This is a genomic window from Mesorhizobium sp. M0074, assembly GCF_040322975.1.
Taxonomy (GTDB): Bacteria; Pseudomonadota; Alphaproteobacteria; order Rhizobiales; family Rhizobiaceae; genus Mesorhizobium.
Genome location: NZ_JAMYUM010000002.1, coordinates 227387 through 339629 on the forward strand (window position 1 = coordinate 227387; position 112243 = coordinate 339629).

The window sequence follows — 112243 nt, forward strand, 5'->3', positions numbered from 1 at the left end:
CGGTCGGTCTCGGACCAGAAGACTGGCTCCTCGATTGACGGCCATTCTTCGCCATACACAAAGCCTTCGATCGCATCTAGCTTTCCTTCAATCTCATCGAAGAACAGCACCATGCCGCAAAGAAGCTGGTCAGGTCCAACGCACGCTACCCGAAGCGAACTGAACACTCGACTCTCAAAGCGCAATTCCGGGGGAACCGATGAGGGAGTGACTCTGGTCATGAATCCTACAGGATCGCGGCTGCGTACTTTGACTTTCAGCGCACGCATCATGTCAGGAGAAACGCCGGCGGAACGGCAGAACTCCTTGACGAAAAACACTTCCAGCGGGGTCAGGTGCATTTAGCTCAGCGGCAGAACGGACAGCGTTTCATTGGCGCTTGTACATCACGTCCGTCCGGATGACGTACTTGCGCCCCGACAGCACCTCGTCGCCGCGATGCTCGATCGGATGGTAGAACGCCAGTGCCATTCCTTTCTTCGGCTTCACCAGAAGACTGCTACCGGCATAGCCCGGCATCTCGCCGCGAAACGAGGTTCCTCCCCCTTCAAATCCATCTGATAGATAAATCATGAACGTGAACTGACTGCGCTCCAAGGCGTGGCGCTCGAAATAGCCGTCATGGTGCCAATCGAACTTCTGGCCCGGCCCATAGCGATAGAAACGGAAACGCTCATTCAGCCCGGTCAAGCGCCAGTCGCCGAGACCACGATAGAGCAGAGGCCGCGCCCGTGCGAAGAGCAAATCCGCAAGGTCCTCGTCATCGAAGACAACCCGGTCGTTATTGCGAAGCTCCTTCAGGACGGTGGCGCCGCCGGAGCTGTTCACCTTGGCCGCCTCGAAACCGCGCCGTTCACTGTCAGCGATCAGATCGGCGCATTCCTGGTCATCCAAGAAGCCGTCGATCGTCCCGATGTGAGTTGCCAGCCAGGTGATGGAGAGTTTGCTGGTGTGAACCATCATCGCATCCGTTCTAGGTTCTGAGCACGCCGCCGGTCTGCTTGCCGACATTCTCGACGATGCGCTTGGCCAGCGCCTCGAAATCGTCGTCGGTCAGCGTCTTTTCGACCGGCTGGATCGACACTTCAATGGCGATCGATTTTTTCGCCGCGCCGAGCGCTGCACCCTCGAAAACATCGAACACCGAGACGCCGGAAATCAGCTTTCGGTCGGCGGCAAGGGCGGCGCGAACGAGTGTGCCGGCTTCGACCGCCTTGTCGACAACGAAGGCGAAATCGCGCTTGACCGCCTGGAAGGCGGACAGATCAAGCCTCGGCTTCGTCCGCGTCGGCTTGGCCTTCGGCTCGGGCACCGCATCGATGAACACTTCGAAGCCGCAGAGCGGGCCGGAGACGTCCAGCCCCTCCAGTGTCTTCGGGTGGAACTCGCCAAACGTGCCAAGGATTACCTTCGGCCCAAGCTTGATCGTGCCGGAGCGGCCGGGATGATACCAGGCCGGGCCGCCAGCCTCGATCTGCAGCCGCTCGACCGGCGCGCCGCAGGCTTCGAGTGCTGCGATCGCATCGGCCTTGGCATCGAAGACGCCGACGGCGCCGGCGTTGCCGGCCCAATGGCGGCCGGAGCCCTCGAGCTTGGCGGTGCCGCGCCGCACGCCGGCGGCAACGCGCCGCTGCTGGTCGGCGCCGTCCCCCTCGTAAGTGCCCGACACTTCGAAAAGCGCGATATCGCCGATGCCCCTGTCGGCATTGCGCTGTGCTGCCGCAATCAGCCCCGGCAGCAGCGACGGCCGCATGTCCGACATATCGGCGGCGATCGGGTTGGCAAGCTTCAGCGCCTGCTGGCCGCCGCCGAACAATTCGGCGTGTTTTGCCGGAATGAACGACCAGGTGACGGCCTCCATCATGCCGCGCACGGCAAGTGCCCGCTTGGCGGCGCGGGTGCGGATCTGCAGCACAGTCAGGATCCTGGCGTTGACCGCATCGTGCGAACCGAGCGGCTGCGGCGCGATGTTGTCGACGCCGTGGATGCGCATGACCTCCTCGACCAGGTCGGCCTTGCCGTCGACATCCGGCCGCCAGGACGGGACCGCCACATTGACGACATCGCCCGTGCCCTCCGGCCTGAAGCCGAGGCGGGCAAGAATGTCGAGGCTTGTCGAGCGCGGCACTTCGATGCCGGTCAGCCGCTTCACTTCCGACAATGGGAACGAGACGATCTTCGGCTGATGGCCGGCATAGCCGACGACTCGGGTTTGGGCCGGCGTACCACCGCAGAAATCGAGCACCAGCTTCGTTGCCAGCTCCAAGCCGGGAACCATCATTTCCGGGTCGACGCCACGCTCAAACCGATAGCGCGCGTCGGTGATGATGCCGAGTGTGCGGCCGGTGCGGGCGGTGGTGATCGGGTCCCAAAGCGCCGACTCGATCAGCACGTCTGACGTGTTCTCGTCGCAGCCGGAATGCTCGCCGCCCATGATGCCGGCAATCGATTCGATGCCGTCCTGGTCGGCGATGACGCACATCTCCGGCGTCAGCGTGTATTCGCGGCCGTCGAGCGCCAGCACCTTTTCGCCGTCATGCGCCCGGCGCACGGTGAGATTGCCGGTGACCTTCGCAGCGTCAAAAACATGCAGCGGCCGACCGCGGTCGAAGGTGACGTAATTGGTGATATCGACGAGCGCGCTGATCGGCCTCAAGCCGATGGCGAGAAGCCTTTGCTGCAGCCATTTCGGCGACGGTCCGTTCTTGACGCCGCGTACCAGGCGCAGCGCAAAGCCGGGACAGAGCTCCGGCGCTTCGATCGTCACCTTGACCGGCGTCTCGCCCTTGCCGGGGATCGGCTCTATCGGCGCGATCTTCAGCGTGCCGAGCCCGCTCGCCGCCAGATCGCGGGCGATGCCATGGACACTGGTCGCATCCGGCCGGTTCGGCGTCAGATTGATCTCGATCAGCGGGTCGTCGAGATGGGCATAGGCGGCGAAGCTGGTACCGACCGGCGCATCGGCAGGAAGGTCGATGATGCCGTCATGCTCCTCGGACAATTCGAGCTCGCGCTCGGAGCACATCATGCCGTGGCTTTCAACGCCGCGGATCTTGCCGACGGTCAGCGTCACGTCGATGCCGGGAATATAGGTGCCCGGTGCTGCAAAGGCGCCGATCAGGCCCGCGCGGGCGTTCGGCGCTCCACACACGACCTGCACCGGCGGCTTGCCGTCGCCGGTGTCGACGGTCAGCACGCGAAGCCGGTCGGCGTCGGGATGCTGGACCGCCGTCAGCACCTTGGCGATGACGAAGGGAGCCAGGCTCGCCCGGTCGTCGACATGCTCGACCTCGAGGCCGATCGAGGTGAGACGCCCGACGATTTCCGCCAGCGAGGCGTCGGTCTCGAGATGATCCTTGAGCCAGGAGAGGGTGAGTTTCATGACTGTGTTCCGTCTGGTCTGGGCACGTTGCACTTGAAGCTATGCGGCCGCGCGTCGGACATGTGCAGGAAGGCGAGCTGCCCGCGGATTTGCTGCGGCCCGGTCGTCACGCGCTCAAGCCCCCGAACAGCGTCGGCATGTCAAGTGGCCTAAAACCGTAATGCGACAGCCAGCGCACATCGGCGTCGAAGAAGGCGCGCAGATCCGGCATGCCGTATTTCAGCATGGCGATGCGGTCGATGCCCATGCCCCAGGCGAAGCCCTGGTATTCGTCGGGATCGAGCCCGCCGTAACGGAGCACATTGGGGTGGACCATGCCGCAGCCGAGGATCTCCATCCAGTCCGAGCCCTCGCCGAAGCGCACCTCGCCGGGCCGCGAACGGTCGCACTGGATGTCGACCTCGAGGCTGGGCTCGGTGAACGGGAAGAAGGAGGGCCGGAAGCGCATCTTGACGCTCGGCACTTCGAAGAAGGCCTTGCAGAACTCCTCCAGCACCCATTTCATGTTGGCGACGTTGGCCGATTTGTCGATCACCAGCCCCTCGACCTGATGGAACATCGGCGAGTGGGTGGCATCGGAATCCTGCCGGTAGGTCTTGCCGGGAATGACGATGCGGATCGGCGGCTTCTGCATCTCCATGGTGCGGATCTGCACCGGCGAGGTGTGGGTGCGCAAAAGCTTGCGCTCTCCCTGCTCGTCCGGCTGGAAGAAGAACGTGTCGTGCATCTCGCGCGCCGGGTGGCCTTCCGGGAAGTTCAGCGAGGTGAAATTATAATAGTCGGTCTCGATGTCCGGACCTTCGGCGATGGCAAAGCCGAGATCGCCGAAAATCGCCGCGATCTCGTCGATAACCTGGCTGATCGGATGGATGCGGCCGCGCTCGGCCGGCGATTGCCTGACCGGCAAGCTGACGTCGACCTTCTCTGCGGCAAGCCGTGCCGTGATCGCCACATCTTTCAGCTCGGCGCGGCGCGCCGAAAGTGCCTCGGTGACGCGGTTCTTGAGGCCGTTGATTGCCGGGCCTTTGACCTGTCGCTCCTCGGCGCTCATCGAGCCGAGTGTCTTCAGCATCTCGGAAACCGAGCCCTTCTTGCCAAGGGCAGAGACACGCACCGCCTCGATCGCCTGCTCGTCGGCGGCCGAGGCGATCTCGGCCATCAGGGAATTTTCGAGAGTTTCCATGTCACTCATGTTCCGGATCCGATTGGAAGCAAAGAAAAACCCGCGCCAGCCCTGCCAGCGCGGGTTTCCCAAATCAAGTGTCGAATAGCTTGGGAAGCGCTGGTCTTAAGCGACAGCGCTTTCAAAAGCATTCGGCGTGGTATTCTTCAGGTATTCGAGCGCGACCTTGGCCTTGGCCACGAGTGCGGCGAAGGCCTGCGGCTCGTGGATGGCCATGTCCGACAGGATCTTGCGATCGATCTCGATCCCGGCCTTGTTGAGACCGTCGATGAAACGGCCATAGGTCAGGCCATGCTCATGCGTCGCCGCATTGATGCGCTGGATCCACAGCGCGCGGAACGAGCGCTTGCGGTTCTTGCGGTCGCGATAGGCGTACTGCAGCGACTTTTCCACCGCCTGCTTGGCGATGCGGATGGTGTTCTTGCGACGGCCGTAAAAACCCTTGGCGGCTTTCAGGACCTTCTTGTGCTTGGCGTGCGAGGTGACGCCTCTCTTTACGCGTGCCATGTCATGATCTCCTTAAAAGCAATTCCAGGAAAGTGCCTGGCGGTTTTCCGTTCGGAATTGCGTAAAACAAATGCGTGCCCAGACCGAATGCTCTTATTTTGGCGCATGATGTTTCCAAAAAGTCTGCAACTTTTTGGCATCATGCCCTAGAGGCCGTTCGGCAGAAAATTCTTGATGACCTTCTTGCCATCCGGTTCAGCCAGAACCATCGTGCCGCGGGCATTTCGAATGAACTTGTTGGAACGCTTGATCATGCCGTGACGCTTGCCGGCCGCAGCCGACAGAACTTTACCCGTACCTGTGATCTTGAACCGCTTCTTGGCGGCCGACTTGGTCTTCATCTTGGGCATTTTGCTACTCCGTTTATATGCGCACCAATGCGCTTTTTGTTCGCTTCAGGCCGACCAAAGCCCGAAAAGCAAATGAAACCGCCACGGCATGCCCTGCCGGGCGGTTTTTTGGGAACGGCGGTCCTATACGTCAAAGCGGGGGCGCGTGCAACACCCCGTGCTCAGCAACACTGTACTCAGCAACACTGTACTCAGGGGAAACGGAACAGCACCGGCAATATGCCGGACTGCTGGGCGCCGTCGATCAGTTCGAAAGCCGGCAAGGCAACGAGGAACACCAGCCCGTCCAGTAACGTGGTTCGCAGCAGGCGCGGCTTGAAGCTGCCGGTGTCGCCTTCCTGATACAGCGACAGTTTCGGGAAGAAGCGCGGCACTTTCGCCAGGTAGGCCTGGTATTGCGCGCCGAGAGCCTGCTTGAGGAATTTCTCCTCGCGCAGGATAACGATGTAAAAGGCACCCGCGCAGAGCACTCCAAAGCCGATCGTGGCCGCGATGGAGCCGATCTGTGCGCCGACACCGGCGGCAGCTAAAGTGGAGAAAAGGTAGAGTGGGTTGCGCGTAATCGAATACGGTCCGCCGGTCACCACTTCTGAGGATTTGCGTCCACCGATGTAGAGCGTCGACCACAAGCGTCCGACGACGCCGAGAAAGATCAGCACGACGCCGACCATTTCGATCGTTTCATGCACTGGCGTATCGGGAGGGAAAACCGACTGGCCGAACAGCAGCGCCGCAAACATCACCACGATCAGAACGGCAAGTACCATCCTGCGCGTGTGCTGATAGCTGCCCAGTCCATATCTGGCTTCCGAATGCTTGACTTCATTGACCATGTCGGGAATCCGATCGTCGAGGGAACTAGAGCGTCTTTGCTCTCGCCGGCGATCGCAGCGTCTGGCCAAGAAAACAGGCGCCCCGCCGATCGCCGGGACGCCTTGCAACATGATTCAGGCGGATTTTATGCACGTCGCCCAACAGTGCGCAGCGGTTTTGCGACAACGACATGCACAAAACAGAACTAAAGCGCAACGCGCTTTAGCGGGGCGCCAGCACCATCATCATCTGACGGCCTTCGAGCTTCGGTTCGGCTTCGACCTTGGCGATGGGCGCCACTTCCTCGCGAACCTTGTTCAGAAGCTGCATGCCGAGTTCCATATGCGCCATCTCGCGACCGCGGAAGCGCAGCGTCAGCTTAACCTTGTCGCCTTCCTCGAAAAAGCGCCGGACGGCCTTCATCTTGGTCTCATAGTCGTGGCTGTCGATGTTCGGGCGCATCTTGATCTCCTTGATCTCGATGACCTTCTGGTTCTTGCGCGCCTCGGCCGCCTTCTTCTGGTTGGCGTATTTCAGCTTGCCGAGATCGAGGATTTTTACGACGGGCGGCACTGCATTGGGCGATATCTCGACCAGATCGAGCCCCGCCTCTTCGGCGAGCAGCAATGCATCGTTGATGGAGACATCGCCGCGGTTCTGGCCTTCGGCGTCGATTAGCTGGACCCGGGGAACCCGGATGTCACGGTTGGAGCGCGGGCCTTCCTTGGTGGGCGCCGCTGCTTTGAAAGGTCTGCGAATGGTCGTGGTCTCCTTGAGCCGTTTCGTTAAGGGGTTCTTCAGTTCAGAATTGCGAACGCGCAATGTGGTGAGCGCGCGGTCGGAGTCAATAGCACAGCATTCTCAGGAAATCACCTGCTCGATGGAATGCTCCTCTGCACCAAGCGAAGAAAGTGGCGGAGCACTTTTCGTTGAATGCCTTGCTGTGTCAAAAGACCGGCGTGAGGGAATACACCATGACCACCACCCCGATCTTTCTGGACGTCGACGGGACGAGCATCGCCGTCAGGCATGCGACAGGTGCCGAGCCCGGCATCGTCTGGCTCGGCGGCTACAAATCGGACATGCTGGGCACCAAGGCCGAAACACTGTCGGAATGGGCGCGCAAAGAAGGTCGCGCCTTTCTGCGCCACGATTATTCCGGCCACGGCGAATCGGGTGGCGCCTTTGCCGACGGCACCATCTCGAAATGGCTGGGCGAGAGCCTGGCGGTTTTCCGCCGCTTCACCCAGGGCAGGCAGATCCTGGTCGGCTCCTCGATGGGCGCCTGGATCGCACTGCGCATGGTGCAGGAGTTGCGCAAGGCGGGCGAGAACAGCGTCGCCGGCCTTGTGCTGCTGGCGCCGGCGCCCGATTTCACGTTCGAACTGGTGGAGCCGGTGCTGACCGGGGCACAGAAGCGCGACCTCAGGAAAAAGGGCTTTTTCGAGGAGCCGTCGGACTATTCAGCCGAGCCTTACATCTACACGCGCGCACTGATCGAGGACGGCCGCAACAACCGGGTGATGACCGGGCCGATCGACACGCACTGTCCGGTCCACATCCTGCAAGGCCTTGCCGATCCCGACGTGCCGTCGAGCCATGCGTTGAAGCTGGTCAGCCTGCTGCCGGCCGACGACGTCACGCTGTCGCTCATCCCCGACGGTGACCACCGCCTGTCGCGGCCTCAGGATCTCGACATGCTGGTGCGGGCAGTGGACGCGATGGTGCGGCAGGCGGGATAGATTCAGCCGTTGCGGAACGTATAAGCATATCCGTTGATGGCCGGAGCGCCGCCAAGGTGGGCGTAGAGCACTTTCGATCCCTTGGGAAAATAACCCTTGCTCACGAGATCGATCATGCCCTGCATGGATTTTCCCTCATAGACCGGATCCGTGATCATGCCTTCAAGACGCGCGCAGAGACGGATTGCTTCCTTCGTCTCCTGCGAGGGGACGCCGTAGACCGGATAGGCATAATCTTCGATCAGGACGACATCGTTCTCATCGAGCTCCTTGCCGAGTTCGACCAGCGTCGCGGTGCTCTGCGCGATCTTGAGCACTTGCGCCTTGGTCTGCGCCGGAGTGCAGGATGCGTCGATGCCGATCACCTTGCGCTCGCGGCCGTCCTTGGCGAAGCCGACCAGCATGCCGGCGTGAGTCGAACCGGTGACGGTACAAACGACGATGTAGTCGAAGGCAAAGCCGAGCTCCTTCTCCTGCGCGCGGACCTCCTCGGCAAAGCCGACATAGCCCAGGCCGCCATATTTGTGTACCGAAGCCCCGGCCGGAATTGGATAGGGTTTGCCACCCGTGGCCTTCACATCCGCGATTGCCTGTTCCCAGCTTTCCCTAATCCCGATGTCGAAACCCTCATCGACCATCTGGACATCAGCGCCCATGATCCGGCTCAAAAGGATATTGCCGACGCGATCGTAGACGGCGTCCTCGTGGGGCACCCAGCTTTCCTGCACGAGGCGGCACTTCATGCCGATCTTCGCCGCGACGGCCGCCACCATGCGCGTATGGTTGGATTGGACGCCACCGATCGACACCAGCGTATCGGCGTTTGAGGCGATCGCGTCCGGGACGATGTATTCGAGTTTGCGCAGTTTATTGCCACCGAAGGCAAGACCGGAATTGCAATCCTCCCGCTTGGCATAGAGATCGACCTTCCCGCCGAGATGACCACCAAGCCGCTCCAGTTTCTCGATATGGGTCGGCCCGAATGTGAGCGGATAACGTTCGAATTTCTCGAGCATGAGAGTGCCCTCGCTTGTTCCATTCATTGCGGTGTGGTGCGATGAACACTATCAGCTCTGACTTGAAATGTGCTCTCAAAGATCGAGCCCAGAATATCCAAAATATCGCTTCATGGCATTAAAATGTCATATATATTTAATTCTTAATCCGAATAGCGGAAGAATCTTTCATGCGCGCAGCGCTCGACCGGATCGACCTGAAAATGTTGCGCCTGCTCCAGGGCAATGGGCGACTGACCAACGCGGAGCTGGCGCAGTCGGTCGCTGTTAGCCCGGCGACGTGCCACCGCCGGACGCAACGCCTGATCGATGAAGGCTACATCAGCCATGTCAGGGCGATGGTGACCCCGCAGAAGGTCGACAGAGGCGCGTTGGTGATGGTTGGCGTCGTACTCGACCGTTCGACCCCGGAGAGTTTCGCGGAATTCGAAAAGGCCGTCGCCAAACTGAAATTCATCCTCGACTGCCATCTGGTGGCAGGCGACTTCGATTATTTTCTGAAGATCAGGGTTGGTGACATGGCGGATTTCAACCGAATCCACGGGGATCAATTGATCGCACTGCCTGGCGTTCGCCAGACGAGAACCTTCTTCGTGATGAAAGAGGTCGTCGACAATGCGCCTCTGGATTTTTGAACGGACGGCTTCGAAGCGTCAAACCATTGCACTAAGCCAGCAGACGCGATCGGCGCTGGATTTTCACTACGAACCGTCGGCGGCATTGCCCCCTTACGGGGCTTGGCTGCTCTTTTCCTCGAAATGCTCAAAAAGCGATAATCATTTCAGCCGCTTGTCCGGTTTTGGCGGTTGCTGTCTTGAATCGCCGTTTTCTTCATCCCATTTCGATTCCACGCAGCCGGAATTGGCTGTCTCCAACTGAAGGATTGGGAGAAATGAACACATCTGCATTGATCCGTCCGGCCTGGACGCCGGCGACCATCGCGTTGATGGTGATCGGGTTCATGGTGTTCTGGCCGCTCGGCTTCGCCATGCTCGCCTACATCATCTGGGGCGACCGGCTCGAGGGCTTCAAGCGCGACGTCAACCGCGCGACCGACGGCATCTTCGCCGGCTGCCGCCGCGGCTCCGACAAGGCCGCGCGCTGGGGCCATGGCTCCGCCCGCACCGGCAACGTCGCTTTCGACGACTGGCGCGAAAAGGAACTCGAGCGGCTTGCCGAGGAACGCCGCAAGCTCGACGAGATGCTGAGCGAGTTCGATGAATATGCCCGCGAATTGCGCCGCGCCAAGGACCAGGAAGAGTTCGACCGCTTCATGGCCAACCGCAACAAGTCGACATCGCCCACGACCGGCGGGTCAACCGGCTCGACGACGAACAACAAACGCGGCGGCAACTCCACGCCAGGCCTGCTCGACGAGTAAGGTCCCGTGCCCAGATAGATAATCCAAACGGCGTCGCGTCAGCGGCGCCGTTTCTTTTTTGTTCTAGTCGTTTCCCTCGAATCACGTATCGTCCCGGAATGTCCTTCGGCTTCTTCCGCACCCCGACGAAACCCAAGCCCACGCCCGTCGTGGAGCGCGAGCATTGCGTTGCCGGCCGCACGCTGCCGCTCAAGATCGTCGAGAACGACCGGGCGCGGCGCCTGACGCTGCGCATCGATTCCGGCGGCCGCGGTTTGCGCATCACCGTGCCGCCGGGGCTGCGCCGCGGCGAGGTGGAAAAATTCCTCGACCGCCATCAGGACTGGCTGGAGCAAAGGCTGGCCAAGGTACCCAACCGGCCGCAGGTGCGGCCCGGCATCAAGGTGCCGGTGCGCGGCGTGCCGCATCGCATCGTCCATGAACCGTCGAAACGCGGCACCGTCACGCTGTCGCGCGACGAGCGCGGGCCGCTGATGATCGTGCATGGCGAACGCGTGCATCTGCCGCGCCGCATCGCCGATTTCCTCAAGCGCGAAGCCAAGCGCGAGATCGAAGCGCTGGTGACCAAGCACAGTGCTGCGGTCGGCAAGCGCGCCAAGGCGATCCGCTTCAAGGATACGTCGAGCCGCTGGGGATCGTGCACGTCGGACGGCAATCTGTCGTTTTCCTGGCGCATCATGATGGCGCCGCGGCCGGTGATAAACTACCTCGTCGCGCATGAGGTGGCGCATCTCAAGGAGATGAACCACGGCCCGAAATTCTGGAAACTATGCGAGCAGCTTTGCCCGGATACCGAGCGCTGCAAGGATTGGCTCAAGCGCAATGGCGGCGCGCTGCAGGCGATCGCGTTCGAGTGATTGATGCCTGCGCGGATCGAATACCGGCTGATTGGAGCGGGCTGGGCGATGTGCGATGTCACGGTTGGGGACCTTCAGGCGACCGTGGCGGCGTCTTATCTGGGCGATGCCCTCAACGAGCTGCTTGGCGCTACGCTGAACGCGCTGAAAGGCACCAGGTATTCGGTCGCACGCTTCTGTGATGAACCCGGTGAGTATCGCTTCGTACTGGTGCCGGAAGGCGCTTTTGTCAGAGTGCAGATACTGGAATTTTCAGAAATCTGGTCTGACGAGCCAGACGACTTCGGCGAGGTGAAACTTGAAGCCACATGCGGGTTGCGAGAGTTCGCAGAAGCAGTTCTCAGTGCCGCGCGTGAGGTTTTGAACACACATGGCCTCGAAGGTTACAAGGAAAACTGGCGCAAACATGACTTTCCGTTGGAGGCCATGAACAACCTAAGTCGCGCGTTGAGAGGAGGAACACTCCATTGACAGAGTGCGCTTTTGATCAGGGCTTAATTGCTCAATCGTCATTCGCCGCGTTCAACTCCTCCGGCCGCAGCCCCTCGTCGGCGTGGCGCGGCCAGGGCAGGAAATCCTTCTCGAAGCCATCGTTGCTGAAATAAGCCAGCGCCCGGTGCGCCTCGGCGCCATTGAAGGCTGCCTTGTCCATCAAATGAGCGATGACCTCATGGGCCTGCGCCAGCTTTTGCCTGAGTTCCGCGACGGTCTTTTCCGGCATGATCTTTGTTCTCCCGCCTTTGTGCCTGAGCAAGTAAGCGTTGCGCTCTTATATTAGCAAGGTAGCGCGTTCCGCTCTTACATTAGCAAGGTAGCGCGTTCCGCGCTGGCGGCAAACAGGATGCTTCTTCTCGACTCTTTGGCCGTTTCGTGCCAATCCCGCGCCATGGCGCTCGACATCAAGATATGCGGGTTGAAGACCGACAAGGCACTGGCTGCGGCATTGGCCGGCGGCGCCAGCCATGTCGGCTTCATTTTCTTTGCCAAAAGCCCGCGCTATGTCGAGCCGGCGGAAGCTGGCCGCCTGCGCGAAGCGGCGCGCGGCAGGGCCAAGGCGGTTGCGGTGACGGTCGACGCCGGCGACGCGTTTCTGGATGAGATCGTCGAAAAAATGCAGCCCGACATGCTGCAGCTTCACGGCGCCGAAACCCCCGAGCGGGTGGCCGAGGTGAAGTCGCGCTACGGCTTGCCGGTGATGAAGGCGCTGCCGGTCAGCGAGGCCGCCGATCTCGGGCGGGTCAAAGCCTTCATCGGCATTGCCGACCGCTTCCTGTTCGATGCCAAGCCGCCTAAGGGTTCGGAATTGCCGGGCGGCAACGGCCTTGCCTTCGACTGGCGCATTCTTGCCGGCCTTGACGCCGGCGTCGATTACATGCTTTCCGGTGGGCTCAATGCCGGCAATATCGGCGACGCCCTTCGGCTGGCGAACCCGCCCGGAATAGATGTTTCCTCGGGCGTGGAGAGCGCGCCGGGCATCAAGGAACCGGCGCTGATCGAACAGTTTTTCCGGGCCGTCGGGGCAGCACGCGACAACCGCGCCGCCTGACCGCGCTTCAAACCACAGACCAGGAGATCGGCGATGGACAAGCCGGCGATACCGAATTCCTTCCGCACCGGCCCCGACGAGCAGGGCATGTTCGGCATTTTTGGCGGTCGTTTCGTTGCCGAAACGCTGATGCCGCTGATCCTTGAGCTGGAGCGGCACTGGAACGAGGTCAAGAACGACCCGGATTTCAAGGCCGAGCTGACCGATCTCTCGACGCACTATGCCGGGCGACCGTCGAAGCTCTATTTCGCCGAAGGCCTGACCAGGCATCTTCGCGAGGTTTCCTCGGCGAAGGGCCTCCGGGGCGGCGCAAAAGTCTATTTCAAGCGCGAGGACCTGAACCACACCGGCTCGCACAAGATCAACAACTGCCTCGGCCAGATCCTGCTCGCCAAGCGCATGGGCAAGACGCGGATCATCGCCGAGACCGGCGCCGGCCAGCATGGCGTCGCGTCCGCTACAGTGGCGGCGCGCTTCGGGCTTCCTTGTATCGTCTATATGGGTGCAACCGATGTCGCCCGGCAAAGCCCCAACGTCTTTCGCATGAAGCTTCTGGGCGCCGAGGTGCGGCCGGTGACCGCCGGCCACGGCACGCTGAAGGACGCCATGAACGAGGCGCTGCGCGATTGGGTGACCAATGTCGAGGATACCTATTACCTGATCGGCACCGCCGCCGGCCCGCACCCCTATCCGGAGCTGGTGCGCGACTTCCAGTCGGTGATCGGCACCGAGGCGCGTGCCCAGATCCTCGAGCAGGAAGGCCGGCTGCCGGACACCATCATCGCTTGTGTCGGCGGCGGCTCGAACGCCATCGGCCTGTTCCATCCCTTCCTGGATGACAGGCAGGTGCGCATCATCGGCGTCGAAGCCGGCGGCCGCGGGCTCGACGGCATCGAGCATTGCGCCTCGATGAGTGCCGGCGCGCCCGGCGTGCTGCATGGCAACCGCACCTACCTCCTGCAGAACGCCGACGGCCAGATCATGGACGGCCACTCGATCTCGGCCGGCCTCGACTATCCCGGCGTCGGGCCGGAGCACTCATGGCTGCGCGATTCCGGCCGCGTCGACTATGTGCCGATCCTCGACGACGAGGCGCTGGAGGCGTTCCAGCTGACGACACGCGTCGAGGGCATCATTCCGGCGCTGGAATCGGCCCATGCCATCGCGCAGGCGGTGAAGATCGTGCCTGATATGGACAAGGACCAGATCGTCATCGTCAACCTGTCCGGCCGTGGCGACAAGGACGTGCACACAGTGGCCAATATGCTGGGCATGGAGATCTGATCATGGCCACTCGCATCGACCGCCGCATGGCAAAGCTGAAGGCCGAAGGTCGACCGGCACTCGTCACCTATTTCATGGGCGGCGACCCGGACTACGACACCTCCCTGTCGATCATGAAGGCGCTGCCCGGCGCCGGCAGCGACATCATCGAGCTCGGCATGCCGTTTTCCGATCCAATGGCCGACGGCCCGGCGATCCAGGCGGCCGGCCTGCGGGCGCTGAAGGGCGGCCAGACACTGGTCAAAACGCTGAAGATGGCCTCGGAATTCCGCGCCGGCGACAGTGAAACCCCGATCGTCTTGATGGGCTATTACAATCCGATCTACATCTACGGCGTCGAGCGCTTCCTGAGCGATGCGCTGGCCAGCGGTATAGACGGGCTGATCGTCGTCGACCTGCCGCCTGAGATGGACGAGGAGCTTTGCATCCCGGCACTCAAGGCCGGCATCAATTTCATCCGGCTGGCGACGCCGACCACCGACGACAAGCGCCTGCCCAAGGTGCTGCAGAACACGTCGGGTTTCGTCTACTACGTCTCGATGACCGGCATTACCGGTTCGGCGCTGGCCGACACCGGCAAGGTGGCGGCAGCGGTCAAGCGCATCAAGAGCCATACCGACCTGCCGGTCTGCGTCGGCTTCGGCGTCAAGACCGCCGAGCAGGCGCGCACCATCGGCGCGTCGGCCGACGGCGTCGTTGTCGGCACCGCGATTGTCAATGCCGTCGCCAACGTGCTCGGGCCGAAGGGCGAAAAGACCGCCGATCCGGCCGAGGCCGTCGCCACGCTGGTCAGCGGGCTTTCGCAAGGGGTTCGCGCGGCTCGCCTTGCTGCCGCCGAATAATCTTCCTACGTCTTCTTAAGGGACAGGAGCCGAAGCGATGAACTGGATCACCAATTACGTCCGTCCGAAGATCAATTCGATGCTCGGCCGCCGCACCGACATGCCGGAAAACCTGTGGATCAAGGATCCCGAGACCGGTGAAATGGTGTTCCATAAGGATCTGGAGCAGAACCAGTTCGTCATTCCGTCCTCCGGCCATCATATGAAGATATCGGCAAAGGAACGGCTGAAATTCTTCCTCGACGACGGCAAATACGAGACGCTGGAAAACCCCAAGGTCGTTCAGGATCCACTCAAGTTCCGCGACGAAAAGCGCTACATTGACCGGCTGAAGGATGCCAAGGCCAAGACCGGCATGGAAGATGCCATCATCAATGCGCTGGGCACGGTCGAGGGCCTGCCGGTGGTGGTGACGGTGCAGGATTTTGCCTTCATGGGCGGCTCGCTCGGCATGGCGGCCGGCGACGCCATCGTGCATGGTTTCGAGGTCGCCTTGCAGCGCAAGCGGCCGCTGATCCTGTTTGCGGCCTCCGGCGGCGCCCGCATGCAGGAAGGCATCCTGTCGCTGATGCAGCTGCCACGGACCACGATCGGCGTTGACAGGCTGAAGGAGGCCGGCCTTCCCTACATCGTCGTCCTGACCAACCCGACGACCGGCGGCGTCACCGCCTCCTACGCCATGCTGGGCGACGTGCACATTGCCGAGCCCGGGGCGCTGATCGGCTTTGCCGGACCGCGCGTCATCGAGCAGACCATCCGCGAAAAGCTGCCCGACGGCTTCCAGCGCGCCGAATATCTGATGGAACACGGCATGGTCGACATGGTGGTGTCGCGGCTGGAGATGCGCCAGACGGTTGCGCGGCTGCTGAGAATGCTGCTCAAGCTGCCGGAAGAGCAAAACCCGCGGGAGCCGGAAATTCTGCCGCCGGTGGCGATACCGGCCGAAGCCCGGCCGCAAGCCTGACGCGACATCACGCGGCGCGAGCGGCTGTTGTGTGCCGTTGTGCGCGCGCGTAGGATTCCTTCATGACCACGCTTGCCGCCGACCGCGAAATCGAAAGCCTGATGGCGCTTCACCCGAAGGGCTTCGACCTTTCGCTCGACCGCGTTTCGCGGCTGCTCGAGCGCCTCGGCAATCCGCAAGACCAGTTGCCGCCGGTCATCCACATCGCCGGCACCAACGGCAAGGGCTCCTGTGCTGCTTTTTCACGGGCGCTGCTCGAAGCCGCCGGCTACCGCGTCCACGTCCACACCTCGCCACATCTGGTGAACTGGCACGAGCGCTACCGGCTGGCCGCAGATGGCGGCGGCAGGCTGGTGGACGACAAGGTCTTCGCCGAAGCCATCGCCCGCGTCGCCAAAGCCAATCAAGGCCAGAAGATCACTGTCTTCGAAATCCTCACCGCCGTCACCTTCCTGCTGTTTTCCGAACATCCGGCCGATGCCGTCATCCTCGAGGTTGGCCTTGGCGGCCGCTTCGACGCCACCAATGTCATCGCCGAGCCGGCCGTGTCGGTGATCATGCCGGTGTCGCTCGACCACGAAGCCTATCTCGGCGACCGCGTCGAGCTGATCGCCGCCGAAAAGGCCGGCATCATCAAGCGCGGATGCCCGGTCGTCATCGGCGCGCAGGAAAGCGAGACGGCCCAGCAGGTGCTCATCGAAACCGCCGAGCGGCTCGACTGCCCCGCCTTCGTCTATGGCCAGGATTTCCTTGCCTATGAGGAAAACGGCCGCATGGTCTATCAGGACGAAGACGGATTGATGGACCTGCCGCCGCCGCGCCTGCCGGGGCGCCATCAATTCGCCAATGCGGCGGCGGCGATCGCGGCGGTCAAGGCGGCCGGCTTCGAGATCAGCCACCGCGCTGCCGAGAAGGCGATGGCGAATGTTGCCTGGCCGGGCCGCATGCAAAAGCTGCCACAAGGCCGGCTGAGTGAACTGGCGCCGAAGGGCGCCGACATCTGGCTCGACGGCGGCCACAATCCCGGCGCTGGCGTGGTCGTCGCCGAGGCGCTGGCCGAGCAGGAGGAAAAGAACCCGCGTCCGCTGTTCCTGATCTCGGGCATGATCAACACCAAGGACCAGAGCGGCTATTTCCGCGCCTTCAAAGGGCTGGTCCGGCATGTCTACACCGTGCCGGTGAGCCTGAGCGACGCGGGCGTGCCGAACGACGAGCTGGCGACCCGCGCCATCGAGGCCGGCCTGTCGGCCGAACCGGTCAGTTCCGTCGCCAATGCGCTGATGCTGCTGCGCGACACATGGGACGGACCGCCGCCGCGCATCCTGATTGGCGGGTCACTTTACCTGGCCGGCGCGGTGTTGGCCGAAAATGGTACGCCGCCGGTTTGAGGCGTGCTTCAGCCGGGCCACGGTGACGCCACACTTGTCAGACCACCGCGAGGAGCCAATCATGATCAAGGTAAAGCAGCTCGCACACGTTTGCATTTTCGCGAATGACCTGGAGATGACGCGAAGCTTCTATCGGGACGTCCTCGGCATGGACACCCAGTTCAATTTCCTGCGCGACGGGAAGATTTTCGGCTTCTACCTCAATTGCGGCAGCCGTAGCCATGTCGAGGTGTTCCAGAAAGACGGCGCCAGCTATGGCGACTTGAACCAGATCAACCACTTCTGCCTCGAAGTGGAAAACATCGACGCCGCGATCATCCATCTGAGGTCAAAGGGCGTTGATGTCACTTCCAAGAAACGCGCGTGCGATGACACCTACCAGGCTTGGATCCGCGACCCCAACGGCGTGAAGATAGAACTGTTCGAATATACTGAGAAAAGCGCACAATTCGTCGGCGGCGATCGTATCGCGGATTGGTGATCGCGCCTCGCCGGACAATTGTAGCGGCGCAGCCGATGGTTGGTGGACTACTTCAGCTCGACCTCGATGAAGGCGAATTCGCCATCGTTTGCGCTGATGACGTCATGTTCGACGCCCTCGTTGCGGAAATACGGCGAGCCCTTCTTCATCTCGGCAAAGGATTCGCCATCCTTGGTCAGGAGCTTCACCTTGCCGTCGGTCAACGGCACGATCACATAGTCGTGGCCATGGCGATGCCAGCCGGTGTTGTCTCCCGGGGCGAAGCGGTATTCGGTGACGATGACGCGCTCATTGTCGATGAAGACGGTGGCCTTGGCGGATCCGGTCATATCGCTTCTCCTTTGAATTCAGAAGAGAAGAATACCGGGCGGCAAGCCGCGAGTGCCAGAGCGGCCCACCAATGACGCCAGCAAAAGAAGGCCCGGCGCGAGGCCGGGCTTTTCTGCAAAATTTTGATCGGATCAGGCGAGGCTGCCGTTGATCCAGTGCGACAATGCCGTTTTCGGCGCAGCACCGACCTTCATGTCGGCGACTTCACCGCCCTTGAAAATCATCAGCGTCGGGATCGAGCGTACGCCGAACTGCGCGGCCAGCTCAGGATTCTCGTCGATGTTGAGCTTGGCGATCTTTATCTTACTGCCGAGTTCGATGGCGATGTCCTCGAGCGCCGGGGCGATCATCTTGCACGGGCCGCACCATTCCGCCCAGAAATCGACCACGACCGGCTCCTTGGCGTTGAGCACGTCGGCCTGGAAATTGCTCTTGTCGACCTTGACGGTGGCCATGCTGAGATCCTTTCGATTTGTTCGTCGCACCAAATGTGGTGGTGATCGCGTCCGTCTTCAAGCAAGTGTTGTGTCACGCTCCCGTGAGTCTAGCAAGCGCATCGTCCAAGGCCGCCGCCGGCAGCTCGATCAGCCGCGGCGCCTCGGTGAACAGCAGCGCCGCCGAGACCTCGCGTCCCGGATAGAGCGGCTGAAGCAGCGCGCGATAAAGTGCTAGCTGCAGAACATAGGCTTGCGGCACTTCGGCGAGCGTAGCTGGCGCTGGCCGATTGGTCTTGTAGTCGACGATCGAAACCTTGTCCGGCGTTACTGCCAGCCGGTCGATCTTGCCGGAAATCGAGCGCAGTTTGCCCCTTACCTCCAGGCTGCCCATGATGGCGACTTCGGCGCGCGAGTTTGGCGCAAACAGCGGCGCGAAGCGGCTGTCGGCAAGAATTCTGAAAACGCCAGCCAAGGCCTTGTCGTGCTCGTCGTCGAGCCATTCCGCGCCGGCTCTTGCCAGATAGCGTTCGGCGGCATCCCGGCGTTTTCCCTCGGCGATGCCGGGCAGCATCTGCAGCAATTTGTGCAGCGCCAGCCCGCGCATGACGGCAAAGCCGGGCTCGGCGTCGGCATCCAGTACCGGCGAATGCGTGTCGGCCACCGCTTGCCGCGCCTCGTCGATCAGCACCGAGGCGCCGGACGGCGAGAGCGGCCGCGGCAATTCCTCGAAGGGCGGCAGAGGCCGGAACAGGGTTTCAAGCAGTGGTGCAAAGCGTTCCGCCTGTCGTGCCTCATTCACTGCCGCCAGTGGCATGGGCGGCAGTTTCGTCACCTGGAAACGATGCACGGTCTCGCCAGTGGCGGGATGCCGGCGTTCTTTGCTCTCCGCGGCACCGACCAGTGCGCGGCTGACGATCGAATGCCAGGTGCCGGTATTCGGCGCCCGCTTGCCATGGTAGCCGCAGACGATCAGCCGATCCTCGGCGCGGGTCATGCCGACATAGAGCAGCCGGCGGTATTCGTCGTCGGCGAGCTCGCGGGCGCGGGCCGATGCGGCGCGTGAAAACCCATTGGCGACATCGCTGGCCGAACGCCAGAGATAGCCCTTGCCCTCCCAGCAGTCGCCCGAGCCTTCGAACGGCATCAATCTCGGCAGATGCTGGTCGCTGAACGGCGCGGAACCGCCATCGACAAGGAATACCACCGGCGCTTCCAGGCCTTTGGCGGCATGCACGGTCATGACGCGAACCTCGTCGCGGGTCTGGTCCATTTCGCGCTTGATCTCGGGGCCGGCGTTTTCCAGCGTCGACAGGAAGGATTCCAGCCCTGGCAGGCCGGTTCGCTCCTCGGCCAGGCAGAAATTCAGGAATTCGTCGAGGATATCGCCGGCCTCCGGACCGAGCCGCGCGATCATCTTCTTGCGCAGGCCGTCGCGGGCGAGAGCTGCGGCATAGAATTCGAACACCGGCTTGAATGCGGCCTCGTTCGACCATGTGTCGAGCCGACTGACGACGGCGGCCAACGCCTCGCTTTCGCCGACATGCCGGCGCAGCGAGGCGATCAGCGAGACGCCCGACGGCCTCTGGGCAGCAAGCGCGAAAAGCTGCTCTTCCGAAACATCGAAGATCGGGCTGCGCAGCACGGCGGCCAGCGACAGATCGTCCTCGGGCTGGATGAGAAAATGGCCAAGTGCGATCAGGTCTTTCACCGCGACGTGGCCGGGCAGGCTGAGCCGGTCGGCGCCGGCCACCGGAATGTCGCGGCGCTTCAGCGCCCGCGTCAGCGCATGGACGAAGCGATCGCGCTTGCGCACCAGCACCAGCACGTCGCCGGGGCGGAGTTTCTTGCCGCGGCCTTCGATGACCTCACCGTTGCCGATCCAGCCGGCAATCGTTGCGGCGACGTTTTCAGCGACGCGGACTGCCGGCGCGTGGGCATGGTCGACCGCTTGCGTCCAATCGTCTGGTTCCTCGACGACGTTGGCGCCGATCGACGGCCAGACCTCGACATGACCCGGCGCATCGGTGCGGATCGCCTTGTGGTCGAGCGGATCAGGATCGTGGCTGATGCCGCGCCGCACGTTCGGGTCGGCAAAGACCCGGTCGACGGCGGCAAGAACATCTTCGGTCGAGCGGAACGACCAGGTCAGCTTGAGATCGGCGAAGGCGGCGGCGGCGGATCTAACTTTGCCGGCAAACAAAAGCCGGCTGTCGGCAAAGGAATCCGGGGCGGCTCCCTGGAAGGAATAGATCGACTGCTTTTCGTCGCCGACAGCAAAGATGGTGCGGTGGACCGCGTCGCGTGCGCCGAGCCCGGCAAAGAACTCCTCTGCCAGCCGCTTGACCACCTCCCACTGGTCGGGACTGGTGTCCTGCGCCTCATCGAGCAGGATGTGGTCGATGCCCTGGTCGAGCTTGTACTGCACCCAAGGGCCGGCATCGGGCCGTGCCAAAAGGTTGACCGTACGGGTGATCAGGTCGTTAAAGTCGAGGAAGCCGCGGGCGCGCTTCAATTGCTCGTAACGGGCGATCAGCCAGTCGGCGATGGTCAGCGCCGCACGCGTGCCTTCCAGCATCCTGAACAAGGCCAGCCGGTCGGAGATTTCGAGAATGGCGTCGACCGCCGCCAGATAACGTTCGGCAAGATCGGGTAGCCGGTCAAGCAATGCCCTTTTAAATGTCTTTGCCGGATCGTAAGGCTCGCCGTCGGCCCTCAGGAAAGCCTTGGAGAGCAAATTCAGGCGACGTACCGGATCCTCCTCGGCAAAGGCAAGGCGGGCGTATGGCAGCAGATTGTTCAGCACGATGCGCGCATCGGCGGCCTCGGCCGCCCGTGAAAAGATGACGAGATAATCCGGCAGGAAGCCGGGCAGCGGCCAGACCGAGGCGGCTATACCTTCGGCCGTCTGGCCGGCGCGGAAATGGAACTCGTCGAACAGCGCCTGAAAACCATCGCCGCCGGCCGCGGTGATGAACGCACGCAAACCATCGCGCTTGCGCACGATCTCGGCCAGCAATGCGTCGAGCCCATGCTCGCCGCCGCGCTCCAGCACGGTGGCGAAGGCGTCGGACAATGCCGCATCGCCTGCAACGCCGCCCGAAATCATGTCGCGGCGGGCGGCGGCAAACAGCGATGCCTCCATTTGCGGATCGAGCATTTCGAAATGCGCAGGGATATTGGCTTCCAGCGGGAACTGATGCAGCACCGATTCGCAGAAGGCGTGGATGGTCTGGATCTTCAGCCCGCCCGGTGTTTCCAGAGCCTCGGCAAACAACCGCCGCGCCCGGCGCATGGTTTCGCGGTCGGGCTGGCGGCCGTCCAGCGCCTCTATCCGTGTCGAGAGCTCGGCATCGCCCAGGGCCGTCCATTGCGACAGGGTCGAAAACACCCGGTTCGACATGTTGGCGGCGGCGGCACGCGTATAGGTCAGGCACAGGATCTTGGACGGATCGGTGCCGCGCAGCAACAGCCGGATAACGCGCTGGGCGAGTACATGGGTCTTGCCGGATCCGGCATTGGCCGACACCCATGCGGAATTGCGCGGATCGGAGGCGCTTGCCTGACTGGCGACAGTGTCGCTTGGAATGGGATAGGCCTTTTTCATGCCTCCCCTCCCTCGTCGTCGGCATCGCCGCCGGCCGACCATTCGAGCACGCGGGCGAGATGGTCGTAATCGCCGTCGGTCTCACCCTCGCGGAACGGCAACGCCCGCGACAAATACCCGGTCGTCGGGTCGGCATAGTGGATCAGCAGCTTTTCCAACCTCGCCCAGGCCTCTTCGGCGAGATCGGCGGCGGTTCGCGGCTTGCGGTTGTATTCGAGGATCGATTCTTCGAACACCTCGCCATTCGGCCTCAGCCGCACGAAAGCCAGTTGCGACGGCTCACAGGCGCCAAGCTCCTTGAAGGCGCCGCGACGCAGCAGCGCGCCCTCCAGCGCCAGTTGCGGCGCGAGCAGCGTGTGCGCCTGCGCTTTGGATGGCGAGGAGCCGGTCTTGTAGTCGAGGATGTCGGCCATGCCGCCAGCCAGCAGATCGATTCGATCAGCGTAGCCGGACAGGGTCACGCCGGATCGGCCGACACCGGTCTTTTCGGCGCGTTCCTCGGCGTGCCGCCGTGCCACGGCGGCGGCCCGGCCGCGCTCCCATTCGATGATGCCGGCGGCAAGCTTTTCAAAACGCGGCCACCACACCGCCTCGACATCGGCCGGCAGGGCCGCCTCGGCAAAGCAGGAGCGGCCTGCGGCGATGAGCCCGTCCAGCGCCTCCGGCGCGCGCGGGTCGGCCACCCTCGCCGAGAAGAGGTGCAGAATGGCGTGAAACAGCGTGCCACGCTCGGCGGCGCCCGGATCGCGAATGACCGGATCGAGCGGCATCAGGCCGAGTATCCTTCTGGCATAGACCGCATAGGGATCGCGGCGTAGCGTTTCGATCTCGGTGACCGAGAAGTGGTGCGGCCGCGCGGCGAGCGGCGGTTTCGGCTGCGGCCTCGGCGCAAAGTCCTGCTTTTCGCCGGCATCGAGCGCACGCGCCCAGGCAAGCAGTTCGTCGCCGCGCCGGCGAAGTGCAGCAGCGTGGTCCTCGCCGACGAATGTAAGGATGCGCTGCAGCCAGCGCGAAGGTACCGACGGTCCGTCGCCGGAGCGGCCGGAGCGAGCCAGCACCACTTTTTTGGCGCCCATGGCCATCTGGAAATCATGGGCGGCAAGGCCGATGCGCCGCTCGGGCGGTTCAAGATCGATGCCGGTCTTCATCAGCCGCGACATGAAGCGGTCGCTCTCCGGCTTGCGCGGCCACACGCCTTCGTTGAGCCCGCCGACGACCAGCGTGTCGACATCCTGAAGCCGCGCTTCCAGCACACCCCAGATGGCGATGTTCCTGTCGGTGCCCTGCGCCGGCTTGACCGTCTCGGGCGCGATCAGCGCCTCCATGACGTCAGGCCATTCGTCAGCGGCGAAGGAGAACGACACCGAGGCCGCGACCAGCCCGCGCAAGAGCTCGGCGAGCTTTTCGCCGGCATCGCCCGCATAGAGTTCGCTCAGGCTGCCGTCAGCGGCGCGGCCGAGACTTTCGAGCGCAACGACGCTGGCGCGCACAAGGGTGGCAAGATCGGCATTCTCGTCGCCGCGAAAAGCAACCAGCGGCGCCAGCGCGGCCGTTAGCCGGATCAGCAGGTCGCGCGCCTGTTCGATGCGCCTGACCGAAAGCCGCGGCCACCAGAAGGGTGGGCGGCGATTGCCGCCGCCGTCGAATTCGAGGAGCCGGGTGTCGAAGAGCTGCGGCAGCGACGCCACGTCCGGACGCCCTGTGCCGCCGCGCAGCCCCACGAGTTCGACGATTTCGGCCGCATAGCGCACGCTTGCCCGCTCCAGGCCGAGGCCAAGCAGGGGATGCTTGAGCAGCGACAGCAGGGCGACGGGGTCGCCCGGGCGGAAGGCTGCCTGAAGCGCCAGCCTGAGCAGGCTGGCGGCTGGTGTGTTGATCAGCGGCGTGCCGCCGGAATCGTCGGCGGCAACGCCGAAGCGCAGCAGCTCGACTGAGACGCGCCGCGCCAGAGCGCGGTCGCCGGTGACGAGTGCGGCGCGCTGGCCGGGCCATTCGACGGCCTGTTTGAGCGCGACGGCGATCGCCACGGCTTCGTCGCGTTCGCTGGCGGCTTCGAGAAGCGTCACATCGGCGAAGGCCTCGGCAATATCGCCGGCCCTAAAGCGAGCGCGCGTCTCGGCCCAGAGCTCGGTGGTCTCCGCCGGGCGCAGCGCTTCGCCGACAAGTGCGGCGCGCAGCGCAAGCGGTCGCGGCGCAACAGCAATCTCCTCGACATCGGCGCGCGGCACGCCGATCTTGCCGATCAACTTTGCCAGGCCGTATTGCGGGTGGCCAAGCACGGCTGGGCGCGCGCCCGGTGTGGTGATCGCGACAAAGGACGGCTCGTCCAACGCCCGGTCGAGCCCGGGCAGCACGACGGCGCCATTGGGCAGACCGGCGATCACGGCAAGCAGCTCGGCCGTGGCGGGAATGGAGCCGGTGGAACCGGCGGCGATCACCGGTCCGGCTGGCGGATTACGCTTCAGCCGCGCCGCCTCCAGCCTTATCAGGGCATTACGATGCGCGGCCGGATTGGAACGATGGCGTTCCTCGAGCAGGTTCGGCCAGTTCTCCGTCACGATGGTCAGGAAGTCGAGTGTCACCTGCCACCAGCCTGCAAGATTGCCGGTTACAAGGTCGGCGAGCCTTGCCCAATCCGTGCCTTCGGTGTCGATCTCATCCATCAGGCGTGCAAGGTCGCGCGCCAGCCAGATGGCGTCGGCGGCGGAGGCCGGTATGACAATCTCCTCGTCGAACAATGCCGCGACATGTGCCGGCAGGCGGCGTTTCCACGCCCGCACCAGCGGCGCAAGCAGCAGAAGACGCTCGACCGCGGCGATCGGCGGCGCAAGGTCGATGGCGACCGAAGCTCCTGCCTCGAAGGCGGCTTCATCTTCATCGAACTCACCAAGCGGGCGGATGACCGGCAGGATCGCCGAGCGGCTTCCCGAGCGCGAGAGAGCATCGACGAAGACGCCGCGAAGCGCCCGCGCCGCACGGCGCGTCGGCACATAGATGGTGAGATCGGCCAGCGCCAGCGGATCGCCGTCATAGGCGAAGCCGGGAACCAAGCGCCCCGCAAGCAGCGCCTCGGCCAGCGTCGGCAGGAACGGCGCTCCGGGCGGGATCGAGAAAACGCGGCGGGAGCCGCTCATTTCGACTCGGTAAGAGCGCCGGGTGCCTCAGCAACAGCATTGGGCGTGCCGGCAAGCGCGGCGGCGACCGCTGCTTCCGCCCGCGAGATCGCGTCAGGTGTGCCGACAGTAATCCAGTGGCCCTGCATTTTCATGCCGAACAGGCGGCCGGCGGCGATTGCCGCATCGAAATAGGCGTTGAGAGAGTGTGGACCGGCCGGCGCATCCTTGAAGATGCGCGGATGGACGATTGCGGCGCCGGCATAGATCAGGCCGGCGGGATCGTTGTTCGCACGCCGCAAGGCGCCGTCCGGCGCCACCAGGAAATCGGTGCCGCCGCTATGTCCGGTTGCCGACTGGAGATCCGCAAGCATCAGCAGAATGTCCATTGTCGCGCCCTCCCATGCAAGCGCAAGACGCCTGAGATTGGAGACGCCGCTGTCGATCCAGAAGGTGTCGGCGTTGAGCACGTAGAAGGGCACCCCTAAACTGGGCAATGCCTTGACGATACCACCGGCGGAGTCAAGCAAGCCCCTACTCTCATCCGAGATGACGATTCTCGGCGCACTGCGGCGGGCTACATGGTCCACGATCTGTTGCGGGAGGTAATGGACGTTGACGACGGCCTTGGCGACGCCGGCTTCGGCTAGGCAGTCCAGCCCCCAGTCGAGCAATGTCTTGCCGGCGACCTTGACCAGCGGCTTCGGCATGGTGTCGGTGATCGGCCGCATGCGCTTGCCGAGCCCGGCGGCGAGCACCATGGCGGTCGTCGGCATCGGCTGCTCATCCGACGCCTTCGGGCCCAAATCCTTAGCCGTCAAATCGAGCGTTCCTCCAGCAAGCCGTGGGCGATGTAGAAATCCTGCAGCCCGGCCAGCGCCGGATGCGCCAGTGCCCGGCGAAGATAGTCGCGGATGCGCGGCAGATGCTTCAGATAATAAGGCTTGCCGTCGCGTTTTTCGAGCCGCACGAAGATGCCGAGGATCTTGGAATTGCGCTGTGCGGCCATGATTGCATAGGTTTCGCGGAATTCGTTCTCATCGAAGGCACCGGCAGCGCGTCGCGCGGCGATGTAGGCGGCGAGCGTGTGCTTTTCGATTTCGGGTGAGATAGTGACGCGCGCGTCCATGGCGAGCGAGGCGACGTCGTAGGCGGACGGCCCGATCAGCGCGTCCTGGACATCGACGACGCCGAGGCGATCGTGACCGGAACGGTCAGCGCGCCAGATCAGGTTGGGTGAATGGAAATCGCGCAGCATCAGCGTGTATTCGCGCCCCTCCAGCCGATCGAGCACCGCACTCCATTCGCTGCGGTAACCGGCGCGCAGCGCCTCTCTAGGCGGAGCGCCTGATATCGCCGGGACATACCAGTCGACCAACAATTCGGCCTCGATCATCATGGCGTCGCGGTCGAAAGGCGGCACCTCATGGAAGACGCCGGGGCCGGCCTGCATGCGGGCCGGCCATGTTTTGCCGTGCATCATGGCAAGCAGTTCGGCCGCCGCAGCGTAGCGCTCGGCCACCGGCTGGCCGCGCTTGTCGAGAAACCCTTGGGAACCGAGATGCTCCAGCAGGAGAAAACCCTGGTCGAGATCCTGGGCATAGATTTCCGGGACGCTGACGCCGCCGGCCCGCAAGGCCCGGTCGATGGCGACGAACGCCGAAACGGATTGCGCGGTGTGAGCGATCTCGGCATAGGGTTTGCCGTCGCGGACTGGCGGTCCGAGCACCAGCCTTGGCGAGTTCATCAGCACCCGCGGCGGAAATCTGGCGAGCGTGACGATCTCGTAGGAGCGAGCCGAGGCATCACCGATGAAATGTCGTCGCTGCGCTTCGCCCCAACCGGCCTGCCCGAGAAAATCGCGCATTGCCAGCGATCGCGCCGCGCGCTCGAAGGCGGCGCCCTCTCCCGATAGTCTCGCCAGTCGGCCGTCGCCCTGCTGGAGAAGTTCGACCAGCACCGAGGTTTTCGGCAGATATGCCTCTGCCCGCTCCGGCCATTCGACCAGCGCGGCGCCTTGCGTCAGCGCCTCGTCGAAGCCCAGCTCGTCCAGCTCGGATGCCGTGCCCAAGCGGTAGAGATCGAAATGATGAACCGGCACACGCGTGTCGTAGCTCTGGACCAGCGTGAAGGTCGGGCTCGGCACGTCGAGTCCGGCATCGTCGGCCAGTGCCTTGATCAGCGCCCGTGCCAAGGTCGATTTGCCGGCGCCGAGATCGCCCTTGAGGGCGAGCACGTCGCCAATGCGCAGCGACATGGCGAGATCCTCGCCGAACCTTGCCGTCGCAGCCTCGTCGGCGAGAAAACGCTCCAGCACCAATACCGCCATCGAACGCGCTACTCGGCCGCCGCGCGGATGCCGGACGGCGTGTCGGGAAAGGCGCAAACAACCGTGGTGCCCTTATCCCTGCCGGTCTCGATGCGGACGCTGCCGCCATGCAGTTCGACAAAGCTCTTGACGATCGACAGGCCGAGCCCGGCGCCACGGCGGCGGCCGCCATTGGTGCGCGGCTCGAAGCGCCGGAACACTGAGTCAAGCAGGTCCGGCGGCATGCCGGGGCCGTCATCGTGAACGGAAAATTCCACGCCGTCGGCAAGTTGGCGGCAGGCGAGCGTTATGGTGCTCGCCTCCGGCGCGTAATTGGCGGCATTGCTGAGCAGATTGTAGAGGATCTGGCGGACGCGGATCTCGTCGCCGTGGAAGGTTTTCGGCGCGGCCGCCGCGTCGATCCTAAGCTTGATCGCATGTTCCTCCAGCCGGTCGGCGACCAGTTCGGCGGCAGCCGTAATGGTTCGATCGATGTGAACTTCGGAAATGTCGAGTTCCATGATGCCGGCATCCACCGTCGCCAGGTCGAGGATGTCGTTGACGATGGTGAGCAGGACCGAGGAAGACGAGCCGACATGCCCGATATATTCGCGTTGCTTCTGGTTCAGCGGACCAGTCGACGGCAGTGAAAGAAGCTCGGTAAAGCCGATGATGTTGGTGAGTGGCGAGCGCAGCTCATAGGAGACGTGCTGCACGAATTCGTTCTTGATCTGGTCGGACTTTTGCAGCGCCTCATTCTTGTCCTTCAGCGCCCGCTCGACATTGACGCTGTCGGTAACGTCGACGAAGGTCATCATCACCTGGCCGTTGGGCAAAGGGATGACGGCGTAGCGCAAAACGGTGCCGTTGTTCAATTCGGTTTGGCCGTGGCGGTCGCGGCGCTCGTCGTCGAAGCCGGTGATGGCGGCAACGAACCCGCCCCACGGACTGTCGACGGCACGGCGGTCGCAAAGGTTGCGGATCGTCGAGACATGGACGTTGGGTTTTGAGGCATCGGCATCCAGCCCCCACAATGCCGCGAACGCCGGGTTCGACAATCTCAGCTTGCCGTCGGGGCCGAACACAGCGACGCCTTCGGCGAGGTTGTCGAGCGTCTCGCCCTGGACCCGGACGGCGGTCTGGTAGCGGCTTTCAAGGTCCATCTTCTCGGTCAGGTTCTCGAACACCCAGGTGACGCCGCCCTTGGGCTGCGGATTGGCGACGACGCGAATGGTCTTGCCGTCCGGCAGATGCCACCAATGCTCCTGCGATTCAACCGCGCGGTAAGCGCCGAGCAGGCTCTCTTTCCAGCGCCGCCATTCGGGCTGCTCGGCGATCCTGCCTTCGCTGCGCAGGCGGTCAAGCAGCAAGGCGTTGTCCGGCGCGCTGTGCAGGAAGCCGCTGTCGAGGCCCCATAGCTTCTGGAACGCCTGATTGAAAAACCGCAATTTCTCGTCGGTGTCGAAAATCGCCACGGCGGTGTTGAGCTGATCGAGCGTGTCGGCGTGGCTCTGCATGGTCCGCTCATATTCGGCGCGAATGGCCTCGATAGCGCTGATGTCGCAGGCAAGACCAGCCGAACCATCCGCCCCGGCAAAATCGGTCACGGCAAACATACGGCGGTCGCCTTCGATGACCGTGGAGAGCGTCTGTTCAAAGACCGCGCGCGACTTGTGCTGCGCAGCGATCGTGTCGCGCGCCTGGCCGCCGAGGAATTCCTTGCCATCGCGGACCGCCGCTTCGGCATTCTCGGCCTCGACCGCTTCGGCATAGGCGCGGTTGACCCATTTCAGCCGCCCGTCGACAGTACGCAGCCATGACGGCATCTTGAGCGCATCCAGAAGACCGATCAGCGTCTCATGGTCGGCGGCTAAGCGTTGGTTCTCGATCTTCAGCCTGGCCTGGCTTCGCTGTGTCTCCGAAAGCGAGACGAAGCGAACCAGCACATGCGCCGCACTCTTGCGGCCGTGAACCTCGAGCGGCTGGCCGGCCTGCGATTCGATGACCAGATCGAACGGCTTTGCCTTGTCCCGCAGTGCCGCTACGGCATGTTCGAGTGCGGCCGCCGAACGCGGCATCAGCCAGCGGCCGAAAGCCAGGAAGGCCGCCCGGTCCTCCGGCGCGCCGCTCTCGATCGGCAATGTCCCGACAAGTTCGGGCTTCTTGTTCTCGGCCGCCCATACCACCACGCGCTGATCGCGAGAATGGAGCAGCGCCTCCGAGCGCTGCAGCGCGGCATTGACGTCGGCGATGCGGGTCCTGAGCTCGGCATTTTCCGCCGCGGTGCGCGCCCGTTCGCGGATCAGAAAGATGGCCGACAGCAATGCCGCCCCCATGACGCCGACGAACATGGCGAGTTGCATGACCTCGACCGTGCTGACCGACAGCCCGGCCTTTTGCGCCACGCGGGTTTGGGCATGTGCAGTAAAGCCAAGCAGCGGACCAACCAGCGCGGAAGAAGCAAGCAGCACACCGACACGGCTGCCGGCGCGCCATAGAAGGCTGCCGCCTCTGGCAGCGGAGCCCGTGATCGAATCGTTATGGCCGCCGGAAACGGCCTGTCCCGCGCAAGGCGGGTTATCCCCCGGCATGTCTTGGTCCTCTTCGCCGCCTGAATGCAAGACCGCCCTGATGCGTGCGCCCGGGCCTCGTCCCCGGACCGCGAATCAGCACCATAGCGCTTGCGCGAATCGGCGTGAAGAATCAATCAGCGCAAAAATAAAGCCGGGCGAAAAGTCAATTGCCCGGCTTCAATATCTAGTGGCAAGTTTCGCCGTGGTTAATAGCGGTAGTGTTCCGGCTTGAACGGTCCCTGCGGAGTGACGCCGATATAGGCGGCCTGTTCGCCGGACAGTTCGGTCAGGCGGGCACCGAGCTTGTCGAGATGCAGGCGCGCGACCTTTTCGTCGAGATGCTTCGGCAGGACATAGACCTGGTTCTCGTACTGACCGGGCTTGGTGTACAACTCGATCTGGGCCAACACCTGGTTGGTGAAGGACGCCGACATGACGAAGCTCGGATGGCCGGTGGCGTTGCCGAGGTTGAGCAGACGGCCCTCCGACAAAAGGATCATCCGCTTGCCGTCCGGGAAGGTGATCATGTCCACCTGAGGCTTGATGTTGGTCCACTTCAGATTGCGCAGCGAGGCCACCTGGATCTCGTTGTCGAAGTGACCGATGTTGCCGACGATCACCATGTCCTTCATCAGGCGCATGTGGTCGAGGGTAACGACGTCCTTGTTGCCGGTGGTGGTGATGACGATGTCGGCCGTCGGCGCCGCGTCCTCGAGCGTGACCACCTCGAAACCGTCCATCGCCGCCTGCAGCGCGCAGATCGGATCGACCTCGGTGACCTTGACGCGGGCGCCGGCGCCCTTGAGCGAAGCCGACGAGCCTTTGCCGACGTCGCCATAGCCGCAGACAACCGCGACCTTGCCGGCCATCATCGTGTCGGTGCCGCGGCGAATGCCGTCGACAAGCGATTCCTTGCAGCCATATTTGTTGTCGAATTTCGACTTGGTGACGGAATCATTGACGTTGATCGCCGGGAACGGCAGCAAGCCTTTTTTCTGCAGCTGATAGAGCCGGTTGACGCCGGTCGTCGTCTCTTCAGTGACGCCGCGGATCGCTTCCTTCTGCTTGGTGAAGAAGCCGGGCGATGCCTGCATGCGCTTTTTGATCTGGGCAAACAGGATCTCTTCCTCTTCGCTGCCCGGATTGGACAGCACATCCTCGCCGGCCTCCGCGCGGGCGCCGATCAGGATGTACATGGTGGCATCGCCACCGTCGTCGAGGATCATGTTGGAGGTGCCGCCATCGGCCCACTGGAAGATCTTGTCGGTGTAGACCCAATAGTCCTCCAGCGTCTCGCCCTTGACGGCAAACACCGGAATTCCGGCCTCGGCAATGGCCGCGGCGGCGTGGTCCTGGGTCGAGAAGATGTTGCAGGAAGCCCAGCGGATATCGGCGCCGAGCGCCTTAAGCGTTTCGATCAGCACCGCCGTCTGGATGGTCATGTGCAGCGAGCCGGTGATGCGCGCGCCCTTGAGCGGCTTCTTGTCGCCGAATTCCTCGCGGCAGGCCATCAGGCCCGGCATTTCGGTTTCGGCGATCTCGATCTCCTTGCGGCCCCAGCCGGCAAGCGCGATGTCTGCGACCACATAGTCCTTGCTACCCGTCATGGCAGTGCTCCGATGCGAATTGATTGCGGGACGCGCCCGCCCCGAAGGCGTGTCGGAGGGCGCGAGTTGCCGGCCTGACTAGCAGATCGGGAGTCGGACGACAATGGGATATAAAGAAATCTTTATCCGTGCATGTCTTCAGCTACGGCGGCCATGAGAGCGCGCAGAAGGGGTGCTGTCCAAGGTGGCCGTCCCTCAGACCTCAGATCGGCAACACTTTCAAAGCCGGAAACAAAAAACCCGCCTCGGCGGGCGGGTCTTCGGGGCCAATTGGCACCATAGCGAGATTAGTAGCATAGCTGCCGGCACAAAGCAAGAACAAAATACGCGACGGTCGCGCAAAAATGCGATTTCCTTCACCGCCGCAAGGTTGCGCCCGAACATGCCGCAGCAGGTGCCGTCGGCGAAGCCGTCAGCACTCCTCGCCGAAACGGGAAGCAACCAGTTGCTCCAGCGCATCGATGACCTCTTCGGCCTCCGGGCCGGTGGCGGTGACGCGGATCGAATAACCGGGGCTCGCCGCCAGCATCATCAGGCCCATGATCGAGGTGCCGCCGACCTTGACGCCGTCCTTCTCGACCTGGACCGTGGCGTTGAAGCCGCTGGCGATTTGAACGAACTTGGCCGAGGCGCGCGCATGCAGGCCGCGCTGGTTGACGATCGGAAAGTCGCGAACGATCTTGTCCTTTTCCGGCAACAGGGCACTCATTTGCTGCTCAGGAGCTGACTGGCGACATTGATGTATTTACGGCCGGCAGCCTGCGCCTCATCCAGCGCGGCCGTCATGTTGTCGCCTTTGCGAACGCTGGACAGCTTGATCAGCATCGGCAGGTTCATGCCGGCAATGACCTCGATGCGCCCGGATTCCATCACGGAAATGGCGAGGTTGGAGGGCGTGCCGCCGAACATATCGGTCAAAACGATGACGCCTGATCCCGTATCGACGCGGCCGACCGCGTCGATAATGTCGCGGCGGCGCTGTTCCATATCGTCGTCGGCACCGATCGCCACGGTCTCGAAATTGTCTTGTGGCCCAACGACATGTTCCACGGCATTGCGGAACTCGGCGGCCAGTTGACCGTGCGTTACAAGCACGAGTCCGATCATTCTTTGGTGGCTCCCGTCATCGCCGCTTCACAGGCGCATTTTATGCTCGCCGACCGTTCCAGGTGGCGGGAGCGCTATCTTGTCGACGCAAGGCCTGTTGACAAGCCCAAAATTGCGCCGGCCCAAGCCAATTTGACGCATTGCAGCAAAAAATCGAAATCGGATCACAGGAAAGGCGCAATCGACAGGCGCGACATCACTGCCGGCAAGGCCGCCGCTACATTGCGCCCGGCAAGATCAATGCGCGGCACTGGTACGCCGACAACGAGTTCGCTGCAGTCTTCCTGGAAGCGGGCCATTTTGCCGGCTGGCACCAGCCGGATAATGAGGTCGATCACGCAGCTTGGCTCGAACCGTATCGGTTTGGGGCCGAATCCCGGCACCTCGACGAGGCCGGCTATGCTGGCTGGTGCGCGGCAGACCAGCCGCCCGTCGCAATCTGCAGCATAGAGCTGGTCATCGCCGATCAGCCGGGAAAACAGCCCACGCTGGCTGCAATGATCGATCAAGGCGAGCGCCAGCGTCGTCTTGCCCAAGCCGGACGGTCCGGTGATGAGAATGCCGCGATCACCTATCAGGATCGCGGTGCCGTGAATATTTTCAGGCTGCACAATAGGACCAGGCGTGATTGGAATTCATCCGTCAGCCTTCCGCCGGCAGCGTCACCACGAAGCGCGCGCCCTTGATCTCGCCAGGCTTGGTGCCCGGGATGTTCTCGGCGCTCAGCGTGCCGCCATGGGCTTCAACGATCTGCCTGGATATCGACAGGCCAAGGCCCGAGTTCTGACCGAACGCCTCGCCGGCCGGCCGATCGGTATAGAACCGCTCGAAAATGCGGTCGATGTTATCGGCACGGATACCGGGTCCATTGTCGTCGATGGTGACGATGTTGAACTTGCCGGCGCGCGCCAGCGATATGGTGATGTGGCCACGTTCCTCGGGAACGAACGAGCGGGCATTCTCGATCAGGTTGGTGATCACCTGGCCGATCCTCAGGTCATGACCGACGACGAAGTAGCCTTTCACGCCCTGTGGCAGTTTGGCGACCTTGAATTCGATCTCGACCGCCTTCTTGTTGCGCGTGGCCTCGCGCGAGACGGCGACCAGATCGGTGATGAACTTCTTGAGGTCGACGGTTCCCGCATCTTCCCGCGCCAGCTCGGCATCGAGACGGGAGGCATCGGAAATATCGGTGATGAGACGGTCAAGCCGCCTCACATCGTGCTGGATGATATCCATCAGCCGGCTGCGCGAATTGTCGTTCCTGGCCAGCGGCAATGTCTCCACCGCGCTGCGCAGCGAGGTAAGCGGGTTCTTCAACTCGTGCGAGACATCCGCGGCAAAACTTTCGATCGCCTCGATGCGGGCGTAGAGCGCATTGGTCATGTCGCGCACGGCGATCGACAGATTGCCGATCTCGTCCTGGCGGTCGGAGAAGTCGGGGATTTCCTCGCGGTTCTTGACGCCGCGGCGAACCCTGACCGCCGCCGCGGAAAGCCGGCGCAGCGGGTTGGCGATGGTGGAGGCCAGCAGCATCGACAGGATGGCGGTAACCAGGGCGGCAATGCCGAACACGCGCAGGATCGCCTTGCGCTCGGCCGCGACGATCTTGTCGATGTCGCCGCCTTCGGTCGACAGCATCAGCACGCCGAGAACGGCACGGAAGCGCTGGATCGGCACCGCCACAGAAACGATCTGCTCGCCCTGCTCCGAGATCCGCACGATCGTCGACGGGCTGCCGGTAAGCGCCTTGACCACTTCCGGAAACGCGGCGCCGTTGCCACCCGGCTGCTCGCGATAGACGGGCAGCTGCTTGTTGCGGAAGAAATCGAAGACGAATTTCTGGATGCGCTCCAGAAGGTCTGGCTGTTCCTCTTCGACCGGCGGCAGGTCGTAGCGAAGGATCTGGCCGCGCGAATAGAGATGGCGGGAATCGAGCAGCAGGTTGGCGTCGCGGTCGTAAATGCGGGCGCGGGTGCGCGTCGGCGAGATCAACCGCCTGAGCACCGGCGCCACGCGCTCCGGATTGATCGGGAAATCGAGGTTATCGAGCTGATCGGAGCCCGGGCCGAGGCTTTCGCCGGCCTGTAACTCGAGCAGCTTCTCCGGATCGATGCTGATCGAATCGGTCTCGACCGTCGCCGAGGCGGCGATCGCGCCGGCGATGATCTCGCCTTGAGTCATCAGGCTCTCGACACGGGCGTCGATCAGCCCGTCGCGAAAGGTATTGAGATAGAGAATGCCGGTGACCAGGACGGCAAGGCCGGCAAGGTTGAGAAAGAGGATACGCCGCGTCAGGCTGGAAAAGATGTGATGGCCGAGAAACCGGCGCATCGGCACCGTAATTTTCGACACGAAGGCGGGCAGAATCCGCGGCGGGCGCCTGGCGGCGCCCGACCGTCTCACTCGCTCTACTTGCACTGCCATCGAATAGCAGCTCCCGCTCGACTCAAGCTTCGCGGAACCGATATCCGACTCCGTAAAGGGTTTCGATCATTTCGAAGTCATCATCAACGGCCTTGAACTTTTTGCGTAGCCGCTTGATGTGACTGTCGATGGTGCGGTCATCGACATAGACCTGCTCATCATAAGCCGAATCCATCAGCGCATCACGGCTTTTTACAACGCCCGGACGCTGGGCCAGCGAATGCAGGATGAGGAACTCGGTGACGGTCAGCGTCACCGGCTCGCCCTTCCAGGTGCAGGTGTGGCGCTCCTGGTCCATGACAAGCTGGCCGCGCTCAAGCGACCGGGCCTGCTGGTTGGGCGCCTTGGCAGCCGCCTCGCGGGTGCTGGCGCGTCGCAGCACGGCGCGGACGCGTTCGACAAGAAGACGCTGCGAGAAGGGTTTGCGGATGAAGTCGTCGGCGCCCATCTTGAGGCCGAACAGTTCATCGATCTCATCGTCCTTGGAGGTCAGGAAGATCACCGGCAGGTCGGATTTCTGACGCATCCGGCGCAGCAACTCCATGCCGTCCATGCGCGGCATCTTGATGTCGAGGATGGCGAGGTTCGGCGGGCGCGCCGCCAGTCCCTCCAGCGCCGATGCCCCATCCGTGTAGGTTTCGACCCGATAACCCTCGGATTCGAGGGCGATCGAAACCGAAGTCAGAATGTTGCGATCGTCGTCGACAAGCGCGATTGTTGCCATTTCAAGCGGCTCCCTCATGAGCTGTCCCTTCTTTCGTCGAGAAGGGGCTTTTGCAGGACAAATTAGGTACAAAATGTGGCATAGGCTGTATCCGCTGTCACGCGCGGCATGTCGACGGCCACAATTGTACCTCGATATGGATTGGACGAATGAACATCGCCAATCCTTTGGGCAACCATCAGTGTTTTTGCACATATAAACGATTTAAACAACTTTCAAAATATTTAAATCGATTAATGATTTGATATCATTCGCCTTTTCTGGTTTTGACGTTTTTAGCTCCTGCAATGGGAGTTCCGGAATTCGCCGGTAAAGACGCGGTAAATCGAAGAAGGGACACCCATGTCGGAAGCCGGCAAACGCAATCCTGCATGTGCAATCGATCGGATCGGCCTAAGAACCACGGGCGTGGTGCGCTATAATTTCGGCGCGGCCGCGCTCTACGAGGAGGCAATCCGCCGTGGCGAGGCCCGACTCACCGCGCATGGCGCGCTTGCCGCCGAGACCGGGCAGCACACCGGCCGCTCGCCCAGGGACAAATTCGTGGTGCGCGACGAAAGCACCGCGCCGCATGTATGGTGGGACAACAACAAAGCGATTTCGCCGATCCAGTTCGATACGCTGCTTGGCGATTTTCGCGCCCACGCGGCTGGAAAGGACCTTTATGTGCAGGACCTGGTCGGCGGCGCCGACGAGGAGCTGAAGCTGCCGACCAGGGTGATCACGGAGCTTGCCTGGCACTCCTTGTTCATCCGCAATCTGCTCATCCGACCGGCCGCCGCCGAACTCGAGCATTTCATGCCCGATTTGACGATCATCGACCTGCCGTCGTTCCGCGCCGATCCCGCCCGCCACGGCACGCGCGGCGAAACGGTGATTGCCGTCGATCTTTCGCACATGATCGTGTTGATCGGCGGTACCTCGTATGCCGGCGAGATGAAGAAGTCGGTGTTCACCGTGCTCAACTATCTGCTGCCGGCAAAAGGTGTGATGCCGATGCACTGCTCGGCCAATGAAGGGCCCGTCGGCGACGCGGCCGTTTTCTTCGGCCTTTCCGGGACCGGCAAGACGACGTTGTCGGCCGACCCGTCGCGCACGCTGGTCGGCGACGACGAGCATGGCTGGGGACCGCACGGCATCTTCAATTTCGAGGGCGGCTGCTATGCCAAGACGATCAAGCTTTCGGCCGAAGCCGAGCCGGAGATCTTCGCCACCACCCAGCGCTTCGGCACGGTGCTGGAGAATGTGGCGCTCGACGCAGGCCGCGTGCCGGATTTCGACGACGGCGGGCTGACCGAAAACACACGCTGCGCCTACCCGCTCCACTTCATCCCCAACGCCAGCAAGACGGGGCGCGCCAGCCACCCGAAGAACATCATCATGCTGACCGCCGACGCATTCGGTGTGATGCCGCCGATCGCGCGGCTGACCCCGGCGCAGGCCATGTACCATTTCCTCTCCGGCTATACCGCCAAGGTGGCGGGGACCGAGAAGGGCGTTACGGAACCCGAAGCGACATTTTCGACATGCTTCGGCGCACCGTTCATGCCGCGGCATCCGTCGGAATACGGCAATCTGTTGCGCGAGCTCATCGCCCGCCAAGGCGTCGATTGCTGGCTGGTCAACACCGGCTGGACCGGCGGCGCCTACGGCACCGGCAAGCGAATGCCGATCAAAGCAACGCGGGCGCTGCTTGCGGCGGCGCTCGACGGCTCGCTGAAAGCGGCCGACTTCCGCACCGACGCCAATTTCGGTTTCGACGTACCGGTGACGGTTGCCGGCGTCGACCGCGCCATTCTCGACCCTAGATCGACCTGGATCGACAAGCCCGCCTACGACCGGCAGGCGGCAAGGCTGGTCGGCATGTTCGTCGACAATTTCGAAAAGTTCGAAGCCCATGTCGACGCCACCGTGCTCGGCGCCGCACCACGCATGCAGGTAGCGGCTGAATAGCCGTCGCCCCTGGTGATGCTTCAAGGCCCGGCTTCGATCGGGCCTTTTCTTTTTTCGCCTGCCGCGCCATGAGTGCGGCATGAACGCCGACGACAAGATCATCATTACCGACGATGCGGTGATTAATCCGGGCGACTTGCACGAGGACTTCATCCGTTCGCCCGGCCCGGGCGGCCAGAACGTCAACAAGGTGGCGACGGCAGTGCAATTGCGCTTCGATGCCGCCAATGCGGCTGGCCTGTCGGAGCGGGTGCGCGAACGGACCATCAAGCTTGCCGGCCAGCGCGCCACCAAGGACGGCGTCATCGTCATCGAAGCCGGACGCTTCCGCACCCAGGAGCAGAACCGGGCGGACGCCCGGGCGCGGCTGACGGCACTGGTCGCCAAGGCCGCCGAACCACCACCACCGCCGCGCAAGAAGACCAGGCCGTCTAAAGGCGCGGTCGAAAGACGGCTCAAGAGCAAGGCCGGGCGCGGCTCGATCAAGAAACTGCGCGGCCGGGTCGGGGATGAGTGACAGCCGAAGCGGCTTCGGATCTCAGATCGCCGGTTAAAGCGCGCAGCCACCGTCGGAGGCGGCTTTCGGGTCGCCGTTTTCATTTGACGGTGGCATTCTGATTTCTCCAGACCAACGGATTAAGCGACGCGATGCTCGTACTGCCCAAAGGCGTCCGCCATATGCCCGGCTACCTGTCGCGCGCCATGCAGGAAGTGCTGGTGGAAGATATCAGGCAGGTCGTGCAGAACGCGCCGCTGTTCGTGCCGGCGATGCCGCGTACCGGCAAGGAGATGAGCGTGCGCATGACCAATTGCGGTCCGCTGGGCTGGGTCACCGACAAGGAGCACGGCTATCGCTACCAGCCGACCCACCCGGTGACCGGAAGGCCTTGGCCGCCGATCCCGGAGATGCTGCTCGAACTGTGGCGGGATGTATCTGCCTATGCGCACCCGCCGGAAGCCTGCCTGGTCAATTTCTATTCGCAGGATGCCAAGATGGGTCTTCACCAGGACCGCGACGAGAGCGATTTCTCCGCGCCTGTCGTCTCGGTGTCGCTCGGCGACGATTGCCTGTTCCGGGTCGGCCAGACGACGCGCGACGGCGCCACCAAATCGTTCAGGCTGAGGAGCGGCGACGTCGTCGTGCTTGGCGGCGAAGGGCGGCTCTGCTTTCACGGCGTCGACCGTATCTACCCGTCGACCTCGGCATTGCTCAGGAGTGGCGGCCGCATCAATCTGACGCTGCGACGGGTGACGATGCCGAAATAGGCTGTTCGGGTGGCCGGGGGCCCGGGCGGACATAATCGTCGCGCAGATAGATGCGCTCGGTCTCGTCCTCGATAAGAATGCGGTAGTGCGCCAGGATGGCGTCAAAGCCAAAATGCCCCATCAGTTGGCTTGTCCACATCGTGTTGTTTTTCTTGAAGACGACGATATCCGGGCGCAGACGCACGAACTCTTCGCGTTTGCTTTCGACGTAGCGCGCCATGATGGCTTGGTAACGCATGGCTTCGGCGGTGTCACCCGAGAGAGCTGCCTGCCGGGACAGGGAAAGTGCGAACGCTCCAAGCCAATCGCTGACGTGGGTCGAAACGAACTGCCCATCGATCATACGGTTCAACGGATGTCCCGAGGAAATATCCGAACTGACCAACGCTACGGTCGGCCGATCGGTGGCGGCGCGAATTGCGGCAACCAGCGCCGGCCCTGGTTTCTGGGTGCTCCAGTACGGCAAGAAAGCGATTGCCACCGCCGCCAATGCCCAAGCTCGCGAAGGAGCCGTCACGAACGTCAACAGCTTCGACGGCTGCTGCACGATCCTGGGCAGTGCTAGCAGGCAGAAAATGGCTGCCACAGCGCAAAAGATCGCGGGATAGGCATGATAAGACCAGCCTTTGGCTTGGTAGAACAGGGGAAACATGCCAGCGATCGATGCCGCCAACGCAACCGCCGCCAGCTCTGGAAACCGCCTGGCAGGCCACAGCCACCAGATCAGGAAGACAAGGAAACACCACGAGAAACCGTAGCCGATCACAATCGGCCAAAAGATGCCGATCTTTGCATAAACGTCCGCCAAGAGGGGATAGATGTCGCGCACGAATTCCGGATGGATCAGCGTGACCGTGCTGAGATAGACAACGCAGATGCCGCCAATGACCCAGTGTTCCAGGGCGAAGATCGATTTCAGACTGCGCCGGCGCACTGCAACGACCAGCGCCGGCGCCAACACCATGATCGCATAGTAGGGCTTGACCAGCAGCAGAATGCTGCCCGACAGGCCGGCGAGTACGGCGAGCCCGGGGTCTGGTTGGGCAGCTGCATCTCTGCGCGCGCGCCAGGCATGAAGCGCAAGCAGCGGCATGAAAAGTGCCATGCCGATATGCTCCCGCTCGCTGAAGGCATTTCCGGGGAAGACCACCAACATTGCGCAAAACGCTGGCCCCAGTGCAAACAATGATGCAGTTTCGGTGAAACCCGCACGCTTGACGATCACGCCCGAGAGCGAAAGTCCGATAAGCACGGCAAGGTATGTCCAGGCCTCAACCAGGATTTCCGGGGCGGTGCCCAGCAATCTGGCCGCAGCCACTGGCGGCAGATAGAGCCAGACGCTGAATGGGGGGTTGGTCTCGTAGATTTGCGAGTAAAGCCGCTCACCGGACAGCATACGCTCGCAGACCGTGATCAGCCAGCTAGTGTCGGGAACAGTCCCCCAACGTCGCTGCCAGAAGATCGAGAAGACGGTGACTGCGGCAATGGCCAGGACATTGCGGCTAGGAAGCAGCGACGCCGCAATATCCCGGTCGCGCCAGCGGCTCAAGCCGCCAATGTCGTTCGAGACGCTCATGCTGTTGCACCGAGGCTCTCGAGATCGAGCCATCTGTCGTCCAGCGGAGCGATTGGATCCAGCCGTGTCATGGGTTTCCGGGGGCTCCTGCTCAATCGGTTTGGAGCGGCGCAGGCGCCGTGTAACGCAGATAGACAGTGATTTCCGGCTCGGCGTGCAGCAGACGATAGTCGGCCAAGGCGACCTGGATCCGCTTGTCCTGCAGCATCAGGGCAGTCCACGCGGGCGAGCCTGACAGCACGATATCGGGCTTCTTCGCTGATATCTCGGCGGCGTTTTCGCCGATCACCCGATCGCGGATGCTTTCAAGTTCCGGTCTCCGTTCGAGATCGCCGGTGATGCGGGCGAGCGTGTCCGCGTTGGAGACCGCCCAGGCGCTCGGATGGCGTGATATGAACCTGCCGCCGACCAGCCTGGCGAGGGGATGGGCAACCTGCATCTGGTCGGCAATCGACATGATGGTCGGGGTTTCGACCGTTGCGCGGATCGCGGCGACAGACCGGGCGATCGGGCCGTTATCGGTCGTCAGCGCCGCGTACTGTGCCCTGACCGCTATTTGCAGCACCAGCACGCAGCCGAAGATCAGGGCGGCCTTGCGAACGAAGCCTGCACTGCCGAATGTGCCGAACCGCACAAGCTGGATGCCAAATGCAAGTGTCGCAACAACGACCATCGGCAGCGCGTGATTGGGCCAACCCTTGCCCATGACGATGAAGGCCGGAATGAACCCCAGGGCGGTCAGGAGCGGAATCCTGACGTCCCAGTTCGTCTTTCTCAGGCCGCCGGCCGCAAGCACGGTGGCGGCGGCCAGAAGCAGCACCACTTTCGGCCAGTTTGCCAGCATATCGGCGGCAGAGGCCCTCAACGGAAGATAGACCTCCCTGACCAAGGGCAGGACGTCGCTGACGTAAGCGCGGTCGAAGAGCGCGATGGACGCGATATAGGCGGCCACGATCGCAGCGCCCACCAGGTTCTCTGCGACGAAGAGCGGTCTCAGCGACCGCCTTTCAAGCGCAAGACAGAGCGACGGCAACATGAAGGCCAGCACAAAATAGGGCGGCTTGACCATGACCACGACCGCCGCGCCGAAGCCCGCGACCATGTGCTCCAGGCGCGAGCCCGCGCTGAAATCCAGGTTCCGCTGACGTGTGCATTGCAACGCCACCCAAGGCAGAATGGCAATCAATGCGAAGTGCTCGCGTTGGCCGAATTGATCCGGCATGAAACACAGGATCAAAAACAGGGCCGCCGCTGCCGCCCACAGCGCATGGGGCTGCCGGTAGACCGGTTCATCGCGCGAGAGAATGCGGACGGAAACGGAAAGACTGGCCAGGCTCAGGCAAACGACGCCAAGCGTCAGCCAGAATTCCGCACGCATGCCAGTGAGCTTTTCCAGGAGCATGAACGGCATGTAGAGCCAGATCGAGAAAGGGGGGTTGGTCTCCACGATGGCGGTGTTGAGCCGCTCTCCGCCAAGCAGGCGGTCGCAGACGACCAGAAGCCACGACACGTCAACATTGGTCGGAATTGCAACGGTCGATAGCCAGACGGCGTATGTGACGACCAGACTGGCCAGCAGCAACGGAGCACCCGCTACGCCCACAAAGGGCGAGAAGCGGTTGGCGCCGGGCAGCAGTTCACTGAGGGATCGCGCGCTAGAGACCACGAAACACCCACCGCCCGAGGACGACATAGTTGATGACCGGCACGGCAATGCAGGTGAGCAGGATCGGGATTGCGGCAGGGACGCCGAGCATCTGGGTCAAAAGCCCCGGCAGGGCGATCGCGACGGCGAGGCCGGAAGCGGTGAGCAGGAGGAAGCGGGGCAATTCCATAGCGTGGCTGCCGCCCGAGGTGAACGTGAAATATTTATGCCCGGTGTAGGAGAACAGCGCGGCGACGGCGTAGGCCGCAAACGATGTGAGCGCCGCCGGCAGGGCCGCCGTTGCCTGTCCACGCGACAGCAGAAAAGCGCAAACGGCGTAGATCAGCGTCGACGCGATGCCAATCAGCGCAAAGCGCGATAGTCGACGATACGAGCCGGTGCCCATGACGCGGTCAAGCTGCCAATTTCTCGTCGAGGCGAGCGGTTTCGACGGCGCTGTCCTTGCGGAATACCGCCAGCAGCGAAACCCCGAAGGGCAAGCTTGCATTTGGTATGATGCGGCCTTCCGCCGAAAACACTGCCTTCATCGCCGCATTCAGTGGTTTTGGCGGCGTGGCATGGCCGGCTGGCAAGGCCGACTTGCGCAACCTGTCCACCAGTCGTGCCAGCGCCGCTACCGGGAAGAGCGCGGCATTTGTGTAGCTCAGCCGGTCGATCGCGAAACCAGCCCTTTCGATTCGTTCACGCAGCAGATTGCGTGAATAGCGCCGCATATGATGCAGCCCCACATCATGCGTGCTCCACAACCATTGGTGTGCGGGCACAGTGAGGACGACGCTGCCGCCCGGTTTCAGCACTTGGCGGATCGCGGCAAGCGACGCCTCGTCTTCGGCGACATGCTCCAGCACGTCGAACAGGCAGACGAGGTCGCAGCTTTGCGGCGCGACAGGAATGTTGTCCGGCAGATGTCCGGCGAGGAACTCGCGGCCGGTCTTTTCCCAGGCAATCCTGCGCGCGAGATCGCTCATCTCGACTGCCGTCACTGCGCCGAACTGCTCCAGCATCCGGATGTTGCCGCCGGTGCCGGCGCCGATCTCGACGATGCGCGCGTTTTCAGGCAGGCCGATGCTGCGAATGACCGCCTCGGCGATGGCGCGACGCCCGCAGAACCACCAATGCTCGTCTTCGGTGGCGGCCATCTGTCGGTAGGCGTCGATCTCCATCAGCTCATTCCCTCATATTTGCGGCGCACGATGTAGATCGGACGCTGCTTGATCTCGGCGTAGACCCTGCCGAGGTATTGTCCGATGATGCCGATGCCGAGTAACTGGATGCCGCCAAGGAAAAGAACACTGACCAGCAGGGAGGCGTAGCCGGGCACATCAACGCCAAAGATCATTGTCTTGGCGACGATCAGCAGGCCGTAGAGGAACGACAGCGCGGAAATCGTCGCGCCGACATAGGTCCAGATTTCAAGCGGAGCGGTGGAGAAGCTGGTGATGCCTTCGAGCGCGAAGTTCCACAGCTTCCAGCCGGAGAATTTCGACTGGCCGGCGATGCGCTGATCGCGGACATATTCGACGCTTGCGGTGCGGAACCCGACCCAGGCGAACAGGCCCTTCATGAAACGACGGCGTTCGGGCAAAGACCGCAGCGCCTGGATGACCTGGCGGTCGATCAAACGGAAGTCGCCGACATCGTGCGGGATCTTCTGCTGCGCGATCCAGTTGTGAACGCGGTAGAACATCGAGGCGGAGCGCTGCTTGAGAAAGCTGTCGCTCGACCGATTGGCTCGCTTGGCCAGAACAACCTCAAAACCCTCGCGCCACTTTTCCACAAGCAGCGGAATGACATGCGGCGGATCCTGCATATCGACATCCATCGGGATCGCTGCATCGGCATCGCAGCTGTCGAGCCCCGCGGTCATCGCGGCTTCCTTGCCGAAATTGCGTGAAAGGTCGATTACGTGGATGCGTGGATCGGTTTGTTGGGCTTCGATCAGCTTTTCGAGCGTCGTATCGCTGCTGCCGTCGTTGACGAAGATGAACTCGAGGGCAACGCCTTTGTCCTTCAGCGGCGCGGTGCTTTCGCATACCGCCTTCAGGAATGGAGCAATTGCGCCTTCCTCATTGTGGACAGGCACGATCAGGGCAATCGTTGCGCCGCCGCTGCCCGGACGTGCGATGCGGTCAGCTGCCGGCCGATCGATGTTTAGGAATGGCGCGTTCATTTGTTTGCCGAGCCCGCAGATCAGGCCCGACAATAGAAAGACTGGGTTAAGATGACTTTAAGGAATGTCCCGGGATTTCACAGTTTCCTGAGCGCCACTTCCTCGACCAGATGGTTGGCGCCCTTGCGCAGGATGAGATCGGCTCGGGCGCGGGTCGGCAATATATTCTCGCGCAGATTCTTCAGGTTGATGTTGGTCCACAGGCCCTCGGCGATGGCGCGGGCCGCATCCTCGGAAAGTTGCGAATAGCGGTGAAAGAAGGAGGCCGGGTCGCGGAAGGCGGTTTCGCGCAACCGCATGAAGCGGGCGATATACCAGTGATGGATCAGCGCCTCCTCGGCATCGATGTAGATGGCAAAGTCGAAGAAATCCGACAGGAAAGGCACGATCTTGCCGTCCTTCGGCAGCTTGCCCGGCTGCAGGACATTAATGCCTTCGAAGATTAGGATGTCGGGCCGGTCGATGGTCTGGAACTCGCCCGGAATGACGTCATAGGTCAGGTGCGAATAGACCGGCGCGCGGACGTTGCGCTGCGCCGATTTGATGCCGGACAGGAAGCGCAGCAGCGCGCCGACGTCGTAGCTGTCCGGAAAGCCCTTGCGCTCCATCAGATTGTTGCGGCGCAGGACTTCGTTCGGCAGCAGGAAACCATCGGTGGTGACCAGGTCGACCTTGGGACTCGACGGCCAGCGCGCCAGCAGCTCCTTTAGCACGCGCGCCGTGGTCGATTTGCCGACCGCGACGGAACCGGCAATGCCGATGATGAACGGTGTCTTGGCCGCGTCCAGCGCGTTGAAGAAGGCCTGGCGCTGCCTGAACAGGAGTTGACTGGCTTCGACATGAGCCGACAACAGCCGCGACATCGAAAGATAGATGCGCTCGACCTCGTGGAGATCGACCGGATCGTTCAGCGACCGCAGACGACGGACCTCGTCCTCGGTGAGCGTCATCGGCGTATCGGCGCGGAACCGCGACCATTGCTCGGCCGAGAAGAAACGATAGGGTGAATACTTCTCGGTAGGAGCGAGCTGGTCCATCGAGTTCCTCCGCAGCGATCAGCCCCGGTCCAGCCGAGACGCCTTTTCGGCGATGCCCGAACGACCGGTGCGGCGTTCAAGCTCGTTGAGCACATCGCTCAGCGGAATGTCCGCTATGCCGAGAACGACAAGCCAATGATAGATGAGATCGGCGCTTTCCGAAACAAGCGCGTCCCGGTCGGCGCTGACGGCTGCGATCACCGTTTCGACTGCCTCTTCGCCGAGTTTCTGCGCTGCCTTGCTCATGCCACGCTGAAAGAGCTTGGCCGTCCACGAATCCGGATCGCCGGAACGTGCGCGTTCGCCAATAATCTTCTCCAGATCGGAGAGCGAGAACTCGGTCATGACGGCGTTTACAGCCTCTTCTTAGCCGGAAAGGCTCTAGGACCGATTACCCGGCGAGTCCAGCCGCATCGGCAGTCCGGCCTGAGCCATGTGCAGCTTGGCTTCGGCGATGCTGTAGGTGCCGAAATGGAAGATCGACGCCGCCAGCACCGCGCCGGCATGGCCGTCGCGAATGCCTTCGACAAGGTGGTCGAGCGTGCCGACGCCACCGGAAGCGATGACCGGCACGCGTACGGCATCGGCGACCGCGCGGGTAAGGGCTATGTCGTAGCCGGCCTTGGTGCCGTCGCGGTCCATCGATGTTAGCAGGATCTCGCCGGCGCCGAGATCGACCACTCGCCGAGCGAACTCGACGGCGTCGATGCCGGTCTTCTCGCGGCCGCCATGGGTGAATATCTCCCAGCGATCAGCCTCGCTCGCAGCGGACACTTTCTTGGCATCGATGGCGACGACGATGCACTGGTTGCCGAATTTGTCGGCAGCCTCGGCGACAAAATTTGGGGTCTTCACCGCCGCCGTGTTGATCGACACCTTGTCGGCGCCGGCCAGTAGCAGCTTCCTGATGTCGGCGACCTGACGGACGCCACCGCCAACGGTCAGCGGCATGAAACATTGTTCGGCGGTGCGGGCGATGACATCGAAAATGGTCTCGCGGTTTTCCGACGAGGCGGTGATGTCGAGAAAGCAGAGCTCGTCGGCGCCGGCCGCGTCATAGGCTTTTGCCGCTTCGACGGGATCGCCGGCATCGACCAGGTCGACGAAATTGACGCCCTTGACGACACGGCCGTTCTTGACGTCGAGACAGGGGATGACGCGGGCTTTCAGCATCAGATCCTCTCGATCGCCGCAAGAAAGTCGACAAGCAGCTGGCCGACGACGCGTGGAACTTCGGACTGGGAATCAAAGGCCGGGTCGTAGGCCGAGAGCGTCACGCCGACGATTGGGATTGACCTGGCCAGTCCGCAGGCAAGCTGCCGTAGCTGTTCCGGACTCGGGCCGCCCGGGTGCGCGTAGCGGTTCACCTGCAACACATCCGGATCGAGGACATCCAGGTCGAGATGCAGATGCGCCCGCACAGTCCCTGTCGCCGTGAGCTTTCCGATCATATCGAGTGCACCGGCACATTCGGTGCGCACGATCGGCAAAGTTTCCAGCAGTCGCTTTTCGTCGGGATCGAGGTCGCGGGCATCGACCAGCATGCAGCGCGCCGGGTCTATCGGCCGGAACCCCGGAATTGCTGCCGCCATCGGATGCCAGCAGAGCCCGAGCGTCGCCGCCAGCGCCATGCCGTCGAGAAAGCCGTAGGAGGACGTCTCCGGCGTGTTGAGATCGCCATGCTGGTCGATCCAGATGATCGAATCCGCAACTTCACCGGCGACCGCACCGGCGGCGGTCAGGCAATTTCCAGCAAGGATAATGGGGAAGCGCCCTCCATCGCGGGCGAGGTTAACCTTGGTCGCGACGGCGTTGCAGACGGCGAAGCCGGTTGCAATTTCGCGCCCCTGCTCGTCTCCGACCTTGCCGATATCTTCGACGGCGACGTCATGGCCAGCCACGGTCAGGGCTTCGACCAGCCCACCGCCGATGATGGCGTCCGGCCCCTGGCCGCACCCTTCGTGATAGTGCCCGCTGTCGTAGGGAGCAACGATAATCGAGACCTTCACGTTTCACACCCCTGCCATCGGTTTGCCACGCAGGATCGCCAATGCCTCGGCCGGGTCGATGCGGCCGTCGTAGAGGGCGCGTCCGGAGATCGCGCCTTCGAGCTTGCGGGCATCGGGCATGGTCATGCGCACGATGTCGGCGATCGAGGCGAGCCCGCCCGAGGCGATAACCGGGATCGACACCGCGTCGGCGAGATCGATGGTGGCGTCCCAGTTGATGCCGGTCAGCACACCGTCGCGGTCGATATCGGTGTAGATGATGGCGGCGACGCCGGCACCCTCGAATTTCCTCGCCAGTTCAATGACGCCGAGGCTTGAGGCTTCAGCCCAGCCTTCGACCGCGACCTTGCCGCCCTTGGCGTCGATGCCGACGGCGATCTTGCCCGGGAATGCCTTGCAGGCCTGCCTGACCAGATCCGGATCGCGCACCGCCACGGTGCCAAGAATGACGCGGGCCAGCCCACGGTCGAGCCAGTCCTCGATCTGCGCCAGGGTGCGGATGCCGCCGCCGAGCTGCACCGGATTGCTCGTCGCCTTCAGGATAGCGCCGACCGCGGCGCTGTTGACGCTCTGGCCCTTGAAGGCGCCGTTGAGGTCGACGACGTGCAACCATTCGAAGCCCTGCTCTTCGAAGGCGCGCGCCTGAGCGGCGGGATCGTCATTGTAGATGGTGGCGGTCGCCATGTCGCCATGCCTGAGGCGCACGCATTTGCCGTCCTTGAGGTCTATCGCCGGAAACAGAAACACCTTCAGGCGCCTTCGACGATGACAAAGTGGCCGGTCGAGCCGGCGAGCCTGTACTTCGAGGCCTCCTGGTATTCAGGCGAGCCGTAGCATTCCAGCGCCTTTGCATAGGATTCGAATTCCACCAGCACGTGGCGATTGCCTGCCGGTCCTTCCGGGCTGGTGTACCGCCCGGCGCGCACCGGGAACTTCGCGCCGTATTTCGCGAAAGCCGCGGCATTGGCCTCGATGTACTGCTTGTAGATCTCGGGATCGTGGACATCGACCATTGCCATCCAATAGCCCTTCTTGCTCATGGTTCAGGGCCTCCAGCCTAGGAAATTGGTGATCAGCGCCAGGCCCAGCGCCTGGCTCTTCTCGGGGTGGAATTGCGTTCCGGCTAGGTTGTCGCGGGCGACAGCGGCCGTTACCGGGCCGCCATAGTCGGCAACCGCCAGCACCTCATCGTCCTTCCGTGCATCGAGATGGTAGGAGTGGACGAAATAGGCGTGCAGTCCCTTGCCACCCGTCGCAATGCCGGAAAACAGCGGATGCTTGCGCTTCAGGTCAATTGTGTTCCAGCCGATCTGCGGGATCTTCAGTGTCGGATCGGCCGGCGTGATCTCCTTGACGTCGCCGGCGACCCAGCCAAAGCCCTTTGTGACGGTCTTTTCCAGGCCTCGCTCCGACATCAGCTGCATGCCGACGCAGATGCCGAGGAACGGCCGAGCCTTGGCGATCGCCACCTCCTCGACCGCTTCCCACATGCCGGCGACCGCACGCAGTCCAGCGGCGCAATCGGCATAGGCACCGACGCCGGGCAGGACGATGCGGTCGGCGGTCCTGACCCGCTCGGCATCGGCGGTGAGTTCGATCGCGGCGGCAATGCCGGCTTCATGCGCGGCACGCTCGAAGGCCTTGGTGGCCGAGCGCAGATTGCCCGACCCGTAATCGATGATCGCAACCCTCATCTCAGGGCTTTCCCGGAATATGGTTCAGCCCCAGCGCCAGGCCCATCTGCGCCGACCGGGCATGTGCTGCGTCTGGGACGATGCGTTGCACCGTCGGTTGTTCATCCGACTGAGCATCGGCTTCCAATGCATAGCGGACGTCTGCGTCGTCGAGCCTGTCGGCCTCGACCACGCCCCATTCATGCCAGCCGCGACGGCGCAAGGCTGCGATCCGCAAGCCCTGCCCTTCCAGTCCGACAAAGAGCATGACAAGCAGGGATAAAAGCGAGCCGGCTGTTTCCAGGTCCAGCCTTTCGCCCAGCATCGAGAGCAGGCCCATGGCGACAAACGCCAATGCCGCCTCGACCCACAGCCGGTGCCAGGCCAGCCACAGCGGCGGCACCAAGAAGCCGAGCCAGGCAAAGCCGTCACGGATAAAGGTAGTGTCCACGCTTTCGCTGCGGCCTGGCGGCTCCATTACGACATAGATGGCCATGGCGTTACCCTTTCAGGGATCCCTTGGTGGAGGGAACCGCGTCCGGCTGGCGCAGGTCGCGCTCAAGTGCCGAACGCAACACACGCGCCACGGCCTTGAAGCAGGTCTCGGCGACGTGGTGGTTGTTGGCGCCGTAATGATTGGTGACATGCAGCGTGATGCCGGCATTCTGCGCCAGCGCGTGGAAGAATTCGCGCACCAGCTCGGTGTCGAACGTACCGATCTTCGGCGACGAGAATGAAACATTCCAGACCAGAAAAGGCCGGCCGGAGACATCGATTGCCGCCCGCGTCAGTGTCTCGTCCATGGCGAGATCGATCGAGGCGTAGCGCATGATGCCGCGCCGCTCGCCCAATGCCTTGGCCAGCGCCTGGCCGAGCGCAATGCCCGTATCCTCGACCGTGTGGTGGTCGTCTATGTGCAGGTCGCCCTTGGCCTTCACGGTCATGTCGATCAGCGAATGGCGCGACAACTGGTCCAGCATATGGTCGAAGAAGCCGACGCCCGTCGAAATGTCGGATTTGCCCGAGCCGTCGACCTGAACCGATACGGCGATGTCGGTTTCCCTGGTCTTGCGGCTTATCTCGGCGGAACGGGGCGCCATGACCTCATCCTTGTCTCAGATTTTGCACGATTCAGGCGTTCACATGCCTGAAAACGAAAGCCTTCTAGCAGCATGATCCGGCGATTGCCAGTTACCGCTGCGGAGCACAGTCCGGCCCGGCGGATGGCCGGTTTGCAATCGTCCGGCCTATGCATACATATGGCCGATCAAGTCACTCGTAACGCGCCGATCGCCTCGATGGGATCGGTGCTTATCGGAGCAGAAAATGTCGAATGAACTGACCATGCATGCCACGACCATCCTGACCGTGCGCAAGGGCGGCAAGGTGGTGATCGCCGGCGACGGCCAGGTCAGCCTCGGCCAGACGATCATGAAAGGCAACGCCAAGAAGGTGCGCCGCATCGGCAAGGGCGGCAACGTCATTGCCGGTTTCGCCGGCGCCACCGCCGATGCCTTCACTCTGCTCGAGCGGCTTGAAGCCAAGCTCGAACAATATCCCGACCAGCTGACACGCGCCTGCGTCGAGCTTGCCAAGGACTGGCGCACCGACCGCTATTTGCGGCGGCTGGAAGCGATGATGCTGGTGGCCGACAAGTCGGTGTCGCTGGCGCTGACCGGCACCGGCGACGTGCTGGAGCCCGAATTTGGCGTCATGGCCATCGGCTCGGGCGGCAATTACGCGCTGGCAGCGGCACGCGCGCTGGTGGACAGCGACAAGGGCGCAGAGGAGATCGCCCGCAAGGCGATGCAGATCGCGTCAGACATTTGCGTCTACACCAACAACAACTTCGTCGTCGAAACCCTCGATGCCGCCTGAGCGGAGCCTCCGCTATGGTTTTCGGCCGGTGACCCAGAGGGACCTGCCGATGATCGCCGGCTGGCTTGCCGAGCCGCATGTCGCCAAATGGTGGAACGACCCAGAGACCGAGATTGCGGAGATCCGCGAGCATATCGACAGCATTTCGGTCGAGCCGCTGATTATCGAGCTCGACGGAAAGCCCATCGGCTATTTGCAGAGCTACGATCCGCATCTGGAGGACGGCCATCCCTATAGCGACCAGCCGTTCGGCACGCTCGGCATCGATCTGTCGATCGGCGTGCCGGAGCTTGTCGGGGTCGGCCACGGCTCGGCGATCGTCCGGCAGTTCGTCGAGCAGCTTTTCGAGGAAGGTACGCCGCGCGTCATCATCGACCCGGACCCCGCCAATGCACGGGCTATCCGTGCCTATGAAAAGGCCGGTTTCACGGCTATCGATCGCAGGAAGTCGGAATATGGCGATGCCGTGCTGATGGCGATTGATGCCCCAGAGGGTGATGCCGGACAGGGTGACGCAGAAGAGGGGCAATAGCAGCATGAGCGTATCCAGCGACAAAACCGTCTCGGCCTACTACGACAGTTGGCGAATGGGGCTTCTGCTGGTTCTCGGCCTGGTCATCTTCCAGGCCGGGGTTCTTTACGGCATGGGGCGGACGCCGATCTGTACCTGCGGCTATGTCAAGCTGTGGCACGGCATCGTGCAAAGCTCGGAGAATTCCCAGCATATTTCCGACTGGTACAGCTTCTCGCACATCATTCACGGTTTCCTGTTCTATGCGCTGGCGTGGTTCCTTTTCCCGCGCTCGCCGATCGGGCTCAGGCTGGCCTTTGCGGTGGTTATAGAGGGCGGCTGGGAGCTGCTCGAGAACAGCCCTTTCATCATCGATCGCTATCGCGCCGGCACGATCTCGCTCGACTATTATGGCGACAGCATCATCAATTCGGTGTCGGACACGCTGGCCATGGTGCTGGGGTTTGTCATGGCGCGAAGGCTTCCTATATGGGTGGTCGTAACCCTCGCCCTCATCTTCGAATTCGGTGTCGGCTATCTCATCCGGGACAATCTGACACTCAACGTGATCATGCTGCTGCATCCGTTCGAGTCCATTCGGCAGTGGCAAAGTGGAATTTAGTGACATGAGCACCTTCTCTCCTCGCGAAATCGTTTCGGAACTCGACCGCTTCATCATCGGCCAGAAAGACGCCAAGCGTGCCGTGGCGATTGCCTTGCGCAACCGCTGGCGCCGCCAGCAGCTCGAGGGCCAGATGCGCGAAGAGGTGATGCCGAAGAATATCCTGATGATCGGCCCGACCGGCGTCGGCAAGACCGAGATTTCGCGCCGCCTGGCACGCCTTGCCGGTGCGCCTTTCGTTAAGGTCGAAGCCACCAAGTTCACCGAGGTCGGTTATGTCGGCCGCGATGTCGAGCAGATCATCCGCGACCTGGTCGAGATCGCCATCGGGCTGGTTCGCGAGAAGATGCGCGAGGACGTCAAGGCGCGTGCCCACATCAACGCCGAGGAACGGGTGCTCGAAGCGCTTGTCGGCAAGACGGCGAGCCCGGCCACCCGTGACAGTTTCCGCAAGAAGCTGCGCGACGGCGAGCTCGACGACAAGGAGATTGAGATCGAAGTGGCCGATACCGGCAATGGCGGCATGCCCGGCTTCGAGATCCCCGGCATGCCGGGCGCCAATATCGGCGTGCTCAACATCAACGACATGCTGTCGAAGGCAATGGGCGGCCAGAAGACCAAGATGCGCAAGACGACCGTCAAGGAGTCCTACGGGCTGTTGATCAGCGACGAGTCCGACAAGCTGCTCGACCAGGACGAGGTGGTGCGCAGGGCACTCGAATCGACCGAGAACGACGGCATTGTCTTCCTTGACGAGATCGACAAGATCGCCTCGCGCGAAGGCGGCATCGGTGCCGGTGTTTCGCGTGAAGGTGTGCAGCGCGACCTGCTGCCGCTGGTCGAAGGCACCACGGTTGCGACCAAATACGGACCGGTGAAGACCGACCACATCCTGTTCATCGCCTCGGGTGCGTTCCACGTCGCCAAGCCCTCCGATCTGCTGCCGGAATTGCAGGGCCGCCTGCCGATCCGCGTCGAGCTGCGGGCGCTGGAGAAGGGCGATTTCGTCCGCATCCTCACCGAGACCGAAGCCAGCCTGATCAAGCAGTATATTGCGCTGATGAAGACCGAAGGCGTCGATCTGGTCTTCACCGACGACGCCATCGATTCGTTGGCCGGCATCGCCGTGGACCTCAACGCCAGCGTCGAGAATATTGGCGCCAGGCGGCTGCAGACGGTGATGGAACGGGTGCTGGACGAAATCTCCTATGACGCGCCGGACCGCAACGGCACCTCGGTGACAATCGATGCCGCCTATGTCGAGAAGCATGTCGGCGACCTCTCCAGAAACACGGACTTGTCGCGTTTCATCCTGTAGGAGACGCTTCATTCTCGAAGAGGGTCGGGGAATTGCTCCCGGCCTCCCCAATTTGGCCCAGCATTCCCGATGTGTGGCCAAATGGAAGCATCCGGCAAGCTTTCGTCCCGTCGGGTGCAGGCGTCTCTCGACTCCCGGTGGAGCATTACCTAGTTTGCCGGCGACTATTTGGGCGGCGGCGCATGAAAAAACTGATCCTCGTCATTTTGGGGCTGACGCTGGCGGCAGCCATGTTCGCCGCGCAAGCGGCAACGATGGTGCCGCCGGGCAACCGCAACACCGAGCAGCCCGACATACCGGGCGCTTCGAGCCGGCGCACCCAGGCGACCAACACCACCTTCCAGGCGAAATACCGCAAAGTCTTTGCGCTGCTCCAGAACGATGCCGAGCTGCGCGGCAAGATCAAGCAGGCAGCCGCGGCCTATGACATCGACCCAATGCATATCGTTGGAGCCATCGTCGGCGAGCATACCTATAATGTCGATGCCTATGACCGGCTGCAGACCTATTACGTCAAGGCGATCTCGTATCTGTCGAGCAAGCTCTCCTTTGCCTATGATGGCGAGGACATCACCGATTTCGTGCAACGGCCGCAATTTGCGAAATGCGCAGGGAAGTCCGACAGCTACGATCTGTGGGAGTGCCGCGAACAGGTGTGGAACCGGTCGTTCCGCGGCAAAACCGTCAACGGCGAGAGCTTTCCCAACGACCGCTTCGGCGCCACTTTCTTCCAGCCTTATTATGCCGGCCAGACTTTTGGCCTTGGCCAGCTCAATCCGCTGACGGCACTGCAGATGAGCGATCTCGTGCACAAGGTTTCCGGCCTGCCGGAACTCGACGTCGGTGACCCCAATGCGGTCTACAAGACGATCATGGACCCTGACCTGACACTGCCTTATGTCGCGGCGACGATAAGGAAGTCGATCGACGCCTATAGAAGCATTGCCGGCTTCGACATCTCAGGCAATCCCGGCATCACGTCGACGCTCTACAATGTCGGCAACCCCGAACAGCGCGCCTATGCGCTGAAGGCCGAGAACGACAAGCGCCGCGCTGCGGGCGAGCCGGAAAAACTGCCCGAGGAAAATTACTATGGCTGGCTGGTCAACGACAAGCTGCCGGAGCTGAAGGCGCTGTTCTAGCCGAACGCGCTCGGCCAATTATCCACGCGGCGGATCAAGCCGCCAGCAGCGACTTTAACTTGATGGTCTGCGAGCCTAGCGCTTCCGGCGCCGGCCTTGCCTGCTTCGCAATCAGCATCTCGGCCAGCCTTATGTCGCGGGCGACCGCGTTGCCGGGGCCGATGCCGCTTGCCGCAACCAGCCTGCCGTCCTCGGCGAGGTGGAACAGGATGAAGGCGCCGTCGCCGAGGTCGCGGCGCACGATGCTGCGGCCTTCGTCCGACAGGCCGGCGATCTGCAAGGTCAGGCCGTACTGATCCGACCAGAACCACGGCACCGCCGCATGGGACTCGCCGGCGCCAAGCATATTCCTGGCGGCAAGCGCGCCCTGCTCCTGTGCATTGCGCCAGGCTTCCAGCCGCACGCGCCGGCCGCCATAGACGGCGAGCGGAAACGAACAGCAATCGCCGGCGGCAAAGATATCCCGGTCGCTGGTGCGAAGCTCGGCGTCGACGGCGATACCATTGTCGACGGTCAGCCCCGCCTCCGCGGCAAGTCCGGTCACCGGCACGGCGCCGATGCCGATCACGGCAAGATCGGCGACAATGTCGTGTCCACCGGCGAGCGCGATGCGCACTTCGGCGCCATCATCGGCAATGGCGGCGATGCCCTCGCCGCACAGGATTTTCACGCCTTCGGCTTCATGCGCCTGATGGATGACCTCAGCGATCTCGGCCGGCACGCCGCGCATCAAGATGCGCGGCTGCGCCTCGATAACTGTGACCGCCGCACCCAGTCTGCGTGCCGCCGCGGCAAGCTCAAGCCCGATGAAGCCGCCGCCAATGATGGCGATGCGATTTCCGGCGCTGAGATGGGCGCGAATGGCCAGCGCGTCGTTGAAGGTCCGGAGGTAGACGCAGCGCCCGCCAAGGCCCGGCATCGGCAGCTTGCGCGGCACCGAACCGGTCGCCAGCAGGAGCTTGTCGTAGGCCAGGACGGAACCGTCCGAGAGGCGCACGACATGCGCCTCTCGGACGATCGCCACCGCCTGGACCGAATGGATATGCCTGATCGATCTTTCGGCCAGGACCGCCTCACTGGCGATCGCCTTGAGCAGGGGCGCGTCGGCGACCATCGCGTCTTTCGACAGCGGCGGCCGCTCATAGGGAAGATGCGGCTCGTCGCCGACCAGCGTCACCGGGCCATCATAGCCGAGCTCGCGCAGCGCAAGGGCGGCGCGCCCGCCGCATTCGCCGGCGCCAATGATGACCATTCCCTTCGTCATCATCAACCAATCCGGACAAGGACTTTGCCGGCGTCGACTTTGACCGGATAAGTTCTTAGATCGACGCAGACCGGCGCGCCCCTGGCAGCCCCTGTCTTGTAGTTGAAGCGGCCATTGTGCTTCGGGCACTCGATGATGTCGTCCATGACCAGCCCGTCGGCCAGATGCACCTTCTCATGCGTGCAAAGCCCGTCGGTGGCGAAATACTCGTCGTCGGGGCTGCGATAGATGGCAAAGGTGCGGCCGCCATGGTCGAAGCGCATCACGTCCTCTTCGTCGATGTCCTCGGCGTCACAGGCCTCGACCCAGTCGCTCATCTACGGCTCCCCCAATACTTGGCACCCTCGGCATGGGCTTGTCATTCGGCAGCCACCGCAGCGGTAGCGTTGTCGTTGTGGAAGTCCTCGCGATAGGGCCTCGCCGTCGGCGGCAGTTCGCGCTTGATGAAATAATCCTCATTGCGCAGCTGGCGCAGGAAAGCCGGTATCATCTCGCGGTAGCCGGCCAGGATGGACGATGTCGGCGTCGGCAGATCGTGCTTGATCAGTTCGTGCAGCCTGGGCAGCGCGTGATAGGGCACCATGGGAAACATGTGATGCTCGACATGGAAGTTCATGTTCCAGTAGATGAAGCGGCTTATCGGGTTCATGTAGACGGTGCGGCTGTTGAGCCGGTGATCGGTGACGTTTTCAGCCAGGCCGCCATGCTGCAGCAGGCCGACCATGACATGGTGCCAGGCACCGTAAAGCCTGGGCAGACCGACCAGCATCAGCGGCAGGAACGAGCCGGTATAGAGCGCCAGCGCAATGGTCGCGGCATAGATTGTCGTCCAGATGCGGGCAATGCGAATTGCCTTCGGCTGCTCCTGGTCGGGAATGAACGTTCTTTCGGCCGGACTGACGATACCGGCTGCATTGCGCAGCATGTCGCTCATCGCATGCCAGGCGTCGAGAATGCCGACGAAGTTGAGCACCACGCGCAGCAGATCGGGCGGACGCATCACCGAGATCTCCGGATCGCGGCCGACGATGATGGTATCGGTATGATGGCGCGTGTGGCTCCAGCGCCAGGTCACCGGGTTGCGCATGATCATGAAGCAGGCGACCTGATAGACCACGTCGTTCATCCACTGCGTCCTGAAAGCGGTGCCGTGGCCGCATTCGTGCCAGCGTGAATCGGTGGAGGAACCGTAGAGGACGCCGTAGACGAAGAAGAACGGCACGCACCACCAGCTGCCCCAGAACCAGGCGGCGCCGGCGCCGCTGAGGATCATGGCGCCGAGCCAGACGATGGTATCGCGGATCGCCGGGCCGTCGGAGCGCTGCATCAGCTCCTTCATCTGCTTGCGCGGCACGTCGGTGTGATACCACTCGGCCGCCGCCAGCCCGCTCTCGACGGCAAGCTTCGCGTCGCGGCCGATCAGGCTATAGTCGCGTCGGGACGCCGCTGCGGAGCTCGTATTCCCGGTTCGGAGTCCAATATCCACCATAGCGGAGGCCTCGATCATATTCGGTCAGCGTTCAAAATAACGCCGAGCCCTGATAGGCTCAATATCACAAAGATAGTTTCTATCATTTTCCATCAGAATGGTGTAAAAGGGCCAAACAGTGGAATGAGGCAGCGATGGCGAAACGGCCGACGATCACCGACCTGGCGCGCATTTCGGGGGTCAGCGTTGCCACCGTCGACCGGGTGCTGAACAACCGCTTGCCGGTGCGCGAGGAAACCGCGCGCCGCGTCTATGAGGCCGCGACCAGCATCGGCTATCACGCAGCCGGATTGATCAAGCAGCGGATGCGCCATGAATTGCCCGAATACCGGCTCGGGTTCCTGCTGTTGAGACGGGAGGACGTCTTCTACAGTGAATTTGCCCGCGAGCTTGAACTGGCGGTATCGCAGTCGCCGCGCTTTCGCGGCGTGGCCACCATCGACTTCGCCGCTTCGCTGGCGCCGGACGAGATCGTCGAGCGGATGCGCAAGCTGGCCGCCAAATCCAGGGCCGTCGCCCTGGTCGGGCCTGATCACCCGACGCTGACGGTCGCCGTCGAGGCTCTCAAAGCCAATGGCGTACCGGTGTTCTCCCTGCTTTCCGACTTTGCGTCCGGTATTCGCGAGGGCTATGTTGGCCTGGACAATCGCAAGGTCGGCCGCACCGCTGCCTGGATGATCTCGAAGGCCGCGAAGAGACCTGGCAAGGTTGCCCTCTTCGTCGGCAGCCATCGCTTCCATGGCCATGAGCTTCGCGAGATCGGTTTTCGCTCCTTCTTTCGCGAGCAGGCGCCGGAATTCACTCTCCTCGAGACGTTGGTCAATCTGGAAGCGAACCAGATCACGCATGATGCAATGATCGAGCTTCTGGCCCGCCACCCTGATCTCGCCGGTTGCTATGTCGCCGGTGGCGGCATGGAAGGCGCGATCTCGGCGCTGAGGGAGGCAAAGCCGGCTGAGATGCCGGCGGTCGTCTGCAACGAGATCACGCCCGACTCCCGCGCGGCGCTGGCAGATAATTTCCTGACCATGGTGATCTCGACGCCACTGGCGGCGCTTTGCCGCGAGCTTGTCGGGCTGATGGCGCATGCCATCGAGACCGGCGCTGCGAATGCGCCGGGCCAGACCTTTCTGCCCTTCGACATTTATCTGCCGGAAAACATCTGACGTCGCGGTCATCGGCGGCAGACATGATGTAATCTATCAGAACGCTTTCAGGCCTGGCTTGCGTTAGCGTCCGTCTAAAAGCGCTCGAAATGCCGAAAATCCATTCCTCATGGCGAAATCTCGCTTGACGCCCAAGCGAAATGGAATAAATATTTCACCAACTGAGAATTTTGGTTCTTTCGTTCCGGAAGATCTGTTTCAGGCAAATGCCTCCGGAACTAAAAATGGCAATCGGGAGAGAATTCCCTGCGAGATCGGGGATTCCGGGTAGATCGGTGCAGCCGGACACCAATGTGGAGGAGAAATAAAATGAAAAAACTGCTTTTGGGCGTCGCGTTCGCGGCGCTGATGGGTTCGTCCGCCTTTGCTGCCAAGATCGGCGTGTCGATGGCGTTGTTCGACGACAATTTTCTCACAGTGCTGCGCAACGGCATGATTGAACAGGCCAAGGGCATGGACGGCGTCGAGCTGCAGGTGGAGGATGCGCAGAACGACGTCGCCAAGCAACTCGACCAGATCAAGAACTTCGCCGCCTCAGGCGTCGACGCCATCATCGTCAACCCGGTCGACACCTCGGCGACTCAGGCGATGTCGGACGCAGCCGCCGCTGCCAAGATTCCACTGGTCTATGTCAATCGCGAGCCGGTCAACGTCGACACGCTGCCCGAAAACCAGGCCTTCGTCGCCTCGAACGAAGCCGATTCCGGCACGCTCGAGACCAAGGAGGTCTGCCGCCTGTTCAAGGAGGCCGGCAAGACTGAAGCCAACGTCTATGTGATCATGGGCGAGCTGTCGAACCAGGCAGCGGTGCAGCGCACCAAGGACATTGACGACGTGATCGCCACGCCGGAGTGCAGCTTCATCAAGATCATCGACAAGCAGACGTCGAACTGGAAGCGCGAAGAAGCGCAGAACCTGATGACCAACTGGCTGTCGACCGGCAAGCCGTTCGACGGCGTCATCGCCAATAATGACGAAAGCGCCATCGGCGCCATCCAGGCGATGAAGGCCGCCAACATCGACATGAAGTCGGTTGTCGTCGGCGGGGTCGACGCTACCCAGGATGCGCTTGCCGCGATGCAGGCGGGCGACCTCGATGCGACGGTGTTCCAGGACGCGGCCGGCCAGGGTGCCGGCGCGCTTGACGCAGCGCTCAAGCTGGCGAAGGGCGAGAAGGTCGAGCACAAGGTCTACATCCCGTTCCAGCTGGTCACGCCGGCAAATATCGACAAGTTCCTGAAGAAGAACTGAGGCGGACCTGTCCGATACGGAGCGGCGCGCCAAGGTAAGACAGCGCCGCTCCGCTTTTTCCCTCTCGGCCTGAACAGCGCCGAGTGGAGACCGTGGCTGACGGAGGAAGCACGATTGGCACAGACATCTCACGGCGTCGGCGGGCTCAGCTATGATGCGAAGCGGCGCGCATGGCCGGCCGAATTCAACGTCTTCCTGGCGCTCGTCATCCTGGTCGGCGCTTTCGAGCTGATCGGCCGGGTTTTCCTGGGCGACAGCTTCCTGTTCAACACCCGCGACAATATCGATGCGATCTTCAACGAAGCGCGCCTGCAGATCATCATCCTGCAGGTGTCGATAGTCGGCATCATTGCCATCGGCGTGACGCAGGTGATCATTACCGGCGGCATCGACCTGTCCTCAGGTTCGATCGTCGGCGCCACGGCGATGATAGCCATGAGCTTCGCCCAGGTGGCGACCGTCAATGGCAACCCGAACCCGAAGGCGATGTTCATCGCGCAGGGCTGGACCGACCTGCCGGTGATCGTGCCCGTGCTGGTCGCGATCGGCTGCGGCCTGCTGGCCGGCCTGGTCAACGGCGCTTTGATCGCCTACACGCGCATCCCGCCGTTCATCGCCACGCTCGGCATGATGGTCACCGCGCGCGGCATCGCCAAATGGTGGTCAAAGGGGCAGCCGATCTCGTTTCCGACCGAGAGTTTCGCCGCCATTGGCAAGGGGCTGATGCCGGTCATCATTTTCATATCGCTCGCAGTGCTGTTCCAGCTGATCCTGAGTTACACCAAATATGGCAAGCACTGCTATGCAATCGGCTCCAATGAGGACGCCGCGCGCATGTCCGGCATCAACATCGCCAACCACAAGATCCTCGTCTACGTCATTGCCGGCGTCCTCGCCGCGCTCGCCGCCGTGGTGCTGAGCTCCAAGAATCTCACCGCCCAGGCCGGCATGGGTGTAATGTACGAGCTCGACGCGATCGCCATGGCGGTTATCGGCGGCGTCTCGCTGTCGGGCGGCCGCGGTTCGATTATCGGGACAGTGATCGGCTCGCTGATCTTCGGCGTCATCATCTCCGGCTTCACCTTTCTGCGCCTCGACGCCTATTATCAGGAGATGGTCAAAGGCGTGATCATCGTCGGCGCAGTCGTACTCGACCAGTGGCGCCAACGCCTGCGGGCGATGAGGGCTTGATCATGTCAGACATCGTCCTGAAGACCGAAAACCTGACCAAGTATTATGGCGGCGTCCATGCGCTGGAGGGTGCCAACTTCGAGCTGCGCAAGGGCGAGCATGTCGCCATCATGGGCGACAACGGCGCTGGCAAATCGACCTTCGTACGCCAGATCACCGGCGTCGAGCAGCGCACCAGCGGCAGGATGTGGTTCGACGGCAAGGAAGTGAATTTTGCCGGCCCCATCGAAGCCCGCGAGGCGGGCATCGAGACGGTGTTCCAGAACCTGGCGCTCGCCGACGACCTCGACGTGCCGTCGAACCTGTTCCTCGGCCGCGAGCGGGTGCTTTTCAATCTCGGGCCCTTCTCGATCCTCGATCGCAAGTTCATGCGCAAGGCGACCGAGGCAGCCTTGGTCCGGACAGCGGTCAAGATCCCCAATCTTTCCAATACTATCCGCCACATGTCGGGCGGCCAGCGCCAGTGCGTAGCAATTGCCAGAACCGCGACCTTTGCTTCCAAGCTCATCATCATGGATGAGCCGACGGCGGCACTCGGCGTGCAGGAGACGATGCAGGTCGAAAACATCATCCGCACGCTGAAGGAGAATGGCGAACCGCTGATCCTGATCTCTCACAACATGCGCCAGGTGTTCGACCTGGTCGACCGCATCGTCGTTTTCCGGCGCGGCCGCATCGTCGCCAATTTGCGCAAGCAGGACACCGACGGCAACGATATCGTCTCCTACATCACCGGCGCCAAGACCGGGCAGGCGGAACTTGCGGCGTAACGGCCAACGCCGAGCACAGGCGCTGACACGCCCTCCCTTCCGAACCATCCTCAAAGGAAAACTCTTCATGCCTCTTCGCTTTGCTCTTCTCGGTGCCGGCCGTATCGGCAAGGTCCATGCTCGCGCCGTCGGTTCCAATCCTGAGGCCAGGCTGGTCGCAGTTGCCGACGCCTTCGAGAAGGCGGCGACCGATCTGGCCTCTGCCTATGGCGCCGAAGTGCGCAGCATCGATGCCATCGAGAAGGCCGGCGATATCGATGCGGTCGTCATCTGCACGCCGACCGATACCCATGCCGATCTGATCGAACGCTTCGCCAAAGCGGGTAAAGCGATTTTCTGCGAAAAGCCGATCGACCTCGACGCCGCCAGGGTGGAACGTTGCCTGGCCGTCGTCGACAAGGCCGGCGCCACCCTGATGGTCGGCTTCAACCGCCGCTTCGATCCGCATTTTGCCGCCGTGCGCAAGGCGATCGACGACGGCGCCATCGGCACTGTCGAAATGGTGACAATCACCTCGCGCGATCCCGGCCCGCCGCCGCTCGACTATATCGGCCGCTCGGGCGGCATCTTCCGCGACATGACCATTCATGATTTCGACATGGCGCGCTTCCTGCTCGGCGAGGAGCCGGTGGCGGTCAGCGCGCATGCTTCGGTGCTGGTCGACAAGAAGATCGGCGAGGCCGGCGACTTCGACAGCGTCAGCGTCATCCTCGAAACTGCCTCCGGCAAGCAATGCGTTATCTCCAACTCACGCCGCGCCACCTACGGCTACGACCAGCGCATCGAGGTGCATGGCTCGAAAGGCATGATTGCGGCCGAGAACCAGCGGCCGGTGTCGATCGAACTGGCCAATGAGAAAGGCTATACGCGGCCGCCGCTGCACGATTTCTTCATGACCCGTTATCTCGACGCCTATGCCAACGAGATCGCTGCCTTCATCGCGGCAGCGACGTCAGGCAAGAAGGCGGCGCCGAGCGGCAAGGACGGGCTGGTGGCGCTCAGGCTGGCGGATGCGGCGCTGAAATCGGCCAAGAAAGGCAAGACCGTCCGCCTCGACAAAACAATCTGACTATCAAGCACAGGAGCAAGGCGATGAACGGTTCAGCCGGTCGCAATTCCGAAACACGCGCCATCGTCACCGGCGGCGCACAAGGCATCGGCTTTGCCGTCGCCGAAGCGCTGGCCGATGAGGGCTGCCGGGCGCTGGCGCTGATCGGCCGCTCGCAGGAGAAGGGCGACAAGGCTGTCGCCATCCTCAAGGGGGCAGGCGTCGATGCCATCTTCATCAGCGCCGACGTCTCAAAAGTGGCCGACTGCAAGCGTGCGGTCGAAACGGCGATTGGCCATTTTGGTACCGTCAACGCGCTGGTCAACGCCGCTGCCACCTCGGCTCGCGGCTCGCTGGTCGAGACCTCCGAGGATCTGTTCGACCAGATATTCCAGACCAATGTGCGCGGCCCGTTTTTCCTGATGCAGGGCGTGGTGGCGCATTTGCTGGCGCGCCAGGTACCGGGCTCGATCGTCAACGTGCTGTCGATGTCGGCGCATTGCGGCCAGTCGTTCCTGGCGCCCTATTCGTCGAGCAAGGGAGCGCTGGCGACACTCACCAAGAATGTCGCCAATGCCTATCGCGGCAATCGCATCCGCTGCAATGCGGTGCTGCCCGGCTGGATGGACACCGAGGGCGAGGCGATCGTGCAGAAGAAATGGCACGACGCGCCGGAGGACTGGTTGGAGAAGGCCGAAGCCGCGCAGCCGATGGGCCAATTGGTGAAACCGGCGCAGCTTGCCCGGTTGATCAGCTATATGATCAGCCCGCAGTCCGGCGTCATGACCGGGTCGCTGGTCGACTACGATCAGAGCATCGCCGGGGCGTCACCGGAATAACGCCGGCAAGTCTAGCGGAACGCCGCCCATCACTTCGTCATCCACGGGCAGAGCAAGGAGCGCAGCGACGCGGCGCAGACCCGAGGATCCATGCCGTGACATCTAGGCGTCGCTACAATGCAGAATTTAGTTCCGCAGCACTCCTTGGCCAAGGCAACGGCATGGATCCCAGGGTCTCCGCGACGGAGCTCCGCTCCTGCTTCGCCCTGGGATGACGAAGTTCGGGGGGCTTCAGCCAATCGCGAATGGGCTGGAGTAAACCTCCTCCTCACCAGGCACGTGACAAGCGCATCCGCATCGACTATATCAGCCCTCATGATCAACCTGACCGCCACATATTGGTACTTTATGAGCTCGCTGGCGGCGGGAGGATTGCGCTCGATCTGAAGATTGCAGCAATAACATCCGAACAGCCGCCAGACCTGGCGGCTTTTTTGTTTCAGCCGGCAGGTCTCCCAATCAGGAGCAGAAGCCGTGTTGACGACCACAGACGATCTTCGGGTCAAGGAAATCAGAGAACTGAGCACACCCGACGAGGTGATGCGGGAAATACCGCGCACGCTGACGGCGACGCGCACCGTTGCCGCATCACGCAATGCCATCCACGCCGTGCTGACCGGCGCCGACGATCGGCTGGTGGTCGTCGTCGGCCCCTGTTCGATCCACGACCCGGCCGCCGCCGTAGACTATGCCAGCCGTTTGGCATCGCTGCGTGAAAGCCTGTCGGACCGGCTGGAGATCGTGATGCGGGTTTATTTCGAGAAACCGCGCACGACGGTCGGCTGGAAGGGCCTGATCAACGATCCCGACCTCGACGGCAGCTTCAACATCGACAAGGGGTTGCGGATGGCCCGCAACGTGCTCTCCGCCGTCAACAATCTCGGCCTTCCGGCGGCCACCGAATTCCTCGACATGGCCACCCCGCAATATATTGCCGACCTCGTCGCCTGGGGCGCGATCGGCGCACGCACGACAGAGAGCCAGATCCATCGCGAGCTGGCGTCAGGCCTGTCCTGCCCGGTCGGCTTCAAGAACGGCACCGACGGCAATCTGCGGATTGCCGCCGAAGCGGTGAAGTCCGCCGCCCAGCCGCATCATTTCATGGCGGTGACAAAGGGCGGGCGCAGCGCCATCGCGACGACCACCGGCAACGAGGACTGCCACGTCATCCTGCGCGGCGGTATTGTGCCGAATTATGACGCGGCAAGCATTGCTGCTGCCTGCGCTGAGCTCGGCCGGATCGGCGTGGCGCCGCGGCTGATGATCGATGTCAGCCACGCCAACAGCAGCAAGAAGCCGGGAAACCAGCCGCTGGTGGCGGCTGACATGGCGGGCCAGATCGCGGCGGGCGACGAGCGCATCGTCGGCATCATGATCGAGAGCAACCTCGTCGCCGGCCGGCAGGACGTCGTGCCCGGCAAGCCGCTCGTCTATGGCCAGAGCATCACCGATGGCTGCATCGACTGGGCAACCACCGAGACGGTGCTGCACGGCCTTGCCGACGCCGTCGAGCAGCGCCGGTCGGCGAGACGTGCCATGATCGCCGATCGCCCGGGAGCCGCGTGAGCACTTCTCCTTCTCCCCTTGTGGGAGAAGGTGGATCGGCGCGCAGCGCCGAGCCGGATGAGGGGTGCTGGAAGAAACTCGGCGCAAAAATATTGAGGGATTTTAAGCGGTTATTTCTTCGCTGTAGCGATCCGTCCAACACCCCTCATCCGACCGAGCTTCGCTCGGCCACCTTCTCCCACAAGGGGAGAAGGGGAGACCAGCGCGGGCTTACTACCGCACCGCAATCCAGCGCTGTTCCGCGAACGAGCGCGCCATCGCGTGCACCGTGCGCTCGATCTCCAGGCCTTCGTCGAAATCGATGATCCGCGCCGGCTTGCCGGCAAGTCGCGTCAACAGTTCCCGGCATTCGATAATCTTGAGGTCATTAAAGCCAAGGCCGTGGCCGGGCGCCGGCAGGAAGGCGTCATAAGGCTTATGATGCGGCGCCACCAGGATGGTGCGGTAGCCTTGCTCGGTCGGCCGGTCGGCCGTCAGATAGAGTTGGAACTCATTCATCCGCTCCTGGTCGTACAGGATCGAGCCCTTCGAGCCAAAAATCTGGATGGCGATCCGGCCTTTGCGGCCCCACGCCGAACGGTTGACCAGCAGCGTGCCGGCGATGCCGTTTTCGAGATGCATCAGGATGCTGGCGATGTCGTAGGTCTCGACCGCGCGGCGCCCGCCCGAGGCGACGTGGCGGTCGGCATAGGGCCTGGCCATGTCGCACATGACGCGGGCGACACGACCGAACAGGACCGCAATGATCGACAGCGGGTGCACGGCGAAATCGTCGAGCGCGCCGTAGCCGGACGCCGCCTCGTGCTTCCAGAAGAACAGCGCCTCCGGATCGGCCATGAAGTCCTCGTCCATCTCGATGCGCAGATGGTTGACCTCGCCGATGATCTTCTCGTCGAGCAGTGCGCCGATATGGCGGATTGCGGGGTTCTGGATGTAATTATAGCCGAGCGCGGCCACCTTGCCGGACTTTTGGGCCGCCGCAGCCATTGCTTGCGCCTCGGCGAAGCTCGGCGCCATCGGTTTTTCACACCACAGATGCTTGCCGGCTTCGAGGATGGCGATGGCCATTTCCGGGTGGAACTGGTTCGGCGTGGTCAGCGAAACGACATCGACTTCCGGGTCGTCGACGACGGCGCGCCAATCGCCGGAGGCCTTGGCGAAGCCGAATTCGCTGGCACGGCGTTTGGCAAGGTCCTCGTTGACCTCGCCGAGATGGACCAGCCTTGGCTTGTCCACATCGGGAAAGACGGTGCCGACCGCGTTCCAGGCGATGGCGTGGCACTTGCCCATGAAACCCGTGCCGATAAGACCTACCCCGACCATCTGCCTTGCCTCCGTGTGCGCAAATTGTGTGGATGAATTAGTCCATTTTGTCTGGAGATGGAACGCTTGTCTCATTTTTTATGGTGTTCTTGCACAGGCCCGCTATGATGGGGCACAGAGGGAACCAGACGATGAGCCTGGGCGGAGCGACGATGGACGAACGGGTGCCGCGCGATTTCGAGACGCTGCGGGCGACGATCCTGGAGCGGCGCCACAGCCTGCCGAAACGTATCGCCCAGATCGCCGCCTATGCGCTCGACAACCCAGACGATATCGCCTTCGGCACCGCTGCCAGCATCGCCGCTTCCGCCGGTGTCCAGCCTTCGACCCTGATCCGCTTTGCCCAGCAGCTTGGTTTTGATGGTTTCACCAGCCTGCAGTTGGTGTTTCGCGAGCGCCTGCGCGAGCGCAACTCATCCTATGATGAAAGGCTGGCGGCATTGCGCGCCAAGGCCGAGGAAGGCGCCGGCCACCGCGCGATTTTCGACGGTTTTGTTGCCGCAGCCAGTACCTCGCTCAACGACATTTCGCGCACGCTGAATGAAGACCATTTCGAAGATGCGATCACCGTGTTGGCCAAGGCCGAAACCATTTACGTGCTGGCCAAGCGGCGCTCCTACCCGGTCGCCTCCTATATCGCCTATGCATTGGGCAAGCTCAAGATCCGCAACCAGCTGATCGAATCGGCCGCCGGCCTCAATGCAGAGATGATCGGCTTTGCCTCTCCAAGGGACGCCGTGATCGCCATCAGCTTTTCGCCCTATGCCCCGGCCACCATCGAGGAGGCGCGCGTCATTTCGGAGCAAGGCGTGCCGATCGTGGCGATTACCGACAGCTCCTTTTCGCCACTCGCCCAATTCGCCAGGGTCTGGTTCGAGGTCGCCGAGGCCGATTTCGCCGGCTTCCGCTCGCTGTCGGCGACGATGGCTTTGGCTATGGCGCTGACCGTCGCGGTCGGCGAGAAGCGGCGCGATACTGGCAAGAAGCGCAAGCCTTAGATCACCTCTATTGCGGTTTCGCCTTCTGCCGAAAGCCGCGCTGCGTCGCGGGCAGGCGGCGACCCGAACTGGCGGGCATACTCCCGGCTGAACTGGGAAGCACTCTCATAGCCGACGGCGAAGGCGACACGTGCGACGTTGCCCGGCTGGGCAATCAGCAGATGGCGGGCTTCCAGCAAGCGGATTTGCTTTTGATACTGGATTGGGCTCATGGCCGTCGCCGCCTTGAAGTGACGATAAAACGCAGCACTGCTCATACGGGCAATCTCGGCCAGATCGCCGACCCGGACCGGCTGATGGGGATGCGAACGGATCCAGGCGATCGCCCGGCCAATCCGGGACAGATGGCCATCGGCGCGCGCAAGTTCACGAAGCTTTCCGCCTTGGGGGCCTTGCAGGAGCCGAAACAGCATCTCTCGCTCGATCATGGTCGCGAGCACGGAAATCTCCGCTGGCCGGTCAAGCAGCCGCATCATTCGACGCAACGCGTCGAGCAGATCGTCATCAGCGGGAGAGGTGGAGAAACTGTCGCCACTGAGGGCCGGCGCGTGCTCGACGAGGAGCGCGGCGACGGCCTGCAGGTCAAGGGTCAAGCCAATGGCCAGGTAAGGACGCGCCGCGCTCGCTTCGATTATCTGGCTGATGGTGGGCGTCTCGACAGTATAGATGAAATAGCTGGCCGGATTGTAACGAAGAGCTCGGTCGCCGATCAGAACCGTCTTCGCGCCCTGCAGTACGAATAAGATCCCCGACCCCCACACCCCTGACAATGGCGGCGTGGCGACTTCGCTGCGGCCGATCGAAACGCGGGGAACCGCCGTTCTTGTTCGTCGCCCGCGCGCATGGCGGCCGGCGATCTCGATCAACTCCTGCAGCGCCTTGCTCATTGCGCCAGCATCGCGCATTCGCACCGGCGGCGCAACAGCGTGAGAGGATTAGGCAAGAGCCGGAGAATTTCCGGCGCGCAACGCCCGCTGCCTCGCACCATTTGTGGGTCTTCCACAAGAAAAATGGAGACACCGATTATGAGAACATCGAAAAGCGCGCTGGTGACCGGCGCCAACAAGGGTATAGGCCATGAAATCGCCCGGCGACTGGCGACCATGGGCTTCAAGGTCTGGCTCGGCGCCAGGAGCGCCGAACGCGGCATGGCGGCGGCGCAGGCATTGCGCGCCGAAGGCCTCGACGTGGAGTGGCTTGAGCTGGACGTCACGCGGGATGACAGGGTGAAGGCGGCAGCCGAGGCATTCAGGCAGGCCAGCCCCTGCCTCGACGTGCTGGTGAACAACGCCGGCGTCGCCATCAATTACGACCTGCCGCCGAGCCAGCAGCGGATCGCCGACATCCAGGCCACCTACGACGTCAATGTCTTCGGCCCGATCCGCGTGACCCAGGCATTCCTGCCGCTGCTGCTAGCAGCACCTGCTGCCCGGATCGTGATGGTGAGCAGCTCCACCGGGTCCATCGGCCGGGCGCTCGATCCCGCCACTGCGAACCACGCCGTTAACATGATGGGCTACGGCAGCTCCAAGACAGCCTTGAATGCCATCACGGTGGCGTTCGCCAGGGAGCTCGCGCCCCAAGGCATCAAGGTCAACGCCGCGGCGCCCGGCTACACTGCCACCGATCTCAACGGGTATAAAGGTCACCGCACGGTGCAGCAGGCGGCCGAGATCGTCATTCACCTGGCGACCTTGGACGCCGATGGCCCGACCGCCGGGTTCTTCAACGATGATGGCCCGCTTCCTTGGTAAATCAGCTGGTTTCAGCGGTAGATACTTGACGTTCGTCTGACTTCAAAGTTTCTGAACGCGCGAGCCTTGCACAGCACTTTTCAGCTTTGGGAATGCTCGTTCCATATTGACTATGGATTGGAATTATTATTTCATATTGCTGGCGCCACGCTGCCGCTCGCGCGTGTTACCCAAGACAACAAAGCCGATGGGAGGTTCGAATGGGCGAAGCCGTGGAAGCGAAATATTCGCCGCTCGACATTATCACGATCGGCCGCGCTTCCGTCGATCTCTACGGCCAGCAGATCGGCTCGCGCCTCGAGGACATTACTTCCTTTGCCAAGTCGGTCGGCGGCTGTCCGGCCAATATCGCGGTCGGTACTGCCAGGCTCGGCCTGCGCTCGGCGCTGCTCACCCGCGTCGGCAATGAGCAGATGGGCCGCTTCATCCGCGAGCAGCTGACCCGCGAGGGCGTTTCGGTCCAAGGCCTCAAGACCGATCCGGAGCGGCTGACCGCCCTGGTGCTGCTGTCGGTCGAGGATGAAGGCGTCTCGCCGATGATCTTCTATCGCAGCGATTGCGCCGACATGGCGCTTTCGAAAGACGATATCGATGAGGCGTTTATCGCTTCGGCACGCGCGGTCGTCGTCACCGGCACGCATTTTTCACGGCCCAACAGCGACGCCGCCCAGCGCAAGGCGATCCGTGTCATGAAAGCCAAGGGCGGCAAGGTGGTGTTCGACATCGACTACCGCCCCAACCTCTGGGGTCTCGCCGGCCACGCCGAAGGCTTCGAGCGCTATGTGAAATCCGACCGCGTCTCGGCGCAGTTGAAGACGGTGCTGCCCGATTGCGATCTCATCGTCGGCACCGAAGAGGAAATCATGATCGCCTCGGGCGCAGACGATTGCCTGAGCGCGCTGAAAACCATCCGCTCGCTGTCGGCGGCAACCATCGTGCTGAAACGCGGCGCCATGGGCTGCATCGTCTATGACGGGCCGATCAGCGACGACCTCGAGGACGGTATCGTCGGCAAGGGATTTCCAATCGAGGTCTACAATGTGCTCGGCGCCGGCGACGCCTTCATGTCGGGCTTCCTGCGCGGCTGGCTCGGCGAGGAAAGCCTGGCGACGGCGGCGACCTGGGCCAATGCCTGCGGCGCCTTTGCCGTGTCGCGGCTGCTCTGCGCACCGGAATACCCGACTTTCGAGGAATTGCAGTTCTTCCTGAAAAACGGCAGCAAGCATCTGGCGCTGCGCAAGGACGAGGCGATCCATCACATCCATTGGGCGACCACGCGCCGGCGCGACATCCCCTCGCTGATGGCGTTCGCCTGCGACCACCGCGTCCAGCTGGAGGATGTCGCGGCAAAAGCCGGCGCCGATCCGTCGCGAATCCCAGCTTTCAAGGTGCTGACGGTCAAGGCTGCGGCCAAGGTTGCGGCTGGCCGCGCCGGCTACGGCATGCTGCTCGACGAAAAATACGGACGCGAGGCGATGTTCGAATTCGCCCACCATTCCTTCGCCTGGCTCGGCCGGCCGGTCGAGTTGCCGGGTTCGCGGCCGCTTCGCTTCGAGTTCTCGCAAGACATAGGTTCGCAACTGACCGAATGGCCGGTCGACCACTGCATCAAGTGCCTGTGCTTCTATCATCCCGACGATCCCGCGGCGCTGAAGAGCGAACAGCAGCAGAAACTGCGCGCTTTGTTCGAGGCCGCGCGGAAAGTGGGCAGAGAACTTCTGGTCGAGATCATCGCCGGCAAGCACGGCAGGCTCGACGACATGACCATCCCGCGCGCGCTCGAGGAACTCTACGCACTCGGCATCAAGCCCGATTGGTGGAAGCTCGAACCGCAGGCATCGGCCGGCGCATGGGCAAAGATCGAGGCGGTGATCCTGAAGAACGATCCGTGGTGCCGCGGGATTGTGCTGCTTGGCCTCGAAGCGCCGCAGGACGAATTGGAAGCGGCCTTTGCTGCCACCGCCAAGGCGTCTATCGTCAAGGGCTTTGCCGTCGGCCGCACCATCTTCATCAACGCGGCCGAACAATGGCTTGCCGGCAAGATGTCAGACGATGAAGCGGTTGCCGACATGGCATCTCGCTTCGAGAGACTGACCGAGGCATGGCTTGCGGCGCGCGGCCGCAAAGCGGCATAAGAAGGCGCGGCATAAGGACTGCGGAGGAACCGACATGACCAAGACAATCCGCCTGACGATGGCGCAGGCGCTGACCCGCTTTCTTGCTCGACAGATGACCGAGATGGACGGGAGGAAAGTGCCGATCTTCGGCGGCGTCTGGGCGATCTTCGGCCACGGCAATGTCGCCGGCGTCGGCGAGGCGCTCTACCAGGTTCGCGACGAACTGCCGACCTTCCGTGCCCATAACGAGCAGGCAATGGCGCATGCGGCGATCGCCTACGCCAAGGCCAATTTCCGCCGTCGCTTCATGGCCGCGACCAGTTCGATCGGCCCCGGCGCGCTCAACATGGTGACCGCTGCGGCACTTGCGCATGTAAACAGGTTGCCTGTCCTGTTTCTGCCCGGCGACGTCTTCGCCAATCGCATTCCCGATCCCGTCCTGCAGCAGGCCGAGGATTTTTCCGACGGCACGGCGACGGTCAATGACTGCCTCCGCCCGGTGTCGCGCTATTTCGACCGCATCACGCGGCCGGAGCAGATCATGCCGGCGCTCAACCGCGCCATGCAGGTGCTGACCGATCCCGCCGAATGCGGCCCGGTGACGCTGGCGCTGTGCCAGGACGTGCAGGCCGAGGCCTATGACTACCCCGAGAGTTTCTTTGCCGAGCGACTCTGGACGCCGCGACGGCAGCGCCCGGACCGCAACGAACTGGCGGCCGCAGTCGCGGTACTCAAAGCGGCGAAAAAGCCGCTGGTGATCGCGGGCGGCGGCGTACTCTATTCGCAGGCATCCGAGGAGTTGGCAAAACTGGTGCAAGGCGCCGGCGTTCCAGTTTGTGAGACGCAAGGCGGCAAATCCTCGCTCCCGGACGATCATCCGTTGAACATGGGCGCGGTCGGCGTTACCGGCACTTCGGCGGCCAACAGGCTGGCCGAAGAGGCCGACGTCGTGCTTGCCGTCGGCACCAGACTGCAGGATTTCACCACCGGCTCCTGGGCATTGTTCAAGCATGCCGGCAGGACCATCATCGGGCTCAACGTGCAGCCTTTTGACGCCGGAAAGCACCAGGCGCTGCCGCTGGTCGCCGATGCGGCGGAAGGGCTCGCCGAACTCGCTGCGGCGCTGAAAGGCTGGAAAGCCCCTTCAGGCTGGACCGACAATGCGATCACGGGCAAGAAGAACTGGCAAGCGGATGCCGACAAGGTGACGGCGTCGACCAATGCCGCCTATCCGTCCGACGCGCAAGTGATCGGCGCAGTACAGCGCGCCATGGGCTCCGGCGTGGTACTGCTTCATGCCGCCGGCGGCTTGCCCGGCGAATTGCACAAGCTATGGCAGGCGGGCGCGCCCGGCTCCTATCACGCAGAATACGGCTTCTCGACAATGGGCTACGAAATCGCCGGCGGGCTTGGCGTCAAGATGGCCAAGCCGGACGAAGAGGTCGTGGTGATGATCGGCGACGGCTCTTACCTGATGCTCAATTCCGAGATCGCGACCTCGGTGATGCTCGGCCTCAAGCTGACCATCGTGCTGCTCGACAACCGCGGCTATGGCTGCATCAACCGGTTGCAGATGGCGACCGGCGGCGCCAACTTCAACAATCTGCTGAAGGACGCCCGTCACGAAACCTTGCCCGAGATCGACTTCGCCGCGCATGCTGCGAGCATGGGTGCGATTGCCGAAAAAGTGCCATCGATCGCCGGGCTGGAAACGGCGCTGGCGCAAGCGAAGAAGAACACGCGAACGACCGTGCTGGTCATCGACACCGACCCGCTGGTTTCGACCGAGGCCGGTGGAAGCTGGTGGGATGTCGCAGTGCCGGAAGTCTCGGCACGGCCGCAAGTGAATGCGGCGCGCAAGAAATATGAGGAAGCGCTGAGCGGGCGGGTTCTTTAGCCATCCGCGAACGCGCCTCGAATGTCTGAAACTGGAGCGACGACTTGAAAGCCAAACTGGGCATGTCCCCCATTGCATGGTGGAACGACGATCTTGCCGAACTCAGCGATGATGTGTCGCTGGAGGAGTGCCTGCGCCAGTCGCGCTCGGCTGGCTTTACCGGAATGGAAATGGGCCGCCGCTTTCCCAACGATCCGCAAATCATGCTGCCGATCCTGAAAGAGGCCGACGTGACGCTTTGCGGCGGCTGGTTCTCGGGGACGCTGGTCGACGAAGACATGGCGAAGAACAAGGATCGTATCCAGCCGATGATCGACCTGTTCAAGGCGGTGAATGCGCCCTGCATCGTCTATGGTGAAGTCGGCCGCTCCATCCAGGGCGACCGCTCCAAGCCGCTCGCCACCAAGCCGAGGCTTTCGGACGATGAGATGAAAGCCTACGCCCGGCGGCTCACGCAGTTCGGCGAATGGTGTGCAGAGCAAGGCATGCCGCTCTCCTACCATCATCATATGGCGGCAGTAGTTGAGACCGAGCCGGAGCTCGACGCTTTCATGCGCTATTCGGGCGAAGGCATTCCGCTGCTGCTCGACGCCGGTCACCTGGCCTTTGCCGGCGGCGATGTGCTGCGCGCGATAAACAACCACCACCGGCGCATCAACCACGTGCATGTGAAGGACGTACGCATGGAGGTGATCCAAAAGCTGGATCGCAACAAGCAATCGTTCCTCGACGCGGTGGCACTTGGCGCCTTCACCGTGCCGGGAGATGGCTCGCTGGATTTTGGCGCCATCGTCCAGAGGCTCGCCGACCATGGCTATGAAGGCTGGTTCGTGGTCGAGGCCGAGCAGGATCCGAAGAAGAACCCGCCGCTCAAGATGGCGCAGGTCGGCTACAAGGAATTGATGCGGGCTATGACGGCGGCCGGCTATACGGTGGAGACACAGGGCTTTCCCAATGCTTGAGAGTTCGCGAGGAAAGGTGTTGATCCGATGAAAGACTCCGAGCACCCGTTTTTCCGGCCGCTGTGGCGGCGCGTCGCCGTTGTCGCGGTCTGCCTGGTCTGGTCGGTGATCGAATTCGCCACCGGCACGCCGTTCTGGGGCGTGATCGCGCTCGGCTTCGCCGGCTATGCCGTCTGGCAGTTTTTCTACCTCTACAAGCCGGCTGACGAGGACGAGCCATCGGCAGACGCCAAACCGAAGGAATGACCATGTCGAAACTGCTCGTCAAAGCCAATAAGGGCCACGGCCGCATCGCCCATGTGACGCCGCAAAGCGCCGGCTGGACCTATGTCGGATTCGATCTGCATCGGCTCAGGCCCGGCGAGAGCGCTTCCGGGCAAACCGCGGATCGTGAGGTCTGCCTGGTGTTCGTCACCGGCAAGGGCAAGGCCAAGGCCGGCGGCAAGGATCTCGGCTTGCTCGGCGAACGCATGTCGCCCTTGGACGGCAAACCTTGGTCGGTCTATGTGCCGCAGGGGTCGGAGTGGTCGGTGAGCGCCGATACCGATCTCGAACTTGCCGTCTGCTCGGCGCCAGGACTGGGCGGCGGTCTGCCGGTCCGTGTCATCGGGCCCGACGATCTCGGCCAGGAGGTTCGCGGCAAAGGCACCAACACGCGCTATGTCACCAACATCCTGCCGGAGGGCAAGCCGGCCGATTCCTTGCTGGTGGTTGAGGTCATCACACCCGGCGGCCACACATCGAGCTATCCGCCGCACAAGCACGACCAGGACAATCTGCCGGCTGAATCTTATCTCGAGGAGACCTATTACCACCGTCTCAACCCGCCACAGGGCTTTGCTTTCCAGCGCGTCTACACCGATGCCGACGAGAACGGTGCTCGTTCGCTCGACGAGGCGATGGCGATCGAGGACGGCGACGTCGTGCTGGTCCCCAAGGGTTATCACCCCTGCGCAGCCTGCCACGGCTATGATCTCTATTATCTCAACGTCATGGCCGGACCGAAGCGGACGTGGAAATTCCACAACGCGCCCGAGCACGAATGGCTGATGAAGGCCTAACCATTTCCCCTTCGCCCCAACCGCTGGTCCAAGCGAAAAATCGTCGGCTAACGACCCGGCTGTGTGGTTTTGTTACCGAAAACGCCGCAAAGCTTCGTCAATTCGTCATGGAAATCACCTATGGCAGCGGGGCTGACGAGGACTTTCGATGCGCTACGCGATCTATTTCACCCCCCGACAAGACGAACCGCTGGCACGGATCGCCGCCAACTGGCTCGGCCGCGACCCATTCGGTGCCGCCACAAAGCCGGTCGAGGCTGCGGGCGAGTTGTCGGCGGCAGAAGTTGCCTTCCATACCGCCTCGGCGCGCCGCTATGGCTTTCATGCGACACTGAAGGCGCCCTTCAGACTGGCCTCCAACGAGACGGAAACGTCGCTTCGTGCAGCACTCGACGATTTTGCCGAGGCGACGCCGGTGGTTACGATCCCGCGCCTCGTCGTCAGCCAGATCGACGGCTTCTTCGCGCTGTTGCCGGAAGTACCGCCGCCGGCGCTCAACCGCTTCGCCGACGACGTGGTGCGCGACTTCGACCGCTTCCGCGCGCCGTTGACGGAAGCCGAGATCGAACGGCGCAGCCCCGATTCGCTGAAGCCCGACGAGTTCCGCAATCTCTGCCAGTGGGGCTATCCCTATGTCTTCGAGACGTTTCGCTTCCATATGACGCTGTCCGGCCGGGTGTCGTCACAGGAAAGCCCTCGTCTTCGCCTAGCAATCGACAGCCTGTTTGCGGACGTGCTGCAACGGCCGGTGGCGGTGGACGCGCTGACGCTGTTTGTGGAAACTGAACCGGGTGCGCCGTTCATGGTGCTGTCGCATCACGCGCTCGGGCGCCGCCCGGCCAGAAGAACTGCCTAAATGACTATTTGCTTTAACCGCATGGTGCGAAGCCAATTCATTTTCAATTGGCTGCAAAATGCTGCAAGGACTGCCTGAAATGACTGCCGAGACCGTTCTTGACAATGCCCGTATTGTGCTGGCCGACCAGATCGTCGAAGGGTCGATCGTGCTGCGCGATGGGGTGATCGCCGCCATCGATCCCGGCGCTGGCCGCAGCGGCGAGGACATGGGCGGCGACTTCATCATCCCTGGCCTGGTCGAGCTCCACACCGACCATCTCGAAGGCCATTACGCGCCGCGGCCGAAAGTGCGCTGGAACCCGATCGCAGCTGTGCTCGCGCATGACGCCCAGGTGGCGACCGCCGGCATCACCACCGTGCTCGACGCCTTGCGTGTCGGCATGGACGAGGATGCCGACCTGACGGCCGCCGACATACGCAAGCTGGCCGACGCGATCGAGGACAGCGTGCAGCAGGACCGGCTCAGGGCCGACCATTTCCTCCATCTGCGTTGCGAGGTTTCGGCGCCGGACTGCCTCACGGCCTTCGCCAATTTCGACGGCGACGAGCGGGTCAGGCTGGCGTCGCTGATGGACCATGCGCCCGGACAGCGCCAGTTCGTCAATTTGGAAACCTACGCCTATTACTACCAGCGCAAGCTGAAGCTGACCGATCACGATTTCCAGAAATTCTGCGAAAAGCGGATGGCGGAATCGGCGAGGAATTCGAGCCCGAACCGCAGCTTCATCGCCGCTGCCTGCCAAGAGCGCGGCATCGTGCTCGCCAGCCATGACGACGCAACCGTCGGCCATGTCGACGAAGCGATCGAGCAAGGTGTGCGCGTCGCCGAGTTCCCGACCACTGAGGAGGCGGCGCGGGCTTCAAAAGAGGCAGGGCTCGGCGTATTGATGGGCGCGCCGAACGTCATGCGCGGCGCGTCGCATTCGGGCAATGTCTCGGCCCGCACGCTGGCCGGCGATGGCCTGCTCGATATCCTGTCGTCGGACTACATTCCCTTCAGTCTGATCCAGTCAGCCTTCTTCCTCGGCGACGTGGTCGAGGGCATTTCCTTGCCACAGGCGGTGGCGATGGTCTCGAAGAATCCGGCCGAGGCGGTCGGCCTCACCGATCGCGGTGTCATCGAGCCCGGCCGGCGCGCCGATCTGGTTCGCGTGCGCGTCGACGACCATGTCCCGGTCGTCCGCACGGTCTGGCGGCAGGGACGCCGAGTCGCATGATGGTGTCGGCATCGGTCGAGCGTGAATTGTCCGCTACGGGATTTCCGATCCGGGACGGTGTCTTCGTCGCCGTCGTCGGGCCGAGCGGTGCCGGCAAGGACACGGTGATCGGCTATGCGCGCGCCGTGTTTGCCGACGAGAGCCGGCTGGAGTTCGTGCGCCGGGTGATCACCCGGCCGAGCGATGCGGCCACCGAGGATCACGATACGCTAGCCGATGCTGCCTTCGTCGAGGCCGAAGCGGATGGCGCCTTCGCCATTTCCTGGGAGGCGCATGGCCTGCGCTACGGCATCCCGGCCGAAGTCGACTGGTCAGTCTCCAACGGCCGTGTCGCGATCGCCAACGTCTCGCGCGCCATCATCCCGGCGCTGCGGGAGCGCTACGCCAATCTGGCTATCGTCGAGATCACGGCTACACCGGAGATCCTGGCCGAGCGGCTGGCATTGCGCGGTCGCGAGTCGCGCGGCGAAGTGCTGGCACGGCTGGCGCGCAGTGCCAATGTGGCGCTGTCCGGACCGGGTGTCACCTCGATCGACAATAGCGGCCCTCGTGAAGCCGCCGGCGAGCGCTTCGCCGAGGTGCTGCGCAAGGCCATGGCCTTCTCCGACATGTCGGGCCTTATCTAAAGTAGCGCCCATCCGATGCATTCGGTATGGGCGCTACTTGTCTAACCGATATCTTTTTGGAAACCGGTATCCACTTTTCGGGATTATGGCCTCATGCGGCGTGCCGGTCCCGACCAGCGTGACGAGTATCCGTGGCAGTGGTTGTCGAAGGCTTCGCTGGCGCATCCGCTGGTGTATCCAGAACTGCAACGTGGTGCCGATACACCATCTCCCAGCCCTTCCAGCCGGTGAACAGCAGTATGCAGACCACTATGAACGACAAGAGCGCACCCCATGGGCGGACCGCGGCTTCGGCGCCTTGCGCATAGCGAAGGTAGAAATTGATCAGTGCCACAACGACCGCGGTCAAGTTGCCCAGCATGTGGTACCAGGCGTCGGACAAGGCGCGAATGCGCGGCTCGTTGAGGAAGTCGATAAAACCGGCTGTCGCAGCGAGAAGGGCCATTACTATGGCTGCCCCGATCAGCCACATCGATGCTCGTGCCCAGAAGGCATCGGCAGTCCCCCAGAAAACCAGGTCGGTGACAAACGCACCGACAAGAAACGCGACAGGAAAAGGTATCAGCATCGGGTGGAGGGGGTGAGTTCCTACTTTGGCGGTACTAACTGGATTCGTGGGCATGGAACGCCTCCGCGCAGCAAAGCTTAAATAAACGCTCAGATACGGGTTTCGTTCCAAATAGAGACCGACCTGAACTGCTGTCGCGAAGCTCCGGCTGACTCTTTCACGCCACCTGCCATGGCAGTCGGCGTATTTCATCCAGCTATTTTTGCGTCACTCAGCGGCAGCACCCGCCACGCCCTTGCGTGTGGCTTCCAGCATCCGCCGCCGCGCCCTGAACACGCCCCATTGCTGGTCGACCAGCACGCCGATGAGGATCACCCCGCCCATGACGGCGAAGTTGAGCGAGGACGGGATGCCGAGCAGGTTGACGAGGTTCTGCAGCTCCTGCAGCAGCACGGTGCCGAGCAGGACGCCGATCAGCGAGCCTTCGCCGCCACGCAGCGAGAAGCCGCCGAGCACCGCGGCCGCGATGGCATAGAGCTCGTAGAACTGGCCGTGGCTCGCCGGCGAGATCGAGCGTGTGTACATGGCGAAATAGATAGCTGACAGCGCCGTCAGCACGCCGCAGATGACATAGGCGGCCATGACGATGCGGCCGGTGCGGATGCCGGAATATTTTGCCGCTTCCTCGTTCTTGCCGATGGCATAGAGATAGCGCCCGAACACCGACCGGTGCAGCACCACCCACATGACGACGGCGATGACGATCAGTGCGATGAAGCTGTTCGGCACGCCCCAGGACCGCCCCGCCGTCAGGAACTCGAGTTCCGGGAAGTTCTGTCCGAAGGCAAAGCCGGCGGTGCCGTCGGCGGTGTAGAAGCGCGCCACGCCGCGATAGATCAACAGGCCGCACAAAGTCACCACGAAAGGCTGCAATTTGAGCCGGGTGATCAGCCAGCCATGCGCCAGCCCGATGATGCCGCCGAGCACCAGGATCAGCGGCAGGGCGACCGGCCAGGCCATGCCGCGCGTGGCGATGAAGTCGATGAACAGCACGCCGAGCAGCGCAACCACCGAGCCGACCGACAATTCGATGCCACCGGTGATGATGACGAAGGCTTGGCCAATCGACAGGATGCCGAACAACCCGATCAGGTTCGAGGTGTTGGCGAGATTGATCGGCAGCAGGAAGCGTGGGTTGATGATCGCCACCACCGCGCCGACCACCAGGATCAGGATCAGCAGGCCGAGATCTTTCTTGCTCATCGTCTTCTCCCAATGCCTGCGAACTACTTCGGCTGCTTGCCGACCGCCAGCAGCAGCACGTTTTCCTGGCTGAACCGGTCCTTGTCGAGAATGCCGGAGATCTGGCCTTCATGCATGACGGCGATACGGTCGGAAACGCCGATCACCTCCTCCATGTCGCTGGAGATCATCAGCACGGCGACGCCGGCATCGGCCAACGCCCGCATCAGCCCGTAGATCTCGGCCTTGGCGCCGATGTCGATGCCGCGGGTCGGCTCGTCGAGGATCATCACCTTCGGCTTCATCGCCAGCCATTTGGCCAGCACGACCTTTTGCTGGTTGCCGCCCGACAGCGTGCCGGTGCGCGTCTGGACGGAGGGCGCCCTGATGCCGAGATTGGTCTTCTGCTTCTCGGCGGTGGCGGATTCCGCGCCGGCCGAGACCAGCGAGCGCCGCGAATGCGCCGGCAGATTGGGCAGCGAGATGTTCTGGGCAATCGACAGGTCGAGCAGGATGCCGGTCAGCTTGCGATCCTCGGGGACGAGGAAAATACCGTTGGCCACTGCGTCCGCAGCCGAACCTAGAACCAGATCTTTTCCGTCAAGCTGGAACGAGCCGCCAAAGCTCTTGTCGATGCCGAACAGGACGCGCGCCAGCTCCGTCCGGCCGGAGCCGACGAGACCGGCGAGGCCGAGGATCTCGCCATGCCTGACATCGAGGTCGACGGGCCGGTCGGGATAGGCAGCGGTGCGAATGGCCTTGACCGACAGCGCGACAGAGCCCGGCGGGCGCGCCGATTCCGCGGCCTTCTCGCGCTCCTTCAGCATGCGGCCGATCATCAGCTTGACCATCTGGTCGTGATTGATGGCGCTCTTCGGCAAGGTTCCGGCGAGCATGCCGTCCCTGAGCACGACGACGCGGTCGGCGACGCGCTCGACCTCGTGCAGGCGGTGCGAGATGAAAATGACGCTGATGCCGTCTGCCTTCAGCGCCTTGATGACACCGAGCAGCTTGTCGGTTTCGGCGATCGGCAGGCTCGATGTCGGTTCGTCGAGGATGACCAGCCGCGCCTTGATCGACAGCGCCTTGGCGATCTCGACCATTTGCTGCTGGGCCAGCGACAGCGCCGACACCGGAGTATCGGCCGAGAAATTGGCGCCCACGCGTTTGAGCAGCGGCGCCGCCAGCGCTCGCAGCCTGGCGCGGTCGACCAGCCTGAACGGGCCGGCGCGCAGCGGTTCGCGGCCGAAGAAGATATTGGCGGCGACGTCGAGGTTCTCGAACAGGTTGAGTTCCTGGTGGACGAAGGCGATGCCCGAACCGATGCTGGCCTCGACGGTCAGACTGTCATGGGCGACCCCATCGACGGTGATGGTGCCGGTGTCCGGCCGGGTCACGCCGCCGAGGATCTTCATCAGCGTCGATTTGCCGGCGCCGTTTTCGCCGACCAGGCCGATGACCTCGCCGGGCCTGACCTCGATCGAGAACCCGTCCAGCGCGACAACGCCGGGATAGGTCTTGCGCACGCCGTCGAGGCTCAGGAACGGAGCGGCCGTGGATGCAACGATGGATGGATCGGAATAATTCATCACGCCTGACAGCAGCCGGTGAGCCGTTTTGGCCTCAGACTGACGGGCCTTGCGAGGCGCGTCAATAGAATCGCCGGCTCAGGGCGAACCCTTGAGCCGGCGCAACTTATTCGCTCAGTTTCCCGACATCGCCTTGAGGTTGGCGGCGTAGGCGTCGACATCGTCCTTGCCGATGATCTTGGTCGGCACGATGATCAGGCCATCGGCGGGAACGCCCGACTTGTCGCCCTCGAGATAGGCGGCCATCAGCTTCATGCCCTGATAGGCCCATTCGAAAGGCTGCTGTACGACGGTGGCGGCGACGGTGCCTTCCTTGACGCCGCCCAGCGTGATCGGATCGTCGTCGAAGCCGACGACGGTGATCTGGCCGAGCTTGCCGGCATCGCGCAGCGCTTCATAGATGCGCGGCGTGTTGTAGGAGTAGAAGCCGACCATGCAGGTGACGTCGGGGCTGGCGACCAGCGCGTCCTCGACGTTCTTCTTGGCGCGGGCCTGGTCGATGTCGTCGCCACGCACGTCGACCAATTCGATCTTGGTGCCGGCGAGGCCGTCCTTCATGCCCTGGATGCGTTCCTTGGCATTGTCGGCGCCGAGCAGGCCAACGAAGCCGAGGCACTTGCCGCCGTCGGGCATTGCCTTCTTGGCGATCTCTGCCGCCTGCTTGCCGGCATCGACATTGGAAGAGCCGATATAGGCGACACGCTTGGTCTGCGGTGCGTCGCTGTCAGTGGTGAACAACGCCGTTTCCGAGGCGATCTTGTTCAGCCCGTCGGTCGACGTCTTGGGATCGACGGCCGAGACCATGATCGCCTTAACACCGGCCGTCACCAGATCGTCCATAAGGCGCTGCTGGATGGCGACCGAGGACTGCTCCGGATATTTGAGTTCGAGATTGTAATTGGGCAGTTCGCCTTGAGCCTTCTTGACGCCGGCTTCGGCAGCCTTCCAGAAATCGGAAGCGCCGTTGACGACGAAGGCCAGTGTCGGCTTGTCGTCGGCCCGCGCAATTGCGCTGACGGACAGGCCGAGCAGCAGGGCCGCAGCGGCGACGGACGCATTTCGTATCGCAGATTTCATATTCAACCTCCCATTTGACTCAGTAATTTCGCTGATGATGAACGTGCCGGCGCGGCTTGGACGCCCTCCTCCTCAGGGTTTCGGCAGCGAAGAACGACGCCATTCCAGCCGCGATCGTCGACTTTAGAGACTCATTCGTCGTTCGTAAATAGTCCGATTTGTCTGACATTTCCTCGAAACGGCAGGCGAGCTCCGGCTGACGGGAACCGTCCGACACCAGGCTGGCTCGCGTTCCGAACACGCGCGGTCCGATGTCGTCCGGGCATGATGGATTGACGTTATAGGGATGCCAGATATTAGTAAAGAGTATTAGTTGATCGGGATACTCGCCACAAACGAGAGAGGCCTCCCCAGTCACAACCGTTTTGGATTGGCGACTAAATCGTCTAAGAGGGTCGATTATATCTATTAGTGGCGCTTTGCCTTATAAATGCGAAAATTCGAGGGACTAACGCCATGAACGAACCACTTCGGGATGCGGTCCTTCAGGGTACCAGACGGCGCAAGCCGTCCGGGAAAAACCCCAAGGGCCGCGTCACCATGACCGACATCGCCAGGGCCGCAGGCTGTTCGCAGGCGACGGTCTCGTTCGTCCTCAACAACACGCCAGGCATCAGGCTGTCGCAGCAAACCCGAGAGCGAGTGATTGAGACCGCACGAACGCTGGGCTATTCGCCGCCCGTGTTTTCTGCCTTGCGAGCCCCTGTTGCCGCATTCGGCGGGCTGGATGGCGTGATCGGCTTCGCAGTCGACCAACTTGCGACCAGCCCGGAGGCGGTCGTCGCCATTGAAGGGGCGCGGCAAGCCTCATGGAACGCCGGCAATGTGCTTTTGGTGGCGCAGACCATGGGCGACGAGGTGATGGAGCCTCGCGCCATCGCGGCGCTGACCAAGCGGGGCATTTCGGCGCTGATCTACATGACCATCTTCACCCGCGAGATCGTCGCGCCGGACCATCTCTACGGCCTCGACATTCCGGTCATCCTGCTCAACTGCTACACTGCCGACTATGCCTTCCCCGCCGTGGTGCCGAGCGAGATCGCCGGCGGCCAGAGCTCCACCCGGCACCTGATCAGCCATGGCCACCGGCGTATCGCCACCATTACCGGCGAGCCCTGGATGCAGGCGGCGCAGGACCGGCTGAAGGGCTACCGCCGGGCGCTGGCGACGGCCGACATCCCGTTCGACCCGGCGCTGGTCGTCGAAGGCGATTGGTCGGCGAGCGCCGGCTATGCCGCGACCGTCAAGCTGTTGGCGTTGAAGGACCGGCCGACCGCCATCTTCTGCCAGAACGACCGCACCGCGATCGGCTGCTACGAGGCGCTGAAGGAGGCCGGCCTGCACATCCCCCGGGATATTTCGGTGATCGGTTATGACGACGAGGAGATCGCGCGGCATCTGTTCCCGCCGCTGACGACGTCGATCCTGCCGCATATGGCGATGGGACAATGGGCGATCGAGCAGCTCGAAGTCCCCGCTGCTCCCGGTCGTGGCCGCTATCCCATCACCAAGCTCGAATGCCCGCTGGTGGAGCGGGAGTCGGTTGGCGCTCTGGCGGGCTGAGGCGAGAGCGCCGGCGATCGACAATGGCACAGGCTTGACATCGGGCCCGGCATATACCCGATTGATTTCATGAGATTGCAAAGCTGCTACAATTTTCAGGACTTCCGCCGGCTGGCAAAACAGCGCCTGCCAGGTCCGATCTTCAATTATATCGATGGCGGCGCGGACGACGAGACGACGCTGCGGCGCAACACGGCGGCGTTTGAGGACTGCGATCTCGTCCCCAACGTCCTTGCCGGCGTCGGACAGGTCGACATGTCGGTCACCGTCATGGGCCAGAAGCTGGCGATGCCGGTCTATTGCTCGCCGACGGCTCTCCAGCGACTGTTTCACCATAGCGGCGAGCGCGCCGTCGCCGCGGCGGCGGAGAAGTTCGGCACGATGTTCGGCGTCTCTTCGCTCGGCACGGTCAGCCTGGAGGAAGTCCGCAAGCACAGGACGCCGCAGGTCTATCAGTTCTATTTCCACAGGGATCGCGGCCTGAACCGCGCCATGATGGAGCGCGCCAAGATGTCCGGCGTCGAGGTGATGATGCTGACGGTCGACAGCGTCACCGGCGGAAACCGCGAGCGTGACCTGCGGACCGGCTTTTCCATCCCCTTTCGGCTTACGCCCGGCGGCATGATGCAGTTCGCGATCAAGCCGAGATGGGCTATCGACTATTTGACGCACGAAAAGTTCAGCCTGCCCCAGTTGGACGGCCATATCGATGTCGGTGGCGGAGCGCTTTCCATCAGCCGCTATTTCACCGAGATCCTCGATCCATCGCTGGATTGGAAGGACGTCGAAGACATGGTCCGCTTCTGGAACGGCCAGTTTTGCCTGAAGGGGATCATGAGCGTCGCCGATGCCAGAAAGGCGGTCGACATCGGCTGCACCGGTATCGTTCTGTCAAATCATGGCGGCAGACAGCTGGACGGCTCGCGCAGCCCCTTCGACCAACTGTCGGAGATTGCCGACGCGGTGGGCGACAAGATAGACGTGATCATCGACAGCGGCGTCCAGCGCGGCACGCATGTGCTGAAGGCCCTGTCACTGGGCGCCAAGGCCGTCGGCGTCGGGCGCTACTATCTCTTCCCGCTGGCAGCCGCCGGACAGGCCGGCGTCGAACGGGCGCTCGGCCTGATGCGAACCGAGATCGAACGCGACATGCGGCTGATGGGATGCAGGTCGGTGGCAGAGCTTTCCAGGGGGAATGTGCGGTTTAGGTGATAGAGCCGGGAAGTGGCGCACGGCATAAGCTTTTCGAAGTGCGAAACTATACCGACCTGCCGCTGCTCCTGCCGTCCGTTTCGAAGACAGTCTCGCCGGAAACAGCATCCGTATATCCGCCCTCAAGCTGCTGCAACGTATGCCGGAACCGATCAAGATTGCCCAGCATTTTGGGCCTGGCAGCGACCATGTGCTGAAAAGTGTCCCACTCTCCAATCGAGAAGAAGGCGCCATCTCCCGATTTGATGAGAGCCATTTTTCGCAATCCCTCGAAATTGCGCGCAGCGCTGCTGAACAGTTCGATGAATTCATCTTCACTACCCGGCTTGACCCGGAAGCGGACGCTGTTGAATGCCGTCATGTACGTTCCCCCGTGAAAGAACTCGAATATGCGAGGCCCTAACGCACCTCGAACCCTTCGAACAGGTGTACAGGAAAATCGGAAGGTTGGCTTCAGTCACCTCTGGCCGAAAGCCCCGCTTCTGGCGCTATTTTGCCAGGAAGAGGACGACGCTCGATCGCAATCGGTACGCCCTTCCGACCGGCAATGAAACGCGCTGTTAACGCCGTTCGCGGGTGACAGGATGTTGGCCGCAGTTCGAAGGTATAATCTGCGTCTCGCTGTCAGTTGCGGAGGCGAAAATGAATTTGCTTCGGATTGCGCTCTTGTGCACGGCCATGATCGAACTTGGAATGCCGGCCGTTCGCGCTGAGGATCGGCCTGTGCCGCAGAACAATAAAGCCGCAACAACGCAGCCGCCCGTTCATTGTGAAGGCCAAAATTGTCTCCCGCCGGCGAAAGATCCCGTGCAGGAATGCACTGGCCAGGATTGCACGCCAGGCCCGCCGACTGAACCGGGCCTGGAGATTAAGCAGGCCGACTGAGCAGCATTAGCTGACGATCTCCTTTTTGGCATGGATGGCGCTCAGCCCTCGCGACTTTCAGGCCACCGGTGGTAGATTCTGTTACCTATGTTCCCGGGGTAGGCATGAGTTTAATGGCGCGCCCGAAGAGATTCGAACTCCTGACCCCCAGATTCGTAGTCTGGTGCTCTATCCAGCTGAGCTACGGGCGCGCAACAGGCCATGCTTTGCATAGCCCCGCGATCCGATCCTGGCGACCGGCCGCGAATGTGAGCTGTTCCCTAGCGACTGAATTTGCGAAAAGCAAGCCGATCCTGGCCAAAAGTTTTGCCGTCATGTTTTGCCGTCATGCGCCGGCCGGCGAAGGCAAGATCGCGTCACGCGGCGGCCGAGCCGATAGGTCGTCGTCTTGGATCAGTCATTTGCCAATCGGAACGGCCCGTAACGAAACACGCCGTTGCACGGCGGCCGAGCCGATGGCTCGTAGTCTCGGACCAACCATTTGCGAATTGAAACGGTCCGTAAACAAACGGTTCGTTACGCCGGGCGGCGCAGACCGTTGCGGGCTTGGTCGAGCCGGACCGGCTGGTCGGGAATGGTGACCGCGAATGTGGTGCGGCCGCCGATGCTTTCGACCAGCTCCACCGTGCCGCCATGGGCGCGGATCAATTCATGGGCGATCGCCAGGCCAAGGCCGGTGCCGCCGCTGCGGGCCGAGCCGCGGAATGCCGCGAACAGGTTTTCTCGCGCCTTTGGCGGCAGGCCGGGGCCGGTGTCGGTGACGACGATGCGGCTGACGCTGCCGATGCGCTCGGCCGATATGGTCAGGCGGCGCACCACGGCGCTCTCGGTGTCGGCCGCCATCGCCTGCACGGCGTTGCGGCTAAGATTGGTGAGCACGCGGAACAGCTGGTCGGAATCGGCGTCGACCTCGAGCACCGGATCGACGGCGTTGACGAATTCGATGCCGCATTCGATGTCGAGCAGGCCCTGGACGTCCTCGACCAGCTGGCGCAGCCGCAGCCTGCGGCGCGACGGCGGCGGCTCCTGGGTGCGGCCATAGGCCAGCACGCCCTCCGAGTAGGACACCGCACGGTCGAGCGCGCGCAGCAGTTTTGGTGCGAAGGCCTGCACGGTCGGGTCCTTGACCTGGCGCAGGCGGTCCGACATCAGTTGCGCCGAGGCGAGGATGTTGCGCATGTCGTGGTTGATCTTCGACACGGCCAGGCCGAGATCGGCCAGGTGCTTCTGCTCGGTCAGCATCTTCTGCAGCCGCTCCTGCATCTGCGACAGCTCGCGTTCGGCGACGCCGATCTCGTCGGCCCGGGCGGCGGGGTGAATGATGCGACCGGGATCGTCGGGCGCCTCGGAAAAGGACAGCATCGAGCGTGTCATCGTCCTGATCGGGCCGATCATGATCAGGTCTATCGCGGCGTAGACCAGCATGGCGGTGAACAGCGAGATCAGCAGCGAGACGAAGGCGACGTTGCGCGAATAGATCAGCATGGCATTGCGCAGGCGGTGGTCGGGCATGATCAGCTCGAATTCTTTGTCGCTGTCGCCGACCGGCCCGAAAACGCGCAGCATCCGCTTGCCGCCGAAAAACAGCGTGTCCAGCGCGCCGGTCATACCCTTGATCATGCCGACATTGGCGATATCGATATGCTCGTCGACCTGCGGCGGCATTTCGGCCACGACCAGAAGCCGCGAGACGCCGCCGTCGCGCACGGCGATCGCCTTGGCGCCGATCGCCATCAGTACGTCGTTCTGGGCGGCACGCGACAGCGAGGCAGGTTCGCCCTGCACCAGGACGATGGAAACCGCGGCGGCGGTGCTCAGCCTCTCCTTCAGCCAACTCAGCCTGTAGCTGGCGATCCAGGGCACGAAGATGAGGATTTCGGCCAAGAGCACGAAGACGATGGTGAGCAGCAGCAACTTGGTCGACAGGCCGCGCGCCAGCGGCACCCTGCGGGTGGCCGCCTTCGCCTGGGCGATGCGTTCGTCGGTTGCTGGGACTTCACTCATGCTCGTCGTCACGGCTGCCTGTCATCACGGCTGCTTGTCTTAGGGACTGCTCGTCTTCACGATCGCTTGATCGGGTGAGATTAGGCGATTGCGGCTTTTTTGCCAAATTCATCCTTGGCCGAAGCCGGACAAAGGGCCGCAAGACTTCGATGCCGGTCCGACAATGCCGGCCCGACACGCTGGATTGACTTCCAAAACCCTTCTTTCTATAAGCCCGCTCACGCTCGGGCCATTCGTCCCGGCGCGGTTTCGATCGCGCCAAAACCGGCCCGGCAAAGCTCCTGTTACAAAGTGACAGAATCAAGAAGGGCCGCACCCCGCGGTATTTAAACAAATGAAGCGTACTTACCAGCCGTCCAAACTCGTCCGCAAACGCAGGCACGGTTTCCGTGCCCGCATGGCCACCAAGGGTGGCCGCGGCGTCGTCGCAGCCCGCCGCAACCGCGGCCGCAAGCGTCTCAGCGCCTGAGCACCAAGCGAGAGACAAGATCGTTGCCCGCAACCGGCAAGCCAACGGGTGCCCATCCCAAGCGGCTTCTGAAGCGCGCGGAATTCCTGGCTGTCCGCCGCGGCGAAAAGCGCCGCGGGCGGCTTTTCCTCGTCGAGGTCCTGGGCCGCGGCGACAGCGAGGCGCCGCGCGTCGGCTACACCGTCACCAGGAAGGTCGGCAACGCCGTCGTTCGCAACCGCATCCGGCGGCGGCTGAGAGAGGCCGTGCGCACGCATGCCGCGGATGACATGGCGCCCGGCAATGATTATGTCATCGTCGGGCGCGAAGACGTGCTTACCACTCCGTTCGGCCAGTTGAAGGCCGAACTCTCCCGCAGATTGCGTGGAACACGATAGGCCAAGGGCTTCGATGGAAAACAACCGCAACTTCTTCATCACCATCGCACTTTCGGTGCTGATCCTGGCGCTTTGGCAATATTTCTATGTGATGCCGCGCAGCGAGATGCAGCGCGAAGCCGCCCGCATCGAAGAGCAGCGCGTGGCGGAGCAGAAGAAGGCTGCCCAAGGCACCAGCCCGGGCGCCAGCGAAACACCGGTGCAGCCGGGCGCCATTCCGAGCGCGCCTGGCGGCGACGCCGTGACGCCGGCCAGCCGCGACCAGGCGATTGCCTCGACCAGCCGCGTCAAGATCGACACGCCGAGCCTCGAAGGCTCGATCAACCTCACCGGCGCGCGTCTCGATGATCTCAAGCTCAAGCACTACACGGAGACGGTCGACAAAAACTCACCCAAGATCGCGCTGCTCAATCCTGAGTCGCTGCCGAACGGATATTTCGCCGAGATCGGCTTTGTTGGCGAAGACAAGGTGGGAACGCTGCCGGGACCCAAGACCGTTTGGAACGTCGACGGCAATCCGACGCTAACGCCGGCTACACCAGTGACGCTCACCTTCACCAACGACAAGGGCCTGACTTTCAAACGCTCATTCTCGGTCGACAACGACTACATGTTCACCGTTTCCGACACCGTGCAGAATTCCGGTAGCAGCCCTGTCTCGCTGTTCAATTACGGCCGCATCACCCGCTTCGACAAGCCGGCGGTCGCCAGCATCTATGTGTTGCACGAAGGCCTGATCGGCGTCACCGGCAGCGAAGGCCTGCAGGAACACAAATACGCCGATCTCGAGAAAAACAAGCAGTACACACCGAGCAAGTCCAAGGACGGTTGGCTGGGCATCACCGACAAATACTGGGCGGCGACGCTGGTGCCGACAGAGGCGCAGGAGTTTCAGCCAAACTTCGCTTATTACGAGGACGGCCGTCATCGCTATCAAGCCGACTTCCGCACGGACGCGATTGCGCTGCAGCCCGGCGAATCCAAGACCATTGAATCGGAGATCTTTGCCGGCGCAAAGGAAGTCAACAAGATCAATGCTTACGAGAAAGATCGCAAGATAAGGCTTTTCGAAAAGCTGATCGATTGGGGCTGGTTCTGGTTCATAACTCAGCCGATGTTCTCGCTGATCGACACGCTTTACAAATTCTTCGGCAATTTCGGTCTGGCGATCCTCGCCACCACCGTCATTGTCAAGGCGCTGTTCTTCCCGCTCGCCAACAAGTCCTATGCGTCGATGGCGAACATGAAGAAGGTGCAGCCCAAGATGCTCGAGATCCGCGAGAAATACGCGGACGACAAGATGAAGCAGCAGCAGGCGATGATGGAGCTGTACAAGACCGAAAAGATCAATCCGCTCGCCGGCTGCTGGCCGGTGGCATTGCAGATCCCGGTGTTCTTCTCGCTCTACAAGGTGCTCTACATCACCATCGAGATGCGGCACGCGCCGTTCTTCGGCTGGATCCAGGATCTGGCGGCGCCGGACCCGACGTCGATCTTCAACCTGTTCGGACTGATCCCCGTTACCTTGCCGCACATGCTGATGATCGGCGTCTGGCCGCTGATCATGGGTGTGACGATGTTCCTGCAGATGCGCATGAACCCGACGCCGCCGGACCCGACGCAGGCTGCGATCTTCACCTGGATGCCCGTGATCTTCACCTTCATGATGGCGGGTTTTCCGGCCGGCCTGGTCATCTACTGGGCCTGGAACAACACACTGTCGATCCTGCAGCAGGGTGTGATCATGAAGCGGCAAGGCGCCAAGATCGAATTGTGGGACAATCTGGTCGCGCTGTTCCGCAAGAAACCGTCGCCGGCGGAATAGCCGGCACTCCGACTATGCGAGACCAAAAAGCCCCGGTTCGTCCGGGGCTTTTTGCACAAGCTGCCCGCCTGGATTAAGCGATTGGTACTGCCGGACGGATCGCGCTATTTTGACCTGGCTGGCAGTTGCTCGACGGAGCTCGATATGACCGGACCCAATCCATCGATCAAGCATCCGATCCCGTTGCACACGCGCGTCGGCTTTCTGAAACCGCTGGTGACGGCGCCGAATATCGAGATTGGCGACTTTACCTATTATGACGACCCTGACGGACCCGACAAATTCGCCGAAAAATGCGTGCTGCATCATTATCCGTTCATCGGCGACAGGCTGATCATCGGCAAGTTCTGCGCCATTGCCGAGGGTGCGCGCTTCATCATGAACGGCGCCAATCACGCCATGTCCGGCTTTTCGACCTATCCGTTCAACATCTTCGGCCATGGCTGGGAAGAAGGTTTCGACCCGGCGACATGGTCGAAGGAGGTGCGCGGCGATACAATCGTCGGCAACGACGTCTGGATCGGCATGGAAGCGGTTATGCTGCCCGGCGTGAAGATCGGCGACGGCGCCATCGTCGCGGCAAAGTCGGTGGTGACGCACGATGTGCCGGCCTATGCGATCGTCGCTGGTAATCCGGCCAAGGTGGTGAAGATGCGCTTCGACGACAGGACCATCCGGCGGCTGCTGGCGCTGGCGTGGTGGCACTGGCCGGTGGAAAAGATCAGCCGCAATCTCGATGCCATTCGTGGCAGCAACATTTTTCTTCTGGAGGCAGCGGTTTGAACGCGTTGAACAAGACCACGATCGGCATCGAATTGTTCACGCGAGCCTGGATCTTCATCCGCGGCGTGCCGGCGATGAAATTCCTGCCGCCGGAGGGACCGCCCGAGATCGCCTTTGCCGGCCGCTCCAATGTCGGCAAATCGTCGCTGATCAACGCGCTGGTCAACCAAAAGGGGCTGGCGCGCACCTCCAACACGCCGGGCCGCACGCAAGAGCTCAACTATTTCGTGCCTGGCGGATTTTCGGGAGAAGGCGCCGATCTGCCGCCGATGGCGCTGGTCGACATGCCAGGCTATGGCTACGCCACGGCACCGAAGGAAAAGGTCGACGAGTGGACGAAGCTCGTGTTCGACTATCTCAAGGGCCGGGTGACGCTGAAGCGCGTCTACGTGCTGATCGATGCCCGCCATGGCATCAAGGCCAAGGACGACGAGGTGCTGTCGCTGCTCGACAAGGCGGCGGTGTCGTATCAGATCGTGCTGACCAAGACCGACAAGATCAAAGCGGCGGGGGTACCGCGGCTGATCGAGGAAACGCTCCAGAAGATCAAGAAACGCCCGGCGGCATTTCCCTTCGTGCTCGCCACGTCGTCGGAAAAGAGCGAGGGCCTCGAGGAATTGCGTGCGGCGATCGTGCTCGCCGCCAATGGCGGATAGGCCACCGACCCTGGCAGCCTGTCAGGCGGGGCTGGAGGCCCGTTCCTGCTCTGCAAGCTGTTCGGTGCCGTAGGCCTTCAGGAACACATCGACGCCCGACCTGACGATGTGTTCGATCTCGGCCGCACTTGGCGCCTTGGTGCGATAGGCGAAAATGCACTGGCGGAAAAGACCGGCCAGGCACAGCTCGGTGAACTGATAGGCGGCAAGCTCGACGTCGTCGATCTTCAGCAGGCCGCGTTCGATAGCCATGTTGAGGAAAACGACGACCCTGTCATGGCCACGCTTCGGGCCGCGTTCGTAGAACCGGGCACCAAGCTCCGGGATGCGTTCCGACGCGCCGATCACCGTCCGCTGCGCCAGGATGACCCTCGCCGAAGTGATCTTCATGGACAGCACGATGCCGAACTTCACCAGCGTCTGGCGAAGGTCGCCGATCTGGTCGAGCACTTCGTACATGTTCTTGAAAATCGTGCCGCGCTCTTCCTCGATCAGCGCTTCGAACAGCTCTTCCTTGTTGGCGAAGTAGACATAGATGGTGCCCTTGGACACGCCGGCCTCGCGCGTAATGTCGTTCATCGACGCGGCTTCGAAGCCCTTATCGATGAAGACACGGCGCGCACCCTCGATGATCTGGCTGCGCTTGACCGGGTCTTGCCCCGCGGCCGGGCGGCCGCGCGGCAGACTGTCCAGCAGATCGCACTGGTCCTTGCCGGCGCTGGGCAATGGGCCTGCATCAGGCAAAGGAGCGGCCTTGGGGGCTTCGGCCATAATGTCACACCTCGTAAATAATTCGAACCATCCGGTTCGATTGCTCTTGATATGGGCCTCTTTAAGCGCTAAGTCAACGTCGAGATCGAACCGAACGGTTCAGTCTGACGAAATTCAGCGCCAGTTAATTTAGAGAGATATCATGTCCTCGAACGCGCCCACCAGTGCCGAAGTCCGCCCTTTCCCCAGTGCCAAGGTCCAGCCTGCGATCGAAGCGCCGGAAACCCCTCTCAAGCCCGCCGACGTCACCCCGCTGGCTCCCGCCAAGAAGAAGCGCTCGATGCGCTCGATGTTGCTGCCCATCATCGGCCTGGCCCTGCTGGGCGCCGGCGCCTGGTATGGCTATAATTACTGGACCGACGGGCGCTTCATGATTACGACCGACGACGCCTATGTCCAGGCCGACACGGCGTTCATCTCGCCAAAAATCTCGGGTTATGTCGATCAGGTCAAAGTGACCGAGAACCAGCAGGTGAAGGCCGGCGAGCCGCTGCTGATCGTCGATGACGGCGACTACAAGATAGCCGTTGCCCAGGCCGAGGCGCAGATCGCCACGTTGAGCAAGACGCTCGACCGCATCGATGCCCAGACCGAGGCGGCGCGCGCCTCGCTCAAGCAGGCGCAGGCGCAGAAGACCGCCGACCAGGCCGCGGCCGATAATGCGAAGCGAGCTCAGGTTCGTGCCGCCCAGTTGCTCAAGACCCGCGTCGGTACCCAGGCCCAGTTGGACGATGCCCAGACGGTGGTCGAGCAAGCCAATGCCGCACTAGCCGGCGCCGACGCGCAGATCGCGGCGGCTCAGGCCAATATCGGCGTGCTCCAGGCGCAGCGGGCGGAATCGGCAAGCACGCTAGCCTCGCTGCAGCTTGCCCACGACAAGGCGGTGCGGGATCTGTCCTTCACCGTGCTGCGCGCACCCTATGATGGCGTGGTCGGCAACCGCTCGGTCGAGCAGGGCGACCTGATCAGCCCCGGACAGAAGCTCGCCGTCATCGTGCCAATGGACAAGCTCTACATCGTCGCCAACTTCAAGGAGACCCAGCTTGCCCGGCTGGTGCCTGGTGAAAAGGTCAGAGTGTCGGTCGACGCGATCGACGGTCAGGACATCGAGGGTACCGTGTCGTCGCTGGCCCCGGCTTCGGGAGCAGTGTTCTCGCTGCTGCCGCCGGAAAACGCCACAGGCAATTTCACCAAGGTGGTGCAGCGCGTTCCGGTTCGCATAGACGTGCCCGCGGATGTGTTGAAGACGGGCAAGCTGCGCGCCGGCCTGAGCGTCGTCGTCGCCGTCGACAGCCGCACCGCGCCTTCGGCATCGAAGTAAAGCGGAACCGGGAGCAAGGGTCATGGCGACCGCAACCCTAACTGCAGGATCGGCGCCGGCGCCAGCCATGCCGGTGCCGGTTGACCACATCTCGACACGCCGCGTCATCGCCTTCCTGGCAATGGTGTTCGGCATGTTCATGGCCATCCTGGACATCCAGATCGTCTCGGCCTCGCTGGCCGAGATCCAGGCGGGCCTGAGCGCCAGTTCGGACGAGATTCCGTGGGTGCAGACGGCGTATCTGATTGCCGAGGTGGTGATGATCCCGCTGTCGGGCTTCCTCAGCCGGATGCTGTCGACGCGGGTGCTGTTCACAATCTCGGCGGCAGGTTTCACCGCGGCCAGCGCGCTGGCGGCGACCGCAACCAATATCGACCAGATGATCGTCTACCGCGCCGTGCAGGGCTTCATCGGCGGCGGCATGATCCCGAGCGTCTTTGCAGCCGCCTTCACCATCTTCCCGCCGTCGCGTCGCGCCATCGTCTCGCCGATGATCGGCCTGGTGGCGACGCTGGCGCCAACCATCGGCCCGACCGTCGGCGGCTATATCAGCCATGCCATGTCCTGGCACTGGCTGTTCCTGGTCAACGTCGTGCCCGGCATTCTGGTGACGACGGCCGCCTGGTCGCTGATCGACTTCGACAAACCCAATCTCAAGCTGTTCAGCAAGTTCGACTGGTGGGGGCTTGCCGGCATGGCCGCCTTCCTGGGCTGCATGGAATATGTGCTGGAGGAAGGTCCCAACAACGACTGGCTGCAGGATCAGGCGGTGTTCATCTGCGCCGTCATCATGACCTTCGGCGCGGTGCTGTTCTTCTGGCGCGTGTTCACCGCCGAGGAGCCGATTGTCGATCTGAGGGCTTTCAGCAATATCAATTTTGCCTTCGGCTCGCTGTTCTCCTTCGTCGTCGGCATCGGCCTCTACGGTCTGACCTATCTTTATCCGGTGTTCCTGGGGCGGATCCGCGGCTACGATTCGATGATGATCGGCGAGGCGCTGTTCGTCAGCGGCCTAGCCATGTTCTTCACTGCGCCGATCTCCGGCATCCTGTCGAACAAGATGGACCCGCGCATCATGATGATGATCGGCTTCTTCGGCTTCGCCACGGGGACCTGGTGGATGACGCATCTCACCGCCGACTGGGATTTCTATGAACTGCTGATCCCGCAGATCCTGCGCGGCTGCTCGATGATGCTTTGCATGGTGCCGATCAACAACATTGCGCTCGGAACCTTGCCGCCGGAGCGGCTGAAGAATGCGTCTGGCTTGTTCAACCTGACCCGCAATCTCGGCGGCGCCGTCGGCCTGGCAGTCATCAACACCGTGCTGATCGACCGCAATGCCTTCCACTACGCCAGGCTCTCCGAGCACGTGCAATGGGGAAGTGCCGCTGCGCAGCAGAAGCTGCAGAACATGACGCTCAACTTCGAGCAGACCGCCGGGCTCGACGCCTCCAAGGCGGCCATCTCCAAACTGTCAGGCATGGTCCAGCAGCAGGCGTCGCTGCTGTCGTTCATGGACGTATTCTTCATGCTGACGGTTTTGTTCGCGACGCTTGGGCTCTTCACCCTGGTGATCCGCAAGCCAGCCGCTCAGGGCGGCGGTGGCGGAGGCCATTGAGGCGCGCTGGATCCCCCGCCTGGCGCCCTCGCGCATGACCCCGAAAAGCGATTTTCGGGGTCATGCGCAAAATCAACCATTACCAAGTCCTCTCGCGCTCCGACAAAGTCAGGGTCGCAGCAGTCCTCACGCCGTCGCCGGCTTGAAGGTCAAGGCAACGCCATTGATGCAGTGTCGCAACCCGGTCGGCGGCGGACCGTCGTCGAATACGTGGCCGAGATGGCCGCCGCAGCGGCGACAATGGACCTCCGTGCGGGTCATGCCCAAAGACCTGTCCACGGTCTTGCCGACGGAATTCGGGATTTCCTGCCAGAAGCTCGGCCAGCCTGTGCCGGAATCGAACTTGGTCTCTGACGAATAGACCGGCAGGCCGCAGCCGGCGCAAGCGAAGATGCCTTTGCGGTGCTCGTTGAGCAGCGGACTGGTGCCCGGGTATTCCGTGCCCTCCTTGCGCAGCACATTGAAGGCCGCGTCGGACAGGATGGCGCGCCACTCGGCTTCGGTCTTGGTAACCTCGAAAGTCTCAGCCGCGCGTGCATCCTGGGCTCCGCCCATGCGCAGCGCGGTGGCGCCTGCGACAACGCCAATGGCTGCCGCACCACTCAAAAGAAGCTCGCGACGGTTCATGGCCATTCCTCCTGTCATTGCTTGTGCCAAATTCGACCGCCACACGGAAATCAAAAGCCGGTGACGATCGCTGTCCTCAAAGCGGGACTCCGCGCCTATCCACATCTTGCGTGAACGGCGCGGAGTGTGCGCAGGGAGGCCCTTAGTGATATCTTCGCCGGCAGCGTGCGTTTGTTACATCTTCGGCAGGAGAACCTTGTCGACGACGTGGATGACGCCGTTGGACTGCTCGACATCGGCGATGGTCACATTGGCGACGTTGCCGTTCTCGTCGGTCACGGTGACCTTGCCGCCGTCGGCCTTGAGCGACAGTTCGCAACCACCGACCGTCTTGACCTTGTGGGTGCCGCCGTCGTTCTTGACCATCTTGGCGACGTCGGCGGCCATCGCTTTGGCGCCGATGACATGGCAAGTCAGGATCTTGACGAGCTTGTCCTTGTTTTCAGGCCTGAGCAGCGTCTCCACCGTGCCGGCTGGAAGTGCCGCAAAGGCCTCGTTGGTCGGCGCGAACACAGTGAAGGGGCCAGCGCTTTGCAGCGTATCGACCAGGCCGCCTGCCTTGACGGCAGCGACCAGCGTCGTGTGGTCCTTCGAGTTGACAGCATTTTCGACGATGTTTTTCTGGGCATACATGGCGGCGCCGCCGACCATCGGATTTTGAGCATAGGCAATGGTGGCGAGCGCGGATATGGCGACCGTGCCGGCAAGCAAAAGGGTGGCGAATTTACGCATGATTTCAATCTCCTCGGATTATCGTTCCCCTCATTTGGGAACGCAAGGAGATACGCGATAGAAATGCTGGAGTTTCGTCCTCTCCGCAAAAAAATATTTGTCGCTGCAATTTGCCCGGCGTGGATCGACAGCCGCCAACAAGCTTTGCAGGCGTTTCAATCGCGGGAGATAGATTTCAGGTCTGCTTCCGGAGATGAGAAGCGGTCAGATGCTCTTCAGATCGCCCGCTGCGACCACCGGTCCAGTCGGCTGGCCGGTCGGTGAACCGCCGGCAGGCTCAACGCTGACCGCAAGCACGGCGCCTTTCGCCAATTTCTCCTGGACGGCGGGCGGGATGGCCAAATGCGCGGTCGCACCGGCCGGGATGACGCCCATCGACACCGGCGCCTTCTTGCCTTCGATCATCCACAGCTCGAAGTCCTTGCCGGCGGCCCGCTCGCCGGAAACGTGGGAAAGACCGACCTCGTGACGGGCGGCATCGTAGACGACGAGATATTTGACGTCGCTGCCTTCGGCCGCCAGCGAGGCGACAAGCCGCGCCTGCGGCGGTTCGGTGGACGGGCGGAAGTAAGGCACGGCGATGTAGATCGCCAGCGCCGCAATGGCGGCGGCGGCAAGACCGCGCCAGAAGCCAAGGCTCGACCACAGGCCGGCGCGCGGCTCTGCAGCGAACAGCCGGCGGTCCAATGCTTCCTTGACCCTGATCGGAGGCTCTGTCTCCGGATAGGCGGCGGCCATCGGCGAAAGATGCGCCTCCCAGGCATCGACAAGGCGCGCGAAGGCGGCGTCCGCATCGATGCGGCGCGACGCGATCTCGCGTTCATCGGCGGCCAGAACGCCAAGAACGTATTCGGCGGCGAACAGGTCGTCGCCCCCACGTTCCGGTCCATTGTCGTCAGCCAGCGTCATCTTTCCAGGCATTCTCTCAGTTTCAACAGGCTGCGGCGCAGCCAGGTCCGCATCGTGTTCAGCGGTACGCCATAGCGCTCCGCCAGTTCGGCATAGCTTTTGCCATCCAGATAGGCGCCCCGGACGGCCGCCGCCCGGTCCTTCTCCAATTCCTTGAGACAATGGTAGATGCGTTCGGACTCACCGCCCGCCACGGCCATGGCCTCCGGCCCCGGCGCCGGATCGGCCACGTCGAGCGCGGCATCGATATAGGCGGCAGGCTCTCGCCGCGCCCTGATCCGATCGATCGCATGATTGCGCGCAATGGCCACCAGCCAAGAGATCGGGCTCAGATCCGAAACGGCGAAACGGTCCGCCTTCGTCCATATCTTGACGAAGACCTCTTGAAGCGCCTCTTCTGCATCTCCCCGATCCTTCAATACACGAAGGCAGACGCCGAAAAGTTTCGCGCTGGTCTGCCGGTAGAGCAGATCGAACGCAGCCCGGTCCTCCATCGAAGTCCGGACAATCAGGTTGCTGATGTCCTGCGGCGTCATCCGCCGCCAAATTAGGCGATTGCAATGTATTTGCAACGACTGAAATGGTCTTGCGCACCGGCAGCGCCAGCGTCGATTGCCAATGAAATCGCCGCCCGCTAGCTTGCAATGAGCGGGAGGGCGACCATGTCGATCGAGCGGGTTCTGTGGGAGCATGACGCAACCGGCCAGGTCGCACTCGTGCACAAGGGAGACATTACACCGCAAGATCTCGTCGATGCGGCGATCGCCCGGGCCGAGGCCACCCACCCGGAGATCAACGCCATCGCCGAACCGCTCTATGAGGCGGCGCGGGCGCGGGCGAAAACCGTCGATCGCAAGCTGCCGTTTGCCGGAGTGCCCTTTGCGCTGAAGGATCTTGGCATCGCTATGAAGGGCGTGCCGACGCATGGCGGCAGCCGCATCCCGGCCTTCACCCCCGATTTCAGCTCGGTGATGACGGAGCGCTATCTGGCCGCCGGCCTGATTCCGATCGCCACCAGCACCGCACCCGAACACGGGCTGAGGCTGGTGACCGAATCGGCGGCTTTCGGCATCACCCGCAACCCATGGGACACCGCGCATACGACCGGCGGTTCCTCAGGCGGTGCGGCTGCGCTGGTCGCGGCCGGCGTCGTGCCGGTGGCACATGCCTCGGATGGCGGCGGCTCGATCAGGGTGCCTGCGGCTTGTACCGGGCTGATCGGGCTGAAAACCTCGCGCGGCCGCGTACCCTTGACGCCGCTCGTCACCGAAAGCTGGTACGGCTTCGTCGTCGACCATGCGCTGGCCCGCTCGGTGCGCGATACGGCCCTGCTGCTCGACCTGACCCACGGGCCCGACCCGCTGTCGCCCTACGCGGCACCCTCGCCGAACGGCAGTTTCACTGCGGCCGCCGGGCGCGATCCGGGCAAGCTCAAGCTCGCCTTCTATCGAAAATCGCCGCTCGGCCTGCCGATATCGGAAGAGACGTTGAAAGCTCTGGATGCGGCGATCGGGCTGGCGCGCGAAGGCGGACACAGCGTCGAGGAGATCGACCTGCCCTATATCGATCGCGATTTCATCGCCGATTTCGCCAGAACCGTCGCTGCGGCGGTGGCCGGCACGATGCGTGGCGAGGCCTTGCGCGTCGGCCGCTCCATCTCAGGCGACATCGAACGCGCCACGCGCGTGATGAGCCGGTTCGGTGAAATTCTCTCGGCCGGCGAAATCTATGCCGGCCTGCAGCGGCTGCACGCAACCTCGCGCCGGCTTATCACCGAAACCGCGCACTATGATGCAGTGCTGATGCCTGTCATCGCGCACCCGCCGCTCGCCTGCGGCACCATGGACCCGAAAGGCGCCGACGAATTCATCGAGAATGTTCTGGACAGACTGCGCCTCGCCGGCCTGCTGAAGTTCAAGCCGCTATTCGGCCAGCTGATGGACAAGAGCCTGTGGTTCACCCACTGGCCGGCGATCCAGAACGTCAGCGGGCAACCGTCGATCACGCTTCCGGTTTACGTCACCGATGCCGGCCTGCCGCTCGGCGTCCAGGCCGCCGGCCGCCCCGGCGACGAGGAAACGCTTTTGTCGTTCGCCGCGCAGATGGAAAGGATCTCGGGCTGGCTGGGCCGACGGGCGCCGCTGCAGCGGCCGGCATAGGCGGTGATTTGATCGATCGTGACAGCAAAGCCGTTTGCCCCCTCGTCCAATTCTCGCTAAGACGCCGCCGTTCATGCCAAGCTGGGAACCACGCCGATGACGGATGTCGCCGCCACCGCCGAAATGCAGGCCGCGCTGCTTTCAAGGGCGCTGCCCTATATGCAGCGCTACGAGAACAAGACGGTCGTGGTGAAATATGGCGGCCACGCGATGGGCGACATCGCGCTCGGCAAGGCTTTCGCCCGCGACATCGCACTTTTGAAACAATCCGGCGTCAACCCGATCGTCGTGCATGGCGGCGGGCCGCAGATCGGCGCCATGCTCAGCAAGATGGGCATCGAATCCAAATTCGAGGGCGGCTTGCGCGTCACCGACCAGAAGACCGTCGAGATTGTCGAGATGGTGCTGGCCGGGTCGATCAACAAGGAGATCGTCGCGCTGATCAATGCCGAGGGCGAGTGGGCGATCGGGCTGTGCGGCAAGGACGGCAACATGGTGTTTGCCGAAAAGGCGCGCAAGACCATGATCGATCCGGATTCCAACATCGAGCGGGTGCTCGACCTGGGCTTCGTTGGTGAGCCTGTCGAGGTCGACCGCACATTGCTCGACCTCCTGGCGCGGTCCGAAATGATCCCGGTGCTGGCGCCGGTGGCGCCCGGCCGCGACGGCCATACCTACAACATCAACGCCGACACTTTTGCCGGCGCCATCGCCGGCGCCTGCCAGGCGACGCGCCTGCTGTTCCTTACCGACGTGCCCGGCGTGCTCGACAAGGACAAGAAGCTGATCGACGAGTTGACCGTGGCCGAGGCCAAGGCCCTGATCAAGGACGGCACTGTCTCGGGCGGCATGATCCCCAAAGTCGAGACCTGCATCGAGGCAATCGAGCGCGGCGTCGCAGGCGTCGTCATCCTCAACGGCAAGACGCCGCATGCGGTGCTGCTCGAGCTGTTCACCGAACACGGCGCCGGCACGCTGATCGTGCCGTGAGGCCGGGTGTCTGAGGGGCTCAGGCGTTTGGCGAAATAGCGGTCACGGACTGACGCGACAGGCGTTCGACAACCATCGATTCCTCTTCCTCGTCTTGCGGCGCGCCCCAGAATTCGGCGAGCGTCGGGCCATTTTTCAGGCGGCGGTCGCGGACCAGAAAGCCCCAGACTTCGCGGAACCAGACGCGGCGGCCCATTTTGGTGTACCAGCGCATCGAATGCCGTTGCTCCGGATCCTTGTGGAACAGGATGCGCGCCAGCGCCTTGGGCCGCGACTGCACGGCCAGTTCGATCAGCTTGACGGCGAAGAACAACATCCACGGCTTGAGGCGCGTCATCCGCAGCACCTGGTGCTTGTAGTCCCACAGGCGGGCGTCCAGTTGGATCACCTTGCGGTCCCTGGCAATCCTGAAGAACGGCGTCCAGCGGTGGGGCGTTACATAGAGCGCCTGGATCTGGTCGGGGTCATAAGCGATCAGCTGGCGGAAGCCGCGCCAGAGGTCGCGCAAACTTTCGTCCTCGAAACCGGCCACCCAGGTCGCCATCGACAAGATACCGTTGAGGCGCAGCAGCCGTATCGCCTCGCGGTCGGACGAGGTGCTGCCGCCCTTGCGGATCAATGCAAGCGTCTGCTCGTCGGTATTTTCCATGCCAAGCAGCCAGCGGATGACGCCGGCCTGGCGATAGAGATGCAGGCTGTCGGCGTCGCGTGCGATGTCGTCGGCGCGGGTGGAGCCGACGATCAGCACCGGCACATTCTCGGCGATCATCGCGTCGAGAAAGGCACGCCAGGCTTTTTTGGAGGATGTCGGGTTCTCGTCGGCGAGGTTGATCAGCTCGACGCCATGCTCGCGGTGCAGCCAGGCGATCTCTTGCGCGAATTTCACGGGGTCGCGATGCCGCCATCGCGTCCAGAAGCCGCGCTGGCCGCAATAATTGCACAGATGTGGGCAGCCTCGCGAGAACTGCATGACCACCGCACGCTTGCCGCCCCAATAGCTGTAGCGACTGAAGTCGATCAGTTCCCAGCCAATGCGGTAATCGTCGAAATTGGCGATCGTCCTTGCCGGCCGGGTGGCAAAAGGACGGCGCAAATCGTCAGGAAAGGCGATCCCCGCCACGTCCGAGAGCGGCTTGCGTTTCTCAAGCGCTTCGACCAGCGCGACGATTGTCGCCTCGCCCTCGCCGCGCACGATGAAGTCGAAGGCATGCGTTTCGGCCAGTATGTCGCGCCAGTGATAGGTCGGAAACACGCCGCCATAAATCAGGATTGTCGCTGGCTCGATGTCCTTGACCATGCCGGCGATCAGCAGGGCTGTCGGATGTGCAGAGGTCGAGCCGGAATGGCCGATCAGAATGCAGTCGGGATGGTCGCTCAAGGCGTCCCGGACCAGCGTGGCAAGCGGCATCGGCCCGAATTCGGCATCGACGAGCCGCACCTGGTGTCCCGCGTCGATCAGCGGACCGCCCAGTGCCAGCAAACCGAGCGGCGGCAGATGGTCGTCCGGCACACGGCTGCCGATGGCGGTATGCGGCGGGTTGATCAGGACGATTTTCATGGCGGGCCTTTTGCAATGGCGGTCCGCATGTCGTAGTCGGCGATCTAGCTCTGGAGATTGGCCAGCTTCAGCAGTTCGTGTGCAGCTTTTCCGCAGAAATGCCTATCGTCTGAGATGTGCAAGCGGGACATGGCCAGGCCCCTTGATGTTCTGCAGCACAAGCTGCGTGTGTACGTCGCGCACGCCTTCGAGCCGCATCAGCCGGTGCATGACGAAGGCATTGAGCTCGTCGACCGACGGCACCATGACATGCAGCAGGAAATCGTAGTCTCCAGTCATCGTCCAGCACGACGACACCTCGTCCATGCGCTGCACGGCGGCGATAAAGGTTTCGGGCGAGCCGTCGCTGTGGGTTACGAGGCGCACCTGGATGAACACTTCGACCATCAGCCCGACGGCGCGGCGGCTGAGCACCGCAGCAAAGCCCTTTATGATGCCCGCCTGCTGAAGGGCCTCGAAGCGCCGCGCGCAAGGTGTCGTCGACAGCCCAATCTCCTGCGCCAATTCGGAGACCGGCTTGCGCCCGTCGCGCTGCAGGATGTCGAGCATCTTGATCTCGAATTCATCAAACTGAGGCATTTTCACTCTCCCAAAGCTCGATCGTGGAGTCTTTTACCTCCAACCCCGCATTTGAGCCACCATCAAAGCTGATTTGCCTCGCGCCATCCGGCTAGAATTTCCGGCAATCCGCTGATCATGATTTCCAGGGAGAGCAAGCCATGACAATGAACGTTGCCGACTATGCCCGCGAATGCGCTGCGCGAGGCCTTCGCGGCGATTATTCGGTCTGCCGTGCCGATTTCACCGTGGCGCAGGGCTACAATTATAGCGACGAAGAACAGGCGGTGTGGCGCACGCTGTGCGACCGCCAGACGAAGCTGACCAGGAAGCTCGCCCACCATTCCTATCTCGATGGCGTCGCGGCGCTCGGCCTTCTCGACAAGATCCCGGATTTCGGTGCGGTCAGCGAGAAGCTGCGCAAGCTCACCGGCTGGGAGATCGTCGCCGTGCCGGGGCTCATCCCCGCCCAGCCGTTCTTCGACCACCTCGCCAACCGCCGCTTCCCGGTCACCAACTGGCTGCGAACCCAAAAGGAGCTCGACTACATCGTCGAGCCCGACATGTTCCACGATTTCTTCGGTCACGTGCCGATCCTGACGCAGCCGGTCTTTGCCGACTTCATGCAGATGTATGGCAAAAAGGCCGACAGCGTGATTGCGCTCGGCGGCGACGAGATGATCACCAGGCTTTACTGGTACACCGTCGAATACGGGCTGATACGCGAGCCGGGCCAGCCGCTGAAGGCTTTCGGTGCCGGGCTGATGTCATCCTTCACCGAGCTTCAGTTCGCGGTCGAAGGCGGCGAGGCGCACCATGTCCCCTTCGACCTGGAAACCGTAATGCGCACCGGCTACGAGATCGATAAGTTCCAGCGCGCCTATTTCGTGCTGCCGTCGTTCGACGCCCTGCGTGATGCTTTCGAGACCGCCGATCTTGCGGCGATCGTGGCGCGCCGCAAAGGCGAGCCAGCGCTCGACCCGGCGAGCCTATAGGCTGTCGGCTGTTTCCAACGCCTCGGCCTTCAGCCGGGCCAGTTGGTCGCGCTGAAGGTCGAGGGACGCCGTGACGAAGCGCAGGATCGTGGCGAGCTCAGTGTCGCTGAATGTGGCGATCACCTTTTCCCCCTCCTGCGCGATCGCGCCATAATAGCGCGTCGATAGTTCTCGCGTGAGTTCCGTCGCCTCTATGACCACCTTGCGCCTGTCCTCAAGGCTGCGCGTTCGTGTCAGCAGGCCGCGCGCCTCCAGCCGGTCGATCAGCGCGGTGACCGCGGCCGGCGTCAATCCTGTTGCGGCCGCGACCTCGCCAGCCGATCGCGGGCCGCCATAGAGCAGCCCCAGGCAATGGCGTTCCGCCATACTCAGCCCAAGCCTATCGCCCACTGCCTCGTCATAAGCCTGCGTCGCGTCCTGCCAGCCCATAATGGCAAGGCTGATGGCGGTCTTCATGTCGGCCCGATTCATGCTTGACGAATTTATTTCGACCATCTAACTATCAATCTGCCTAACATTACGTCCATTATAGTAATATGCTGCATCAGGCGCAAGGCAAGGCCTGTCGCAGCCTGCAAGGAGTGAAACATGAATCAGACCCCGACGCGCGGCCCACTCACACCGGCCGAGGAGTTCAAATATGCCAAGCTGGCGATGGAGTGGTATGGCTGGGGCTCTCCCATTGGCCTTGGCATCGCTCTGGTGGCGGTGGCGGCGGCCGCCCTGCTGTTCCGCATCGCCATCTTCGGATTTTGACAGTCTGGCAGCGGCGCGGTTGAATGCAGCAGAAGGCTTAGGGCCGAGCTCAGGCGGCTTCGGAAATATCGCGGTCGATGATCGACAGATTGCGGCCGCGATGCTTGGCCTCGTAGAGCCGCTGGTCGGCGGCGCGCATTAGCTCCGACACTGCGGCGTCTCTGCCGCAGGTGATGCCGCCAATACTGACTGTCAGCGGAACCGTTCGTTCGTCGACGGGCCGGAAACGGATACGCTCGACTTCACGCCGGATGCGCTCGGCGACGCGCCTGGCCTCGTGTTCGGTGGCACCAATCAGAAGGGCGCAGAATTCCTCGCCGCCGATGCGGCCAAGCACGTCGCCGCTGCGCACGCCACGCTCTATCGCGTTTGCGATCAGGAGCAGCGCATCGTCGCCGATCAGATGGCCGTAGCTGTCGTTGATGGTCTTGAAATGGTCGGCATCGACGATCAGCAATGCCCCGCGATCGGATTTGCGCCGGGAGCCGTCGAGAGCGGCAAAGAAACTTTCGCGGTTGAGCATGCCGGTCATGTCGTCGCGGCTCGCCTTTTCCGCCAAACGCCTGTGCGCGGCGGCGAGTTGGGCATGGGCGCGGGCGAGCTCGCGATGCGCGGTCTGCAACCTTTCGCCCTGCCAGAACGTATAGGCGCCGACGCTCCAGGCAAGCGCGAGCGGGCACACGGTGGATGTCAGCCAGATGGTGCGATTGATCGGAAACCCCATTGCCGGCACGACGATCAGCGTCAGCAAAAGCGAGACCGCGACGGAGGCGAAAGCGATGGCGGCAGACTTTAGAAATATGCGATTCATCGCTTGCTCCCACTGGTCCGTCTTGGTTCCAACAAAGCGCTGAATGTCACCTTTCGGCGATGCTTAAGATTTTAATCATGGCACCATTTTTACCACCCAGGGCGCGCATAGGTTGTGGATAAACCTCCTGTTAGAAAGATCGTTTCGTGCCATAAGGACGTATGACCACACTTCCCGACCCCGCCCGCTTTGCCCATGTCACCGACTGGGTGTTCGATCTCGACAACACGCTTTATCCGCATCATTCGAATCTGTTCTCGCAGATCGATGTGAAGATGACCGCCTACGTCGGAGAATTGCTGACGCTGCCGCGCGAGGAAGCACGCAAGCTGCAAAAGGAGCTCTACCGCGAATATGGCACGACGCTGAACGGATTGATGACGCGCCACGGCATCGACCCCGACGATTTTCTCGAGAAGGTCCACGACATCGATTATTCCTGGCTGGTTCCAGATCCCGTCCTAGGCACCGCCATTCGCCAGCTTCCCGGCCGTAAATTCATCTTCACCAATGGCGATCGCCGGCATGCCGAACGCACCGCGCGGCAGTTGGGCATTCTCGAGCATTTCGATGATATTTTCGATATCGTCGCAGCCGGACTGAACCCCAAGCCGGCGCGGCAATCCTATGAGAAATTTGCCGAACTCCACGCCGTTACCGGGCAAAATGCGGTGATGTTCGAAGATCTTGCCCGCAACCTGTCGGTGCCGAAATCGCTGGGCATGACCACAGTGTTGGTGGTGCCGCGCAATTTCGAGCCGACCTTCTCGGAAATCTGGGAACGCGACCCGGCCAACGAGGACGATGTGGACTTCGTCACCGACGACCTCGCCGGCTTTCTCACGGCGATCGTGGAAGTCCCTGCTTGAGGCAGCCGGCGCGCTTCAAGTCCTTGCTTGCATGTCAAAGTTTATAGAAGCGGCTGACGATCCCCCAGGCCTCGTCGGCAGTGTCGACGAAATCGATGATATCCTGGTCGCCGGGCGTGATCGTGCCTTGCTCGGCGAGGAAATCGAGGTCGATCGCCCTTGCCCAGAAAGCCTTGCCGAACAGGATGACCGGCACGCGTTCCATGCGGCCGGTCTGGATCAGGGTCAGCGTTTCGAAGAACTCGTCCATCGTGCCGAAGCCGCCTGGAAATACCGCAACGGCCTTGGCACGCATGACGAAATGCATCTTGCGGACCGCGAAATAGTGGAAGTTGAAGCAGAGTTCCGGCGTCACGTAGGCGTTTGGCGCCTGCTCGTGCGGCAGCACGATGTTGAGACCGATCGACGGCGCGCCAACATCGTCGGCGCCACGATTGCCGGCCTCCATGACGCCCGGCCCGCCGCCGGTCACCACGACGAATTCGCGAAAGTACGAGGTGGCCGATTGCTGCGAGCAGAGGCGGGCGAATTTGCGCGCCTCCTCGTAATATTTGCTGTTTTGCTCGAGGTTCTTCTTCTGCGTCTCGTTCTTGGCCGCCCAGGCTTCGCCGCCGGGCTCGGGAATGCGGGCGCCGCCGAACAGGATGACGGTCGATTGGATGCCGCGCTCGGCCAGGATCATCTCCGGTTTCAGCAGTTCGAGCTGCAGCCTGACCGCGCGCAACTCGCGCCGCGTCATGAAATCGGGATCGTTCCAGGCCAGCCGGTATGTCTCCGCGCGCGTTTGCGGCGTGTCCGGCACGCTTCTCGACCGCTCCAGATCCTCGTCCGAATGCGGCAGCGGCGTCCATCCCGTCTTTTCCATGGGAGTCATATTTGCTTTACCCGTCCAATCATTCACCTGCGCCGTCCCGTGACGCTGCCGCGATTGACCCTCCCCAAGCCTTCACATAGGGTCCGCGCGACTTTCAAACAGGTTAAGGCGCCGGCCCTTAACAGCTTGGTAATGGAGCGAATTCATGTCGAAGCCCGATCTCGCGAGCCTCGAGGAGATTATCGAGAACGCCTTCGAGGAACGCGACACGATTTCGACCGCAACCCGCGGCGAGACGCGCGAGGCCATCCAATCGGCGCTCGACCTGCTCGACCGGGGCGTCGCCCGCGTCGCCGAGCGGCAGGCCGACGGCAAATGGCACGTCAACCAGTGGCTGAAGAAAGCGGTGCTGCTGTCGTTCCGGCTCACCCCGATGGAGATCATAAAGGGCGGTCCCGGTCAGGCGGTATGGTGGGACAAGGTGCCTTCGAAGTTCGACGGCTGGAGCGCCGTCGATTTTGAGAAGGCGGGCTTCCGCGCCGTGCCGTCGTCGATCGTGCGCCGCTCCGCCTATGTCGCGCCCGGCGCCGTGCTGATGCCGTCCTTCGTCAATATCGGCGCCTATGTCGACAGCGGCACCATGGTCGACACCTGGGCTTCGGTCGGCTCCTGTGCCCAGATCGGCAAGAATGTGCATCTGTCGGGCGGCGTCGGCATCGGCGGTGTGCTGGAGCCGATGCAGGCCGGCCCAACCATCATCGAGGACAATTGCTTCATCGGCGCCCGTTCCGAAGTGGTCGAAGGCTGCATCGTGCGCGAAGGCTCGGTGCTCGGCATGGGCGTCTTCATCGGCCAGTCGACCAAGATCGTCGACCGCGCCACCGGCGAGATCTTCTACGGCGAGGTGCCGCCTAATTCCGTCGTCGTCGCCGGCTCGCTGCCGGGCAAGCCTTTTCCAAACAACGAGCCCGGCCCCAGCCTCTACTGCGCCGTCATCGTCAAGCGGGTCGACGCCAGAACCCGTTCCAAGACATCGATCAACGAATTGCTGCGCTATTGATCTTTCTCAACGAATACGGACGGAATTCGCTTGCCTGACAGATCAGACCTCATCTGGCTTTTCTTCAGAACTTCGGGCCGCGTCAGCCGCGCGGCCTATTTTCTGGGAGGACTGCTGGTGGCCATCATACAGGCCCTCCCACTCTACCGTTTCACGCTGGTTCCGGAAGGCACTACCGAGAGCAACATGTGGTCGTTCATTTTCTTCATCGCCTTCATTGCCTCGCTTTGGTCGAACGTGGTGCTGGCGGTGAAGCGGTTGCACGACCTCGACAAGCCGGGCGTTGCGGCGCTGGTGCTGTTCGTGCCGGTTGTCTCGATTATCGCTTTCCTCGTGCTTTGCCTATTTCCCGGGCAGCCGGGACCCAACCGCTACGGCAAGCGCACCAACGCACCGGCCGAACCCTGAGCGCCGATCGGATATTTCGTCATGCGCTACCGCTCGCTTGATTCGAAACTGATCCTCGAAACCGCCGAACGGCTGGAAGAGCGCGTCGCCGAGCGTTTTCCCGATGCCGGCTTGCGCGGCGTCGCCGCCGAGCTCGTGTCGCTGTCGCGCGATCTGGCAAAGGCAGCCAAGGCGCTGGAGGCGCCGATCTGGTGGCTGCGCGGCCTCATCATCGCCGCCTTCGTCGTCGGAGCGCTGATGTTCCTGTTCGTCGGCACAATCCTGCCGCTCGGCCGCATCTCGGGAAACCACGATGCCTTCCAGTCGATGCAAGGCATCGAAGCCTCCCTCAACATGATCATCCTCGCGGTGCTGGGCTTTCTGGCCCTGATTCGCTCCGAGGAGCGGATCAAGCGCAAGCGGGTGTTTCGCCAGCTCCACGGGCTGCGTTCGCTGATCCACGTCATCGACATGCACCAGCTGACCAAGGATCCGGCAACGCTTTCAGCCAGTTTCAAGCCGACTGCGCATTCGCCAGCCCGCATCACCAACGCCGCCGACCTTGCCCGCTATCTCGACTACTGCTCCGAGATGCTGTCGATCACCGGCAAGATCGCCGCGCTGTTTGCGCAGTCGGTCAATGACGCCGTGGTCATCGACGGCGTCAACGACATCGAGAACCTGGCTTCGAGCCTCTCGCGAAAGATCTGGCAGAAGATCACGCTGATCGAAACCCCTCATGGGCAGCCGGCACGTGCGGCGAAGACCTATCCCGAGCCGGGTCCGCCGCGTCGGCCTGCAGTCCGCAGACAACCGGGGCCGGCAAGCTAAAACCGGCCATCCGGCGGCAGATCCGCTAGAACGGTTCATCGTTTCGCAGAAACGCCGAACCGCTCTATCTTTTTGTTTTGACGCAATTCCGGACGGAAAACCGCTTCACACTTTTCCTGGAATTGCTCCAGAGCGGCGGAACGGGGAGTTCCGAAAGCCCGGTTTTGCGCCGGATGCTCTAAGCGAATGTTAATCACCCTGGCCCAGCATGCCGGCGAAGACTGTGTCGACCGGCACGGAGCGCTCGACTGGCAAGCGACCTATCCCTGACCACCAACGAGCCGCGCAAAACGTGGAGCGCCGCCGCTCGCCTGTTTGCCTGGTTCTCTTCGCCGATGAAATTGGAACCGGAAGCTGTCCGCGCCCGGCTTCTCGACACCACCTTCGAGCGCAAATTCGCGGTCCTGTTCGGCACCATCAGCGTTCTGTTGGTTGCGGTCAGCGCCGCTCTTGCCACCGGGGATTGGTGGCCCTACGCCTGGATTGCCGCCGACCTGATGCTTTTCACCGTCCGCGTTCTGCTGATGCGGGAATGCGAGCAGGCCCGCAGGCGCGGCTCGAAAGGGCCGCTGGCGGGCCTGATGGCAGCCAGCGGCGTCTGGTCGGTCGTTTTCGGCCTCGGCTGCTATGGCTGTGTTGCCAGCGGGAATATGGCGCTTTCCGTACTTGCCGCCTTGAATGTCGCAGGCGTCGTCGGCGTGGTGTCGTCACGCAATGCGGCGACCCCGCGCTTCGCCATATTCGTCATGTTGGCCGTAAGCCTGCCTTACGTGGTCGGTGCATTGTTTTCTGCGGCGCCCGGAATGCCGATCGTCGGAATTCAAACGCCGTTCTATGTGGCCGGCGTCATCATCGTGCTGCTTCAGAACCACGCAATCAATGCCCGCATGATCCGCGCCGAACTGGACAATCGCGACCTGGCCATCAAGGACGCGCTGACCGGCCTGCCAAACCGCATCTTCCTGCAGGAGAAATTGCGCGACATGTGCCGCGACCTTGCGGCGCCGGCCGCCAATGGCGGCAAGCCGTTTGCAGTGCTCAGCATGGATCTCGACGGTTTCAAACAGGTCAACGACCGTTTTGGCCACGCCGTCGGCGACGTGCTGCTGCGCAAGGTGGCCGAACGATTGAAGCGCGGCTTCCGTCCGGGGGACGTGGTCTTCCGTATCGGCGGAGACGAATTCGTCATTCTTTTGCCCGCAACCTCGGAGATCGAGGCCACCTACCTGGCAAAGCGGGCCATCGAAAAGGTCTCGGTCCCCTTCGACCTCGGGGTCGGCTCCGCCATCCATGTCGGCTTGAGCGTCGGCAGCGCATGCGCACCCGCCGACGGAGGCGATCCGGAAATCCTGCTCACCTGTTCCGACCATGCGCTCTACGAGGCCAAGCGCACCGGCAAGGGCCGTTACTGGGCGCCTGTGCGGGCTACGATCTGACGGTCGCGACAACGGCTTCCGGCGTCTGGCAGGGCGATCCGCGCCTCTTCTGCTCGGCCGCGCGCACCAGTGCCGTAACATGCTTCAGCAACGGCGCCGGCGTGCCGGCCTTTTCGGCCAAACGCAGGACCGCGCCTTGCAGTTCGCCGATCTCCGTCGGCCGGCGGCGCTGAAGGTCATCCCACATCGACGAACGCGCGGCAGGGTCGATGGCAAGCATCCGCCGCGCCAAGAACTTGAACAGCCAGTCGGGCAGGCGAAGCACTTTCGGCAGCAGCGCGGGACGCAGGCCGGCGATGCGAGCGGGTTCGATGCCCGTCGCCATCATTGCCGCCAATGCTTCGTCGATCTGGCCGGCCAGGATCAGCCGCCAGCGGCGATCGGCAAGCTCTGCCGCCAGCGGCAGGCCGGAAAGCGCCACCAGCGCGTTGTTGAGGTTGAGCAGCAGCTTGCCCCATAGCACCGCTTCGATGTCACCATGCGTGGCAACGGCAAAGCCCTCAACGTCAAGCAGTTCGTCAAGGCCTGTCGGACCCTGTTCGATCATCACCTTGCCGCCGCTGGCGCGGTGCAGACGAAGCGGCAATTCGCCCTCCGCCGATTGGACCACGTTGAACGGCACCATGCCCGCGAGCACCCGCCGGGCGGCGAGATGGGCTCGCAA

114 protein-coding genes and 1 tRNA gene (2 of these 115 cut by a window edge) are annotated in these 112243 nt (G+C 62.7%); 55 read left to right on the forward strand and 60 right to left on the reverse strand.

Features of this window, described 5'->3' with window-relative positions; translation table 11 throughout:
* From NKJ73_RS04080 to infC, 8 genes are all read right to left on the reverse strand, one after another.
* Window positions 1–341, reverse strand: the 5' portion of a protein-coding gene (locus NKJ73_RS04080) for a hypothetical protein (RefSeq protein WP_352568468.1). 31 nt of this gene lie to the left of the window's left edge; 341 of the gene's 372 nt are visible here — the first part of the coding sequence; the start codon lies at window positions 339–341; its stop codon lies off the left edge, out of view.
* Window positions 342–369: 28 nt separating this feature from the next.
* On the reverse strand, window positions 370–963 hold the full coding sequence (locus NKJ73_RS04085; protein WP_352568469.1) for a prolyl hydroxylase family protein: 594 nt from the start codon (window positions 961–963) through the stop codon (window positions 370–372).
* A 10-nt stretch (window positions 964–973) separates the two neighbouring features.
* Complete coding sequence (gene pheT / locus NKJ73_RS04090) at window positions 974–3382, reverse strand: phenylalanine--tRNA ligase subunit beta (protein ID WP_352568470.1); 2409 nt, start codon at window positions 3380–3382, stop codon at window positions 974–976.
* A 106-nt stretch (window positions 3383–3488) separates the two neighbouring features.
* Window positions 3489–4574 carry a phenylalanine--tRNA ligase subunit alpha gene (gene pheS / locus NKJ73_RS04095; protein ID WP_352451635.1) on the reverse strand — a complete coding sequence of 362 codons (1086 nt, stop codon included), beginning with the start codon at window positions 4572–4574 and terminating at the stop codon, window positions 3489–3491.
* A gap of 96 nt (window positions 4575–4670) precedes the next feature.
* Window positions 4671–5072 (reverse strand): 50S ribosomal protein L20, encoded by a 402-nt coding sequence (gene rplT, locus NKJ73_RS04100; protein WP_006201247.1) that lies wholly within the window; start codon window positions 5070–5072, stop codon window positions 4671–4673.
* A gap of 146 nt (window positions 5073–5218) precedes the next feature.
* The gene (gene rpmI, locus NKJ73_RS04105) at window positions 5219–5422 is read right to left on the reverse strand and encodes a 50S ribosomal protein L35 (protein WP_006201248.1); all 204 of its coding nucleotides are present in this window, start codon (window positions 5420–5422) and stop codon (window positions 5219–5221) included.
* Between the two features lie 191 nt (window positions 5423–5613).
* Window positions 5614–6255, reverse strand: a complete 642-nt coding sequence (locus tag NKJ73_RS04110; RefSeq protein ID WP_352568471.1) for a methyltransferase family protein — start codon at window positions 6253–6255, stop codon at window positions 5614–5616.
* 202 nt (window positions 6256–6457) lie between these two features.
* Window positions 6458–6994: a translation initiation factor IF-3 gene (infC, locus tag NKJ73_RS04115; protein ID WP_023677573.1), complete on the reverse strand. Its 537-nt coding sequence runs from the start codon at window positions 6992–6994 to the stop codon at window positions 6458–6460.
* 215 nt (window positions 6995–7209) lie between these two features.
* Here infC and NKJ73_RS04120 point away from each other — a divergent pair, with 215 nt between their 5' ends.
* Entirely contained in the window at window positions 7210–7977 is a 768-nt protein-coding gene (locus tag NKJ73_RS04120; protein ID WP_352568472.1) for an alpha/beta hydrolase, read from the forward strand.
* Between the two features lie 2 nt (window positions 7978–7979).
* On the opposite strand, the gene NKJ73_RS04125 is transcribed toward NKJ73_RS04120, so the two are convergent.
* On the reverse strand, window positions 7980–8993 hold the full coding sequence (locus tag NKJ73_RS04125) for a 1-aminocyclopropane-1-carboxylate deaminase (RefSeq protein WP_352568473.1): 1014 nt from the start codon (window positions 8991–8993) through the stop codon (window positions 7980–7982).
* 170 nt (window positions 8994–9163) lie between these two features.
* On the opposite strand from NKJ73_RS04125, the gene NKJ73_RS04130 reads away from it, so the two are divergent.
* From NKJ73_RS04130 to NKJ73_RS04150, 5 genes are all read left to right on the forward strand, one after another.
* Window positions 9164–9628: an Lrp/AsnC ligand binding domain-containing protein gene (locus tag NKJ73_RS04130; protein WP_352568474.1), complete on the forward strand. Its 465-nt coding sequence runs from the start codon at window positions 9164–9166 to the stop codon at window positions 9626–9628.
* Window positions 9609–9872 (forward strand): hypothetical protein, encoded by a 264-nt coding sequence (locus NKJ73_RS04135; protein ID WP_352568475.1) that lies wholly within the window; start codon window positions 9609–9611, stop codon window positions 9870–9872. The genes NKJ73_RS04130 and NKJ73_RS04135 overlap by 20 nt, the downstream gene beginning before the upstream one ends.
* A gap of 13 nt (window positions 9873–9885) precedes the next feature.
* Window positions 9886–10374 (forward strand): DUF2852 domain-containing protein, encoded by a 489-nt coding sequence (locus NKJ73_RS04140; protein ID WP_023677569.1) that lies wholly within the window; start codon window positions 9886–9888, stop codon window positions 10372–10374.
* A gap of 98 nt (window positions 10375–10472) precedes the next feature.
* The gene (locus NKJ73_RS04145; protein WP_352451640.1) at window positions 10473–11231 is read left to right on the forward strand and encodes a M48 family metallopeptidase; all 759 of its coding nucleotides are present in this window, start codon (window positions 10473–10475) and stop codon (window positions 11229–11231) included.
* Window positions 11232–11234: 3 nt separating this feature from the next.
* Entirely contained in the window at window positions 11235–11702 is a 468-nt protein-coding gene (locus tag NKJ73_RS04150; RefSeq protein ID WP_352568476.1) for a hypothetical protein, read from the forward strand.
* Between the two features lie 31 nt (window positions 11703–11733).
* Here NKJ73_RS04150 and NKJ73_RS04155 read toward each other — a convergent pair whose 3' ends face one another.
* Window positions 11734–11952 carry a hypothetical protein gene (locus NKJ73_RS04155; protein WP_023677566.1) on the reverse strand — a complete coding sequence of 73 codons (219 nt, stop codon included), beginning with the start codon at window positions 11950–11952 and terminating at the stop codon, window positions 11734–11736.
* Window positions 11953–12117: 165 nt separating this feature from the next.
* Here NKJ73_RS04155 and NKJ73_RS04160 point away from each other — a divergent pair, with 165 nt between their 5' ends.
* From NKJ73_RS04160 to NKJ73_RS04185, 6 genes are all read left to right on the forward strand, one after another.
* Entirely contained in the window at window positions 12118–12777 is a 660-nt protein-coding gene (locus tag NKJ73_RS04160; protein ID WP_352568571.1) for a phosphoribosylanthranilate isomerase, read from the forward strand.
* 33 nt (window positions 12778–12810) lie between these two features.
* Window positions 12811–14061, forward strand: coding sequence for a tryptophan synthase subunit beta (gene trpB / locus NKJ73_RS04165; RefSeq protein ID WP_352568477.1), 1251 nt, complete (start codon window positions 12811–12813; stop codon window positions 14059–14061).
* A gap of 2 nt (window positions 14062–14063) precedes the next feature.
* The gene (gene trpA / locus NKJ73_RS04170; protein WP_023677563.1) at window positions 14064–14903 is read left to right on the forward strand and encodes a tryptophan synthase subunit alpha; all 840 of its coding nucleotides are present in this window, start codon (window positions 14064–14066) and stop codon (window positions 14901–14903) included.
* 37 nt (window positions 14904–14940) lie between these two features.
* Complete coding sequence (gene accD, locus NKJ73_RS04175; RefSeq protein ID WP_023677562.1) at window positions 14941–15867, forward strand: acetyl-CoA carboxylase, carboxyltransferase subunit beta; 927 nt, start codon at window positions 14941–14943, stop codon at window positions 15865–15867.
* A 62-nt stretch (window positions 15868–15929) separates the two neighbouring features.
* Entirely contained in the window at window positions 15930–17255 is a 1326-nt protein-coding gene (locus NKJ73_RS04180) for a bifunctional folylpolyglutamate synthase/dihydrofolate synthase (RefSeq protein ID WP_352568478.1), read from the forward strand.
* A gap of 61 nt (window positions 17256–17316) precedes the next feature.
* Window positions 17317–17736: a VOC family protein gene (locus NKJ73_RS04185; protein WP_352568479.1), complete on the forward strand. Its 420-nt coding sequence runs from the start codon at window positions 17317–17319 to the stop codon at window positions 17734–17736.
* A gap of 47 nt (window positions 17737–17783) precedes the next feature.
* On the opposite strand, the gene NKJ73_RS04190 is transcribed toward NKJ73_RS04185, so the two are convergent.
* The 13 genes from NKJ73_RS04190 to NKJ73_RS04250 form a co-directional block, all read right to left on the reverse strand.
* Window positions 17784–18065, reverse strand: coding sequence for a cupin domain-containing protein (locus NKJ73_RS04190; RefSeq protein ID WP_254815949.1), 282 nt, complete (start codon window positions 18063–18065; stop codon window positions 17784–17786).
* A 132-nt stretch (window positions 18066–18197) separates the two neighbouring features.
* Window positions 18198–18521, reverse strand: coding sequence for a thioredoxin (gene trxA, locus NKJ73_RS04195; protein WP_023677558.1), 324 nt, complete (start codon window positions 18519–18521; stop codon window positions 18198–18200).
* Between the two features lie 73 nt (window positions 18522–18594).
* Complete coding sequence (addA, locus tag NKJ73_RS04200; RefSeq protein ID WP_352568480.1) at window positions 18595–22107, reverse strand: double-strand break repair helicase AddA; 3513 nt, start codon at window positions 22105–22107, stop codon at window positions 18595–18597.
* Entirely contained in the window at window positions 22104–25241 is a 3138-nt protein-coding gene (gene addB / locus NKJ73_RS04205; protein WP_352568481.1) for a double-strand break repair protein AddB, read from the reverse strand. The genes addA and addB overlap by 4 nt, the downstream gene beginning before the upstream one ends.
* Window positions 25238–25996, reverse strand: a complete 759-nt coding sequence (locus NKJ73_RS04210; protein WP_352568482.1) for a nucleotidyltransferase family protein — start codon at window positions 25994–25996, stop codon at window positions 25238–25240. The genes addB and NKJ73_RS04210 overlap by 4 nt, the downstream gene beginning before the upstream one ends.
* Window positions 25997–26037: 41 nt before the next feature.
* Complete coding sequence (tsaE, locus tag NKJ73_RS04215; RefSeq protein ID WP_023677554.1) at window positions 26038–27549, reverse strand: tRNA (adenosine(37)-N6)-threonylcarbamoyltransferase complex ATPase subunit type 1 TsaE; 1512 nt, start codon at window positions 27547–27549, stop codon at window positions 26038–26040.
* A gap of 8 nt (window positions 27550–27557) precedes the next feature.
* Window positions 27558–30119, reverse strand: a complete 2562-nt coding sequence (locus NKJ73_RS04220) for a sensor histidine kinase (RefSeq protein WP_023677553.1) — start codon at window positions 30117–30119, stop codon at window positions 27558–27560.
* 188 nt (window positions 30120–30307) lie between these two features.
* Window positions 30308–31708, reverse strand: coding sequence for an adenosylhomocysteinase (ahcY, locus tag NKJ73_RS04225; protein WP_023677552.1), 1401 nt, complete (start codon window positions 31706–31708; stop codon window positions 30308–30310).
* Between the two features lie 412 nt (window positions 31709–32120).
* Window positions 32121–32417 carry an HPr family phosphocarrier protein gene (locus NKJ73_RS04230; protein WP_023677551.1) on the reverse strand — a complete coding sequence of 99 codons (297 nt, stop codon included), beginning with the start codon at window positions 32415–32417 and terminating at the stop codon, window positions 32121–32123.
* Window positions 32414–32815 (reverse strand): PTS sugar transporter subunit IIA, encoded by a 402-nt coding sequence (locus tag NKJ73_RS04235; RefSeq protein WP_254815942.1) that lies wholly within the window; start codon window positions 32813–32815, stop codon window positions 32414–32416. Before NKJ73_RS04235 ends, NKJ73_RS04230 begins: the two co-directional genes overlap by 4 nt.
* Before the next feature lie 164 nt (window positions 32816–32979).
* Window positions 32980–33426, reverse strand: coding sequence for an HPr kinase/phosphorylase (locus NKJ73_RS04240; protein WP_352568484.1), 447 nt, complete (start codon window positions 33424–33426; stop codon window positions 32980–32982).
* 31 nt (window positions 33427–33457) lie between these two features.
* Window positions 33458–35242 (reverse strand): sensor histidine kinase, encoded by a 1785-nt coding sequence (locus NKJ73_RS04245; RefSeq protein WP_023677548.1) that lies wholly within the window; start codon window positions 35240–35242, stop codon window positions 33458–33460.
* 22 nt (window positions 35243–35264) lie between these two features.
* A complete protein-coding gene (locus tag NKJ73_RS04250) occupies window positions 35265–35966 on the reverse strand; it encodes a response regulator transcription factor (protein WP_023677547.1) in 702 nt (233 codons plus the stop codon).
* 342 nt (window positions 35967–36308) lie between these two features.
* Here NKJ73_RS04250 and NKJ73_RS04255 point away from each other — a divergent pair, with 342 nt between their 5' ends.
* The 3 genes from NKJ73_RS04255 to NKJ73_RS04265 all read left to right on the forward strand — a co-directional run bounded on the left by NKJ73_RS04255 (window position 36309) and on the right by NKJ73_RS04265 (window position 39185).
* The gene (locus NKJ73_RS04255; protein ID WP_352568486.1) at window positions 36309–37919 is read left to right on the forward strand and encodes a phosphoenolpyruvate carboxykinase; all 1611 of its coding nucleotides are present in this window, start codon (window positions 36309–36311) and stop codon (window positions 37917–37919) included.
* A gap of 79 nt (window positions 37920–37998) precedes the next feature.
* A complete protein-coding gene (gene arfB / locus NKJ73_RS04260) occupies window positions 37999–38436 on the forward strand; it encodes an alternative ribosome rescue aminoacyl-tRNA hydrolase ArfB (RefSeq protein ID WP_352568487.1) in 438 nt (145 codons plus the stop codon).
* Between the two features lie 131 nt (window positions 38437–38567).
* On the forward strand, window positions 38568–39185 hold the full coding sequence (locus NKJ73_RS04265) for an alpha-ketoglutarate-dependent dioxygenase AlkB family protein (protein WP_352454809.1): 618 nt from the start codon (window positions 38568–38570) through the stop codon (window positions 39183–39185).
* Here the strand turns inward: NKJ73_RS04265 and NKJ73_RS04270 are convergent.
* The 14 genes from NKJ73_RS04270 to hisB form a co-directional block, all read right to left on the reverse strand.
* Window positions 39148–40734, reverse strand: coding sequence for a hypothetical protein (locus tag NKJ73_RS04270; RefSeq protein ID WP_352568488.1), 1587 nt, complete (start codon window positions 40732–40734; stop codon window positions 39148–39150). The genes NKJ73_RS04265 and NKJ73_RS04270 overlap by 38 nt on opposite strands.
* Window positions 40735–40852: 118 nt before the next feature.
* The gene (locus NKJ73_RS04275) at window positions 40853–42427 is read right to left on the reverse strand and encodes a hypothetical protein (RefSeq protein ID WP_352568489.1); all 1575 of its coding nucleotides are present in this window, start codon (window positions 42425–42427) and stop codon (window positions 40853–40855) included.
* Window positions 42417–42812, reverse strand: coding sequence for a GtrA family protein (locus tag NKJ73_RS04280; RefSeq protein ID WP_023677541.1), 396 nt, complete (start codon window positions 42810–42812; stop codon window positions 42417–42419). Before NKJ73_RS04280 ends, NKJ73_RS04275 begins: the two co-directional genes overlap by 11 nt.
* 7 nt (window positions 42813–42819) lie before the next feature.
* On the reverse strand, window positions 42820–43590 hold the full coding sequence (locus NKJ73_RS04285; protein ID WP_352454813.1) for a class I SAM-dependent methyltransferase: 771 nt from the start codon (window positions 43588–43590) through the stop codon (window positions 42820–42822).
* A complete protein-coding gene (locus tag NKJ73_RS04290) occupies window positions 43590–44597 on the reverse strand; it encodes a glycosyltransferase family 2 protein (protein WP_352454814.1) in 1008 nt (335 codons plus the stop codon). The genes NKJ73_RS04285 and NKJ73_RS04290 overlap by 1 nt, the downstream gene beginning before the upstream one ends.
* Before the next feature lie 77 nt (window positions 44598–44674).
* Complete coding sequence (gene coaA / locus NKJ73_RS04295) at window positions 44675–45634, reverse strand: type I pantothenate kinase (RefSeq protein WP_352451662.1); 960 nt, start codon at window positions 45632–45634, stop codon at window positions 44675–44677.
* A gap of 18 nt (window positions 45635–45652) precedes the next feature.
* The gene (locus NKJ73_RS04300; RefSeq protein WP_254815934.1) at window positions 45653–45979 is read right to left on the reverse strand and encodes a phosphoribosyl-ATP diphosphatase; all 327 of its coding nucleotides are present in this window, start codon (window positions 45977–45979) and stop codon (window positions 45653–45655) included.
* A gap of 36 nt (window positions 45980–46015) precedes the next feature.
* The gene (gene hisF, locus NKJ73_RS04305; RefSeq protein ID WP_023677537.1) at window positions 46016–46810 is read right to left on the reverse strand and encodes an imidazole glycerol phosphate synthase subunit HisF; all 795 of its coding nucleotides are present in this window, start codon (window positions 46808–46810) and stop codon (window positions 46016–46018) included.
* Window positions 46807–47643, reverse strand: a complete 837-nt coding sequence (locus tag NKJ73_RS04310) for an arginase family protein (RefSeq protein ID WP_352568490.1) — start codon at window positions 47641–47643, stop codon at window positions 46807–46809. Before NKJ73_RS04310 ends, hisF begins: the two co-directional genes overlap by 4 nt.
* Window positions 47644–47646: 3 nt before the next feature.
* Window positions 47647–48390: a 1-(5-phosphoribosyl)-5-[(5-phosphoribosylamino)methylideneamino]imidazole-4-carboxamide isomerase gene (hisA, locus tag NKJ73_RS04315; protein WP_352454816.1), complete on the reverse strand. Its 744-nt coding sequence runs from the start codon at window positions 48388–48390 to the stop codon at window positions 47647–47649.
* Window positions 48391–48392: 2 nt separating this feature from the next.
* On the reverse strand, window positions 48393–48683 hold the full coding sequence (locus NKJ73_RS04320; RefSeq protein ID WP_352568491.1) for a DUF1330 domain-containing protein: 291 nt from the start codon (window positions 48681–48683) through the stop codon (window positions 48393–48395).
* Between the two features lie 3 nt (window positions 48684–48686).
* Complete coding sequence (gene hisH / locus NKJ73_RS04325) at window positions 48687–49337, reverse strand: imidazole glycerol phosphate synthase subunit HisH (protein WP_352568493.1); 651 nt, start codon at window positions 49335–49337, stop codon at window positions 48687–48689.
* Between the two features lies 1 nt (window position 49338).
* On the reverse strand, window positions 49339–49812 hold the full coding sequence (locus NKJ73_RS04330) for a DUF2628 domain-containing protein (protein WP_023677532.1): 474 nt from the start codon (window positions 49810–49812) through the stop codon (window positions 49339–49341).
* A gap of 4 nt (window positions 49813–49816) precedes the next feature.
* A complete protein-coding gene (hisB, locus tag NKJ73_RS04335; RefSeq protein ID WP_023677531.1) occupies window positions 49817–50416 on the reverse strand; it encodes an imidazoleglycerol-phosphate dehydratase HisB in 600 nt (199 codons plus the stop codon).
* 226 nt (window positions 50417–50642) lie between these two features.
* Here hisB and hslV point away from each other — a divergent pair, with 226 nt between their 5' ends.
* The 5 genes from hslV (at window position 50643) to NKJ73_RS04360 (ending at window position 54787) form a co-directional block, all read left to right on the forward strand.
* Window positions 50643–51194 carry an ATP-dependent protease subunit HslV gene (gene hslV / locus NKJ73_RS04340; protein ID WP_023677530.1) on the forward strand — a complete coding sequence of 184 codons (552 nt, stop codon included), beginning with the start codon at window positions 50643–50645 and terminating at the stop codon, window positions 51192–51194.
* On the forward strand, window positions 51184–51726 hold the full coding sequence (locus tag NKJ73_RS04345; protein ID WP_352568494.1) for a GNAT family N-acetyltransferase: 543 nt from the start codon (window positions 51184–51186) through the stop codon (window positions 51724–51726). Before hslV ends, NKJ73_RS04345 begins: the two co-directional genes overlap by 11 nt.
* Before the next feature lie 4 nt (window positions 51727–51730).
* The gene (locus NKJ73_RS04350; RefSeq protein ID WP_023677528.1) at window positions 51731–52327 is read left to right on the forward strand and encodes a DUF2585 domain-containing protein; all 597 of its coding nucleotides are present in this window, start codon (window positions 51731–51733) and stop codon (window positions 52325–52327) included.
* 4 nt (window positions 52328–52331) lie between these two features.
* Window positions 52332–53645 carry an ATP-dependent protease ATPase subunit HslU gene (hslU, locus tag NKJ73_RS04355; RefSeq protein WP_352568495.1) on the forward strand — a complete coding sequence of 438 codons (1314 nt, stop codon included), beginning with the start codon at window positions 52332–52334 and terminating at the stop codon, window positions 53643–53645.
* A 182-nt stretch (window positions 53646–53827) separates the two neighbouring features.
* Window positions 53828–54787, forward strand: coding sequence for a DUF1402 family protein (locus tag NKJ73_RS04360; protein ID WP_352568496.1), 960 nt, complete (start codon window positions 53828–53830; stop codon window positions 54785–54787).
* 34 nt (window positions 54788–54821) lie between these two features.
* On the opposite strand, the gene NKJ73_RS04365 is transcribed toward NKJ73_RS04360, so the two are convergent.
* Genes NKJ73_RS04365 through NKJ73_RS04375 form a run of 3 tightly spaced genes read right to left on the reverse strand, consistent with a single transcriptional unit; the run spans window position 54822 to window position 57537 of the window.
* Window positions 54822–56051 carry an NAD(P)/FAD-dependent oxidoreductase gene (locus NKJ73_RS04365; protein WP_023677525.1) on the reverse strand — a complete coding sequence of 410 codons (1230 nt, stop codon included), beginning with the start codon at window positions 56049–56051 and terminating at the stop codon, window positions 54822–54824.
* A 2-nt stretch (window positions 56052–56053) separates the two neighbouring features.
* Window positions 56054–56368 carry a MocE family 2Fe-2S type ferredoxin gene (locus NKJ73_RS04370; protein WP_023677524.1) on the reverse strand — a complete coding sequence of 105 codons (315 nt, stop codon included), beginning with the start codon at window positions 56366–56368 and terminating at the stop codon, window positions 56054–56056.
* A gap of 41 nt (window positions 56369–56409) precedes the next feature.
* Window positions 56410–57537 carry a fatty acid desaturase family protein gene (locus NKJ73_RS04375; RefSeq protein WP_352568497.1) on the reverse strand — a complete coding sequence of 376 codons (1128 nt, stop codon included), beginning with the start codon at window positions 57535–57537 and terminating at the stop codon, window positions 56410–56412.
* A 137-nt stretch (window positions 57538–57674) separates the two neighbouring features.
* On the opposite strand from NKJ73_RS04375, the gene NKJ73_RS04380 reads away from it, so the two are divergent.
* The 7 genes from NKJ73_RS04380 (at window position 57675) to NKJ73_RS04410 (ending at window position 65371) form a co-directional block, all read left to right on the forward strand.
* Complete coding sequence (locus NKJ73_RS04380) at window positions 57675–58706, forward strand: LacI family DNA-binding transcriptional regulator (RefSeq protein WP_023677522.1); 1032 nt, start codon at window positions 57675–57677, stop codon at window positions 58704–58706.
* Window positions 58707–59015: 309 nt separating this feature from the next.
* Window positions 59016–59957 (forward strand): sugar ABC transporter substrate-binding protein, encoded by a 942-nt coding sequence (locus NKJ73_RS04385; protein ID WP_352568499.1) that lies wholly within the window; start codon window positions 59016–59018, stop codon window positions 59955–59957.
* 114 nt (window positions 59958–60071) lie between these two features.
* Window positions 60072–61148 (forward strand): ABC transporter permease, encoded by a 1077-nt coding sequence (locus tag NKJ73_RS04390; protein ID WP_292655972.1) that lies wholly within the window; start codon window positions 60072–60074, stop codon window positions 61146–61148.
* A 2-nt stretch (window positions 61149–61150) separates the two neighbouring features.
* Window positions 61151–61918: an ATP-binding cassette domain-containing protein gene (locus tag NKJ73_RS04395; RefSeq protein WP_254815918.1), complete on the forward strand. Its 768-nt coding sequence runs from the start codon at window positions 61151–61153 to the stop codon at window positions 61916–61918.
* 67 nt (window positions 61919–61985) lie between these two features.
* The gene (gene iolG, locus NKJ73_RS04400; RefSeq protein ID WP_352568500.1) at window positions 61986–62987 is read left to right on the forward strand and encodes an inositol 2-dehydrogenase; all 1002 of its coding nucleotides are present in this window, start codon (window positions 61986–61988) and stop codon (window positions 62985–62987) included.
* A gap of 23 nt (window positions 62988–63010) precedes the next feature.
* On the forward strand, window positions 63011–63805 hold the full coding sequence (locus tag NKJ73_RS04405) for an SDR family oxidoreductase (RefSeq protein ID WP_023677517.1): 795 nt from the start codon (window positions 63011–63013) through the stop codon (window positions 63803–63805).
* Between the two features lie 474 nt (window positions 63806–64279).
* Window positions 64280–65371, forward strand: coding sequence for a 3-deoxy-7-phosphoheptulonate synthase (locus NKJ73_RS04410; protein WP_352568501.1), 1092 nt, complete (start codon window positions 64280–64282; stop codon window positions 65369–65371).
* 213 nt (window positions 65372–65584) lie between these two features.
* On the opposite strand, the gene NKJ73_RS04415 is transcribed toward NKJ73_RS04410, so the two are convergent.
* On the reverse strand, window positions 65585–66694 hold the full coding sequence (locus tag NKJ73_RS04415) for a Gfo/Idh/MocA family protein (RefSeq protein ID WP_352568502.1): 1110 nt from the start codon (window positions 66692–66694) through the stop codon (window positions 65585–65587).
* A gap of 152 nt (window positions 66695–66846) precedes the next feature.
* On the opposite strand from NKJ73_RS04415, the gene NKJ73_RS04420 reads away from it, so the two are divergent.
* A complete protein-coding gene (locus tag NKJ73_RS04420; RefSeq protein ID WP_023677514.1) occupies window positions 66847–67692 on the forward strand; it encodes a MurR/RpiR family transcriptional regulator in 846 nt (281 codons plus the stop codon).
* On the opposite strand, the gene NKJ73_RS04425 is transcribed toward NKJ73_RS04420, so the two are convergent.
* Window positions 67689–68579: an AraC family transcriptional regulator gene (locus NKJ73_RS04425; RefSeq protein ID WP_023677513.1), complete on the reverse strand. Its 891-nt coding sequence runs from the start codon at window positions 68577–68579 to the stop codon at window positions 67689–67691. The two genes, NKJ73_RS04420 and NKJ73_RS04425, sit on opposite strands and share 4 nt — an antisense overlap.
* A gap of 138 nt (window positions 68580–68717) precedes the next feature.
* On the opposite strand from NKJ73_RS04425, the gene NKJ73_RS04430 reads away from it, so the two are divergent.
* The 9 genes from NKJ73_RS04430 to phnN all read left to right on the forward strand — a co-directional run bounded on the left by NKJ73_RS04430 (window position 68718) and on the right by phnN (window position 78184).
* Complete coding sequence (locus NKJ73_RS04430) at window positions 68718–69446, forward strand: SDR family oxidoreductase (RefSeq protein ID WP_023677512.1); 729 nt, start codon at window positions 68718–68720, stop codon at window positions 69444–69446.
* Window positions 69447–69646: 200 nt separating this feature from the next.
* Window positions 69647–71581 (forward strand): bifunctional 5-dehydro-2-deoxygluconokinase/5-dehydro-2-deoxyphosphogluconate aldolase, encoded by a 1935-nt coding sequence (locus tag NKJ73_RS04435; protein WP_352568503.1) that lies wholly within the window; start codon window positions 69647–69649, stop codon window positions 71579–71581.
* 34 nt (window positions 71582–71615) lie between these two features.
* Window positions 71616–73460 carry a 3D-(3,5/4)-trihydroxycyclohexane-1,2-dione acylhydrolase (decyclizing) gene (iolD, locus tag NKJ73_RS04440; RefSeq protein WP_352568504.1) on the forward strand — a complete coding sequence of 615 codons (1845 nt, stop codon included), beginning with the start codon at window positions 71616–71618 and terminating at the stop codon, window positions 73458–73460.
* A 44-nt stretch (window positions 73461–73504) separates the two neighbouring features.
* A complete protein-coding gene (gene iolE, locus NKJ73_RS04445) occupies window positions 73505–74422 on the forward strand; it encodes a myo-inosose-2 dehydratase (RefSeq protein ID WP_352568505.1) in 918 nt (305 codons plus the stop codon).
* A gap of 27 nt (window positions 74423–74449) precedes the next feature.
* On the forward strand, window positions 74450–74668 hold the full coding sequence (locus NKJ73_RS04450; RefSeq protein WP_023677508.1) for a hypothetical protein: 219 nt from the start codon (window positions 74450–74452) through the stop codon (window positions 74666–74668).
* Between the two features lie 2 nt (window positions 74669–74670).
* Window positions 74671–75483, forward strand: coding sequence for a 5-deoxy-glucuronate isomerase (gene iolB, locus NKJ73_RS04455; RefSeq protein ID WP_352568506.1), 813 nt, complete (start codon window positions 74671–74673; stop codon window positions 75481–75483).
* A 148-nt stretch (window positions 75484–75631) separates the two neighbouring features.
* Window positions 75632–76339 (forward strand): DUF1045 domain-containing protein, encoded by a 708-nt coding sequence (locus tag NKJ73_RS04460; protein WP_352568507.1) that lies wholly within the window; start codon window positions 75632–75634, stop codon window positions 76337–76339.
* Between the two features lie 79 nt (window positions 76340–76418).
* A complete protein-coding gene (locus NKJ73_RS04465; protein ID WP_352568508.1) occupies window positions 76419–77558 on the forward strand; it encodes an alpha-D-ribose 1-methylphosphonate 5-triphosphate diphosphatase in 1140 nt (379 codons plus the stop codon).
* Entirely contained in the window at window positions 77555–78184 is a 630-nt protein-coding gene (gene phnN, locus NKJ73_RS04470) for a phosphonate metabolism protein/1,5-bisphosphokinase (PRPP-forming) PhnN (protein ID WP_352455997.1), read from the forward strand. Before NKJ73_RS04465 ends, phnN begins: the two co-directional genes overlap by 4 nt.
* A gap of 91 nt (window positions 78185–78275) precedes the next feature.
* Here the strand turns inward: phnN and NKJ73_RS04475 are convergent, their stop codons facing one another.
* The 4 genes from NKJ73_RS04475 to NKJ73_RS04490 form a co-directional block, all read right to left on the reverse strand.
* Window positions 78276–78806 carry a DUF2231 domain-containing protein gene (locus NKJ73_RS04475; RefSeq protein ID WP_352472336.1) on the reverse strand — a complete coding sequence of 177 codons (531 nt, stop codon included), beginning with the start codon at window positions 78804–78806 and terminating at the stop codon, window positions 78276–78278.
* A gap of 153 nt (window positions 78807–78959) precedes the next feature.
* Window positions 78960–79955 carry an ABC transporter permease gene (locus tag NKJ73_RS04480; RefSeq protein WP_023677502.1) on the reverse strand — a complete coding sequence of 332 codons (996 nt, stop codon included), beginning with the start codon at window positions 79953–79955 and terminating at the stop codon, window positions 78960–78962.
* Between the two features lie 23 nt (window positions 79956–79978).
* The gene (locus NKJ73_RS04485; RefSeq protein WP_352568572.1) at window positions 79979–81523 is read right to left on the reverse strand and encodes a sugar ABC transporter ATP-binding protein; all 1545 of its coding nucleotides are present in this window, start codon (window positions 81521–81523) and stop codon (window positions 79979–79981) included.
* Window positions 81524–81637: 114 nt separating this feature from the next.
* Window positions 81638–82600: a sugar-binding protein gene (locus NKJ73_RS04490; protein ID WP_023677500.1), complete on the reverse strand. Its 963-nt coding sequence runs from the start codon at window positions 82598–82600 to the stop codon at window positions 81638–81640.
* A gap of 456 nt (window positions 82601–83056) precedes the next feature.
* On the opposite strand from NKJ73_RS04490, the gene NKJ73_RS04495 reads away from it, so the two are divergent.
* Both NKJ73_RS04495 and NKJ73_RS04500 read left to right on the forward strand, forming a co-directional pair.
* On the forward strand, window positions 83057–84163 hold the full coding sequence (locus NKJ73_RS04495; RefSeq protein ID WP_352568509.1) for a LacI family DNA-binding transcriptional regulator: 1107 nt from the start codon (window positions 83057–83059) through the stop codon (window positions 84161–84163).
* A gap of 69 nt (window positions 84164–84232) precedes the next feature.
* A complete protein-coding gene (locus tag NKJ73_RS04500) occupies window positions 84233–85375 on the forward strand; it encodes an alpha-hydroxy acid oxidase (protein WP_352568510.1) in 1143 nt (380 codons plus the stop codon).
* Between the two features lie 46 nt (window positions 85376–85421).
* On the opposite strand, the gene NKJ73_RS04505 is transcribed toward NKJ73_RS04500, so the two are convergent.
* From NKJ73_RS04505 to NKJ73_RS04515, 3 genes are all read right to left on the reverse strand, one after another.
* Window positions 85422–85736 (reverse strand): antibiotic biosynthesis monooxygenase, encoded by a 315-nt coding sequence (locus tag NKJ73_RS04505; RefSeq protein WP_352568511.1) that lies wholly within the window; start codon window positions 85734–85736, stop codon window positions 85422–85424.
* A gap of 638 nt (window positions 85737–86374) precedes the next feature.
* Window positions 86375–86451, reverse strand: a tRNA-Arg gene (locus NKJ73_RS04510).
* Window positions 86452–86776: 325 nt separating this feature from the next.
* Window positions 86777–88264 (reverse strand): ATP-binding protein, encoded by a 1488-nt coding sequence (locus tag NKJ73_RS04515; RefSeq protein WP_352568512.1) that lies wholly within the window; start codon window positions 88262–88264, stop codon window positions 86777–86779.
* Between the two features lie 334 nt (window positions 88265–88598).
* Between NKJ73_RS04515 and rpmH the strand changes: the two genes are divergently transcribed.
* From rpmH to yihA, 5 genes are all read left to right on the forward strand, one after another.
* Window positions 88599–88733, forward strand: coding sequence for a 50S ribosomal protein L34 (rpmH, locus tag NKJ73_RS04520; protein WP_008833937.1), 135 nt, complete (start codon window positions 88599–88601; stop codon window positions 88731–88733).
* A 23-nt stretch (window positions 88734–88756) separates the two neighbouring features.
* Window positions 88757–89110, forward strand: a complete 354-nt coding sequence (gene rnpA, locus NKJ73_RS04525) for a ribonuclease P protein component (protein WP_352539960.1) — start codon at window positions 88757–88759, stop codon at window positions 89108–89110.
* Window positions 89111–89123: 13 nt separating this feature from the next.
* Entirely contained in the window at window positions 89124–90935 is a 1812-nt protein-coding gene (gene yidC / locus NKJ73_RS04530) for a membrane protein insertase YidC (RefSeq protein ID WP_352568513.1), read from the forward strand.
* A gap of 144 nt (window positions 90936–91079) precedes the next feature.
* A complete protein-coding gene (locus NKJ73_RS04535; RefSeq protein WP_023677492.1) occupies window positions 91080–91718 on the forward strand; it encodes a CatB-related O-acetyltransferase in 639 nt (212 codons plus the stop codon).
* Window positions 91715–92374, forward strand: coding sequence for a ribosome biogenesis GTP-binding protein YihA/YsxC (gene yihA, locus NKJ73_RS04540; protein ID WP_031193748.1), 660 nt, complete (start codon window positions 91715–91717; stop codon window positions 92372–92374). The genes NKJ73_RS04535 and yihA overlap by 4 nt, the downstream gene beginning before the upstream one ends.
* A 21-nt stretch (window positions 92375–92395) precedes the next feature.
* Here the strand turns inward: yihA and NKJ73_RS04545 are convergent, their stop codons facing one another.
* The gene (locus tag NKJ73_RS04545; protein WP_352568514.1) at window positions 92396–93145 is read right to left on the reverse strand and encodes a TetR/AcrR family transcriptional regulator; all 750 of its coding nucleotides are present in this window, start codon (window positions 93143–93145) and stop codon (window positions 92396–92398) included.
* A 142-nt stretch (window positions 93146–93287) separates the two neighbouring features.
* Between NKJ73_RS04545 and NKJ73_RS04550 the strand changes: the two genes are divergently transcribed.
* Window positions 93288–94466: an HlyD family secretion protein gene (locus tag NKJ73_RS04550; protein ID WP_352568515.1), complete on the forward strand. Its 1179-nt coding sequence runs from the start codon at window positions 93288–93290 to the stop codon at window positions 94464–94466.
* Between the two features lie 67 nt (window positions 94467–94533).
* The gene (locus NKJ73_RS04555) at window positions 94534–96087 is read left to right on the forward strand and encodes a DHA2 family efflux MFS transporter permease subunit (RefSeq protein WP_245274730.1); all 1554 of its coding nucleotides are present in this window, start codon (window positions 94534–94536) and stop codon (window positions 96085–96087) included.
* Window positions 96088–96213: 126 nt separating this feature from the next.
* On the opposite strand, the gene msrB is transcribed toward NKJ73_RS04555, so the two are convergent.
* The 4 genes from msrB to NKJ73_RS04575 form a co-directional block, all read right to left on the reverse strand.
* On the reverse strand, window positions 96214–96714 hold the full coding sequence (gene msrB, locus NKJ73_RS04560) for a peptide-methionine (R)-S-oxide reductase MsrB (RefSeq protein WP_023677487.1): 501 nt from the start codon (window positions 96712–96714) through the stop codon (window positions 96214–96216).
* Between the two features lie 174 nt (window positions 96715–96888).
* Window positions 96889–97446, reverse strand: a complete 558-nt coding sequence (locus NKJ73_RS04565) for a fasciclin domain-containing protein (protein WP_023677486.1) — start codon at window positions 97444–97446, stop codon at window positions 96889–96891.
* A gap of 204 nt (window positions 97447–97650) precedes the next feature.
* Entirely contained in the window at window positions 97651–98355 is a 705-nt protein-coding gene (locus tag NKJ73_RS04570; RefSeq protein WP_023677485.1) for an anti-sigma factor, read from the reverse strand.
* A complete protein-coding gene (locus NKJ73_RS04575; protein ID WP_352568516.1) occupies window positions 98352–98891 on the reverse strand; it encodes a sigma-70 family RNA polymerase sigma factor in 540 nt (179 codons plus the stop codon). Before NKJ73_RS04575 ends, NKJ73_RS04570 begins: the two co-directional genes overlap by 4 nt.
* Window positions 98892–99017: 126 nt before the next feature.
* Between NKJ73_RS04575 and NKJ73_RS04580 the strand changes: the two genes are divergently transcribed.
* Window positions 99018–100514, forward strand: coding sequence for an amidase (locus NKJ73_RS04580; protein WP_023677483.1), 1497 nt, complete (start codon window positions 99018–99020; stop codon window positions 100512–100514).
* Window positions 100515–100610: 96 nt separating this feature from the next.
* Entirely contained in the window at window positions 100611–101504 is an 894-nt protein-coding gene (gene argB, locus NKJ73_RS04585) for an acetylglutamate kinase (RefSeq protein ID WP_023677482.1), read from the forward strand.
* 19 nt (window positions 101505–101523) lie between these two features.
* On the opposite strand, the gene bchE is transcribed toward argB, so the two are convergent.
* Together bchE and NKJ73_RS04595 are read right to left on the reverse strand one after the other, a co-directional pair.
* Window positions 101524–103062, reverse strand: coding sequence for a magnesium-protoporphyrin IX monomethyl ester anaerobic oxidative cyclase (gene bchE, locus NKJ73_RS04590; protein WP_352568517.1), 1539 nt, complete (start codon window positions 103060–103062; stop codon window positions 101524–101526).
* Between the two features lie 102 nt (window positions 103063–103164).
* On the reverse strand, window positions 103165–103641 hold the full coding sequence (locus NKJ73_RS04595; RefSeq protein ID WP_023677481.1) for an Lrp/AsnC family transcriptional regulator: 477 nt from the start codon (window positions 103639–103641) through the stop codon (window positions 103165–103167).
* A gap of 140 nt (window positions 103642–103781) precedes the next feature.
* On the opposite strand from NKJ73_RS04595, the gene phhA reads away from it, so the two are divergent.
* Window positions 103782–104615 (forward strand): phenylalanine 4-monooxygenase, encoded by an 834-nt coding sequence (phhA, locus tag NKJ73_RS04600; RefSeq protein ID WP_352568518.1) that lies wholly within the window; start codon window positions 103782–103784, stop codon window positions 104613–104615.
* Here phhA and NKJ73_RS04605 read toward each other — a convergent pair.
* Window positions 104610–105110, reverse strand: coding sequence for a MarR family winged helix-turn-helix transcriptional regulator (locus NKJ73_RS04605; RefSeq protein ID WP_352568519.1), 501 nt, complete (start codon window positions 105108–105110; stop codon window positions 104610–104612). The genes phhA and NKJ73_RS04605 overlap by 6 nt on opposite strands.
* 93 nt (window positions 105111–105203) lie before the next feature.
* On the opposite strand from NKJ73_RS04605, the gene NKJ73_RS04610 reads away from it, so the two are divergent.
* Window positions 105204–105371, forward strand: coding sequence for a hypothetical protein (locus NKJ73_RS04610; RefSeq protein ID WP_352455979.1), 168 nt, complete (start codon window positions 105204–105206; stop codon window positions 105369–105371).
* A gap of 49 nt (window positions 105372–105420) precedes the next feature.
* Here NKJ73_RS04610 and NKJ73_RS04615 read toward each other — a convergent pair whose 3' ends face one another.
* Entirely contained in the window at window positions 105421–106182 is a 762-nt protein-coding gene (locus NKJ73_RS04615; RefSeq protein WP_352568520.1) for a GGDEF domain-containing protein, read from the reverse strand.
* A 161-nt stretch (window positions 106183–106343) separates the two neighbouring features.
* On the opposite strand from NKJ73_RS04615, the gene NKJ73_RS04620 reads away from it, so the two are divergent.
* Window positions 106344–107051 carry a pyrimidine 5'-nucleotidase gene (locus NKJ73_RS04620; protein WP_023677476.1) on the forward strand — a complete coding sequence of 236 codons (708 nt, stop codon included), beginning with the start codon at window positions 106344–106346 and terminating at the stop codon, window positions 107049–107051.
* 34 nt (window positions 107052–107085) lie between these two features.
* Here NKJ73_RS04620 and NKJ73_RS04625 read toward each other — a convergent pair whose 3' ends face one another.
* Window positions 107086–107925: an LOG family protein gene (locus tag NKJ73_RS04625; RefSeq protein WP_352568521.1), complete on the reverse strand. Its 840-nt coding sequence runs from the start codon at window positions 107923–107925 to the stop codon at window positions 107086–107088.
* A 145-nt stretch (window positions 107926–108070) separates the two neighbouring features.
* Here NKJ73_RS04625 and dapD point away from each other — a divergent pair, with 145 nt between their 5' ends.
* The 4 genes from dapD to NKJ73_RS04645 all read left to right on the forward strand — a co-directional run bounded on the left by dapD (window position 108071) and on the right by NKJ73_RS04645 (window position 111579).
* On the forward strand, window positions 108071–108925 hold the full coding sequence (gene dapD, locus NKJ73_RS04630; protein WP_352568522.1) for a 2,3,4,5-tetrahydropyridine-2,6-dicarboxylate N-succinyltransferase: 855 nt from the start codon (window positions 108071–108073) through the stop codon (window positions 108923–108925).
* Between the two features lie 30 nt (window positions 108926–108955).
* Entirely contained in the window at window positions 108956–109333 is a 378-nt protein-coding gene (locus NKJ73_RS04635) for a DUF805 domain-containing protein (protein WP_023677473.1), read from the forward strand.
* 21 nt (window positions 109334–109354) lie between these two features.
* Window positions 109355–110143, forward strand: a complete 789-nt coding sequence (locus NKJ73_RS04640; RefSeq protein WP_352568523.1) for a hypothetical protein — start codon at window positions 109355–109357, stop codon at window positions 110141–110143.
* A 335-nt stretch (window positions 110144–110478) separates the two neighbouring features.
* Window positions 110479–111579: a GGDEF domain-containing protein gene (locus NKJ73_RS04645; RefSeq protein ID WP_023677471.1), complete on the forward strand. Its 1101-nt coding sequence runs from the start codon at window positions 110479–110481 to the stop codon at window positions 111577–111579.
* On the opposite strand, the gene NKJ73_RS04650 is transcribed toward NKJ73_RS04645, so the two are convergent.
* Window positions 111569–112243, reverse strand: partial view of a 2-dehydropantoate 2-reductase gene (locus NKJ73_RS04650; RefSeq protein ID WP_352568524.1) — the 3' portion only. Its footprint extends 357 nt past the window's final position; the window shows 675 of its 1032 coding nt (coding positions 358–1032); its start codon lies beyond the right edge, outside the window; the stop codon is at window positions 111569–111571. The genes NKJ73_RS04645 and NKJ73_RS04650 overlap by 11 nt on opposite strands.

Coding starts and splice junctions, on each gene's coding strand:
- NKJ73_RS04345 (WP_352568494.1), top strand. CDS start 51,184: ATGCCGCCTGAGCGGAGCCTCCGCTATGGTTTTCGGCCGGTGACCCAG.
- yidC (WP_352568513.1), top strand. CDS start 89,124: ATGGAAAACAACCGCAACTTCTTCATCACCATCGCACTTTCGGTGCTG.
- rpmH (WP_008833937.1), top strand. CDS start 88,599: ATGAAGCGTACTTACCAGCCGTCCAAACTCGTCCGCAAACGCAGGCAC.
- iolB (WP_352568506.1), top strand. CDS start 74,671: ATGTCGAAACTGCTCGTCAAAGCCAATAAGGGCCACGGCCGCATCGCC.
- phhA (WP_352568518.1), top strand. CDS start 103,782: ATGACAATGAACGTTGCCGACTATGCCCGCGAATGCGCTGCGCGAGGC.
- NKJ73_RS04180 (WP_352568478.1), top strand. CDS start 15,930: ATGACCACGCTTGCCGCCGACCGCGAAATCGAAAGCCTGATGGCGCTT.
- NKJ73_RS04300 (WP_254815934.1), bottom strand. CDS start 45,979: ATGACCGAGTTCTCGCTCTCCGATCTGGAGAAGATTATTGGCGAACGC.
- NKJ73_RS04265 (WP_352454809.1), top strand. CDS start 38,568: ATGCTCGTACTGCCCAAAGGCGTCCGCCATATGCCCGGCTACCTGTCG.
- argB (WP_023677482.1), top strand. CDS start 100,611: ATGACGGATGTCGCCGCCACCGCCGAAATGCAGGCCGCGCTGCTTTCA.
- NKJ73_RS04645 (WP_023677471.1), top strand. CDS start 110,479: ATGAAATTGGAACCGGAAGCTGTCCGCGCCCGGCTTCTCGACACCACC.
- NKJ73_RS04150 (WP_352568476.1), top strand. CDS start 11,235: ATGCCTGCGCGGATCGAATACCGGCTGATTGGAGCGGGCTGGGCGATG.
- NKJ73_RS04405 (WP_023677517.1), top strand. CDS start 63,011: ATGAACGGTTCAGCCGGTCGCAATTCCGAAACACGCGCCATCGTCACC.
- NKJ73_RS04135 (WP_352568475.1), top strand. CDS start 9,609: ATGCGCCTCTGGATTTTTGAACGGACGGCTTCGAAGCGTCAAACCATT.
- phnN (WP_352455997.1), top strand. CDS start 77,555: ATGATGGTGTCGGCATCGGTCGAGCGTGAATTGTCCGCTACGGGATTT.
- NKJ73_RS04575 (WP_352568516.1), bottom strand. CDS start 98,891: ATGACGCCGCAGGACATCAGCAACCTGATTGTCCGGACTTCGATGGAG.
- dapD (WP_352568522.1), top strand. CDS start 108,071: ATGTCGAAGCCCGATCTCGCGAGCCTCGAGGAGATTATCGAGAACGCC.
- NKJ73_RS04460 (WP_352568507.1), top strand. CDS start 75,632: ATGCGCTACGCGATCTATTTCACCCCCCGACAAGACGAACCGCTGGCA.
- NKJ73_RS04110 (WP_352568471.1), bottom strand. CDS start 6,255: ATGGTCAATGAAGTCAAGCATTCGGAAGCCAGATATGGACTGGGCAGC.
- hslU (WP_352568495.1), top strand. CDS start 52,332: ATGAGCACCTTCTCTCCTCGCGAAATCGTTTCGGAACTCGACCGCTTC.
- NKJ73_RS04255 (WP_352568486.1), top strand. CDS start 36,309: ATGTCGGAAGCCGGCAAACGCAATCCTGCATGTGCAATCGATCGGATC.
- NKJ73_RS04320 (WP_352568491.1), bottom strand. CDS start 48,683: ATGAGCAAGAAGGGCTATTGGATGGCAATGGTCGATGTCCACGATCCC.
- NKJ73_RS04465 (WP_352568508.1), top strand. CDS start 76,419: ATGACTGCCGAGACCGTTCTTGACAATGCCCGTATTGTGCTGGCCGAC.
- arfB (WP_352568487.1), top strand. CDS start 37,999: ATGAACGCCGACGACAAGATCATCATTACCGACGATGCGGTGATTAAT.
- NKJ73_RS04155 (WP_023677566.1), bottom strand. CDS start 11,952: ATGCCGGAAAAGACCGTCGCGGAACTCAGGCAAAAGCTGGCGCAGGCC.
- rplT (WP_006201247.1), bottom strand. CDS start 5,072: ATGGCACGCGTAAAGAGAGGCGTCACCTCGCACGCCAAGCACAAGAAG.
- NKJ73_RS04280 (WP_023677541.1), bottom strand. CDS start 42,812: ATGGGCACCGGCTCGTATCGTCGACTATCGCGCTTTGCGCTGATTGGC.
- NKJ73_RS04505 (WP_352568511.1), bottom strand. CDS start 85,736: ATGACGGCATTCAACAGCGTCCGCTTCCGGGTCAAGCCGGGTAGTGAA.
- NKJ73_RS04145 (WP_352451640.1), top strand. CDS start 10,473: ATGTCCTTCGGCTTCTTCCGCACCCCGACGAAACCCAAGCCCACGCCC.
- NKJ73_RS04515 (WP_352568512.1), bottom strand. CDS start 88,264: ATGAGTGAAGTCCCAGCAACCGACGAACGCATCGCCCAGGCGAAGGCG.
- NKJ73_RS04380 (WP_023677522.1), top strand. CDS start 57,675: ATGGCGAAACGGCCGACGATCACCGACCTGGCGCGCATTTCGGGGGTC.
- NKJ73_RS04395 (WP_254815918.1), top strand. CDS start 61,151: ATGTCAGACATCGTCCTGAAGACCGAAAACCTGACCAAGTATTATGGC.
- NKJ73_RS04580 (WP_023677483.1), top strand. CDS start 99,018: ATGTCGATCGAGCGGGTTCTGTGGGAGCATGACGCAACCGGCCAGGTC.
- NKJ73_RS04570 (WP_023677485.1), bottom strand. CDS start 98,355: ATGACGCTGGCTGACGACAATGGACCGGAACGTGGGGGCGACGACCTG.
- NKJ73_RS04230 (WP_023677551.1), bottom strand. CDS start 32,417: ATGAGTGCCCTGTTGCCGGAAAAGGACAAGATCGTTCGCGACTTTCCG.
- NKJ73_RS04485 (WP_352568572.1), bottom strand. CDS start 81,523: ATGAATTATTCCGATCCATCCATCGTTGCATCCACGGCCGCTCCGTTC.
- NKJ73_RS04085 (WP_352568469.1), bottom strand. CDS start 963: ATGATGGTTCACACCAGCAAACTCTCCATCACCTGGCTGGCAACTCAC.
- NKJ73_RS04450 (WP_023677508.1), top strand. CDS start 74,450: ATGAAAGACTCCGAGCACCCGTTTTTCCGGCCGCTGTGGCGGCGCGTC.
- NKJ73_RS04220 (WP_023677553.1), bottom strand. CDS start 30,119: ATGCCGGGGGATAACCCGCCTTGCGCGGGACAGGCCGTTTCCGGCGGC.
- NKJ73_RS04625 (WP_352568521.1), bottom strand. CDS start 107,925: ATGACTCCCATGGAAAAGACGGGATGGACGCCGCTGCCGCATTCGGAC.
- NKJ73_RS04610 (WP_352455979.1), top strand. CDS start 105,204: ATGAATCAGACCCCGACGCGCGGCCCACTCACACCGGCCGAGGAGTTC.
- pheS (WP_352451635.1), bottom strand. CDS start 4,574: ATGAGTGACATGGAAACTCTCGAAAATTCCCTGATGGCCGAGATCGCC.
- NKJ73_RS04140 (WP_023677569.1), top strand. CDS start 9,886: ATGAACACATCTGCATTGATCCGTCCGGCCTGGACGCCGGCGACCATC.
- NKJ73_RS04480 (WP_023677502.1), bottom strand. CDS start 79,955: ATGAGCAAGAAAGATCTCGGCCTGCTGATCCTGATCCTGGTGGTCGGC.
- iolG (WP_352568500.1), top strand. CDS start 61,986: ATGCCTCTTCGCTTTGCTCTTCTCGGTGCCGGCCGTATCGGCAAGGTC.
- addB (WP_352568481.1), bottom strand. CDS start 25,241: ATGAGCGGCTCCCGCCGCGTTTTCTCGATCCCGCCCGGAGCGCCGTTC.
- NKJ73_RS04550 (WP_352568515.1), top strand. CDS start 93,288: ATGTCCTCGAACGCGCCCACCAGTGCCGAAGTCCGCCCTTTCCCCAGT.
- bchE (WP_352568517.1), bottom strand. CDS start 103,062: ATGAAAATCGTCCTGATCAACCCGCCGCATACCGCCATCGGCAGCCGT.
- NKJ73_RS04595 (WP_023677481.1), bottom strand. CDS start 103,641: ATGCCTCAGTTTGATGAATTCGAGATCAAGATGCTCGACATCCTGCAG.
- ahcY (WP_023677552.1), bottom strand. CDS start 31,708: ATGACGGGTAGCAAGGACTATGTGGTCGCAGACATCGCGCTTGCCGGC.
- NKJ73_RS04330 (WP_023677532.1), bottom strand. CDS start 49,812: ATGGCCATCTATGTCGTAATGGAGCCGCCAGGCCGCAGCGAAAGCGTG.
- hslV (WP_023677530.1), top strand. CDS start 50,643: ATGTCGAATGAACTGACCATGCATGCCACGACCATCCTGACCGTGCGC.
- hisH (WP_352568493.1), bottom strand. CDS start 49,337: ATGAGGGTTGCGATCATCGATTACGGGTCGGGCAATCTGCGCTCGGCC.
- NKJ73_RS04130 (WP_352568474.1), top strand. CDS start 9,164: ATGCGCGCAGCGCTCGACCGGATCGACCTGAAAATGTTGCGCCTGCTC.
- hisB (WP_023677531.1), bottom strand. CDS start 50,416: ATGGCGCCCCGTTCCGCCGAGATAAGCCGCAAGACCAGGGAAACCGAC.
- NKJ73_RS04365 (WP_023677525.1), bottom strand. CDS start 56,051: ATGACGAAGGGAATGGTCATCATTGGCGCCGGCGAATGCGGCGGGCGC.
- NKJ73_RS04235 (WP_254815942.1), bottom strand. CDS start 32,815: ATGATCGGACTCGTGCTTGTAACGCACGGTCAACTGGCCGCCGAGTTC.
- trpB (WP_352568477.1), top strand. CDS start 12,811: ATGGACAAGCCGGCGATACCGAATTCCTTCCGCACCGGCCCCGACGAG.
- NKJ73_RS04495 (WP_352568509.1), top strand. CDS start 83,057: ATGAACGAACCACTTCGGGATGCGGTCCTTCAGGGTACCAGACGGCGC.
- NKJ73_RS04125 (WP_352568473.1), bottom strand. CDS start 8,993: ATGCTCGAGAAATTCGAACGTTATCCGCTCACATTCGGGCCGACCCAT.
- NKJ73_RS04615 (WP_352568520.1), bottom strand. CDS start 106,182: ATGAATCGCATATTTCTAAAGTCTGCCGCCATCGCTTTCGCCTCCGTC.
- NKJ73_RS04360 (WP_352568496.1), top strand. CDS start 53,828: ATGAAAAAACTGATCCTCGTCATTTTGGGGCTGACGCTGGCGGCAGCC.
- NKJ73_RS04535 (WP_023677492.1), top strand. CDS start 91,080: ATGACCGGACCCAATCCATCGATCAAGCATCCGATCCCGTTGCACACG.
- accD (WP_023677562.1), top strand. CDS start 14,941: ATGAACTGGATCACCAATTACGTCCGTCCGAAGATCAATTCGATGCTC.
- NKJ73_RS04160 (WP_352568571.1), top strand. CDS start 12,118: ATGGCGCTCGACATCAAGATATGCGGGTTGAAGACCGACAAGGCACTG.
- NKJ73_RS04565 (WP_023677486.1), bottom strand. CDS start 97,446: ATGCGTAAATTCGCCACCCTTTTGCTTGCCGGCACGGTCGCCATATCC.
- NKJ73_RS04285 (WP_352454813.1), bottom strand. CDS start 43,590: ATGGAGATCGACGCCTACCGACAGATGGCCGCCACCGAAGACGAGCAT.
- NKJ73_RS04250 (WP_023677547.1), bottom strand. CDS start 35,966: ATGGCAACAATCGCGCTTGTCGACGACGATCGCAACATTCTGACTTCG.
- NKJ73_RS04420 (WP_023677514.1), top strand. CDS start 66,847: ATGGACGAACGGGTGCCGCGCGATTTCGAGACGCTGCGGGCGACGATC.
- trxA (WP_023677558.1), bottom strand. CDS start 18,521: ATGGCCACCGTCAAGGTCGACAAGAGCAATTTCCAGGCCGACGTGCTC.
- trpA (WP_023677563.1), top strand. CDS start 14,064: ATGGCCACTCGCATCGACCGCCGCATGGCAAAGCTGAAGGCCGAAGGT.
- tsaE (WP_023677554.1), bottom strand. CDS start 27,549: ATGGCGGTATTGGTGCTGGAGCGTTTTCTCGCCGACGAGGCTGCGACG.
- NKJ73_RS04545 (WP_352568514.1), bottom strand. CDS start 93,145: ATGGCCGAAGCCCCCAAGGCCGCTCCTTTGCCTGATGCAGGCCCATTG.
- msrB (WP_023677487.1), bottom strand. CDS start 96,714: ATGAACCGTCGCGAGCTTCTTTTGAGTGGTGCGGCAGCCATTGGCGTT.
- NKJ73_RS04185 (WP_352568479.1), top strand. CDS start 17,317: ATGATCAAGGTAAAGCAGCTCGCACACGTTTGCATTTTCGCGAATGAC.
- NKJ73_RS04415 (WP_352568502.1), bottom strand. CDS start 66,694: ATGGTCGGGGTAGGTCTTATCGGCACGGGTTTCATGGGCAAGTGCCAC.
- NKJ73_RS04430 (WP_023677512.1), top strand. CDS start 68,718: ATGAGAACATCGAAAAGCGCGCTGGTGACCGGCGCCAACAAGGGTATA.
- iolD (WP_352568504.1), top strand. CDS start 71,616: ATGACCAAGACAATCCGCCTGACGATGGCGCAGGCGCTGACCCGCTTT.
- rpmI (WP_006201248.1), bottom strand. CDS start 5,422: ATGCCCAAGATGAAGACCAAGTCGGCCGCCAAGAAGCGGTTCAAGATC.
- NKJ73_RS04190 (WP_254815949.1), bottom strand. CDS start 18,065: ATGACCGGATCCGCCAAGGCCACCGTCTTCATCGACAATGAGCGCGTC.
- NKJ73_RS04435 (WP_352568503.1), top strand. CDS start 69,647: ATGGGCGAAGCCGTGGAAGCGAAATATTCGCCGCTCGACATTATCACG.
- NKJ73_RS04555 (WP_245274730.1), top strand. CDS start 94,534: ATGCCGGTGCCGGTTGACCACATCTCGACACGCCGCGTCATCGCCTTC.
- coaA (WP_352451662.1), bottom strand. CDS start 45,634: ATGGACCAGCTCGCTCCTACCGAGAAGTATTCACCCTATCGTTTCTTC.
- NKJ73_RS04290 (WP_352454814.1), bottom strand. CDS start 44,597: ATGAACGCGCCATTCCTAAACATCGATCGGCCGGCAGCTGACCGCATC.
- pheT (WP_352568470.1), bottom strand. CDS start 3,382: ATGAAACTCACCCTCTCCTGGCTCAAGGATCATCTCGAGACCGACGCC.
- addA (WP_352568480.1), bottom strand. CDS start 22,107: ATGAAAAAGGCCTATCCCATTCCAAGCGACACTGTCGCCAGTCAGGCA.
- NKJ73_RS04500 (WP_352568510.1), top strand. CDS start 84,233: ATGAGATTGCAAAGCTGCTACAATTTTCAGGACTTCCGCCGGCTGGCA.
- NKJ73_RS04120 (WP_352568472.1), top strand. CDS start 7,210: ATGACCACCACCCCGATCTTTCTGGACGTCGACGGGACGAGCATCGCC.
- NKJ73_RS04475 (WP_352472336.1), bottom strand. CDS start 78,806: ATGCCCACGAATCCAGTTAGTACCGCCAAAGTAGGAACTCACCCCCTC.
- NKJ73_RS04640 (WP_352568523.1), top strand. CDS start 109,355: ATGCGCTACCGCTCGCTTGATTCGAAACTGATCCTCGAAACCGCCGAA.
- NKJ73_RS04210 (WP_352568482.1), bottom strand. CDS start 25,996: ATGCCGACGACCGCCATGGTGCTCGCCGCCGGGCTCGGCAAGCGCATG.
- NKJ73_RS04370 (WP_023677524.1), bottom strand. CDS start 56,368: ATGAGCGACTGGGTCGAGGCCTGTGACGCCGAGGACATCGACGAAGAG.
- NKJ73_RS04490 (WP_023677500.1), bottom strand. CDS start 82,600: ATGAAATCTGCGATACGAAATGCGTCCGTCGCCGCTGCGGCCCTGCTG.
- NKJ73_RS04620 (WP_023677476.1), top strand. CDS start 106,344: ATGACCACACTTCCCGACCCCGCCCGCTTTGCCCATGTCACCGACTGG.
- NKJ73_RS04245 (WP_023677548.1), bottom strand. CDS start 35,242: ATGGCAGTGCAAGTAGAGCGAGTGAGACGGTCGGGCGCCGCCAGGCGC.
- NKJ73_RS04350 (WP_023677528.1), top strand. CDS start 51,731: ATGAGCGTATCCAGCGACAAAACCGTCTCGGCCTACTACGACAGTTGG.
- NKJ73_RS04605 (WP_352568519.1), bottom strand. CDS start 105,110: ATGGTCGAAATAAATTCGTCAAGCATGAATCGGGCCGACATGAAGACC.
- NKJ73_RS04385 (WP_352568499.1), top strand. CDS start 59,016: ATGAAAAAACTGCTTTTGGGCGTCGCGTTCGCGGCGCTGATGGGTTCG.
- NKJ73_RS04425 (WP_023677513.1), bottom strand. CDS start 68,579: ATGAGCAAGGCGCTGCAGGAGTTGATCGAGATCGCCGGCCGCCATGCG.